The sequence below is a fragment of the Nocardia sp. NPDC058114 genome, assembly GCF_042884695.1.
Taxonomy (GTDB): domain Bacteria; phylum Actinomycetota; class Actinomycetes; order Mycobacteriales; family Mycobacteriaceae; genus Nocardia.
Genome location: NZ_JBHVTK010000010.1, coordinates 57,672 through 172,332 on the forward strand (window position 1 = coordinate 57,672; position 114,661 = coordinate 172,332).

At 68.7% G+C, this 114,661-nt stretch carries 108 protein-coding genes and 1 riboswitch (1 of these 109 running past the window's edge); of the genes, 64 read left to right on the plus strand and 44 right to left on the minus strand.

Annotated elements, in window-relative coordinates; genetic code table 11:
- The 8 genes from ileS to ACFVVI_RS29065 form a co-directional block, all read right to left on the minus strand.
- Positions 1-2,263, minus strand: the 5' portion of a protein-coding gene (gene ileS / locus ACFVVI_RS29030) for an isoleucine--tRNA ligase (protein ID WP_379312909.1). 872 nt of this gene lie to the left of the window's left edge; the window shows 2,263 of its 3,135 coding nt (coding positions 1-2,263); it begins with the start codon at positions 2,261-2,263; its stop codon lies beyond the left edge, outside the window.
- 279 nt (positions 2,264-2,542) lie between these two features.
- Positions 2,543-2,743: a hypothetical protein gene (locus tag ACFVVI_RS29035; RefSeq protein ID WP_378844007.1), complete on the minus strand. Its 201-nt coding sequence runs from the start codon at positions 2,741-2,743 to the stop codon at positions 2,543-2,545.
- An 89-nt stretch (positions 2,744-2,832) separates the two neighbouring features.
- A complete protein-coding gene (locus ACFVVI_RS29040; protein WP_378992599.1) occupies positions 2,833-3,690 on the minus strand; it encodes a DivIVA domain-containing protein in 858 nt (285 codons plus the stop codon).
- A 60-nt stretch (positions 3,691-3,750) separates the two neighbouring features.
- Positions 3,751-4,053 (minus strand): YggT family protein, encoded by a 303-nt coding sequence (locus tag ACFVVI_RS29045; protein WP_056816435.1) that lies wholly within the window; start codon positions 4,051-4,053, stop codon positions 3,751-3,753.
- Positions 4,054-4,142: 89 nt separating this feature from the next.
- Positions 4,143-4,898 (minus strand): cell division protein SepF, encoded by a 756-nt coding sequence (locus ACFVVI_RS29050; RefSeq protein WP_378636706.1) that lies wholly within the window; start codon positions 4,896-4,898, stop codon positions 4,143-4,145.
- 107 nt (positions 4,899-5,005) lie between these two features.
- Entirely contained in the window at positions 5,006-5,737 is a 732-nt protein-coding gene (locus tag ACFVVI_RS29055; RefSeq protein ID WP_379315101.1) for a YggS family pyridoxal phosphate-dependent enzyme, read from the minus strand.
- Positions 5,734-6,465 (minus strand): peptidoglycan editing factor PgeF, encoded by a 732-nt coding sequence (pgeF, locus tag ACFVVI_RS29060; RefSeq protein ID WP_378992596.1) that lies wholly within the window; start codon positions 6,463-6,465, stop codon positions 5,734-5,736. Before pgeF ends, ACFVVI_RS29055 begins: the two co-directional genes overlap by 4 nt.
- 146 nt (positions 6,466-6,611) lie before the next feature.
- Positions 6,612-9,401 (minus strand): AAA family ATPase, encoded by a 2,790-nt coding sequence (locus ACFVVI_RS29065; protein ID WP_387447606.1) that lies wholly within the window; start codon positions 9,399-9,401, stop codon positions 6,612-6,614.
- Positions 9,402-9,579: 178 nt separating this feature from the next.
- Here ACFVVI_RS29065 and ACFVVI_RS29070 point away from each other — a divergent pair, with 178 nt between their 5' ends.
- Positions 9,580-10,125 (plus strand): hypothetical protein, encoded by a 546-nt coding sequence (locus ACFVVI_RS29070; protein WP_378636696.1) that lies wholly within the window; start codon positions 9,580-9,582, stop codon positions 10,123-10,125.
- A 68-nt stretch (positions 10,126-10,193) separates the two neighbouring features.
- Here ACFVVI_RS29070 and ftsZ read toward each other — a convergent pair whose 3' ends face one another.
- The 15 genes from ftsZ to ACFVVI_RS29145 form a co-directional block, all read right to left on the minus strand.
- Positions 10,194-11,453: a cell division protein FtsZ gene (ftsZ, locus tag ACFVVI_RS29075; protein ID WP_378992594.1), complete on the minus strand. Its 1,260-nt coding sequence runs from the start codon at positions 11,451-11,453 to the stop codon at positions 10,194-10,196.
- A 160-nt stretch (positions 11,454-11,613) separates the two neighbouring features.
- Positions 11,614-12,291 carry a cell division protein FtsQ/DivIB gene (locus ACFVVI_RS29080; protein WP_378992686.1) on the minus strand — a complete coding sequence of 226 codons (678 nt, stop codon included), beginning with the start codon at positions 12,289-12,291 and terminating at the stop codon, positions 11,614-11,616.
- 8 nt (positions 12,292-12,299) lie between these two features.
- Complete coding sequence (gene murC / locus ACFVVI_RS29085; RefSeq protein ID WP_387447607.1) at positions 12,300-13,814, minus strand: UDP-N-acetylmuramate--L-alanine ligase; 1,515 nt, start codon at positions 13,812-13,814, stop codon at positions 12,300-12,302.
- Positions 13,811-14,926 (minus strand): undecaprenyldiphospho-muramoylpentapeptide beta-N-acetylglucosaminyltransferase, encoded by a 1,116-nt coding sequence (gene murG / locus ACFVVI_RS29090; protein ID WP_387447608.1) that lies wholly within the window; start codon positions 14,924-14,926, stop codon positions 13,811-13,813. Before murG ends, murC begins: the two co-directional genes overlap by 4 nt.
- Before the next feature lie 55 nt (positions 14,927-14,981).
- Complete coding sequence (gene ftsW, locus ACFVVI_RS29095; protein ID WP_387447609.1) at positions 14,982-16,475, minus strand: putative lipid II flippase FtsW; 1,494 nt, start codon at positions 16,473-16,475, stop codon at positions 14,982-14,984.
- A gap of 45 nt (positions 16,476-16,520) precedes the next feature.
- Complete coding sequence (murD, locus tag ACFVVI_RS29100; protein WP_378992683.1) at positions 16,521-17,957, minus strand: UDP-N-acetylmuramoyl-L-alanine--D-glutamate ligase; 1,437 nt, start codon at positions 17,955-17,957, stop codon at positions 16,521-16,523.
- Between the two features lie 50 nt (positions 17,958-18,007).
- A complete protein-coding gene (gene mraY / locus ACFVVI_RS29105; RefSeq protein WP_101463569.1) occupies positions 18,008-19,084 on the minus strand; it encodes a phospho-N-acetylmuramoyl-pentapeptide-transferase in 1,077 nt (358 codons plus the stop codon).
- A complete protein-coding gene (murF, locus tag ACFVVI_RS29110; protein ID WP_378992589.1) occupies positions 19,081-20,577 on the minus strand; it encodes a UDP-N-acetylmuramoyl-tripeptide--D-alanyl-D-alanine ligase in 1,497 nt (498 codons plus the stop codon). Before murF ends, mraY begins: the two co-directional genes overlap by 4 nt.
- Complete coding sequence (locus ACFVVI_RS29115) at positions 20,574-22,163, minus strand: UDP-N-acetylmuramoyl-L-alanyl-D-glutamate--2,6-diaminopimelate ligase (protein WP_387447611.1); 1,590 nt, start codon at positions 22,161-22,163, stop codon at positions 20,574-20,576. Before ACFVVI_RS29115 ends, murF begins: the two co-directional genes overlap by 4 nt.
- Positions 22,164-22,333: 170 nt before the next feature.
- Entirely contained in the window at positions 22,334-24,211 is a 1,878-nt protein-coding gene (locus ACFVVI_RS29120; protein ID WP_378992587.1) for a peptidoglycan D,D-transpeptidase FtsI family protein, read from the minus strand.
- Positions 24,208-25,245, minus strand: coding sequence for a hypothetical protein (locus ACFVVI_RS29125; protein ID WP_387447612.1), 1,038 nt, complete (start codon positions 25,243-25,245; stop codon positions 24,208-24,210). The genes ACFVVI_RS29120 and ACFVVI_RS29125 overlap by 4 nt, the downstream gene beginning before the upstream one ends.
- Entirely contained in the window at positions 25,242-26,240 is a 999-nt protein-coding gene (rsmH, locus tag ACFVVI_RS29130) for a 16S rRNA (cytosine(1402)-N(4))-methyltransferase RsmH (protein ID WP_378636675.1), read from the minus strand. Before rsmH ends, ACFVVI_RS29125 begins: the two co-directional genes overlap by 4 nt.
- A 193-nt stretch (positions 26,241-26,433) precedes the next feature.
- The gene (mraZ, locus tag ACFVVI_RS29135) at positions 26,434-26,865 is read right to left on the minus strand and encodes a division/cell wall cluster transcriptional repressor MraZ (RefSeq protein WP_056816815.1); all 432 of its coding nucleotides are present in this window, start codon (positions 26,863-26,865) and stop codon (positions 26,434-26,436) included.
- Between the two features lie 402 nt (positions 26,866-27,267).
- Positions 27,268-27,696, minus strand: coding sequence for a DUF3040 domain-containing protein (locus tag ACFVVI_RS29140; protein WP_378636672.1), 429 nt, complete (start codon positions 27,694-27,696; stop codon positions 27,268-27,270).
- Between the two features lie 125 nt (positions 27,697-27,821).
- Positions 27,822-28,271, minus strand: coding sequence for an SAV_6107 family HEPN domain-containing protein (locus tag ACFVVI_RS29145; RefSeq protein ID WP_387447613.1), 450 nt, complete (start codon positions 28,269-28,271; stop codon positions 27,822-27,824).
- A gap of 117 nt (positions 28,272-28,388) precedes the next feature.
- On the opposite strand from ACFVVI_RS29145, the gene ACFVVI_RS29150 reads away from it, so the two are divergent.
- The 5 genes from ACFVVI_RS29150 (at position 28,389) to ACFVVI_RS29170 (ending at position 33,657) form a co-directional block, all read left to right on the plus strand.
- Positions 28,389-29,015, plus strand: a complete 627-nt coding sequence (locus tag ACFVVI_RS29150; RefSeq protein ID WP_378992583.1) for a GNAT family N-acetyltransferase — start codon at positions 28,389-28,391, stop codon at positions 29,013-29,015.
- Positions 29,012-30,577, plus strand: a complete 1,566-nt coding sequence (locus tag ACFVVI_RS29155; protein WP_387447614.1) for a phytoene desaturase family protein — start codon at positions 29,012-29,014, stop codon at positions 30,575-30,577. The genes ACFVVI_RS29150 and ACFVVI_RS29155 overlap by 4 nt, the downstream gene beginning before the upstream one ends.
- A 67-nt stretch (positions 30,578-30,644) precedes the next feature.
- On the plus strand, positions 30,645-31,580 hold the full coding sequence (locus tag ACFVVI_RS29160; RefSeq protein WP_387447615.1) for a carotenoid biosynthesis protein: 936 nt from the start codon (positions 30,645-30,647) through the stop codon (positions 31,578-31,580).
- Between the two features lie 147 nt (positions 31,581-31,727).
- Positions 31,728-32,483, plus strand: coding sequence for an LppM family (lipo)protein (locus ACFVVI_RS29165; RefSeq protein ID WP_378992682.1), 756 nt, complete (start codon positions 31,728-31,730; stop codon positions 32,481-32,483).
- A 1-nt stretch (position 32,484) separates the two neighbouring features.
- Positions 32,485-33,657: a glycosyltransferase family 2 protein gene (locus tag ACFVVI_RS29170; RefSeq protein ID WP_387447616.1), complete on the plus strand. Its 1,173-nt coding sequence runs from the start codon at positions 32,485-32,487 to the stop codon at positions 33,655-33,657.
- Here the strand turns inward: ACFVVI_RS29170 and ACFVVI_RS29175 are convergent.
- Entirely contained in the window at positions 33,641-33,838 is a 198-nt protein-coding gene (locus ACFVVI_RS29175) for a hypothetical protein (RefSeq protein ID WP_387447617.1), read from the minus strand. The genes ACFVVI_RS29170 and ACFVVI_RS29175 overlap by 17 nt on opposite strands.
- 72 nt (positions 33,839-33,910) lie before the next feature.
- The gene (locus ACFVVI_RS29180; RefSeq protein WP_387447618.1) at positions 33,911-34,630 is read right to left on the minus strand and encodes a hypothetical protein; all 720 of its coding nucleotides are present in this window, start codon (positions 34,628-34,630) and stop codon (positions 33,911-33,913) included.
- A gap of 366 nt (positions 34,631-34,996) precedes the next feature.
- Positions 34,997-35,090: riboswitch (SAM riboswitch) on the plus strand.
- Between the two features lie 110 nt (positions 35,091-35,200).
- Here ACFVVI_RS29180 and ACFVVI_RS29185 point away from each other — a divergent pair.
- The 12 genes from ACFVVI_RS29185 to ACFVVI_RS29240 are packed head-to-tail and all read left to right on the plus strand — an operon-like array spanning position 35,201 to position 48,753.
- Entirely contained in the window at positions 35,201-36,196 is a 996-nt protein-coding gene (locus ACFVVI_RS29185) for an amino acid ABC transporter permease (RefSeq protein WP_387447619.1), read from the plus strand.
- Positions 36,193-36,954, plus strand: coding sequence for an amino acid ABC transporter ATP-binding protein (locus ACFVVI_RS29190; protein WP_387447620.1), 762 nt, complete (start codon positions 36,193-36,195; stop codon positions 36,952-36,954). The genes ACFVVI_RS29185 and ACFVVI_RS29190 overlap by 4 nt, the downstream gene beginning before the upstream one ends.
- Positions 36,955-36,986: 32 nt before the next feature.
- Positions 36,987-37,946 carry an ABC transporter substrate-binding protein gene (locus tag ACFVVI_RS29195; protein WP_387447621.1) on the plus strand — a complete coding sequence of 320 codons (960 nt, stop codon included), beginning with the start codon at positions 36,987-36,989 and terminating at the stop codon, positions 37,944-37,946.
- Positions 37,943-39,013 (plus strand): LLM class flavin-dependent oxidoreductase, encoded by a 1,071-nt coding sequence (locus ACFVVI_RS29200; RefSeq protein WP_379312189.1) that lies wholly within the window; start codon positions 37,943-37,945, stop codon positions 39,011-39,013. The genes ACFVVI_RS29195 and ACFVVI_RS29200 overlap by 4 nt, the downstream gene beginning before the upstream one ends.
- Positions 39,010-40,629, plus strand: a complete 1,620-nt coding sequence (locus ACFVVI_RS29205; protein ID WP_387447622.1) for an ABC transporter substrate-binding protein — start codon at positions 39,010-39,012, stop codon at positions 40,627-40,629. Before ACFVVI_RS29200 ends, ACFVVI_RS29205 begins: the two co-directional genes overlap by 4 nt.
- 1 nt (position 40,630) lies before the next feature.
- The gene (locus ACFVVI_RS29210) at positions 40,631-41,755 is read left to right on the plus strand and encodes an ABC transporter permease (protein WP_378992568.1); all 1,125 of its coding nucleotides are present in this window, start codon (positions 40,631-40,633) and stop codon (positions 41,753-41,755) included.
- The gene (locus ACFVVI_RS29215) at positions 41,715-42,650 is read left to right on the plus strand and encodes an ABC transporter permease (RefSeq protein ID WP_378992566.1); all 936 of its coding nucleotides are present in this window, start codon (positions 41,715-41,717) and stop codon (positions 42,648-42,650) included. Before ACFVVI_RS29210 ends, ACFVVI_RS29215 begins: the two co-directional genes overlap by 41 nt.
- On the plus strand, positions 42,647-44,314 hold the full coding sequence (locus ACFVVI_RS29220; RefSeq protein WP_387447623.1) for a dipeptide ABC transporter ATP-binding protein: 1,668 nt from the start codon (positions 42,647-42,649) through the stop codon (positions 44,312-44,314). The genes ACFVVI_RS29215 and ACFVVI_RS29220 overlap by 4 nt, the downstream gene beginning before the upstream one ends.
- Positions 44,311-45,438 carry an LLM class flavin-dependent oxidoreductase gene (locus ACFVVI_RS29225; RefSeq protein WP_387447624.1) on the plus strand — a complete coding sequence of 376 codons (1,128 nt, stop codon included), beginning with the start codon at positions 44,311-44,313 and terminating at the stop codon, positions 45,436-45,438. Before ACFVVI_RS29220 ends, ACFVVI_RS29225 begins: the two co-directional genes overlap by 4 nt.
- Positions 45,435-46,802 (plus strand): NtaA/DmoA family FMN-dependent monooxygenase, encoded by a 1,368-nt coding sequence (locus tag ACFVVI_RS29230; RefSeq protein WP_378660444.1) that lies wholly within the window; start codon positions 45,435-45,437, stop codon positions 46,800-46,802. The genes ACFVVI_RS29225 and ACFVVI_RS29230 overlap by 4 nt, the downstream gene beginning before the upstream one ends.
- Positions 46,799-47,608, plus strand: coding sequence for a DUF1684 domain-containing protein (locus ACFVVI_RS29235; RefSeq protein ID WP_387447625.1), 810 nt, complete (start codon positions 46,799-46,801; stop codon positions 47,606-47,608). Before ACFVVI_RS29230 ends, ACFVVI_RS29235 begins: the two co-directional genes overlap by 4 nt.
- The gene (locus ACFVVI_RS29240) at positions 47,605-48,753 is read left to right on the plus strand and encodes an LLM class flavin-dependent oxidoreductase (protein ID WP_387447626.1); all 1,149 of its coding nucleotides are present in this window, start codon (positions 47,605-47,607) and stop codon (positions 48,751-48,753) included. Before ACFVVI_RS29235 ends, ACFVVI_RS29240 begins: the two co-directional genes overlap by 4 nt.
- Positions 48,754-48,793: 40 nt before the next feature.
- On the opposite strand, the gene ACFVVI_RS29245 is transcribed toward ACFVVI_RS29240, so the two are convergent.
- Positions 48,794-49,273 carry a MarR family winged helix-turn-helix transcriptional regulator gene (locus tag ACFVVI_RS29245; RefSeq protein ID WP_387447627.1) on the minus strand — a complete coding sequence of 160 codons (480 nt, stop codon included), beginning with the start codon at positions 49,271-49,273 and terminating at the stop codon, positions 48,794-48,796.
- A gap of 87 nt (positions 49,274-49,360) precedes the next feature.
- On the opposite strand from ACFVVI_RS29245, the gene ACFVVI_RS29250 reads away from it, so the two are divergent.
- On the plus strand, positions 49,361-50,938 hold the full coding sequence (locus ACFVVI_RS29250) for a DHA2 family efflux MFS transporter permease subunit (protein WP_387447628.1): 1,578 nt from the start codon (positions 49,361-49,363) through the stop codon (positions 50,936-50,938).
- A gap of 151 nt (positions 50,939-51,089) precedes the next feature.
- Positions 51,090-51,668, plus strand: coding sequence for a DUF2867 domain-containing protein (locus ACFVVI_RS29255; protein ID WP_387447629.1), 579 nt, complete (start codon positions 51,090-51,092; stop codon positions 51,666-51,668).
- Positions 51,669-51,677: 9 nt separating this feature from the next.
- Here the strand turns inward: ACFVVI_RS29255 and ACFVVI_RS29260 are convergent, their stop codons facing one another.
- Positions 51,678-52,679 (minus strand): methylenetetrahydrofolate reductase, encoded by a 1,002-nt coding sequence (locus ACFVVI_RS29260; RefSeq protein WP_378636616.1) that lies wholly within the window; start codon positions 52,677-52,679, stop codon positions 51,678-51,680.
- A gap of 250 nt (positions 52,680-52,929) precedes the next feature.
- Between ACFVVI_RS29260 and ACFVVI_RS29265 the strand changes: the two genes are divergently transcribed.
- From ACFVVI_RS29265 to ACFVVI_RS29280, 4 genes are all read left to right on the plus strand, one after another.
- Entirely contained in the window at positions 52,930-54,084 is a 1,155-nt protein-coding gene (locus ACFVVI_RS29265; RefSeq protein ID WP_379312817.1) for a polyprenyl synthetase family protein, read from the plus strand.
- A gap of 13 nt (positions 54,085-54,097) precedes the next feature.
- Positions 54,098-55,687, plus strand: a complete 1,590-nt coding sequence (crtI, locus tag ACFVVI_RS29270) for a phytoene desaturase family protein (RefSeq protein WP_387447630.1) — start codon at positions 54,098-54,100, stop codon at positions 55,685-55,687.
- 101 nt (positions 55,688-55,788) lie between these two features.
- Entirely contained in the window at positions 55,789-57,450 is a 1,662-nt protein-coding gene (locus ACFVVI_RS29275; RefSeq protein ID WP_378660424.1) for an alpha-(1->6)-mannopyranosyltransferase A, read from the plus strand.
- A 35-nt stretch (positions 57,451-57,485) separates the two neighbouring features.
- Positions 57,486-58,547, plus strand: coding sequence for a phytoene/squalene synthase family protein (locus ACFVVI_RS29280; RefSeq protein WP_387447683.1), 1,062 nt, complete (start codon positions 57,486-57,488; stop codon positions 58,545-58,547).
- Positions 58,548-58,609: 62 nt separating this feature from the next.
- Here the strand turns inward: ACFVVI_RS29280 and ACFVVI_RS29285 are convergent, their stop codons facing one another.
- On the minus strand, positions 58,610-58,978 hold the full coding sequence (locus ACFVVI_RS29285; protein ID WP_387447631.1) for an Rv2175c family DNA-binding protein: 369 nt from the start codon (positions 58,976-58,978) through the stop codon (positions 58,610-58,612).
- Between the two features lie 125 nt (positions 58,979-59,103).
- Between ACFVVI_RS29285 and pknB the strand changes: the two genes are divergently transcribed.
- The gene (gene pknB / locus ACFVVI_RS29290) at positions 59,104-61,023 is read left to right on the plus strand and encodes a Stk1 family PASTA domain-containing Ser/Thr kinase (protein WP_378992680.1); all 1,920 of its coding nucleotides are present in this window, start codon (positions 59,104-59,106) and stop codon (positions 61,021-61,023) included.
- Between the two features lie 78 nt (positions 61,024-61,101).
- Here the strand turns inward: pknB and ACFVVI_RS29295 are convergent, their stop codons facing one another.
- Positions 61,102-62,487 carry a class II 3-deoxy-7-phosphoheptulonate synthase gene (locus ACFVVI_RS29295; protein ID WP_378636602.1) on the minus strand — a complete coding sequence of 462 codons (1,386 nt, stop codon included), beginning with the start codon at positions 62,485-62,487 and terminating at the stop codon, positions 61,102-61,104.
- Positions 62,488-62,666: 179 nt separating this feature from the next.
- On the opposite strand from ACFVVI_RS29295, the gene ACFVVI_RS29300 reads away from it, so the two are divergent.
- Positions 62,667-63,164, plus strand: coding sequence for a polyadenylate-specific 3'-exoribonuclease AS (locus tag ACFVVI_RS29300; protein WP_378992678.1), 498 nt, complete (start codon positions 62,667-62,669; stop codon positions 63,162-63,164).
- Positions 63,165-63,234: 70 nt separating this feature from the next.
- Here ACFVVI_RS29300 and ACFVVI_RS29305 read toward each other — a convergent pair whose 3' ends face one another.
- From ACFVVI_RS29305 to ACFVVI_RS29320, 4 genes are all read right to left on the minus strand, one after another.
- Positions 63,235-64,857, minus strand: coding sequence for a cytochrome bc complex cytochrome b subunit (locus ACFVVI_RS29305; protein WP_378992549.1), 1,623 nt, complete (start codon positions 64,855-64,857; stop codon positions 63,235-63,237).
- Positions 64,854-65,993, minus strand: coding sequence for a ubiquinol-cytochrome c reductase iron-sulfur subunit (locus ACFVVI_RS29310; RefSeq protein WP_378992547.1), 1,140 nt, complete (start codon positions 65,991-65,993; stop codon positions 64,854-64,856). The genes ACFVVI_RS29305 and ACFVVI_RS29310 overlap by 4 nt, the downstream gene beginning before the upstream one ends.
- Positions 65,994-66,066: 73 nt before the next feature.
- Positions 66,067-66,939, minus strand: a complete 873-nt coding sequence (locus tag ACFVVI_RS29315; protein ID WP_378992546.1) for a c-type cytochrome — start codon at positions 66,937-66,939, stop codon at positions 66,067-66,069.
- Between the two features lie 57 nt (positions 66,940-66,996).
- Entirely contained in the window at positions 66,997-67,608 is a 612-nt protein-coding gene (locus tag ACFVVI_RS29320) for a heme-copper oxidase subunit III (RefSeq protein WP_378712418.1), read from the minus strand.
- Positions 67,609-67,787: 179 nt separating this feature from the next.
- Between ACFVVI_RS29320 and ACFVVI_RS29325 the strand changes: the two genes are divergently transcribed.
- Positions 67,788-68,204 (plus strand): hypothetical protein, encoded by a 417-nt coding sequence (locus ACFVVI_RS29325; RefSeq protein WP_378992545.1) that lies wholly within the window; start codon positions 67,788-67,790, stop codon positions 68,202-68,204.
- Between the two features lie 91 nt (positions 68,205-68,295).
- On the plus strand, positions 68,296-69,357 hold the full coding sequence (gene trpD, locus ACFVVI_RS29330; RefSeq protein ID WP_378992544.1) for an anthranilate phosphoribosyltransferase: 1,062 nt from the start codon (positions 68,296-68,298) through the stop codon (positions 69,355-69,357).
- Positions 69,358-69,367: 10 nt separating this feature from the next.
- Here the strand turns inward: trpD and ACFVVI_RS29335 are convergent, their stop codons facing one another.
- The 3 genes from ACFVVI_RS29335 to ACFVVI_RS29345 form a co-directional block, all read right to left on the minus strand.
- Positions 69,368-69,643 (minus strand): Lrp/AsnC family transcriptional regulator, encoded by a 276-nt coding sequence (locus ACFVVI_RS29335; protein WP_101463603.1) that lies wholly within the window; start codon positions 69,641-69,643, stop codon positions 69,368-69,370.
- 4 nt (positions 69,644-69,647) lie between these two features.
- Positions 69,648-70,199, minus strand: a complete 552-nt coding sequence (locus ACFVVI_RS29340) for a phosphoribosylanthranilate isomerase (RefSeq protein ID WP_387447633.1) — start codon at positions 70,197-70,199, stop codon at positions 69,648-69,650.
- Between the two features lie 105 nt (positions 70,200-70,304).
- On the minus strand, positions 70,305-72,164 hold the full coding sequence (locus tag ACFVVI_RS29345; RefSeq protein WP_387447684.1) for a DEDD exonuclease domain-containing protein: 1,860 nt from the start codon (positions 72,162-72,164) through the stop codon (positions 70,305-70,307).
- Between the two features lie 712 nt (positions 72,165-72,876).
- Here ACFVVI_RS29345 and ACFVVI_RS29350 point away from each other — a divergent pair.
- From ACFVVI_RS29350 to ACFVVI_RS29415, 14 genes are all read left to right on the plus strand, one after another.
- Positions 72,877-73,446, plus strand: a complete 570-nt coding sequence (locus ACFVVI_RS29350) for a C40 family peptidase (protein ID WP_378636581.1) — start codon at positions 72,877-72,879, stop codon at positions 73,444-73,446.
- A gap of 224 nt (positions 73,447-73,670) precedes the next feature.
- On the plus strand, positions 73,671-74,735 hold the full coding sequence (locus ACFVVI_RS29355; RefSeq protein ID WP_378992541.1) for an NlpC/P60 family protein: 1,065 nt from the start codon (positions 73,671-73,673) through the stop codon (positions 74,733-74,735).
- Between the two features lie 9 nt (positions 74,736-74,744).
- The gene (locus ACFVVI_RS29360) at positions 74,745-75,752 is read left to right on the plus strand and encodes a peptidase MA family metallohydrolase (RefSeq protein WP_387447634.1); all 1,008 of its coding nucleotides are present in this window, start codon (positions 74,745-74,747) and stop codon (positions 75,750-75,752) included.
- Positions 75,753-75,819: 67 nt separating this feature from the next.
- A complete protein-coding gene (locus ACFVVI_RS29365; protein WP_378992538.1) occupies positions 75,820-76,947 on the plus strand; it encodes a glycosyltransferase family 4 protein in 1,128 nt (375 codons plus the stop codon).
- A 43-nt stretch (positions 76,948-76,990) separates the two neighbouring features.
- Positions 76,991-77,386: a polyketide cyclase / dehydrase and lipid transport gene (locus ACFVVI_RS29370; RefSeq protein WP_378992536.1), complete on the plus strand. Its 396-nt coding sequence runs from the start codon at positions 76,991-76,993 to the stop codon at positions 77,384-77,386.
- Positions 77,387-77,425: 39 nt separating this feature from the next.
- Positions 77,426-77,863, plus strand: a complete 438-nt coding sequence (locus tag ACFVVI_RS29375; protein ID WP_378992534.1) for an SRPBCC family protein — start codon at positions 77,426-77,428, stop codon at positions 77,861-77,863.
- 26 nt (positions 77,864-77,889) lie between these two features.
- Positions 77,890-79,140 carry an ArsA family ATPase gene (locus tag ACFVVI_RS29380; RefSeq protein ID WP_387447685.1) on the plus strand — a complete coding sequence of 417 codons (1,251 nt, stop codon included), beginning with the start codon at positions 77,890-77,892 and terminating at the stop codon, positions 79,138-79,140.
- Positions 79,130-79,831 (plus strand): hypothetical protein, encoded by a 702-nt coding sequence (locus ACFVVI_RS29385; protein ID WP_387447635.1) that lies wholly within the window; start codon positions 79,130-79,132, stop codon positions 79,829-79,831. The genes ACFVVI_RS29380 and ACFVVI_RS29385 overlap by 11 nt, the downstream gene beginning before the upstream one ends.
- Positions 79,828-80,823 (plus strand): ROK family protein, encoded by a 996-nt coding sequence (locus ACFVVI_RS29390; protein WP_378636564.1) that lies wholly within the window; start codon positions 79,828-79,830, stop codon positions 80,821-80,823. The genes ACFVVI_RS29385 and ACFVVI_RS29390 overlap by 4 nt, the downstream gene beginning before the upstream one ends.
- Positions 80,824-80,936: 113 nt before the next feature.
- The gene (locus ACFVVI_RS29395; protein WP_378992532.1) at positions 80,937-81,665 is read left to right on the plus strand and encodes a lysophospholipid acyltransferase family protein; all 729 of its coding nucleotides are present in this window, start codon (positions 80,937-80,939) and stop codon (positions 81,663-81,665) included.
- A 174-nt stretch (positions 81,666-81,839) separates the two neighbouring features.
- Positions 81,840-83,219: an ABC1 kinase family protein gene (locus tag ACFVVI_RS29400; protein WP_379313483.1), complete on the plus strand. Its 1,380-nt coding sequence runs from the start codon at positions 81,840-81,842 to the stop codon at positions 83,217-83,219.
- Between the two features lie 97 nt (positions 83,220-83,316).
- A complete protein-coding gene (locus tag ACFVVI_RS29405) occupies positions 83,317-84,870 on the plus strand; it encodes an alkaline phosphatase D family protein (protein WP_387447636.1) in 1,554 nt (517 codons plus the stop codon).
- Between the two features lie 51 nt (positions 84,871-84,921).
- Positions 84,922-86,193, plus strand: a complete 1,272-nt coding sequence (locus tag ACFVVI_RS29410; protein ID WP_378660387.1) for an FAD-binding oxidoreductase — start codon at positions 84,922-84,924, stop codon at positions 86,191-86,193.
- A 232-nt stretch (positions 86,194-86,425) separates the two neighbouring features.
- On the plus strand, positions 86,426-87,919 hold the full coding sequence (locus ACFVVI_RS29415; protein ID WP_378992529.1) for an MFS transporter: 1,494 nt from the start codon (positions 86,426-86,428) through the stop codon (positions 87,917-87,919).
- A 135-nt stretch (positions 87,920-88,054) separates the two neighbouring features.
- Here ACFVVI_RS29415 and ACFVVI_RS29420 read toward each other — a convergent pair whose 3' ends face one another.
- Both ACFVVI_RS29420 and ACFVVI_RS29425 read right to left on the minus strand, forming a co-directional pair.
- On the minus strand, positions 88,055-88,471 hold the full coding sequence (locus ACFVVI_RS29420; RefSeq protein ID WP_056816603.1) for a cytochrome c oxidase subunit 4: 417 nt from the start codon (positions 88,469-88,471) through the stop codon (positions 88,055-88,057).
- A gap of 10 nt (positions 88,472-88,481) precedes the next feature.
- Entirely contained in the window at positions 88,482-89,471 is a 990-nt protein-coding gene (locus ACFVVI_RS29425) for a cytochrome c oxidase subunit II (protein WP_378992675.1), read from the minus strand.
- Between the two features lie 481 nt (positions 89,472-89,952).
- Here ACFVVI_RS29425 and asnB point away from each other — a divergent pair, with 481 nt between their 5' ends.
- The gene (gene asnB, locus ACFVVI_RS29430; RefSeq protein ID WP_387447686.1) at positions 89,953-91,896 is read left to right on the plus strand and encodes an asparagine synthase (glutamine-hydrolyzing); all 1,944 of its coding nucleotides are present in this window, start codon (positions 89,953-89,955) and stop codon (positions 91,894-91,896) included.
- A 57-nt stretch (positions 91,897-91,953) separates the two neighbouring features.
- Here asnB and ACFVVI_RS29435 read toward each other — a convergent pair whose 3' ends face one another.
- Together ACFVVI_RS29435 and ACFVVI_RS29440 are read right to left on the minus strand one after the other, a co-directional pair.
- Positions 91,954-92,880: a carbohydrate kinase family protein gene (locus ACFVVI_RS29435; protein ID WP_387447687.1), complete on the minus strand. Its 927-nt coding sequence runs from the start codon at positions 92,878-92,880 to the stop codon at positions 91,954-91,956.
- 230 nt (positions 92,881-93,110) lie between these two features.
- Positions 93,111-93,467, minus strand: coding sequence for an iron-sulfur cluster assembly accessory protein (locus tag ACFVVI_RS29440; RefSeq protein WP_067459056.1), 357 nt, complete (start codon positions 93,465-93,467; stop codon positions 93,111-93,113).
- A 315-nt stretch (positions 93,468-93,782) separates the two neighbouring features.
- Between ACFVVI_RS29440 and ACFVVI_RS29445 the strand changes: the two genes are divergently transcribed.
- On the plus strand, positions 93,783-94,382 hold the full coding sequence (locus ACFVVI_RS29445; RefSeq protein WP_387447688.1) for a DUF3043 domain-containing protein: 600 nt from the start codon (positions 93,783-93,785) through the stop codon (positions 94,380-94,382).
- 58 nt (positions 94,383-94,440) lie between these two features.
- Here ACFVVI_RS29445 and ACFVVI_RS29450 read toward each other — a convergent pair whose 3' ends face one another.
- Entirely contained in the window at positions 94,441-94,608 is a 168-nt protein-coding gene (locus tag ACFVVI_RS29450) for a hypothetical protein (protein ID WP_378992528.1), read from the minus strand.
- An 85-nt stretch (positions 94,609-94,693) separates the two neighbouring features.
- Between ACFVVI_RS29450 and ACFVVI_RS29455 the strand changes: the two genes are divergently transcribed.
- Together ACFVVI_RS29455 and ACFVVI_RS29460 are read left to right on the plus strand one after the other, a co-directional pair.
- Complete coding sequence (locus tag ACFVVI_RS29455; protein WP_387447637.1) at positions 94,694-95,647, plus strand: helix-turn-helix domain-containing protein; 954 nt, start codon at positions 94,694-94,696, stop codon at positions 95,645-95,647.
- Between the two features lie 187 nt (positions 95,648-95,834).
- On the plus strand, positions 95,835-96,575 hold the full coding sequence (locus ACFVVI_RS29460; protein WP_378992524.1) for a response regulator transcription factor: 741 nt from the start codon (positions 95,835-95,837) through the stop codon (positions 96,573-96,575).
- A 49-nt stretch (positions 96,576-96,624) separates the two neighbouring features.
- Here the strand turns inward: ACFVVI_RS29460 and ACFVVI_RS29465 are convergent, their stop codons facing one another.
- Genes ACFVVI_RS29465 through ACFVVI_RS29475 form a run of 3 tightly spaced genes read right to left on the minus strand, consistent with a single transcriptional unit; the run spans position 96,625 to position 98,108 of the window.
- On the minus strand, positions 96,625-97,137 hold the full coding sequence (locus ACFVVI_RS29465; protein WP_379315488.1) for a nuclear transport factor 2 family protein: 513 nt from the start codon (positions 97,135-97,137) through the stop codon (positions 96,625-96,627).
- 3 nt (positions 97,138-97,140) lie between these two features.
- Positions 97,141-97,629, minus strand: a complete 489-nt coding sequence (locus ACFVVI_RS29470; RefSeq protein ID WP_379315486.1) for a hypothetical protein — start codon at positions 97,627-97,629, stop codon at positions 97,141-97,143.
- 20 nt (positions 97,630-97,649) lie between these two features.
- The gene (locus ACFVVI_RS29475) at positions 97,650-98,108 is read right to left on the minus strand and encodes a MarR family winged helix-turn-helix transcriptional regulator (protein WP_378992519.1); all 459 of its coding nucleotides are present in this window, start codon (positions 98,106-98,108) and stop codon (positions 97,650-97,652) included.
- Between the two features lie 300 nt (positions 98,109-98,408).
- Between ACFVVI_RS29475 and ACFVVI_RS29480 the strand changes: the two genes are divergently transcribed.
- From ACFVVI_RS29480 to ACFVVI_RS29565, 18 genes are all read left to right on the plus strand, one after another.
- The gene (locus ACFVVI_RS29480; protein WP_387447638.1) at positions 98,409-100,139 is read left to right on the plus strand and encodes a biotin carboxylase N-terminal domain-containing protein; all 1,731 of its coding nucleotides are present in this window, start codon (positions 98,409-98,411) and stop codon (positions 100,137-100,139) included.
- Between the two features lie 22 nt (positions 100,140-100,161).
- Entirely contained in the window at positions 100,162-100,782 is a 621-nt protein-coding gene (locus tag ACFVVI_RS29485; protein WP_378992517.1) for a TcmI family type II polyketide cyclase, read from the plus strand.
- Complete coding sequence (locus ACFVVI_RS29490) at positions 100,779-102,050, plus strand: beta-ketoacyl-[acyl-carrier-protein] synthase family protein (protein WP_387447639.1); 1,272 nt, start codon at positions 100,779-100,781, stop codon at positions 102,048-102,050. Before ACFVVI_RS29485 ends, ACFVVI_RS29490 begins: the two co-directional genes overlap by 4 nt.
- Positions 102,047-103,291 carry a ketosynthase chain-length factor gene (locus ACFVVI_RS29495; RefSeq protein ID WP_387447640.1) on the plus strand — a complete coding sequence of 415 codons (1,245 nt, stop codon included), beginning with the start codon at positions 102,047-102,049 and terminating at the stop codon, positions 103,289-103,291. Before ACFVVI_RS29490 ends, ACFVVI_RS29495 begins: the two co-directional genes overlap by 4 nt.
- Entirely contained in the window at positions 103,288-103,545 is a 258-nt protein-coding gene (locus ACFVVI_RS29500; RefSeq protein ID WP_387447641.1) for an acyl carrier protein, read from the plus strand. Before ACFVVI_RS29495 ends, ACFVVI_RS29500 begins: the two co-directional genes overlap by 4 nt.
- A gap of 11 nt (positions 103,546-103,556) precedes the next feature.
- Complete coding sequence (fabG, locus tag ACFVVI_RS29505) at positions 103,557-104,333, plus strand: 3-oxoacyl-ACP reductase FabG (RefSeq protein WP_378992513.1); 777 nt, start codon at positions 103,557-103,559, stop codon at positions 104,331-104,333.
- Between the two features lie 13 nt (positions 104,334-104,346).
- Positions 104,347-105,297: an aromatase/cyclase gene (locus tag ACFVVI_RS29510; protein ID WP_378992512.1), complete on the plus strand. Its 951-nt coding sequence runs from the start codon at positions 104,347-104,349 to the stop codon at positions 105,295-105,297.
- Positions 105,294-106,151: an alpha/beta hydrolase gene (locus tag ACFVVI_RS29515; protein WP_378992511.1), complete on the plus strand. Its 858-nt coding sequence runs from the start codon at positions 105,294-105,296 to the stop codon at positions 106,149-106,151. Before ACFVVI_RS29510 ends, ACFVVI_RS29515 begins: the two co-directional genes overlap by 4 nt.
- A 16-nt stretch (positions 106,152-106,167) precedes the next feature.
- On the plus strand, positions 106,168-107,751 hold the full coding sequence (locus ACFVVI_RS29520) for an acyl-CoA carboxylase subunit beta (protein ID WP_378992510.1): 1,584 nt from the start codon (positions 106,168-106,170) through the stop codon (positions 107,749-107,751).
- 9 nt (positions 107,752-107,760) lie between these two features.
- Positions 107,761-107,928, plus strand: coding sequence for a hypothetical protein (locus tag ACFVVI_RS29525; RefSeq protein WP_387447642.1), 168 nt, complete (start codon positions 107,761-107,763; stop codon positions 107,926-107,928).
- 3 nt (positions 107,929-107,931) lie between these two features.
- Positions 107,932-108,324 (plus strand): lipocalin-like domain-containing protein, encoded by a 393-nt coding sequence (locus tag ACFVVI_RS29530; protein ID WP_378992506.1) that lies wholly within the window; start codon positions 107,932-107,934, stop codon positions 108,322-108,324.
- Positions 108,308-109,060: an SDR family NAD(P)-dependent oxidoreductase gene (locus tag ACFVVI_RS29535; RefSeq protein ID WP_378992504.1), complete on the plus strand. Its 753-nt coding sequence runs from the start codon at positions 108,308-108,310 to the stop codon at positions 109,058-109,060. The genes ACFVVI_RS29530 and ACFVVI_RS29535 overlap by 17 nt, the downstream gene beginning before the upstream one ends.
- The gene (locus ACFVVI_RS29540) at positions 109,053-110,594 is read left to right on the plus strand and encodes a phytoene desaturase family protein (protein ID WP_387447643.1); all 1,542 of its coding nucleotides are present in this window, start codon (positions 109,053-109,055) and stop codon (positions 110,592-110,594) included. The genes ACFVVI_RS29535 and ACFVVI_RS29540 overlap by 8 nt, the downstream gene beginning before the upstream one ends.
- The gene (locus ACFVVI_RS29545; protein WP_387447644.1) at positions 110,594-111,145 is read left to right on the plus strand and encodes a pyridoxamine 5'-phosphate oxidase family protein; all 552 of its coding nucleotides are present in this window, start codon (positions 110,594-110,596) and stop codon (positions 111,143-111,145) included. Before ACFVVI_RS29540 ends, ACFVVI_RS29545 begins: the two co-directional genes overlap by 1 nt.
- Positions 111,146-111,363: 218 nt before the next feature.
- Positions 111,364-112,179: an alpha/beta hydrolase gene (locus ACFVVI_RS29550; RefSeq protein ID WP_378992501.1), complete on the plus strand. Its 816-nt coding sequence runs from the start codon at positions 111,364-111,366 to the stop codon at positions 112,177-112,179.
- 39 nt (positions 112,180-112,218) lie between these two features.
- Positions 112,219-112,755 carry a bifunctional adenosylcobinamide kinase/adenosylcobinamide-phosphate guanylyltransferase gene (locus ACFVVI_RS29555; RefSeq protein ID WP_379312625.1) on the plus strand — a complete coding sequence of 179 codons (537 nt, stop codon included), beginning with the start codon at positions 112,219-112,221 and terminating at the stop codon, positions 112,753-112,755.
- A 39-nt stretch (positions 112,756-112,794) separates the two neighbouring features.
- A complete protein-coding gene (cobT, locus tag ACFVVI_RS29560) occupies positions 112,795-113,910 on the plus strand; it encodes a nicotinate-nucleotide--dimethylbenzimidazole phosphoribosyltransferase (RefSeq protein WP_387447689.1) in 1,116 nt (371 codons plus the stop codon).
- Positions 113,907-114,656 carry an adenosylcobinamide-GDP ribazoletransferase gene (locus tag ACFVVI_RS29565; protein WP_387447645.1) on the plus strand — a complete coding sequence of 250 codons (750 nt, stop codon included), beginning with the start codon at positions 113,907-113,909 and terminating at the stop codon, positions 114,654-114,656. Before cobT ends, ACFVVI_RS29565 begins: the two co-directional genes overlap by 4 nt.
- The last annotated feature ends 5 nt before the right edge of the window (positions 114,657-114,661 follow it).

The following is a 114,661-nucleotide window of genomic DNA, read 5'->3' on the forward strand; positions in this document are numbered from 1 at the left end:
CGGACCAGAACCGCGAACGCGACCGGCGCACATACCAATTGGTGAGCGCGTCGGCGAACCCACGCAACTCGTCGGCGGCACCGGCGATGTCGTAGGTTTCCAGGGCCTCGGTGACCACGTCGCGGGTGACCGCGAGTTTGGCGAGGATGTAGCGATCGAGCACGTTCGGCGAATCCGTGCGCCACACACCGGGCTTCGAGGCGTAGAGCTGCAGGAAGGTCCACGCGTTCCACAGCGGCCGCATCGCATGGCTCACACCCTCGCGGATGCCACGTTCGGTGACGATGAGATTGCCACCACGCAGGATGGGCGAGCTCATCAGGAACCAGCGCATGGCGTCGGAACCGTCGCGGTCGAAGACCTCGTTGACGTCGGGGTAGTTGCCCTTCGACTTCGACATCTTGAGGCCGTCCTCACCGAGCACGATGCCGTGCGCGGCCACGGTTTTGAACGACGGCGAGTCGAACAGCGCGGTGGAGAGCACGTGCAGGGTGTAGAACCAGCCGCGCGTCTGCCCGTTGTACTCGACGATGAAATCGCCGGGGAAGTGGCTGTCGAACCACTCCTTGTTCTCGAACGGGTAGTGCACCTGGGCGTAGGGCATCGAGCCCGACTCGAACCAGCAGTCGAGCACCTCGGGGACCCGGCGCATCGTCGAATTCCCGGTCGGGTCATCGGGATTGGGCCGGGTGAGGTCGTCGATGTGCGGGCGGTGCAGGTCGGTGGGGCGCACGCCGAAGTCGGCCTCGAGCTGGTCCAGCGAACCGTAGACGTCCACGCGCGGGTAGGCCGGATCGTCGGAGACCCAGACCGGGATCGGGCTGCCCCAGTAGCGGTTCCGGCTGATGTTCCAGTCGCGCGCACCTTCGAGCCACTTGCCGAACTGTCCGTCGCGGATGTGCTCGGGCACCCAGCTGATCTGCTGGTTCAGCTCCACCATCCGGTCGCGGAACTTGGTGACCGCGACGAACCAGGACGGCACGGCCATATAGATCAGCGGCTGACCGGAGCGCCAGCTGTGCGGGTACGAGTGCTCGATCGTCTCGTGCCGCAACAGCTTTCCGGCGGCCTTGAGATCCTTGATGATCACCGGGTTGGCGTCGAAGACCATCAGACCCTCGTACGGCGGCACCATCGAGGTGAACTTGCCCGCCGGGTCGAGTGGCTGGACGATCTCGATGCCGTTGGCCGTGGCCACGTCCATGTCCTCTTCACCGAAAGCCGGTGCGAGGTGGACGATTCCGGTGCCGGAGTCGGTGGTGACGTAGTCGGCGGTGAGCACGCGGTGCGAGTTCGGGTGGCCGACGAAGAAGTCGAACGGCGGGGCGTAGGACAGGTCGGCCAGCGCCGCGCCGTCGTACTCGCCGAGCACCTCCGGCTCCTCGCCCAGTTCGCGGCTGTAGTGCGACAGACGTTCGGCGGCGAGCAGGTAGCGCTTGTCGTCGGCGCCGCGCACGTGCACATAGCGCACGTCGGGGTGCACCGCGATCGCGAGGTTGGACGGGAGGGTCCACGGCGTGGTGGTCCAGATCAGCGCGTTCGCGCCGTCCAGCGCGGCGAAGGGGTGCTCGGCGGGGACGGACAGGCGCATGTCGACGGTGACCGCGGGGTCCTGACGCATCTTGTATGCGTCGTCGAGGCGGGTCTCCTGGTTCGACAGCGGCGTCTGCTCGTACCAGCTGTAGGGCAGCACGCGGAAGCCCTGGTAGATCAGGCCCTTCTCGTGCAGCGACTTGAACGCCCACATGACCGACTCCATGAAGTCGAGGTCGAGGGTCTTGTAGTCGTTGTCGAAGTCGACCCAGCGGGCCTGGCGGGTGACGTAGTCGCGCCACTCACCGGTGTAGCGCAGCACCGACGACTTACAGGCGGCGTTGAACTCGGCCAGCCCCATCTCGTCGATCTGGGCCTTGTCGGTGATGCCGAGCTGCTTCTCGGCTTCGATCTCGGCGGGCAGACCGTGGGTGTCCCAGCCGAAGCGGCGGTCGACCTTCTTGCCGCGCATGGTCTGGAAGCGCGGGATCAGGTCCTTGACGTAGCCGGTCAGCAGGTGCCCGTAGTGCGGCAGACCGTTGGCGAACGGCGGACCGTCGTAGAAGACGAACTCACCCTCACCGTCGCGGTTGTCGATGCTGGCGCGGAAGGTGTCGTCGCGGGCCCAGTAGTCGAGCACCTGGGTTTCGAGCTCCGGGAACGTCGCGCCCGACGCCGCGCCGAAATCGACCCGGGGGTATGCGCTACCGGTAGTTGTCTCGTCCGCCATCGCGGATTGCTCCTCGTGCCGCCGCGCCGTGAGCGCGGAATGTGGGCACGGGGACGATGTCGGCGCCGGTGCGCCGTACCGCGGTACCACCCCGTTTGCCTGATCCACTCCCTGCGAAGGGTTCAGGCCTCTCGTTGTGTGAGCTGTGACGGGCTCACCCGTTCGGTTCTACTGAGCGCTGACGCGCCGTTCTTCCGAAGGCTCCCCGGTGATAGCCGGATCAGCGCCATGTGTAGTTCGATTCTAACCGGGTGCGTCCAGTGGATATTCCGCGCCCGCTCAGTTCCGCCGGGCGTGTCGGCCGGGTGAGACCGGTTCGCTCTCGGGTTTTCGGGTGGCCAGCGCGCTCACGAGCAAACTCGCGGCACCGACTACGCAGATCAGAATGCACCCCCACGCCCACACCACCGAACCGGTGGCGAGCGCTGCGACGAGCAGTCCGAAGCCGATCGCCGCTAGAACAAGCGTCAAGACGAGCATGGTGACTCCCAAGCCAACCGAGCAGCCCGACGATAACTGGGCATTCCCGAATCACGCGACGCGCTGCGTCGCGCGACTCGGGAACCAGTTTACTTGCCGCCCTTGGCGAAGGAAGCCGGAGCCAGACTGTTGGCCGAACCGTTGGTTTCGCCCGCGAACTCGCCGCCGTCGACCGGCACGGCCGACCCACGGTTCTCGAGCTCTTCCAGCTGCGATTCCAGGTAGGACTTCAGGCGCACGCGGTACTCACGCTCGAAGGTCTTCAGCTGCTCGATGCGGCTTTCCAGCACCGTGCGCTGCTGAGTGATCGTGGCCATGATCTCGGCGTGCTGACGCTCGGCGTCGGCGGTGAGCGCCTCCGCCTTGTCCTTGGCCTGCCGGATCTGGGTGTCGGAGCGGTTCTGCGCGTCGGCCAGCATCGCGTCGGACTTCTGACGCGCGTCGGCGATCATCGCTTCCGAACGGGTGCGGGCGTCGCCGACCAGTCGCTCGGAGTTTGCTCGCGCGTTCGAGAGCAGACCCTCGGCCTCGGTCTTGGCGTCGGTGGTGAGGCGGTCGGCCATCTCCTGCGCCAGGGTGAGCACCTTCGCGGCCTGCATGTTCGCGTCCGGGCCGTTGTTCTGCGCCGGCGCCGCGACGGGCATCGGAGCGGGCGGCGCGACGGGAACCGGCTGCGGAACAGGTTCCGGCGCGGGAGGAGGTGCCTGCTGTACGGGCGCCTTCGCGGCGCTGACCGGGGCAGGACCACGGTTCTTCTTGGCGTCGGCCAGCTCGGTGTCGAGTTCGGCGACCCGCTGACGCAGGTCGGCGTTCTCCTCGATCAGGCGCGAAAGCTCCTGTTCGACGAGATCCAGGAAGGCATCGACCTCGTCCTCGTTGTAGCCGCGCTTACCGATCGGCGGTTTGCTGAACGCGACGTTGTGCACATCGGCAGGAGTCAGCGGCATCGAAGGATCCCTTCACGCGTCTTTTGGAGAACTAGCAAGCGGTCTTCTCGATTCATTGTGTCACACGGAGGTCACGGGCTGACCGAGCCTACCCACGATCGACATCAGGATGAAGACGAGGAAGAGCAGGACCATTATCGAAAGATCGAGACGAATCCCCCCAAGATTCACAGGAGGTATCAACCGCCTCAGCAGTTTCACCGGGGGGTCGGTAACGGTGAAGATCACCTCGAGGACGATCACCACCACACCGGTCGGGCGCCAGTCGCGCGCGAAACTGCGAATGAACTCCACGATCACCCGACTGATGAGCAACAGCCAGAAGATGAAAAGCACGAGGTACAGAACCGCGAACAGGGCCACGGCTTCACTCTGCCGCAAAATCGGCATGGTGCAAAATGGCCGCGCCGCGCAGTGCGCGGGCGGCCATCTCGGTATCCGGTGTGTGTTCTCTATTTCTGGTTGTAGAAGCCGTTTTCGGCGATGCGGCGGCGTTCTTCCGCTGATACGTCGACATCGGCCGGTGAGAGCAGGAACACCTTCGTCGCCACCTTGTCGAACGAACCACGCAGCGCGAAAGCGAGTCCGGCCGCGAAATCGACCAGCCTTTTGGCATCGGCATTGCTCAGGTCGACCAGGTCCATGATGACCGGATTCCCTTCGCGGAACCGTTCACCGATGATCCTGGCCTCGCTGTAATCGCGCGGACGCAGCGTGGTGATCTTGGACAAGGGACCTCCGTCCTCGAAGATCCCAGGACGCCGCGCGGGTGCGGGCTCGGGGCGCAAGCGCTCCTCCAGCCTGCGCTCCTCGGCGTCGGGATCGACCGCGAGCGCACCACGAGTGGAGCCGCGCATACCGGGTGCGACACCGCCTGCCCGGAAGGACCGGCCCGACGACGGCGCCGTTTCGATCCTGGTGGGGCGACGCGGCGTCTCGTAGCGATCGTCGGCGTAGGTGTCGGCGACATAGTCGTCGCGACGCGCCTGGTAGGCCGACTTGTACGCCGGCTGCGGGAAGTCGTCGGCCTCGTCCTCGAAACGGTCGGCGCCGTAGCGGTCTTCGGCATAACGGTCGTAGCTGCGCGGACGAACGCGGCCAGCGCGCTCCTCGACGCCGCGAGGGGCATGATCGTCGACGTAGTCGTCTTCGTACTCATCGAGCGGAACCATGCCGAAGTACGCCTTGAACTTATGCAGGGTACTCATCTGGTCGACCTTCCTTCGGCCCCGGTGGCGGCCGGGTGTTGAAGTTCTTGCTCAGCGCCTCTTCAGCCCAATCGTATGTGTCGAATGTGACTGGTGAGGTTTCTTTGCTACGCCGAGGTTATCGGTCGCGCGCCCATCAGGGCGGTTCCGACACGCACGCACGTCGAACCGTGTTCGACCGCAATCTCCAAATCACCCGACATACCTGCAGAAAGTTCGGTGGCTTCGGCGTGTTGCGCGAGCAGCGAAGTGTGCAATGTCGCAAGATTCGCAAACGACACATCACTCGGGGCGTCAAGGGGCGGAATCGCCATCAGACCGGCCAGATGCAGTCCGGGCGCCTTCGCTACCAGGTCGGCCAAGGCGAGCAGATCGGCCGGTGCGACACCCCCGCGTCCGGGATCGGCGTCCAGGCTCACCTGCAGCAGCACCCGCAGCGGCGCGATACGCTCGCCGGCTGCGAGTGCGTCCTGCGCCGCCCGGTCCAGGGCATTTGCCAGACGTTCGCTGTCGACCGAGGCCACGGTGTGTGCCCAGCGCGCGACCGAGCGCGCCTTGTTGCGTTGTAAACGACCGATCATGTGCCATTCGACATCGTCGTAGGCCAGCTGGTCGACCTTCGCCGAGGCTTCCTGCTCGCGCGACTCGCCGAATTCGCGCCGGCCGAGGGCGTACAGGATGGCCACATCGGTGGCGGGGAAGAACTTCGTCACCGGGAGCAGACGGACCGAGCCCGCCGGGCGGCGGGCGGCGTCGACGGCGGCGTCGACGCGCGCGAGCAGCCCGTCGAGGCGGGCCGAGAGCTCCGCGGTGCGGTCCGTCGCGGTTTCGGTCGTCATGCGGCGGGATCCATCCAGATCACGCCGGCGATGCGGCCGGTGGGGGCGCCGCGGCGGTGGCTGAACAGGGTTTTGTCCTCGATGGTGCAGCGGGGGTCGACGGCGATTCCGGCGACACCCGCCTCGGTGAGCTGTCGGCGGATGCCCGCGCGCAGGTCGAGACCGGGAGTTTTCCGAACGGTGGTGGTCGCGCTGCCGGGCAGGTGGGCTTCCACGTCGGCGCGCATCGCGGCGGGGACCTCGTACTGACGACCCGAGGCGGCGGGGCCGAGGAAGGCCCCGATGCGGTCGACGCGGGCGCCGACCGACACCATCGCGTCCAGGACGCGCGGCACGATGCCGATCCGGGCGCCGATGCGGCCCGCGTGCACGGCGGCGATGACGCCGGCCTCGTCGTCGGAGAGCAGGATCGGCACGCAGTCGGCGGTGAGCACCACCAGCGCCAGTCCCGGCACGGTCGTGACCAGCGCGTCGGTCACCGGCACCGGTTCGGCGCGCGGCCCGTCGACGATCTCGACAGTGCGCCCGTGGACCTGCTCCATCCACACCAACCGGTCGGGAGTGAGGCCGATGCCCTCGGCCAGCCGAATCCTGTTACGGCGCACAGCTTCCGGATCGTCACCGACGTGGTCACCCAGGTTGAACGAGTCGTAGGGCGCGGCGGAGAAGCCACCGGCGCGGGTGGTGGTCACCCGGCGAACGGTCACGGTAGGAGGTGCGGAAGTCATGTGTTCGAGCGTAGTGCGGTCACCGGGTCGGGCGGTCATCGCGCGCAGTGACGTCGGTCAAGCCCGAAACGACTGGGCCGACAGGTGCTCGACCTCACCGAACGGACCGGCGCCGTCGACCGCCACGGCGATCACCGCGCGCCCGGTCACCCGGCGGACTCCGCGACGTCGAGCTCGCCGAGCTTGCGCGCGATGCCCGCGCGGCCGGCCAGTCCCAGTTTGCGCAACACTCGGCTGAGATGGTCCTCGACGGTGCGGGGGCTGAGGCAGAGGTGCTCGGCGATGGCCTTGTTGGTGTGGCCGTTGGCGGCCAGCTCGGCGACTTCGCGTTCGCGCCGGGTCAGCGCGGCCGGGGGACCGACACGCTGGGCGCCTGCGAGACGACGTTGTTCGGTGGTCACCTCGTCGAGCAGACGGGTGGCACCGGTGGCGAGGAAGACCGCGCGTGCGGAGGCGAATCGACTGGTCGCGCGACCGAAATCACCACATCTGCCCGCGATGACACCGGCGATCAACTCGGCCTGTGCCCGGTTCACCACCATTCCGGCACGCGCGAACGCCGCGACCGCTGCCTCGGCAGCCGCTGCCGCGACGGCCACCTCGCCCGTGGCGGCGGCGTACTCGGCCCGCGCCAGCGCGGCCGCACCCACCTGACTGCCGAGGTCGCCGCCCGGGGTGATCCGCACGGTCGCGACGGAATGCTCGCCGAGGTGGACGGCGTGACTCGTCGCCGCGGCGGCCGCTTCGGCACGAGCGACCAGGTCGGCGGCGGCGGCGAGGTCGCCGGTGGCTATCGCGGCGCGGGCGGCCCGGGACAGGTGTGTCGGCGTGAGCGGGCCGGGTCGGCCGTTCTGGGGTGGGGGTGCGCAGGCGGGCAGGTCCAGGGTTCGGCCGACTTCGGTGAGGGTGGTCTCCACCACCTGGCGCCACCAGCGCACGGTGGGACGTGTGAGCGCGGAAACGGTGTGCCACTGGGTGGTTACCGCCGCCGGCGGGGCTGTCAGTTGGAGAGTGCGCAGTTTCAGCGCGCCTGCGAAGGAGACCAGGTCGGGATAGCCGAAGGTGGTCGCCGCGTCGGTGGCTTCATCGGCGGCGGCGATGGCGTCGTGGAGACGGCCGAGTTTGGCCAGCGAGTAGGCGCGAACCGTGTGGAGTTCGGCGAGAGCGTAGGTGCGGCCGAAGCGGCGGCTCACCGCGATCGCACGGTCCAGGTGGTGCAGGCCGTCGGCATCGCGGTCGAGGAAGTAGGCGCACCAGCCGAACGCGGGGGCGGCGTGGACCACCTCACGCAGGACTGTGTCGGTGAGCAGGCCGAACGCTCGGCCACAGGGGTCGTAGAGCTGGGCGGCCTCGGCGATGCGCGCGTCGGCCAGGAGACCGAGACAGCGCAAGGCTGTCGCGGCGGCGCGAACGGCCGGGTCGTCGATGGCGTCGGAGTCGAACAACGCGGTGAGGCGGGCCTGGCCTTCGGAGTCCTGGCGATCCTGCATTTCCAGGATCGCGAGTTCCAGTTGCACGGGTCCGTCGCCGGGGCGGCGAGGCAGCGTCGCACCGTGCGCCAGCAGCGTGCGCGCCTGATCGACGCGACCGAGCATGCGCGCGCAACGGGCTGACAGCAGCAGCGCCTCCAGCTGGTGCCGACCCGCGGTGGCGGCAGCCGGTTCGAGGGTCTCCACCGCTCGCGCGGCCGCGCCGGACAGCAATTGCGCCCGGCCCAGTGCCAGGGCGGCGGCGAGTGGGTCGTCGGTCGCGGGCGCGATCCGCGCGGCGGCCGAAAGCCAGCGGGCGCTCGCCGCCGGGGCGTCGGCGAGCACCTGTGCGGCGGCCAGTCGCAATTCCGCGCCCGCGATCTCGTCGGCGCCGAGGAGCGTGTGCTCGAGATGACGCGCGCGCGAGGGCATCGACGCGCCACGTGCGCGCAGTGCGAGCGCGGCCCTGCGGTGCGCCAGCGCTCGCCAGCCCTGGCCGGACAGCCGGTAGGCGGCCGTGCGAATCAGCGGATGCGCGAACGTCACCGCGCCGTCGCCGATGCTGACCACGCCGCGCCGAACCAGCCCGTCCACCGCCGCGACCACCGCGCCCTCCGCGAGATCGGCTGTCGAGCACAATAATTCGAGGTCAGGGGGCAGTCCACACACCGCGATGGCCTGCGCTACCAGCCGCTCGGTATCCGGAAGCTGGGCCAGTTCGGCGCGGATCGTCCGGTCCAGCGCCGCGAAATCGTTCGACGCGGGGTCGGGTTCCTCCCCCTGCAATGCCCGATCCAATTCGCGGTCGGGCAGATCGGCGAGCAGCGTCAGGTACAGCGGATTGCCATGCGACGCGGCGAACAATCTGGCCCGCCGATCCGGTTCCTCCCCGGGCAGCAACCCGTCGACATCAGCTTCGGTGAACGGTGGAACCCGCACGTGCACCGTCCGCACCCGCGGCGCGCGGACCGATCGGGCGATCGACGGTGGGCAACCGCCGTCGCGGAAGCAGAGCAGCAGGCGGAATCCCCGCGCGGGGCGGTTCCGGATCAGAAAGGCGAGCAGCCGCACCGATTCCAGGTCTGCCCACTGCGCGTCGTCGACGACGAGCAGGGTCTCGACCGCGCCGAGCGCACGCCGCACATGGCGAACCAGATCGGCCGGGTCGCGTGAATCCGGCGTCACTCCCGAGGTCTTGGGTGCCGCCGCGGACGCATCACCCGCGCCCTCGTCCAGCTGTTCGACGATGTCATCGGCGAGATAATGCGGCTGGGACTGCGCGTCCTCGGCGCTGGTGACCACCAGGACCCGGCAACGGGCCGCGCCGATGAACTCGGCGATCAAGCGGGACTTGCCGATTCCGGCCGGTCCGTCGACCAGCAGCAACCAGGGCGCGTCCGGGCCGGTGAAAGTCGTGGTCAGCGCGGCGAGTTCGGCGGCACGGCCGACGAATGCGCGTTCGAACATGACACTCCGTACCTCACTGGCGAGATCGGCCGTGGACGGCCGGATCAGAGCATAACGGTGCCACCGCGGCGAAATTACCGTGGTTTCCCGGATGCTCGCCGGCGCCGGGTGAGGTTGGGTGATCGGGGCCTACACCGCCGAAGGGTCCGCGGTGAGGTTCTGCAGAAAGAAGGTTCGCATGACGTTCACCGGCAAGGGAATGGTTTCGCGGTTCTCGCTCGCACTGCTGGCGGTCGCGGCACTCGGTGCCGCGAGTTGCTCGGCCGTGGACAAGGTCACCGAGGTCGCCAAGGACGCGAGCAAGTCCGACACCGCCCGCTCGAAGGTCGGTGAGTGCATCAACGTGATCTCGGCGTCGGTGATCGACTCCAAGACCGAGCCGGTCCCGTGCTCGGCCGAGAACGCCGTCTACCAGGTCGTGCAGGTCCACGACAAGAAGGTCGAGTGCCACGAGGACTACACCTCCTACGAGGAGACCTTCGGCAGCGGCGGCACGGTCGCGTTCCTCTGTCTGGCCCCGAACTTCAAGGAGGGCAGCTGCTACAACGAGGGCATGATGACCGGCTACAAGTTCGTGCCGTGCACCGCGTCCGACGCCAGCTTCAAGGTCGTCACCCGCGTCGACGGTCAGGTCGACGAGCAGCTGTGCGGCGAGGACGCCGACCAGGTGCTCGTGGTCAATGATCCGAAGATCACTTACTGCCTCGGCAGCGCCAAGGGCTGATCCCCGCCCAGCACGCGAAAGCGCCCGAACTCGACAGGAGTTCGGGCGCTTTTCGTGTCTGCGAACGCTTATCGACGCATGAAGTCCGGGACGTTGATCTCGTCGTCGTCGTCGCCTTCGCGCACTTCCGGGTTGTTGACCTGGTTCATCGCGCGCTCGGTGACCCGCTGACGCTCCGACTCCCGGTACCGCTCGGTATCGCGGTAGTTCGGCGCGGCGGCCCGGCCACCGGACACCCCGGCCGTGGCGGGCTCGGTGGGACGCGACGGCGCCTCCGACGGACGTCCCTGGCCGATCTCGCCCGCGCGGCCGGAACCGATGGGGTTCACCCCGGTCCGGCTGGTCGTGACCGCGCTGGGCTCCGAACTCCGCCGAGACGGGCCGCCACCGTCGAATCCCGCGGCGATGACGGTGACTCGCACCTCGTCGCCGAGCGAATCGTCGATGACCGTACCGAAGATGATGTTGGCCTCGATGTGGGCCGCCTCCTGCACCAGCGAAGCCGCCTCGTTGATCTCGAACAGCCCGAGGTCGGAACCGCCCGCGATCGAGAGCAGCACGCCGTGCGCGCCGTCCATGGAGGCTTCGAGCAACGGCGAGTTGATCGCCGTCTCGGCCGCCTTCACCGAACGACCCTCGCCCCGCGCCGAGCCGATGCCCATGAGTGCCGATCCGGCACCCGACATCACGCTCTTGACGTCGGCGAAGTCGACGTTGATCAGGCCCGGGGTGGTGATCAGGTCGGTAATACCCTGAACACCGTTGAGTAGCACCTCATCCGCGGAGCGGAAGGCGTCCATCAGACTCACCGCGGCGTCGCCCAGCTGCAGCAGCCGGTCGTTCGGAATGACGATGAGGGTGTCGCACGACTCGCGAAGCAGGTTGATCCCCACTTCGGCCTGGTTCCCGCGCCGTTTTCCTTCGAAGGAGAACGGCCGGGTGACGACCCCTATAGTCAGGGCGCCCAACTTGCGGGCGATGCTGGCGACGACGGGGGCGCCACCGGTACCGGTGCCACCACCCTCGCCCGCCGTGACGAAGACCATGTCGGCGCCCTTGAGCACCTCTTCGATCTCGTCCTTGTGGTCCTCTGCGGCCTTGCGGCCGACTTCCGGATCGGCTCCGGCACCGAGGCCTCGGGTGAGCTCACGACCGACATCGAGTTTGACGTCGGCATCGCTCATCAGCAGGGCTTGCGCGTCGGTATTGACCGCGATGAACTCGACTCCCTTGAGTCCCTGTTCGATCATTCGGTTGACGGCGTTCACGCCGCCGCCGCCGATACCGACGACCTTGATCACTGCAAGGTAGTTGTGCGGGGGCGTCATGGGCTCTCGCCTTCCTTCGATCTTAAACCCTCAACCTCAACCATAGGGTTGGCGTTATGTCAAGTATCCGACTGCTGCGGAACGCTATTCGCAGCCACTGCGATCCCGGCGCAGGCGCGCCGAGATGAGAGCCAGAATCTTGTGCCACAAAGAATGTCGCTCACTTTACCGTGACCAGATTCGGACTCGAAACGTCGAACACGGTCCCCTCACGGGTCAGTAGTGGCAACACGACAGCAGCTTTGCGCTCACCGTCGCCCGTGCCGCCCCACACTACCTTCCTGCCATCGCGAAGGCTCAGCGAGACGTCCGAAATCGACCGTGCGACAACCTCGCCCACCTGCACCGACAAGGCGGGTGGCAGGGTGACCAGCACATCCACCGCGGCCCTGGCCGCCGCGGGCCCGGTGAACGAGCCCTCGGTGAGCAGTTTCGGGACTCCGATGGGTGATTCGGGCTCGATCGCGAATTCGACGCTCTCGGCGTCGACCAGATGGGCGCCGTCCGGTGCGTCGAAATACACCACCGGTGTTCGCTCCACGACGGTGACCAGCACTGTCGAGGGGAATTTACGCTGCACCCGGACCGAACGTACCTTCGGGATCGCGGCGACGCGCTGGGCGATCGCGGTGGTATCGATCCGTAACATCGAACGCCCGTCCGGAATTTCGAGCCGACCACGCACGTCGGCCTCCGGTACCGCCGACAGCCCGTCGACGCGCACCGTGCGCACCGACAACGCCGGTGTGAACCAGGCCAGCACCACCAGCAGGCTCACCACGACCACCCCGACCACCGTCCAGAGACGGTAGCCGTGCCACCCGCGGGCGGCGGGCATCGGCAATCTCACCGGCCGCCCTGCTGCGGCCTGGCCCGCAGGCCGTCGAGGATCTGGCTGCCGAGCATCGTCACATCGCCCGCGCCCATGGTGATCACGACGTCACCGTCGCCCGCGAGCGCGGCGACTTGCTTGCCGACCTTGGACATATCCGGCTGGTAGTGCACGGGTGTGGTCACCGACTGGGCGACCAGCGCGCCGTTGACGCCGGGCAGCGGGTCTTCCCTCGCGCCGTAGACGTCGAGAACGACCACCTCGTCGGCCAGGCTCAACGCGGTGCCGAACTCCGTGGCGAAAGTGGCGGTGCGGCTGTACAGATGCGGCTGGAACACCACGATCACCCGGCCGCGCTGCAGGCGAGCGCCGTCCCGCGCTTCCTGGGCGACCAATTGCGCGGCGGCCTCCAGCACCGCACGGACCTCGGTGGGGTGATGGGCGTAATCGTCGAAGACGCGCACCCCGTTCTCCCGGCCGGTGAACTGGAACCGGCGATGCACGCCGCCGAATCCCTCCAGACCCTGCACGATCTCGTCGACGTCGGCGCCGGTGGCGCGGGCGGCGAGCAGCGCGGCCAGCGCGTTGAGGGCCATGTGCCTGCCGGGCACCGACAGGCGCAACGACCGCGGGATGGTCTCGCCGTCGAGCTGGAACTCCACGATGCCGCCGACATCGCGCGGCTGCCAGTCGAGCAGCCGCGCGCCGACGGGCACGGGCGCGTCATCGAGATCGCCCGATCCGTAACCGAGGACCTCGATCCCGCGTTCGGCCATGCGCGGCGCGACGCGCTGGGCCAAGGCGAGCGAACCGGGATCGTCGAGACACACCACCAGCAGGCCGCCGGGGGCCAGCCGGTCGGCGAAGTCGTCGAAGACCTGGATGTAGGCCTCGTCGGTGCCGAAGTAGTCCAGATGGTCGGATTCGATATTGGTGACCACCGCGACGTCCGGGTCGTATTGCAGCAGCGAGCCGTCGGACTCGTCGGCTTCGGCGACGAAGATGTCACCGCTGCCGTGGTGGGCGTTGGTGCCCGCCTCGTTGAGCTCACCACCGACCGCGAACGACGGGTCGGCGCCGCAGTGCTGCAGCGTGACGATCAGCATCGAGGTGGTCGAGGTCTTGCCGTGGGTGCCCGAGACCAGCAGGGTCCTGTGCCCGCGCATCAGCGCGGCGAGCACGGTCGGGCGCATCAGCACGGGGATGTCGCGCCGATTCGCCTCGACCAGTTCGGGGTTGGTCTTCGGAATGGCGGCGTAGGTGGTGACCACGACCGTCGGGCCGCCGGGCAGCAGGTCGAGCGCGTCGGCGGCGTGCCCGATGCGCACCTCGGCGCCACGGGCCCGCAGCGACAGCACGCCACGGCTCTCGCGGGCATCGGAGCCGGACACCTTGCCGCCGCGCGAGAGCAGGATGCGCGCGATACCGGACATGCCCGCACCACCGATGCCGACCATGTGCACGCGTTCGAGTTCGGGTGGCAGGGCCGCGCCCGCGGACTCCCCGATCTGCTGGTCCGGCTCGCTCATCGGGCGACCTCGGTGACGATCCTGGCCACCGTGTCGGCAGCGTCGCGATGGCCTGCGCCTGCGGCGGCGCGGCTCATCTGCGCGAGTCGAGCGGGGTCGAGCAGCAGCGGAATCACCTCATCGATCACGTATTTCGGGGTCAGCTCGGCGTCGGCCACAATTGTGCCACCACCTTGCGCGACCACTGGTCGGGCGTTGAATTCCTGTTCACCGTTGCCGTGCGGCAGCGGCACGTAGAAGGCGGGCAGGCCGACCGCCGACACCTCGGCCACGGTCATCGCACCGGATCGGCACACCACCGCGTCGGCGGCGGCGTAGGCCAGGTCCATCCGCGACAGGTAGGGCACCGCCACATAGGGGGCGGGCGCGTCGGCGGTGCTCACCTCGACGCTGTTCTTGGGGCCGTGCGCGTGCAGCACCGAGACGCCCGCGGCCGCGAGTTGCGGTGCGGCGCCGGAGACGGCCTCGTTGAGGCTGCGCGCGCCCTGCGAACCACCGAACACCAGCAGCACCGGCCCCTCGGCGGGCAGGCCGAAGTGCGCGCGAGCTTCGGCGCGCAACGCGGCACGGTCGAGTCCGGTGATGGACGCACGCACCGGAATGCCGACGACCTGCGCGCCCGCCAGCCCCGAATCCGGAACAGCGGCGAGCACTTTCGCGGCGAGTTTCGCGCCGACCTTGTTGGCGACGCCGGCCTTCGCGTTGGCCTCGTGCACGATCACCGGTACCTTGCGCTTGCGACCGAACAGCCCGCCGCGCGCGGCGAGATACGCGGGCAGCGCGACGTAGCCGCCGAACCCGATGATCACGTCGGCCTGCACGTCGTCGATCACCGCCCTGGTGGCCTTGACCGAGGCGAGTACCCGGCCGGGCAGCCGCAGCAGGTCGGCGGAGGGCTTGCGCGGCAACGGCACCGGCGGGATCAGCTCCAGGGGGTACCCGCGTTCGGGCACCAGTTTCGTCTCGAGTCCACGCTCGGTACCCAAGGCGGTCACCCGGATCGAGTCGTCGAGTCTGCGCAGCGCGTCGGCGACAGCCAGCGCGGGTTCGATGTGGCCTGCGGTTCCTCCGCCTGCGACGATCACCGACAACCCGGATCGCGGGTTACTCACCTGGATCTACCTCGTTCTCTCTGTATCGAATTCGATCTCGCGAAAGCCTGCGTGGTCATGCTCCGCCGCCTCCGCCGGTCCGCCGTTTCACCGGGCGGTGTGGCATCGGGTAGGTCGGCTCCCACGCTCTTGTCGACCGTAGCGAACTCGTGCCGCGGCTTTCCGGCACCCGTCGCCTGCGGTCGGCGGGCGGCTGGCGGCGAGGGGCCTGACGTGGTCGTTCGGTTCGGGCGCGCGGCGCCACTTTGCGTGGCGCCGGCGGGGTGTACACCTCGGGCACCGGTAGTCGGAGCAGCCTGCTGAGCCTGCCGTCCTGACCTGCCTTCAACGCCGACACCGCTTCGGGTTCGTGCCGGGCGGCGCTGGCGATGATGCCGAACATGAACAGCGTGATCGCCAGCGACGAACCACCGGCCGAGACGAGCGGCAACTGCAGACCGGTCACCGGCAGCAGCCCGACGACATAGCCGATGTTGATCAGTGCCTGCGCGGTGATCCAGGTGGTGGCGGTAGCGGTGAGCAGGCGCAGGAACGGGTCGACCGAGCGCAGTGCGATGCGGATACCCGCGTAGACGAACAGGGCGAGCAGCGCCAAGACCAGCATGCAGCCCAGGAAGCCGAGTTCCTCGCCGATGATGGCGAAGATGAAGTCGTTGTGCGAGTTGGGCAGGTAGCTCCACTTCGCGCGGCTCTGTCCGAGGCCACGGCCCCAGATACCGCCGTCGGCAAGGGAGTACTTGGCTTGACGCGCCTGGTAGTTGACCCCCTGCGGATCGTCACCGGGATTGAAGAACGCGCGCACACGGTCGGAGCGGTACCCGGCCGACAGTGCCAGCACGGAAGCGGCGACCAGACCGGTCACCATGATCCCGACGAACAGTCGCGCCGGCAGCCCGCCGAACCACAGCAGCGCCATCAGCACGATGCCGAGGGCGATGGTGGTCGACAGGTTCGGCTCGAGCACCACCAGCAGGCACACCAGCAGACCCGCGGGCACCAGCGGCACCAGGATGTCCTTGAGCTGGGCGCCCCGGCGCGAGGCGAGAAGGTGCGCACCCCACACGATCAGGGTCACCTTGACGACTTCGGAGGGCTGGATCGACAGCGGGCCGATGTCGAACCAGCGGCGCGCGCCGCCGTGGATCGCGCCGATGCCCGGGATGAGCACCAGCACCAACGCGAGCACCGAGATGCTGAAGATCGGGAACGACCACTGGCGCAAGAACCGCAGCGGCAACCGCAACGCCACATAGAAGGCGATGGCACCGAGCCCGGCGAACATTGCCTGCTGGATGAACAACGCGTAGGCCGAACCACCACCGGCGTAGGCCTCGACGCTCGACGCCGACAGCACCATCACCAGACCCAGCACGGTGAGCAGGGTCGCGATGGTGACGATCAGATGGAACGACGCGAGCGGCCGGGCCAGCCACGCACCGAAGCGCTCCCCCGCCCAATTCGGCTGCCCCGAACTCTTGCGGCGAGTACTCGCGCCCGCCTGGCCCTTACCGACCCGGCTGTCGTCCACGCTGCCCCGGCTCTTAACCACGCTGCCCCCTCTTGGGCGGTGACTGCTCGGCCGGGCGCGCCTTCGTCACAGCGCCCGCCCGATGTCACCATCTTCCAGTGCCGTCACCGCATCCACGAAACAGCGTCCGCGATGGGTGTAGTCGTCGTACATGTCGAGGGAAGCGGCCGCGGGCGCGAGCAGGACAGTGTCTCCGGCGCGAGCCAGACCCGCCGCGGCGCGCACCGCGCGGCCCATGACCGCCTCGGCTCGCTGCGATCTCGACGACTCCATGTCTGCATCGTCTCCCGCATCCAGCTCGATGACCGGGACTTCGGGTGCGTGTCGCGTCATCGCGGCGGCGATCACCGGCGCGTCGGCCCCGAACAGCACCGCGCCGACCAGCCGGTCACCGATCTCTTCGATCAGATCGTCGACACTTGCGCCCTTGAGCAGACCGCCCGCCACCCAGACCACCTGCGGGTGCGCCATGATCGCGGCGCGCGCGGCGTGCGGGTTGGTGGCCTTGGAATCGTCGATGAACTCCACACCGCCGAGTTCGCGCACGAACGCGGTGCGGTGCGGGCCCACCTTGTGTTCGGCGAGGCCTTCCTTGACGAACTGCGGGGCCACGTCGATGGCCCTGGTCAGCGCGGACGCGGCCAGCGCGTCGGCGATGCCCGCGGGTCCCGGCGGGCTGATGTCGCTGGTCTCGGCGAGGATCGCGGCCTTGGTGAAGGCGCGGTCGAGGAGTTTGCCGTCGACCACACCCAGCTCACCGTCGGCGGGGACACCGATCCGGAAGCCGACGGTGCGCCGCGCCTTGGCCTTGCGGGCCAGTGCGCCCGCGACCGGGTCGTCGAGGCCGACGACACCGACGCGACCGGTCAGCGCGCGGGCCTTCGCCGCGGCGTAGGCATCGAGACCGCCGTGCCAGTCCAGGTGATCCTCGGCGACATTGAGCACGACGCCTGCCTCGGGTCGCACCGACGGCGCCCAGTGCAGCTGGAACGAGGACAGCTCGACGGCGAGAACCTGCGGGCCGGGGTTGCGGCGCAGTGCGTCCAGGATCGGCAGGCCGATATTGCCGCAGGCCACGCTGGAGATGCCGGCGGCGCGCAGGATCGAATGCGTCATCTGGGTGGTGGTGGTCTTGCCGTTGGTGCCGGTGATCACCAGCCATTTGCGGACCGGCCCGTAGATGCGGGCCTGATCGACCCACCAGGCGAATTCGACGTCGCCCCAGACGGGCACGCCCTCGGTGACCGCCGAGACCAGCACCGGCGAATCCGGTCGCCAGCCCGGGCTGGTGATCACGAGCGCGAACCGGCTCAGGTCGGCGCCTTCGAGTTCGACGCTGGTGGCGATCTCGAGGCCGAGTTCGGCGGCCTCGGCGAGCGCCTTCGCGCCGTTGTCGGTGACCACGGGGTGGGCGCCGATATCGCGCAGCGGTTCGATCAGCGAGCGCCCGGAGACGCCCCAACCGGCGACGAGAACGTCGCGGCCACGCAGGAATTCGAGCATCGGGCCCGGGGAACGCAGGGCGCGGGGCGAGTGTTCGACCATGTCTCTACTCACCCGACCTGTGACAGATATTCGCTGTAGAACAGGCCGAGGCCCACTGCGGCGGAGATGCCCGCCAAAATCCAGAACCGGATGATCACCGTGGTTTCGGCCCACTTACTCAACTCGAAGTGATGGTGGAACGGCGCCATCTTGAACAACCGATTGCGCGTGGTGCGGTACACCGCCACCTGCAGCATGACCGATGCCGCCTCGGCGACGAACAACGCGCCGATCACGGCCATCAGCAGCTCGGTGCGGGTGGTGATCGACAGACCGGCGATCAGGCCGCCGAGGGCCAGCGAACCGGTGTCGCCCATGAAGATTCGCGCGGGCGCGGCGTTCCACCACAGGAATCCGATACACGCGGCGGCCGCGGCGGCGCAGACCAACGCCAGGTCCAGCGGGTCGCGCACGTTGTAGCACCCGGCTTCGGGACTGGTGGAGCAGGAGTTGCGGTACTGCCAGAAGGTGATGATCACGTACGCGCCGAGCAGCAGGCTCATCGAACCGGCCGCGAGACCGTCGAGGCCGTCGGTCAGGTTGACCGCGTTGGACCAGGCCACGACCAGGAACAGCACCCAGACGACGAAGATGATCGCGCCCATCGACACCGTGTTCCAGTCGCGCACGTACGACAGGTGCTTGCTGGCGGGGCTGAGCCCGTCGGTGCTGCGGAACTGCAGGGCCAGCACCGCGAAGATGACCGCCGCGGCGGTCTGCCCGATGTACTTGCCCGCGGCCGAGAGCCCGAGGTTGCGCTGCTTGCGCAGCTTGATGAAGTCGTCGAGGAAACCGACGACGCCGAGCGCGGTGGTGAGCCCGAGCACGAGCAGACCCGACGCCGTCGGACCCTCCGCGTCGTAGCCGATGCCGATCAGGTGCGAGCCGAGATAGCCCGCCCACATACCGATCAGGATCGCGACACCGCCCATGGTCGGGGTGCCGCGCTTGGCCTGGTGACTGGCCGGGCCGTCGACCCGGATCTCCTGGCCGAAGCCCTGTCTGGCGAACACCCGAACCAGCAACGGCGTCAGCAGGATCGACACCGCCAGTGCGATCCCCGCCGCGAACAGAATTTGCCTCATCGAGCTGTATTACCTTCCGCTGCCCCGGTCAGGTGCTCGGCGACGGCCCACAGGCCCACCGCCTTCGACGCCTTGACCAGTACCACATCGCCTGCGGCGATCTCGTCGTCGAGCAGCGCGATCGCCGCGTCGATATCGGGAACGAGGATCGATTCCTCGCCCCATGAGCCTTCCATCACCGCTCCCTGGTGCATGCCGTGGGAGGGTCGTCCGGTGCCGACCACGATCAACCGGTCGACGTCGAGGCGCACGGCCAGGCGTCCGATCGCGTCGTGTTCGATCACCGAGGTGTCGCCGAGTTCGCCCATTTCGCCGAGCACGGCCCAGCTGCGCCGGGGCTCGTCGGCCGATTTCGCCAGGGTGACCAGCGCTTTGAGCGCCGCGCGCACCGAGTCGGGGTTGGCGTTGTAGGAGTCGTTGATGACAGTGACGCCCGCAGGGGTGGTCGTCACGTCCATCCGGCGGACCGAGGCCGCGGTGGCGCCGGACAGCGCCTGGGCGACGGTCGCCAGGTCGGCGCCGCATTCGAGAGCGACGGCCGCGGCGGCCAGGGCGTTGCCGACCTGGTGTTCGCCGTGCACAGCGAGTCGCACCGGGATCGATTCGCCGCCCACGTGCAGGGTGAAGTGGGCGCGGGCCTGATCGTCGGTGATCACGTCGGTGGCGCGGATGTCGGCGTCGCCGGACAGGCCGACCTTCACCACGCGTGCCTTGGTGCGCGACGCCATGGCCGAGACATTGGGGTCGTCGGCGTTGAGCACCGCCAGCCCCTCGGCGGGCAGCGCCTCGACGAGCTCGCCCTTGGCTTGCGCGATCGCCTCGCGGCTCCCGAATTCGCCGAGGTGGGCGGTGCCGACATTGAGCACGACACCGATCCGCGGCGGTGCGATGCGGGCCGCGGCGGCGATGTGGCCGACACCGCGAGCCGACAGTTCGAGCGCGAGAAACTTGGTGTCCAGACCGGCGCGCAGGGCCGTCCACGGGTGGCCGAGTTCGCTGTTGAACGAGCCCGGCGGGGCGATGACCGGACCCAGCGGCGCCAGCACGGCGGCCAGCAGATCCTTGGTCGAGGTCTTGCCGGAGGACCCGGTGACGCCGACGACGGTGAGACCGGTGCGCTCGGCCAGCTTCTCGGTGCTGACCCGCGCCAGCTCGGCCAGCGCGGCCAGCACGGCCGCGCCGGAGCCGACGCTGTCATCGTGGCTGAGCGCCACCGACGTCCCCGGAACTGCGCCGAGCTCGGGTGCCACGACAATGGCGGGCACGCCGACCGGGCGGGCAGCCAGTACCGCGACCGCCCCGGCGGCGACCGCCTTCGCGGCGTAGTCGTGTCCGTCGGAGTTGGCGCCGGGTAGGGCGAGGAACAGATCGCCGGAACCGATTCGGCGCGAATCGAATTCGACCGAACCGGTCACCAGTGCCTGGGGGTCGGGTACGTCGTGCAGCTCGCCGCCGACAACGTCCGCGATCTCCCGCAGTGTCATCTCGATCATGAAACTGTCAAGTCCTCCGAGTCCGTGTGCGGACTGTGTCGTATCCGCAGGGCATCCAGCGCCGCCGCGACCACCTCGCGGTCGTCGAAGGGATGCTTGACGCCCTTGATCTCCTGGCCCGCCTCGTGGCCCTTGCCCGCGACGAGCACCACATCGCCCGCACGCGCCCAGGCGATGGCCGCGGCGATGGCCGCCGCGCGGTCACCGATCTCGCGGATCTCGCCGCGTTCGGTGGCCGGGAGTTCGTGCGCACCGGCCACCACGGCGGACCTGATGGCCGCCGGGTCCTCGGTGCGTGGGTTGTCGTCGGTGACGATCACCAGGTCGGCGCGGGCTGCCGCGGCGCCCATGAGCGGGCGTTTGGCCACGTCACGGTCGCCACCGGCGCCGAGCACGACAGCCAGCCGACCCGTACCCGCTTCGACGAGGTGGCCGCGCAGAGTGGTGACCACCGACTCGATGGCGGCGGGCTTGTGCGCGTAGTCGACGACGGCGAGGAAGTCCTGGCCGCGCTCGACGCGCTGCATCCGGCCCGGCACGTCCACGCCGGCCAGCGCCGGAGCCGCGATCGCCGGATCGACGCCTGCCGCAGCACAAGTGGCGACGGCCAGCAGCGCGTTGGCGACGTTGTAGCGTCCGGGCAGGCGCAGGCGCACCGCCAGTTCGCCGTCGGGTCCGGCGGCGGTGAATTCCTGCTCGCCACCGGTGGTCTTGATGTCGCCGCTGACCTGCCAGGTCGCCGCGCCGGTGGTCGACACGGTGACCGGTTCGACCAGATCACCGGCCAGGCGGGTGCCCCATTCGTCGTCGACGCAGATCACCGCGGTGCGCGCGGCAACCGGCGAATCCGCGTCGAACAGCCGACGTTTCGCGGCGAAGTAGTCCTCGAAGTCCTTGTGAAAGTCGAGATGGTCCTGCGAGAGGTTGGTGAACGCGCCGACCGCGAACCGCACGCCGTCGACCCGGCCCAGCGCGAGCGCGTGGCTCGACACCTCCATCACGACCGCGTCGACACCCTGCTCGACCATCGCGGCGAACATCGCGTGCAGCTGCGGCGCCTCGGGCGTGGTGAGCGCGCTCGGCACCCGCTGCCCGCCGATCCGCGTTTCGATGGTGCCGATCAGCCCGGTGGACAGTCCGGCCGCGGCCAGACCGGCTTCCACCAGATACGAGGTGGTGGTCTTACCCGAGGTGCCGGTGATGCCGACGATACGCAGCTGATCGCTGGGGTGGCCGTAGATCTCGGCGGAGAGCTCGCCGAGCACCGCGCGGGGCTGCTCGCGCACCAGCACGGGCACCGCGACGTCACCGATCAGCTCGGCGCCCGCGGCATCGGTGAACACGGCGACCGCGCCGTTCGCGATCGCGTCGGCGGCGAATCGGGCGCCGTGCGAGTTCGCGCCGGGCAGCGCGGCGAACAGGTCTCCGGCGCGCACCGCGTTGGATCGTTGCTCGATGCCGGTGACCGTCACCTCGGCGGACACCGGGGCAACCGACGTGGCCCCGGTGAGGTCCGCCACGGCCTGCAGCGATGTCGACAGCGGAGTGGTTGGCCGGAGCGCGTGCGGGCTGGACTGCGCGGGCACAAGGCTCCTCTCTGAGAGTGATCGAGCGCGTGGGCGAGACGAGCAGTCAGGTTACCGACGCGCGGTGTCGGTCGGACAACGCGGGTTGAGTTAATTGGTGTTCTCGGCCCGCCCGCCTCCGGACTGAGTGGACGGTGCGACGAAGGGGCCGAGAACTACGGCACCAGCCGTTATGACACCGCCTCCAGCACCAGTCGCTTGGCCTCCGGGGAGGGCGGCACCCGGTCGCGCTGCAACGCCCAGGAGGCGATGCTGTGGAACAGCGGTGCGGCCGAGCCGCCCCCGGTGCCGTCGGAGCTGCGCACGGGCGCGTCGAGCATCATGCCGATCACGTAGCGGGGGTTGTCGGCGGGCGCCATCCCGGCGAACGTGCTGTAGAACGACGAAGTCGAGTAGCAGCGGCACGCGGGGTCGACCTTCTGCGCGGTGCCGGTCTTGCCCGCCACCTGGTACCCCTCGATCGAGGCGGGTGCGCCGGTGCCCATCTGAACACCCATCGGGTCTTTCTGCACGGTCGCCTGGAACAGCTCACGCAGGGTGTGCGCGGTCTGCGGGCTGACCACACGCACGCCGTCGGGCTGCAACTCCTCGGTGCGGGTGCCGTCGGGGGCGACCTTGGCCTTGACGATGCGCGGCGGGATCCGCAGGCCGTCGTTGGCGATGGCCTGGTACATGGCCGTCATCTGCAGGGTCGTCATCGAGAGTCCCTGACCGATGGGCAGATTCGCGAAGGAACCGCCGGACCACTGGTCGCGGGCGGGCACCTGGCCGCCGCTCTCGCCGGGCAGGCCGACGCCGGTGCGCTGGCCGAGCCCGAAGCGGGTGACCATGTCGGCGAAGCGGTCCTCGCCCACGCGCTGGGCGAGCATGAGAGTGCCGACGTTGGAGGACTTTCCGAAGATGCCGGTGGTCGTATAGGGCGCGACATCGTGCTGCCACGCGTCGTTCACCGTGACGCCCGACATCCGGATCGAGCCCGGCACCTGCAGTACTTCGTCGGGGGTGGTCACGCCGTATTCGATGGCGGCCGCCGCGGTGATGATCTTGTTCACCGAGCCGGGTTCGAAGGGCTCGGAGACCGAAGGGTTGCCCATCTTGCCCGAGGCCCAATGGTTCGGGCCCAGTGCGGGATTGAAGGTACCGTCGTTGGCCATCGCGAGCACCTGGCCGGTCTTGGCGTCGAGCACCACCGCCGAGGCGGAGGACGCGCCGGAGACCTGTTTGGCCTGCTGCACCTGCTGCTGCACGTAGTACTGCAGGTCCGCGTCCAGGGTCAGCTCGACGCCGTAGCCGTTCACCGCCGGCTGCAGATCCCGGTAGCTGCCGGGGATCACCGCGCCGTCGGAACCCTGGTCGTAGGTGCGCGAACCGTCGGTACCCGAGAGCACCGAATCCAGTGCCGATTCCAGACCCATCTGACCGTGCCGGTCGCCGCCGATCGCGCCGACGACATTGGACGCCAGCGAACCACCCGGGTACTCGCGCAGGTCCTGCCGTTCGGCGCCGACCTCCGGGAACTTGGCGGTGATCTCGGCAGCCACGCGCGGATCGACGTTCTTGGCCAGATAATGGAACTTCTTGTCGCTCTTGAGTTTGTCGAGCAGTTCCTGCTCGGTGGGCGCCCCGAGCTTGTCGTGGATGAACTTCGCGATGTCCTTCAGCCGCTGTTCGGGGTCCGGCGCACTGGGCTTCAGCTTCTTGGCTTCGACCATTTTCTCGCGCTCGGTCACCGGCTGGAAAGTCAGAGCTTTCACGGTGAGGGTGAAGGCGAGCTGGTTGCCGTGCCGGTCGGTGATGGGGCCGCGCACGGCCGCCTCGGTGGCCTTGATGGTGCGCTGCGAGGCCGCCTGCGCCGACAGCGCGGGAGCGGCGAGACTCTGAATGTAGAGCAGCTGCAACGCGACCACGGCCAACGAGGCCAGCAGGGTGACCCGGCCGACGCCGAGGCGCAGGCGGATCGGCCGGTCCGGCGAGAGCGAGCCTGCGCGGCGGGCCCTCGACGAGACCGGCCCGCGTCGCTGCTGCGACGCGGGCCCGCTCTGCTTCATCGAGGACCATCCTGCGATTCGACGACCTGCGGCTGTTCACTCGGCGGTCCGGCCGAGGGGGCCCGTAGTCCGGGGGCCGGAGCCACCGCACCCGGTAACGGCGCACCGGCCGGAATCGGCGGGTCGGCCACGACATCCGGTGCGAGCGCAGGCGGGTCGGCCGAGACCAGCGGTGCACCCTGACCCGCGACGTCGATGCGATCGGGCACCGTCGCCGGGGCGAGCGGGGCCGGGGCAGCGCCGTCCACCGGAGCGGGGACTTCACCGTTCGCCGCCGGTGCCTGACCGTTCGCCGGAGCGGGAACGGCTGCTTCGACCGGGGCTGGAGCGACCGGAGCGACCGCGGGCTGCGGCGCGTTCACGGTGGGGGCCGTCGGCGCGGGCGGAGACGCGAGCACGTTCGCCGGCACACTGCTGGGCGCGGCACCGGCGGGCGCGCTCGGACTCGCGGTCGCCGCACCCGGCTGCACCGGCACGACCCGCTCGCCCTGCGCCTGGGCGTGTCCCGGCGCCGGGGTGTTCGGGGCGGTGGTCGGCGGACCGTTCAGCGGCGGCACCGGTGCACCCTGCGCGGGCGTCGGGTTACCGATCACGGTGACCTCGCCGTCGGCGCCGATCACCAGCCGGGCCGGATCCTTCGCGGGGATCATGCCGAGCTCACGTGCGCGAGCGGCCAATTCGGGAGCGGAGTCGGCGGCGGCGACCTCGCGCTGCAGCGCGGCCCGCTCGTCGTCGAGCTTGCGGTTGACCGCCCTGGCGTCACCGAGCTGGTAGCTGTCCTCGGCGGCGCGGGTGGTGAGCAACAGGGTCAGGGCGAGGCCGCAGCCGAGCAGTCCGATGATCGCGGTGACGAACGGGATCCGCCCCGCCATCGTCGAGGCCCGTTCGGGCAGCTCGATGCCGTCGAGCAGCTGTTCCCTGGTGCGCTTGCGGGCGTAGGCCCGCTCTGCCGCACCGGACTTCACTCGTTCGGCCGCCGCTACGCGCCGGGCCGTCTTGCTCGGCACCGCGACTGTGCTCGTCCGCACGCTCATCGTGTCCCCTCCTGTGTCCTCCCTGACCTCTCCGCGATTCGTTCGGCCGCGCGCATCCGCACCGGCGCGGATCGCGGATTGACCTCGATCTCGGACTCGGTCGCTTTTTCCGCTCCACGGGTCAGCATCCGGAATTCCGGTCCCATGCCGGGCAGTTCGACCGGCAGGTCCATCGGCGACCGGGACACGATCCGTGGCGCGAGTTCGTGTTTGACCAGCCGGTCTTCGAGCGACTGGTATGACATGACGCAGATCCGTCCGCCCACACGCAGTGAATCCAGTGCCGCGGGCAGGGCCGCCCGCAGCGAGTCGAGCTCGCCGTTGACCTCCACCCGCAGCGCCTGGAACGAGCGCTTGGCCGGATGTCCGCCGGTGCGGCGCGCCGCGGCCGGAATGGTCGCGTAGAGCACCTCGACGAGTTCGGCGCTGGTGGCGAACGGCTTGACCGCCCGCCTGCGCAGCACCTCCGAGGCGATCTTGCCCGCGAACCGTTCGTCGCCATAGGTTTTCAGCACCCTGGCCAGGTCGCCGTGGCTGTAGGTGTTGAGCACGTCGGCCGCGGTGATCCCGGTGGTCGGGTCCATGCGCATGTCCAGCGGTGCGTCGACGGAGTACGCGAAGCCGCGTTCGGCCTCGTCGAGCTGCATCGAGGACACACCCAAATCCATGAGGATGGCTGAGACGGAACCGGTTTCGTCGAGCCCCGCTTCGGCCAGGGCCGCGGGGATGCCGTCGTAGCGGGTGTGCACCAGCGTGATCCGGTCGGCGTAGGGCGCCAGGCGCTCACCTGCCATCCGCAACGCGGTGGTGTCGCGGTCGAGACCGACCAGACGCGCCTGCGGGTAGGTACGCAGGAAATGCTCGGCGTGCCCGCCCAATCCGAGGGTCGCATCGATGTAGACGGCGCCCGGTTCGCTCAGCGCGGGGCCGAGCAGATCGTCGGCGCGCTCGAGCAGAACCGGCACATGACGGGGGTTCTCGGCGTCATGGTTCACCTCGACCTCCCGGGATACTGCCTCGCGTCGCAGACGGATCGCCGTGCCACACAGTGCTTTTCGAATGAGTGCTTGTCGAACGAGTTGATGCGAATGCTTCGAGGTCTCTGACCGGGGCAAGGCACCTGGCGTCGGGGAAGTACGTCAGGGTCCACGCCCGGGCAGAGGCCTCGCAGCACTCGCGTGCTCCGGGTCAGAAGATTCCGCCCAGCGACTCGTCTCCGGCTTGCGCGTAGTCCTCCTCGTGTTCCTCGAGGTAGGTCTCCCACGCCTGCTTATCCCATATTTCGAGGAAGTCGACCGAACCGATCACCACGCAATCCCGCGAGAGGTTCGCATAGCGCCGATGGTCCGGCGACAGCGTGATCCGGCCCTGTGCATCCGGACGTTGCTCGTCGGTGCCCGCCGCCAGCGCTCGAACGAAAGCCCTTGCCTGCGGGTTACTTCGGGACGCCGACGCGGCTCGCCGCGCGAGCGCGGTGAACTCGTCTTTCGGATACACGGCCAGGCTGTGGTCTTGGCCTTTCGTGACCATCAACCCTCCCGCCAGATCGTCTCGAAATTTCGCAGGCAACGTCAGCCGCCCTTTGTCGTCCAATCGGGGGGTGTAGGTACCGAGGAACATCTCGGCCACCTCCCTACTGGATTCACCTCGCCGTACGGCCTCTCCTGTAGTGCGCGACCCACATTACCCCACTTTCCCCCACTTTCAATCGAAACCCTGAGTGATCCTGCTCCCCGCCAAGACAATTCCGCAGGTCATCCCAGCTATCACTGAGATTCGCGGTTATCCCGTGTTCGGGCAACCCGCGCGGGTCGGCAACCCCTCGTTCCGACAACGTTCAGCAAACATCGCAGGTGCGGCATCGGTCGAGTGGCCGGGCGGGGGAAGTGTGGGGAGCGGTGGGGAAGGTGGGGGAACCGCCCTGGCCTGGCGTTCCGACAGTCACCGCACCCATGGACGCACGAAAGCGGCGCCACACCCGTGCTGGATGTGGCGCCGCCAACGTTGTCGGCTAGGTCTGAGCTATTCCTGCTCGAACCGTCGCCGGAATCGGTCTTCCATTCGCTCGGAGAAGCCGCCGGACTTGCGCTGGCGACCACCGCGGGCCGGGTGCCCCGTGGTCGGGCCGCTGCCCGCCGCGGGAGGCTCGGTCGCGTCCGGTCGGGCGGCGCGACGCGAGTTGCCGATCATCAACAGGACACCAGCGCCGAACATGGCGATGAATCCGACGAGACTGATGATCGGGAAACCGCCCGGCTTGAACGGGGCGGCGATGCCGGCGACGAGCAGAAAGAGGCCGACGGCGAACAACGCCGCAGCTTGGAGTCTGCGTCGACTCGACGTGGAGCGAAGACGTCCGCCGCGGACGGACGAGGCGAACTTCGGATCCTCAGCATAGAGAGCGCTCTCGATCTGTTCGAGCATGCGCTGCTCGTGCTCGGAGAGTGGCACGGTACCTCCCCCGGCACTAGGCGTGGCTGGTCGCCTCCGGGTAGGCGACGGGTAGCCGACCTTGGCGGCTATCTGCTCCCCATGATACGAGTTCGATCGGTGGCGTACCACCTACTCGGTCATAACTAAGCGGTCATGTCGCGGCCACGACTCGGCTGCGGGAGGCTCTTAGCCGCGGCTACCAGCGCATCGTCGACGTCGTAGAGGAATGCGCCCACCCGTGAGCAGAACTCGTCAGCTTGTGTGTCGGTGATCGCTCGGTCCAATCCGGCCTCCAGCGCGGCCCGTAATTGCGAGTGCGCCTCGAAGTAGTCGGCCCACATCACGAACTCCGGGCTGGCGCGTCTCAGTAACACCCAGGCGCTACGCGAGCGTGCCCGCGGCGCGCGATCGGCGCCGGTGAGCGCGATCATCGAGCCCGCGCAGCGCAGCGCGGCCAGGTACGCGGTGCGGAACCGTTCCCCCGGTTCGTGCTCCCAGGCGGAATCGGTGAGCAGCGCATCGGCCTGGCGTAGTAGTCCGCCGGCTCGCCCGTCGTGGCCCGCGTGCGCTCGACCATCGTTGTGACCAGCCATCTGCTGCCCCTTTCGCCCCTCGCACTGATCGAACTAACATTCGAACGTTTGAATTGAGATTGAATATAGGGACACCCACCGACAACTTTCCGCGTCCGCGCGCCATCGACGAGAGCCATGACAGCCGTCAAGCCGAATCACACCCCCGCACCCGTCATCGTCGACCTCAGCGTCGCCGCCCTGCGCGCACGCCTGCACGACGCCCTGTCGGTCTATGTCGCCGCCATGGAATACCCCCGTGGCACCGAGCATCACCGCGCCCCGATGTGGACCGAACACACCACCAGGGCCGGCTGGCGGGCGGTGGCCGCGGTGCTGCCCGACGACGCGGGCGGCGTCGACCTGCGCACCGCGCCGATCCTGGCGATCGCCTACGGGTACAGCGGTGCGCCGCGTCAGTGGTGGCACCAGCAGGTACAGACCGGTATGCGGCGCTGCGGATGGCCCGACACCGCCGCCCGTGACCTGCTCGCCGACTATTTCGAACTCACCGAGCTGCACGTCCACCCGGCGGCGCAGGGCCGCGGGATCGGCGCGCGCCTGCTCGAGCGGTTACTGGCCGACCGCGCCGAGGCCGCGGTGCTGCTGTCGACGCCGGAAGTCCCGGAGGAGGCGAACCGGGCCTGGAAGTTGTACCGGCGGGCCGGATTCACCGATGTGATCCGCAATTTCGTGTTCGCGGGCGATACCCGGCCGTTCGCCATCCTCGGCCGCAGGCTGCCGATGCCGCCCACGCACCCATGACGACGGTGGTGGTCGGATCCGGCCACAACGCGCTGGTCGCGGCCTGTTATCTGGCCCGGGCCGGGCGCCGGGTGCAGGTGCTCGAGCGCGACGAGGTGCCCGGTGGCGCGGTATCGACGGTGGCGCGATTCCCCGGCCATCTCGTTGATCGTGGATCTTCGGCGCACATCATGATCCGGCACACCGGGATCATCGAGGAGCTCGAGCTCGAACGGTTCGGGTTGCGTTATCTCGACTGTGATCCCTGGGGCTTCACACCGTCCGACGGTGCGCGCCCGCCGATCGTGTTCCACCGTGACCTCGACGAGACGTGCGCCTCGATCGCGGCCGCCTGCGGTGTCAAGGACGCTGACGCATATCGCCGCTTCGTCGAGGTGTGGGGCGAGCGCAGCGCACGGGTGATGCGGTCGTTCGGCGGGCCGCCGACGCCGGGCAGGCTCGTTCGCTCGTTCTGGGGGCTGGACGCGCGGGCCGGCGGATCGGCGTTGTCGCGGGAGTTCCTGCAGTCCGGTGACGCGCTACTGGACTTCTGGTTCGACGACGAACGGCTCAAGGCGTCGCTCGCGTGGTTCGGCGCGCAGTCGGGTCCGCCGATGTCGGAGCCGGGAACGGCGCCGATGGCCGGGTTCGCCGCGCTCATGCACACCGTGCCGCCCGGGCGTGCGGTGGGTGGGAGTGGGGCGCTCAGCGCGGCGTTGATCGCGCGCCTGCGGGCCGACGGTGGCGAGCTGCACACCGGCGACGCCGTCACCTCGCTGCGCCGATCCGGCAGCGGGTGGCAGGTGGCGACCGAATCGGGCCGGACACTGCACGCCGACACGGTGATCGCGGGTTCCCATATCCTGTCGACACTCGACCTGTTGCGCGCGGGCGATTTCGACCCCCAGGTCCTCGACGACTGGCAGCGCCGCATCCGGGTCGGCCCCGGCATCGGCATGGTCGTGCGCCTGGCCACCGACCGGCTACCCGAATACCCCGGCGCCTCCCCCGCCGAATCCGCCCGTGGTCTGCAGTTTCTCGTCTCCGACCGCCGGCAGCTGCGACTGGCTCACGGCGCCGCCACGGTCGGTTCGCTGCCGCCACGCCCGGTGGTGCTGGCGATGAGTTTCAGCGCGCTCGACCCGTCCATCGCGCCCGCGGGCGAACATCAGCTGTCGCTGTGGGCGCAGTGGCATCCCTACGAGCTCGCCGACGGCGGCGACTGGGCAGCACACGCCGAGCACGAAGCGGACCGGATCATCGCCGAGGTCGACCGGTACGCCCCGGGTTTCACCTCGTCGGTGCTCCGGCGATTCGTGCAGACGCCGGTCGATCTCGAGCGGGAGATGGGTCTGCGCGGCGGCAACGTCATGCATGTGGAGATGTCACTCGATCAGATGATGCTGTGGCGGCCGCTGCCCGAGCTGTCGGGCCAGCGCGTCCCCGGCGCTCCCGGCCTGTATCTGACCGGCGCATCCACCCATCCCGGCGGCGGAGTCTCCGGAGCCAGCGGGCGCAGCGCGGCCCGGCTGGTCCTCGGCGACGGGCGCAAGCGCCGGTTCACACCGCTGCGCAAGCGATGAAGGCCTGCCCGCCACACCGCCGGAGTCGGCCGCACGGCAGCACCGGCCCGACAGTTCGGCGGCATCGATGACCGGCACGATTCTCGACACAGGTCGTCGTACTCGCGCCGCGATCCGCGCCTGGTTACGCACCGACCCACGCCGCGCGATGCCGGCCGTGACCGCGCTGGCGCTGGTGCTCGCGCAGATCACGTACCCGTTGAGCGCGGGGGTGGCGCGCGACCGGATCACCGTCGCGGTCGTGGTGCTGTCCGCCTCGACCGCCCTGCTGCACGCGGCGACCACTCGTGGATTGCGGTGGGCCGCCGGGTTCTTCGTCGTCGTGTCCGGGCTGGGGCTCACCGCCGAAATCGTCGGCACCGCGACCGGATTCCCGTTCGGCAGCTACGCCTATGCCGTCGATCGGCTCGGGCCCGCGTTCGCCGATGTCCCGTTGGCGGTGCCGTTGGCGTGGACCGGCGGGCTGTACCCGATCTGGATCGTCGCGGGCATGCTCGTGTCTCGCGAGCGCCCCTCGAGCGCCTCGATCACGCGGCGCCCGGGTCGGTCCGGATCCGTGCGTGCGCGGGCACACAGCGCGTCGGACGCTCGACTGCTCAGCGGGTCGAATGCCGGGCGCGTGGGGCTGTTCGTCCTCGGCGCGGTCGGCTGGGATCTGTTCCTCGATCCGCAGATGGTGGCCGACGGCCAATGGACCTGGGCGGTCATCGACGCGGGCCTGCCCGGCATCCCCGAGATCCCGTACACCAACTACCTGGGCTGGGCGCTCGTCGCCATGGTCATGGCGGTGATTCTCACCCTGCTCGATCATTTCCTGCCGCCGCCGCGCGACCCGTCGGTGGCGGTCCCGGTCGCGGTGTTCGGGTGGACCTGGCTCGGCTCGGCTCTCGCGCACGCGGTGTTCCTCGGCCTTCCCGCGTCGGCGATCTGGGGATTCCTCGGTCTCGGTGTGCTCGGAATCCCGTTGTTTCTGCGTGCGCGGGCCGCGCGACGCGTGTTCTGAGCGGGCAGGCCCCGCCGCGACACACCCCGATGCGGGGCGAAAATGCCTGATCGGCGCGGGTGGGTGGTGAGCGCTGGGCCCGTCGTGTGGGCTCTCGGGCCTGAGCCTGGCACGATGTCAACCGTGCAGCCGAGTCCCGTCGCCGACATGCCCGCTCCTTCGCCGCGTCGTTCCGTGCCCGCGCGGCGCGTCGCGGCCGTTGCCGTCCTGCTGGCATTGCTCGTGCCCGCGCTCGCCGGGTGCCTGCGTGTGCAGGTGTCGATGGGGGTGTCGTCGAACGATCGCGTGTCGGGGCGGATCGTCGCCGCGGTGGTGCCGACGGGGCCTGAAGACAAGGGGCCGCAGCTGAAGGCGCCGGAGCAGCTGGCGGCGAAGGTGCGGGTGGAGAACTACAACCAGGACGGGTACATGGGTACCCAGGTGTTCTTCGACGATCTGTCCTTCGGCGAGGTCGGCCAGCTCGGTGGCCTGTCGGATCAGACCCAGGGCATGTTCACGCTCGAATTCCAGCGCAGCGGCGATCTGGTGAGTCTCACCGGGCGGGTCGACCTGGAATCGGTGCCGCCGCACGGCTCGGACGTGCAGTTCTCCGTGGCGTTCCCGGCCCGCGTCGCCAAGACCAACGGCACCCGGGAGACCACCGACAGTGAGAACACGGTGTCGTGGAAGCTGCCCGCGGGCGAGGTGTCGACCCTGCGTGCCGAGGTGAAGTACGCCGACCCCAACACCCGCTCGTTCGCGGGCTGGGCGGGCATCGTCGGCGGCATCACCCTCGCGGTGGCCGCGCTGATCGCGGGCCTGGCGTTCCGCGACCGCAACCCCGGCCCGCCGAACGCACCGCGTGGCGGTTTCTCCCCCTCGGAGATGTGGCGCGAAATCTCCAGTCGCAGACTGGGCCGCTGACATGAGCGCGGCTGCCCGCTACCTGACCTGGGCGGGCACCGGTCTGGCCGCGCTCGGCGCGGCCACCGCCGCCTACAACCTGGTCACCTTGCGCACCCTGCCGCGCGGGGTCGCGGGCGTGATCGAACCGGTCACGGTGTGCGTCCCCGCCCGCGACGAGTCGCAGCGCCTGCCCGCGCTGATCGCCGACCTTCGCGCGCAGGTCGGCGTCCCCCGCCTGAGCGTGTTGATTCTCGACGACGCGTCCACCGACGGCACCTACGAAGCCGCACTCGACGCGATCGCCGACGACGAGCGCTTCACCGTCCTGCGCTCGGCCGCCCACCCCGCCCCCGGGTGGACCGGCAAAGCCGCCGCGTGCGCGCGCCTGGCCGCCCGCACCGACGCGGCCGCCCTGGTCTTCATCGACGCGGACGTCCGCCTGGCCCCCCATGCGATCGCCGCGGCGGTGACCGAATTGCGCAGGCGCGGAGCAGGTCTGGTCTCGGCCTGGCCGAGGCAGGACGCCGGTTCGACCGCCGAGCGCCTCATCCAGCCCCTGCTGGCCTGGTCGTGGGCCTCGACCCTGCCCGTCGGGCCCGCCAATCACAGCCTGCGCCCGTCCACCACCGTAGCGTGCGGCCAGTTCCTCGCCGTCGACGCCGCGGCCTACCGCGCCGGCGGCGGCCACGCGGCCGTAGCAGCCAGCGCCACCGAGGACCTGGACCTGGCCCGCGCCATCCGCCGAGCAGGCCATCGCACCGCCCTGGTGACCGCGGGCCCCGCCGCGAGCACCCGAATGTATACCGGCACCACCGAACTCACCGACGGCTACACCCGCTGGCTGTGGTCGGCCTACGGCGGCCGCCGTGCCACCGGCGCAGCCATCGGAATCCTCGCCGCCCTCGCCTATTGGATCCCCCCACTGGCCGCGATCTTCGGCCGCACCCGAACCCGCCGAGCAGGCCTACTCGGCTACCTGGCCGCCGTCACAAGCCGTCTGACCGCCCGCACCATCGAAACCCGCCGCCCTCCAACGGCCATCGACCTCACCTCAGCCCTGGCCCACCCCCTCTCGGTAGCCCACTACCTCGTTCTCTGGACCTGCTCCCACCACCGCCACCGCACCGGCCGCCTCCGCTGGAAACAGCGACCTTTGGTGACGCCCGGCGACGCCGTTACCCGCCTGGCATGACCACCGCCTCCGTCGCCACTCCGGCGGTCGACGACTGTTCGATGTCCAGATCCAGATCTGCCCAGGCGATTTCGACCTTGACCAGGTCGATTGCGGTGACAGGGTCCTGACCACGTAGCCCGATTCGCTCGGTGACCCACCTGCCGTCCGAAGTGAGACGCAGTTGCTCGATGGAGGACACCGGTCCGTCGTCGTCGACCGTGCGGACGATCCAGTACTGGGCGATGCCGAGCCTGACGCCGACCCGCGAGTTTCAGGCGACCTCGGTAATGCCGATGGTGGGAAAGAAGAAGCAAGACCTGCCCGCATTGTCGGTGGTGCCGAAGACGGCGGCCAGGACGGTACCGCGGCCGGTGTCTACGGGGACAGCGCGAACGCCGCCGACAGGGATGGCGGCGAAGAGGAAGTCCCGGATGGCGGTTTCGGCGAGGGGACGCAGTTCGGCGGGAACCTCGGGCGGGACCATGGCGCGAACGATGTCGGCGATCGAGCCCATCGAAGCCATGCCGCCGCGACCGGTGCTGATATTGAGCCAGGCCACCTGCATACCGGAGGTTTTCGTCGCGGCGGTGTCGGGGGCGAGCCCGTAGGGCAGGAAGGTGAACAGGGTCTGGCCGGACTTCACGGCCGACAGGTCGATGCCCGGGATCGGGAGGGTGTTCGCCGGCCACGGCCCAGGGACCGCGCCCGCGACAGCCGGCACGAGACCCGCGCCGTCACCGGTGCAGTTCGCGGCGACCGTGGGGTACAGGAACGGCTGGATACCCAGGGATTTCAGCGTCTCGACGACGGTTTGGTAGGCGCCGAGCAGATCACCCGGGCCCGCCGATGGCCGAACAGCCGGCGCATCCCGGGTGACAGCGGGCGTCACCGGTGCGGCCGGTTCGGCGGCTGCCAGTGGCGCGGCCAGCAGTAGCGCGGCGGCGCAGGCCGTCAGCGAGGTCAGTGTGGCGGAACGACGTGCAACGATCACGGCGAAACTCCTCATCGACGCAGAGAAGGCCGACGCTACCGCGTGCGGTGGGTGAATCCGGACAGGTGAAGTCACCAGCCGTTCGGCGCGTCGCAATCTCGCAGCGAACCCGCCGCCGCGGTCCGGTGTCCGCCCCCTTCTCGGCACCGGACCCAACGACGCGTCCGCAGGATCCCTACGCCCGGACGCGTTCGCCCAGACCCCTGCGCACGCGCCCGCGCGCGAATCACCTACCGCGCCGAACCGGGGCAATTATGCCGGTGCCCACGATCGGTTCCAACCTCTGCGCTCACGTTGATTTCTATCGTTGCGCGCACTAGTGCATATGCCACATGCTGATTCAGCTCGGGCCACGACGGCCGGGCACAACCATCCAGAGCGACCGAGAGACCTGGCTCTACGACGTCGCAGCAACCCGCCCGTTTCGGGGTGTGGGTGCTTCTGCCGGGTTCGATGGAGGAGATTTTCGTGCTGTCCACCTGTCCGGCCTGAGCGCCGCCAGATCGCGAACCCGTTGCTGGCCGGGTGGAGGTCACTGTGCCTCGTTCCACTGTTTTCCGAAGGATTCCCATGACCGCGTCTGCCGTATCCGGCGCCGAGACCGCGCCCGCACCGCCCGGCGACGCTCTCCCCGCCGACAAGGCGCCCGTCGACGACCTGCCCCGGATCGCCGGGTCGTGGCACCCGTGGCGCTGGGTCGTCGCGGCGATCGCCCTACTGCTGGTGGCCCAGTTCGCGCACGGCCTGATCACCAATCCGGGTTGGGACTGGGGCACTTTCGCCCAGTACTTCACCGCGAAGTCGGTGCTGGCCGCACTCCGGGTGACCATCGAGCTCACCCTGTGGGGCACCGCCCTCGGTTTCGCGATCGGCACGCTGCTGGCGATCGGGCGGGTGTCGAACAATCCCGTGCTGCGGGTGATCGCCTGGACCTATATCTGGGCTTTCCGTTCGATCCCGCTGATCGTGCAGCTGCTGTTCTGGTTCAACATCGCCTATCTGTATCCCCGCCTGTCCGTGGGCATTCCGTTCGGCCCCGGCTTCTACGAGTTCGATGTCAATGGTGTGATCAGCGGTTTCACCGCGGCGGTGATCGGACTGGCCCTGCATCAGGCGGCGTATTCGGCCGAACTGATCCGGGCGGGTCTGCTCGCCGTCGACGACGGTCAGCTCGAAGCGGCGGCGGCGCTGGGGATTCCACGCTGGCGCCAGTTCCGCACGATCGTGTTGCCGCAGGCGATGCGCTCGATTCTGCCGAACGCGGCCAATGAGGTGATCAGCCTGTTCAAGGGCACCTCGATCGTGTCGGTGATGGCGATCGCCGAGCTGTTCTACCAGGTGCAGGTGATCTTCGGCCGCAACGGCCGGGTGGTGCCGCTGCTGATGGTGGCGACCGTCTGGTACATCGTGCTCACCACGGCGCTGTCGATCCTGCAGTACTACATCGAACGGCACTACGCCAAAGGCGCGCAGCGTGAGCTGCCGCCGACACCGTGGCAGCGGGTCCGCGCCAAGGTCACCGAGATCGCCGCCGGTGCGGCCGCACCCCGAGGAGCAACCCGATGACCGCAGCGGTGCTCGCGCGCGGAATCCGCAAGTCCTACAGCGGCACCGAGGTACTGCGTGGCGTGGATCTGGCCGTACGCGCCGGTGAGGTGGTCGCGCTGATCGGGCCGTCCGGCTCCGGCAAGTCCACGCTGCTGCGGGTGCTCAACCATCTGGAAGCGCAGGACGCGGGCACCGTGCACATCGACGGTGAGCTGATCGGCTACGGCCAACGCGGCAATACCCTGCGTTCGCTGCCCGACCACGCGGTGCGCGCCCAGCGCAGCCGCATCGGCTTCGTGTTCCAGCAGTTCAATCTGTTCCCGCATCTCACGGTGCTCGACAACGTGGTGCTCGCCCCGGTCTCGGCGCAGCGCCGTCCGCGCGGCGAGGTGATCGCCGAGGCGACACAGCTTTTGGAACGGGTGGGCCTGGCCGATTTCGTCGACGCCTACCCCCGGCGTCTGTCCGGTGGTCAGCAGCAGCGCGTGGCCATCGCACGGGCCCTGGCCTTGAAACCACGGCTGATCCTGTTCGACGAACCCACCTCCGCACTCGACCCGGAGCTGGTCGGCGAGGTCCTCGCGGTGATCCGCGATCTCGCGCACAGCGGCACCGCGCTGGTGATCGTCACCCACGAGATCGGTTTCGCCCGCGAGGTCGCCGACACGGTCGTGTTCCTCGACGAGGGCGTGATCGTCGAGCAGGGCGAGGCCGCCAGCGTTCTCGATCACCCCGAACACCCGCGTACGCAGGCGTTCCTGTCCCGCGTCCGCTGAACATCCCTTCCCACGAACAGGTTTCGACACTGATGAAGCTCTCCACTCTGATCGGCATCGTCGCGGCGGCCACGCTGCTGACGGCAGGCTGCACCGCCGAGCCCGAGGCCGCCGACACCGTGCAGGCCGGTGCGATCACCTACGACCTGTCTCCCGCCCAGGAGGGCAGGGTGCGCGCCGCCAAGGTCGACGCGATCGCCGCCGAGGTGCCCAAGGCCATCCGCGACCGCGGCACGCTGGTGGTGACCGGTCCCGCCGGTTCCGTGCCGCCGCTGCGGTTCTACGCCACCGACGACCGGACGGTCATCGGCTCCGAGGTCGACTTCGCCACCCTGGTGGCCGACATCCTGGGCCTGAAACTCGACATCCAGGTGGCCGACTGGTCGCAGAACTTCGTGCGGGTGGATTCCGGTGAGGTGGACGCGTTCATCTCGAACGTGACCGTCACCGAGGAGCGCAAGGAGAAGTACGACTTCGCCACCTACCGCACCGACACCGTCGCCCTCGAGGTCCCGAAGGACAGCACGCTGACCTACACCGACCGCAAGAGCCTGGCGGGCAAGCGGATCGGGATCGGCGCGGGCACCAATCAGGAACAGCTGCTGGTGAGCTGGAACGAGAAGAACGTCGCCGAGGGCCTGCCCCCGGTCGACATCGCCTACTACCAGCAGAGCACCGACTACTACCTCGCGCTGGCCTCCAAGCGCATCGACGGCTACATCGGCCCGAACCCCGCGGCCGTCTATCACTCCGCCACCAGCGACGGCAAGATCATCGCCACCTTCTCCGGCGCGGGTGAGCAGCTGCAGGGCGAGATCGCGGCGCTCACCAAGAAGGACAACGGCCTGATCGGCCCGATCCACAAGGCGCTGCAGCACGCGATCGCCGACGGCAGCTACCAGAAGATCCTCGATCGCTGGGGCCTGGATTCGGAGAAGGTCACCGAGTCGCGGATCAACCCGCCCGGTCTGCCGAAGAAGCCCGCCGCATGAAGTTCCTACTGATGACGCTGATCACGCGGGTGCCCGATCCGGTCACCGGCGTGGTCCCGACGACGCGCGATCGCCTGCACGAGGTGGTCGAACAGGCCAGGCGCGCCGAGGAACTCGGCTACGACGGGTTCGCGGTCGGTGAGCGGCACGAGGATCCGTTCCTGTCGGCCGCTCCCCCGGTGGTGTTGAGCCACATCGCGGCCCTCACCTCGCGGATCAGCCTGTTCACCGCGGTCACCACCTTGAGCCTGCTCGATCCGGTGCGCGCGTTCGAGGACTATTCCACCCTCGACAACCTGTCCGAGGGCCGGCTCGAGCTGATCATCGGCAAGGGCAACGGCGCGGCGCAGGCGCAGCTCTATCACGTCACCACCGAGGATCAGTGGGAGCGCAATCGGGAAGGGTACGAGCTGTTCCGGACGCTGTGGGACAGCGAGGAAGTGACGTGGTCGGGACAGTTCCGACCCTCGCTCGCCGCCGCCAAGGCGTTGCCCCGGCCGCTGCAGCCGCGGGTGCGGATCTGGCACGGGAGTGCGACGAGCCTGGAGTCGGTGGAACTGGCCGCGCGCCACGGTGATCCGGTGTTCTCGGCGAACGTCACCAATCCGATCGAGCCGTACGCCGCGCTGATCCGCCACTATCGCGAGCGGTGGGCGCACTACGGTCACGACCCAGCCGATGCGCTGGTCGGCGCGGGCACCGCGGGCTTCCATGTGGCGCGGACCTCGCAGGAGGCCGTCGCGGTGTTCCGCCCGCTGTTCGAGGCGCGGACCTCGCTGCAGCGCAAGGTCGGCAATCCGGTCGTGTTCGAGACCGTCGAAGACTTCGTCACCCGCTCGTCGGCGCTGGTCGGCAGCCCGGAGCAGGTGATCGACAAGGTCGGCCGCTATCACGAACAGTTCGGGCACGAGGTGATCCACCTGTCCGCCGAACGTGACGGCCGCACCGAATCCGAGTACCTGGGCAGTCTCGAACTGTTCCAGGCCGAGGTGGCGCCCGAGCTGCGCCGCCGCATTCCGAGTCGTCCCCTGGCCGCTGGCCGCCAATTCTCTGGAGTTGTTTCGTGATCCGTCCTCGTCATCGCATCGCCGCCGCCGTCGGCGCACTGGCCGCCGTCACCACGGTGGTCGCCTGTGGCAGCGACACCGCAGGCTCCGGTGCTCAAGCCGGTCCGCCGCAGCCGGGCGGCACGTTGCGCTACGGGCTGTCCGGCGCTCCGACCTGCTCGGATCCGGCGCAGTCGGGCACCAACCAGACCATCTATGTGGCCCGCCAGATCGTCGACTCGCTGACCGATCAGGACCCGAAGACCGGCGCGATCACCCCGTGGCTGGCCAAGAGCTGGGAGGTCAGTCCCGACGCCAAGGTGTTCACCTTCAAGTTGGCCGATGGGGTCACTTTCAGTGACGGCACCGCGCTCACCGCCGATTCGGTGCGCGATACGTTCGACGCGATCGTGAAGCTCGGTGCCGCGAAGGCGCAGTTGGGCGCCAGCTATCTGACCGGCTACGTCGGCACGACGGCGGTCGACAAGCTCACGGCCCGTGTCGAATTCAGTGCGCCGAACGCCCAGTTCCTGCAGGCGTCCTCGACCACGCAGCTCGGCATCCTGGCGCAGTCGACCAATGTCAAACCGGCCGAAGCCCGGTGCGCGGGTGACAACATCGGCAGCGGGCCGTTCACATACGCCTCCTACAAGCAGGACACCTCGGTGACGCTGGCCAAACGCGCCGGATACAACTGGGGCTCCGCTGTATTCGGCCACCAGGGCGAGGCGTATCTGGACCGGATCGAGTTCACCGTCGTTCCCGAATCGGGTGTGCGCACCGGCAGCCTGGCATCGGGCCAGCTCGACGCCGTCAGCGACGCGCTGCCCCAGGACGCTCCGCAGATCGAGGCCGTCGGCGGGCGGATCCTGTCGACATCCAACCCCGGCACTCCGTTCGGTTTTCAGGTCAACGTGACTCGCGGCCCACTGCGTGATCCGGCCGTCCGGCAGGCGCTGCTCCCCGCGATCGACCGCAAGCAGCTCGTCGAGACCGTGCTCGGTCCCCAGTTCAAGCCTGCGACCTCGAGCTTGGCATCGGCGACCCCGGCGTACCTGGATCAGTCGGCGCGGCTGGCCTATGAACCGGCCAAGGCGAAGTCGATCCTCGATCAGGCAGGCTGGGTCCTCGGCGCGGACGGTGTCCGAGCGAAGAACGGTGAGCGACTGAGTTTCGCGGTGACGTTCAGCCAGGTATTCGCGGGCAATCAGGCGATTCTCGAGCTGGTGCAGCAGCAACTGCGCCAGGTCGGGGTGGACCTGAAGCTCGATCTCGTGTCCACCCCGGAGGCCATCACCCGCCAGAACACGCACGATATCGACGCCGGTTACGGCAACACCACCCGCGCCGACGGCGACATCCTGCGCACGTCGTTCGGACTCGCCGGGCGCAACATCACCGCGCGTGGCCCGATCCCCCAGCTCGACGAGACCCTCGACAAGCAGCTCGCCACCAGTGATCCGGCCGCCCGTGCGGAACTGATCGGATCCGCGCAGCGGCAGGTGCTCGACAACGGTCTGTTGATCCCGACGGTCGAGTTGTCGCAGGCAGTCGGCGCGGCCGCGCACACCCAGGATCTGAAGTTCGAGGCTTCGGCACGACTGCAGTTCTTCGACACCTGGTTGAGCGGGCACTGAGATGAGCGAGGTGGTCGGGAGTCCGCGGCGCGACGGCGCGGGTAGCGAGATCCGGCGCGCGGACGGCCGGGCGGACTTCGCACGCTACGTGGGTTCTCGTTTGCTACAGGCGATCTGGGTGTTGTGGGCGGCATTCACGATCTCCTTCGTGGTGCTGTACCTGCTGCCCGCGGATCCGGTCTCGATGGCGGCCGACAGCGCGGGCACCGGTGCGCCGGTGGACCAGGCGGCGATCGCCGAGTTGCAGGCTCGCTACGGGCTGGACAAGCCGCTGTGGGACCAGTACGTGACCGCACTCGGCAATGCCGTCACCGGTGATCTGGGGCGCTCCATCAACACCGGCCAGCCCGTGACCGAAGCCCTCGGCGACGTTCTACCGGCCACGCTCGGACTGGCTTCTCTCGCACTGCTTTTCGCGATCGTCGGCGGGACGATCCTCGCGTTCGCCGCCACCTACACACGGCGGCCGTGGCTTCGCAATACCTTGAGTGCGCTACCGCCGCTGGGCGTTTCGGTGCCGACCTTCTGGACCGGTCTGCTCCTGTTGCAGCTGTTCTCCTTCCGGCTGCACTGGTTCCCCGCCTTCGGCGGGACCGGGCTGCGCGGGACGCTACTGCCCGCGCTGACGCTGGCGCTACCGATCGGGGCGGTGCTGGCCCAGGTTCTCGCTGCCGGGCTGGAGCAGACCTGGCGTCAGCCGTTCACCGATGTGGCGCTGGCCAAGGGCGCGTCGCGCTGGTGGGTGCAGCGTCGCCATATCGCCCGGTTGGCCAGCGTGCCCGCGTTCACCATCGCGGGGGTGCTGGTCGGCACGATGCTGGCCGGGTCGGTGGTGGTGGAGTCGGTGTTCGCCCGGGCGGGCGTCGGCCGGCTCACCCAGACCTCCGTGCTCAACCAGGACATCCCCGTGGTCCAGGGCGTGGTGCTGCTCTCGGCGCTGATCTTCGTCGGCGTGAATCTGGCGGTCGACCTGCTCTATCCGCTGCTCGATCCGCGCATCACCGGGACACGTCGCGCTCGTGGCGTGCCGGTCGCGGGCACCCCCGCCGACGCCGTGTCCGTCGCTGGGAAATCCGGCGAATCGGATGGCTCGAACACCGACACCGAACGGAGTGAACGTGGTTGACATCCTCGTGCGCCGACCGGCGCCGACCGCACGGCCCGAATCGGTGACCGATCACGGCGTCGCGCGCGTGCACCGAGTGGCCCGAACTGCCCGATGGGCCCGCGCACACCTGGGTCTGGTGGTGTCGGGCGTGGTGCTGGCCGTCGCGGTCGGCTGGGCGGTGGCGCCCTCGGTGTTCGCCTCCGGCGATCCGCTGATCGGCGTGCCCGCGGACAAGTTCCAGGCCCCCAGCGCGGCGCACTGGTTCGGCACCGACAATCTCGGACGCGACCTGTACACGCGGATGGTGCACGGTGCGGGGCTCTCGCTCACCGCCACGCTCACCGCGGTCGGGATCGCGTTGGTGGTCGGGTCGGTACTCGGGCTGCTGTCGGGCGCCGCGGGCGGCATCGTCGACACCGCGATCATGCGGGTCGTCGATGTGCTGCTGTCCATCCCGTCGCTGCTGCTCGCGCTGGCCCTGGTCACCGCGCTCGGCTTCGGCACCCGCAATGTGGCTGTCGCCGTGGGCGTCTCGCTGATCGCGAACTTCGCCAGGGTGATGCGCTCGGAGGTGCTGCGGGTGCGGCACGCGCCGTATGTCGAGGCCGCGCACGCGTCCGGCGTGCGCTGGTACGCGGTGCTCGTTCGGCACGTGCTGCCCAATGCGTTCCAGCCGGTGCTGGCCTTGGCCGCGGTCGAGTTCGGCATGGCGGTGCTGGCCGTGTCCTCGCTGAGCTTCCTCGGCTACGGCACCAAACCGCCCACCCCCGAATGGGGTTCGCTGATCTCGGAGGGCCGCAACTTCCTCGCCTCCGCCTGGTGGCTGACGACGCTGCCGGGCCTGGTCATCATCGCCGTGGTGTTGTCGGCTCAGCGTGTGGGTCGATTCGTGGGAAGGACCGAAACACGATGAGCGACAAGACGAACGGAACGCACCCGACACGGAGTTCGGCCGCGCCGGACCAGCCGTTGCTGCAGGTGGAAGATCTGCACATCGAATATCGGACCGGCGCGGGGTCGGTGTCCGCGCTGCGCGGCGTGTCGATCGAGGTGGCGCGCGGAGAGGTCGTCGCCCTCGTCGGCGAGTCGGGGTCGGGCAAATCGACATTGGCGCACGCGGTGATCGGGCTGCTCGGGGATTCGGCTGGAATCGTGGCGGGCAAGGTCGAGTTCGCCGGTGAGCGGATCGATCCGGACGACGAGAAGGCCCTGCGGCGGCTGCGCGGGGCGCGGGTGGGATTCGTGCCGCAGGATCCGGGTCTGTCGCTCAATCCGGTGTTGCGGGTGGGCGATCAGGTGGCCGAGGCGCTGCTGGTGCATCGGCTGGCCGACCGGCGCGGGGCGGCGCTCCAGGCCCTCGACCTGTTGGAAGAGGTCGGGCTGGATCGCCCGCAGTTGCGGGCGCGGCAGTATCCGCACGAGCTGTCCGGCGGGCAGCGTCAGCGCGTGCTGATCGCGATCGCGCTGGCGTGCGGGCCGGAACTGATCATCGCGGACGAGCCGACGAGCGCCCTCGACGCGACGGTGGCGCGGCAGGTGCTGGATCGGCTGGCCGAGCGGATCGCGGCCCGCGGGACGGCCGTCCTGTTGATCACCCACGACCTGGCCGTTGCCGCGGAACGGGCCGATCGACTGGTGGTGCTCGAGCAGGGCAAGGTCGTCGAATCCGGCACTACCGCACAGGTTCTGCACCACCCGGCACAGCCGTACACGCAGCGCCTGCTCGCCGCGTCCCCCGCGCTGTCGCCCACCGAATTCCGGCCCCTGCGACCCCGAGCGGAAAAACCGTTGCTGTCGGTTCACGCCCTGCACAAGCGCTTCCACGCGGGAGCGGGCTCCATCATCGCCGTCGACGATGTGCAGTTCAGTCTCGATCGCGGGGAAACGCTCGCGCTGGTCGGCGAATCCGGTTCGGGCAAGTCGACGACGGCGCGCATCGCTCTGCGACTCACCGACGCCGACAGCGGGACGGTCACCTTCGACGGCCACGACCTCACCAGTGCCCGCCGAAACCGCCTGCGCACGCTGCGCCGACGGTTCCAGGTGGTGTACCAGAACCCGTACTCCTCGCTGGATCCGCGCTGGGAGGTCGCCGACATCATCGCCGAACCCCTGCGCGCCTATGGGATCGGCGACCGGACGAAACGAGTCGCCGAGCTGCTCGAACAGGTCGCGCTACCGGCGGATTTCACGAAACGCAGGCCCGCGGAACTGTCGGGCGGGCAACGACAGCGCGTGGCGATCGCCCGCGCGCTGGCCCTGCACCCCGACCTGCTGGTGCTCGACGAACCGGTCTCCGCGCTCGACGCCTCGGTGCAGGCGCAGATCCTCGACCTGCTCGACACCCTCCAGCGCGAACTCGCCCTCGGCTACCTGTTCATCTCCCACGACCTGGCCGTGGTGCGCCGGATCAGCGACCGGGTCGCGGTGATGCGCCACGGTCGCGTCGTCGAAACCGGGCCCACCGCAACTCTGTTCACCGATCCGCGGCACCCGTACACGAGGGAGCTGCTCGCGGCGATTCCCGCGCCGGGCACCCGGATCGATCCCCTCGACGGAAAGGACCTCACCCGATGAGCCAGCCCAGACTGTTCCTCGGCATCGAAACGGTAGGCACCGGAACGCATCCCGCGTCCTGGCGGCGCACCGATTCCGGCGCCGAAGACCTGTTCACCGCCGGCTACTGGACCGCCGTGATCTCCTCGGCCGAGCAGCTCGGGTTCGACGCCGTCTTCCTGCCCGACGCGTTCGGCATCCAGTCCGGTGGCGCGGCCGTGACCCGCGGCAGGCTCGACGCCGTCGCGATCGCCGCCCGCACCGCCCCGCTGACCAGCCGAATCGGCTTGATCCCGCAGGTACCGGTCACCCACACCGAACCGTTCCACGCGTCCAAGGCCGTGACCGCGCTCGACTTCGCGAGCCTGGGCCGCGCGGGGTGGGAGGTGACCGTGTCCACCACCGAGGTCGAGGCGAAGGCCTTCGGGCGCAAGCAGGTGCAAGATCCGAAGTCGCTGTGGCACGAGGCCGACGAGGCGATCGAGGTGGTGACCCGGTTGTGGGACAGCTGGGAGGACGGCGCCGAGATCCGCGACGTACCCACCGGCCGGTTCATCGACCGTGACCGCCTGCACTACATCGACTTCGCCGGCGACAACTTCTCGGTCAAGGGCCCGTCGATCACCCCGCGCTCGCCGCAGGGCCAACCCGTCATCACGGTCCGCGCCGACACCCCCGAGTCGACCGAGGTCGCCGTCCGCCGAGCCGACATCATCCGCGTCAGCGCCTCCGATCTCGCGACCGCCGCCGCGCATCGCGCGGCCTTGCGCGCGGCGATCGCCGTGCAGGGCCGCGATCCCGGCACCGTGCAGATCCTGCTGGATCTGCCTGTGCACCTGGCGGATTCGGCAGACACCGCACTCGCCGAGGTGCGCGAGCTCGATCGCTGGGCGGCAGACCACCCGCCGCTCGGATTCCACCACGTCGGTACCGCCGCCGCGCTCGACGATCTCCTCACGGAGATCACGAACGCCGACGCCGTCGACGGCGTGGTCCTGCGACCGCTGGCCCTGCACGCCTCGCTGGCCGAGCTCACCACCCATCGATCCGCGCTCGCGCCGACCACCACCACCGCGACCCTGCGTGAGCGCCTCGGTCTCCCCCGTCCACTCAGCCGATACGCCACGACAGGAGCAGCGCGGTGACCTCGAAACCACGCAAGCAAGTCCACCTCGCCGCGCACTTCCCCGGCGTCAACAACACCACCGTCTGGGCCGATCCGGCCTCGAAATCGCAGGTCGATTTCGTGTCCTTCGAGCATCTGGCGCGCACCGCCGAACGCGGCCTGTTCGACTTCTTCTTCCTGGCCGAGGGATTGCGGCTGCGCGAGCATCGCGGGCAGATCCACGACCTGGATGTGGTCGGCAGGCCGGATACCTTCACCGTGCTCAACGCGGTGGCGGCGGTGACCGAGCGGCTCGGGCTGGCGGGCACCATCAACAGCACCTACAACGAACCCTTCGAGGTCGCCAAGCAGTTCGCCTCGCTCGATCACCTCTCCGGCGGCCGGGCCGCGTGGAATGTGGTCACGTCCTCGGACGCGTTCACCGGCGAGAACTTCCGGCGCGGTGGTTACCTCGAACACGGTGAGCGATATCGGCGGGCCGAACAGGTGGTCGCCGCGACCAGGGCACTGTGGGACAGCTGGCCCACCGACTCGCTGGTGATCGATCGCGAGCGGGGGATCTTCGCCCGCGACATTCCCGACACCGCGTTCCGCAGTTCACAGTTCGACTTCGCGGCACCGTTCGTCGTCCCGCCGAGCCCGCAGGGGCATCCGGTGCTGTTGCAGGCGGGCGATTCCGACGAAGGCCGCGAGTTCGGCGCGAAGACCGCCGACGCGATCTTCACCGGGCACGGCACCCTGGAGGCGGGCCAGAAGTTCTACGCCGACGTCAAGGGCCGGCTGGCGAAATACGGTCGCGCACACGGCGATCTGCTGGTGCTGCCCGCGGCCACGTTCGTCCTCGGCGACACCACCGACGAGGCGCACGAACGGGCCCGCGACATCCGCTACCAGCAGGTGAGCCCGCAGACCGCGATCGCCTTCCTCGAACAGGTCTGGGGCCGTGACCTTTCCGGTTACGACCCCGACGGCCCGCTGCCCGATGTCGAGCCCGACGCCGCCGCGGAGATCACCCGCGGCCGGGTCCGGCACACGAAAGATCCACTGGCCGTGGCGAAGGCGTGGCGTGAACAGGCGGAGGCGGGCGACCTCAGCATCCGCGAACTCATCATCGAGGTCACCGCCCGCCAGCAGTTCATCGGCACACCCGCCCAGGTCGCCGAGCAGATCGACCAGTACGTGCAGTCCGACGCGTCCGACGGTTTCATCCTCGTCCCGCACCTGACACCCGGCGGGCTCGACGAATTCGTCGACACCGTGGTCCCCGAACTGCAGGAACGCGGCAGCTTCCGCACTGAATACACCGGCACTACCTTGCGCGACCATCTCGGTCTGCGTCACCCCCACCACCACACCGTCGCCGAAGGAGCACGCGCGTCATGACGATCACCGTCGAGAACCCGACCCCCACCACGACATTCGCCGACGACTGGGCGCGCTGGCATCACGCCCGCGAAGACGGCCTGCGCGATCCCCTCGGCTGGCTCAGTCTGGCGGGGTTGCACTGGCTCACCGACAGCCCGGCCCGCCTGGACGGCGTCCCCGGCACCTGGTGGGTCACCGACGACAAGGTGTTCATCACCGCGCAGCCCGCCGACCGGCTCGATGTCGACGGCGAACGGATCGGCGGCGTGCAGATCGTGACGCCCGTGGAGGGCGCCCCGGGGGTGAGCGTGCTCAACGAGGAGAGGGTCCTCGAGGTGATCCGGCGCTCCGGACAGTACGCGGTGCGGGTGCACGATCCGGCCACGCCGACACTGACCGCGTTCACCGGGGTCGCGGCCTACCCGGCCGACCCGCGCTGGGTGGTGACCGGGCGTTTCACCGCGTTCGGGCAAGCACGCACCGTTACCACCGGCGCCGTGGTCGACGGGCTCGAGCACCACCACAGCGCCGCGGGAATCATCGAGTTCCGCATCGGCGACAGCCACGAGGCGCTGCTCGCCTTCGGCACCCCCGACGACCTGAAGGTGCTGTTCACCGACGCCACCAGCGGCGTCACCACCTACCCGGCCGCCCGCTCGCTCGCCCTCGGCGCAGTCGAGGCCGACGGCACCGTCACCCTCGACTTCAACCGGGCGGTGAACCTGCCGTGCGCGTTCACCGACTTCGCCACCTGCCCTGTCGCCCCCCGTGAGAACCGGCTGCGCGTGGCGATCGAAGCGGGAGAACAGGATCCGAAGCTATGAGCGTGCCGCTGTCGATTCTCGATCTGTCACCGATCAGCGAAGGGTCCAGTGCCGCACAGGCACTGCGCAATACCGTCGACCTCGCCCGGCAGGCCGAGCAGTGGGGGTATCGCCGATACTGGCTGGCCGAACACCATTTCGTGTCGGTGGCGAGTTCGTCGTCGCTGACGCTGCTCGGGTTGGTCGCCGCGGCGACCTCGCGTATCCGGGTGGGGACCGGCGCGGTGCAGGTGGGCCATCACACCTCCGCCTCGATCGTGGAGGCCTTCGGCACCGTCGACGCGCTGTACCCGGGACGACTCGATCTGGGTCTGGGCCGGTCGGGGCATCGGCGCAGCCAGTTCGGCGCCGCGGCCACGACCACCAAGGGCGGGCACCCGATAGTGGACACGGTCACCGGCCGGACCGAGGTGCGTGACGGTGTGGTGGTGCCGCCACCGTTCGATCCACGCCGGGTCACCGACCGCACGAAGTTCCTGGCCTCGGCCGAGGCGCTGCAGCAGCCCGGCGCGGAGTCGTTGGACTTCGCCGACCAGGTGGCCGAGGTGCAGGCGCTCCTCGACGGCCGCTACTTCACCCCGGGTGGTGTCGAGCTGCACGCCGTTCCCGGCGAGGGCATCGACACCGAGCTGTGGCTGTTCGGCAGTTCGGCGGGCGAAAGCGCCGAGCTGGCGGGCAAGTCGGGATTGCCGTTCGCGGCCGCCTACCACGTCGCACCGGGGTCCGCGCTGGACGCGGTCGAGGCGTATCGGGCGGCGTTCCGGCCGTCGGCGCAGCTGGCCGAACCGCACGTGATCGTCTCGGCGGACGTGGTCACCGCGGCCGACGACGACACCGCCCGCCGCCTCGCGAGCACGTACGGACATTGGGTGCACAGCATCCGCAGCGGCGGCGCGGCCGAATACCCCGATCCCGCAACAGCGTCCCCGCTCACTCCGGATCAACTCCGCCTCGTCGACGACCGCCTGGCTTCGCAGATCGTCGGCTCGCCCACCACCGTGGTCGAGCGGCTCGAGGCCCTCCAAAGGGTTACCGGCGCAGACGAATTGCTCATCACCACCATCACCCACGACCACGCCGACCGGCTCGAATCACACCGCCTGCTGGCCGACGCGTGGGGATTGCGAGCCGCCCGCGCGGCTTGACCGGCCTACCTCCCTCGGGCGCCCCGCAACGTCGACTCGACTACGGGGCGCCCTTCGGCTGTCCGGGGTCCATCGCCGTGCGCAACCGCTCGAGCAACCGCTCGAACTGCGCGAGCTGGGCAGGCTCGTATTCGGCGAGGATCGCGTCCTGCTCGGCGTTGATCGGGTGGAAGAACTCGTCGGCCAGCTGTCGAGCGTTCGCGCTGCACCGCAACGTCACGACCCGGCGATCGGTGTGCTCGCGGCTGCGGGTGATGTATCCCGCCTGCTCCAGCCGGTTGAGCAGGGTGGTCATCGCCCCCGAGGTCAGGGTGATCCGCTTGCTCAGCAGCGCGGGAGACAGCGGTTCTTCGGCGTGTTCGGCGGCCGCGATCTCCATCAGCGCGAAGGCGTCGGTGGAGTGCACGCCGAGCGTTTCCGCGAATCGGCGGCCCAGTTCGGTGAAGCTCGCGCCGTAGTCGATGAGCCCCGCGGCGAGCCGCTGCCGCCGCATCGCGACATCGCCGGATGTCTGCTCCACCATCTCGTCCTCTCGTCGACCACCGATTGACAACTTACCGGCCCGCCATTTACCTTCATCGTAAAGTAACTTTATGACGGAGGAATAGTGCGGACAGAAACCGAGACCCCACCGCTGCGCTTGTGGCTGGGGCTGATCGCCGTCTCGCTCGGCGTCGCGTTGATCGTGGTCGACCTGACGATCGTGAACGTAATCCTCGCGCCGATCGTCGAGGACCTGGCGATCACCTCGATTCAGGCGCAATGGATCCAGGAGTCGTACGCGATCATTTTCGCCGCGCTCCTCCTGGTCGCCGGTCGACTCAGCGATCTCTACGGCGCACGCAGGCTGTTCCTGATCGGGTTGGTCGTCTTCGGCGCCACCAGCCTGCTCGCCGCGCTCGCGCCCAGTGGCGGCCTGCTCATCGCGGCCCGCTTCCTGCAGGGCATCGGCGGGGCGATGATCCTGCCGACCTCACTCGCCCTGGTGAACGCGGCATTCACCGGAAAGGCTCGCGGACAGGCCTTCGCGATCTGGGGATCCACGATCGGCGCGGCCGCGGCGCTCGGCCCGCTGCTCGGCGGCTGGCTCGCCGGCTTCTCCTGGCGGTGGGCTTTCGGCATCAACATCCCCGCGGTCGCGCTGATCATGGTGGCCGTGCTGGTCTACCTCCCCGCCGCACCGAAGAACGCCGGTCGCGTCGATTGGCTCGGGGCGGCCCAGTCCGCACTCGGCCTCGGCCTGCTCGCCTTCGCCATGATCGAGGGTCGGCATTATGGCTGGCTGTTCGTGACCGAGCCGCTGAGCATCGGCGGGTTCGCTTGGCGCAGCGGGCCTTCACCGGTTCTCGTCGCGTTCACAGGCGCCACACTCGCCCTCGGGCTCTTCTGGCGCAGGCAGGCGCGACTCGGACGCACCGAAGGGGAACCGCTGGTCGACGTGCGGCTGTTCTCGATCGATTCGTTCCGCAGGGGCAATGTGGTGACACTGATCGTCGGCGTCGGCGAGTTCGGCATCATCGCAGTCCTGCCGCTGTGGATGCAATTCGCCCTCGACTACACCGCGCTGCAGGCCGGGCTCGCCCTGATGCCACTCGCGATCGGCAGTTTCGTCGCCAGCGGCGCGAGTTTCTCGTTGACAGCCTCGGTCTCGGCCTTGGGCCAGGTCAGGATCGGCTTGCTGCTGGAAGCGGCCGGACTGGCGCTGCTCGGATTATTCGCCGCGGCGGACAGCAGCTGGTGGTCGATCGCGCTCGCACTGTTCGTCTACGGCATCGGCGTCGGCTTCGCGACCGCCCAGGTCACCAATATCGTGCTCGCCGACGTGCCGGGCGAGAGCGCGGGACAGGGCTCGGGAATTCAAAGCGCGGCACGCGAACTCGGCTCAGCATTGGGCATCGCCGTCATCACCACCATCTACTTCAGTACCGTCGGCACCGGCCTGCGCGACCGCCTGACCGACGCGGGCCTGCCCGAACCCGAAGTGCGGCAACTGGAGTCGACCGTCACCGACAGCGCCGGTTCGGTGATCGGAGCGTTCGCCGAAAACCCGAACACGCTGCCCATCGCGGAAGCGGCGCGCGCGGCCATGGCCGCGGGCATCGAGGTGGCGAGCTACCTGTGCGCCGGCCTGCTCGTGCTCGCCTTGGCCACTACGGCATTCGTCAAACCCGAACGACACGAGTAGCACCGGTCCATCGGGGGCTCGGACTCGTTCCGCGGCCCCCACGCTGCCCGGTCGTCAAGCCCGCATCAATCACATTCCCTCTTTCTATACGTAGGCGTATATCAGCGGTACTCTCGACATATACGCTGCCGTACACATGGAGGTCCCCGCTATGCGACTACCCGAATCGGCCCACACCGACCAGCCCTGGCGCATCCACGAGATCGCCCCCGACTTCGACGTCGAGGACATCTGGCAGTTCCGCACCCCCGGCGCGGGCCCCGACGACTTCCCCGCCCTACTCGCCGCCCTCCAGGCCGAACGCGCCTCCGAGTCCACCGGCATCAGCGGCCTGCTGTTCAAGATCCGCTGGAAGCTGGGCGAACTGTTCGGCTGGGACCGCGAAGAGGCAGGCACCGGCACCCGCGTCCCGTCTCTGCGCGAGCGTCTGCCCGCCGACCTGCGCGACACCGACATCCCCGCCGAAGACGGCCCACTCACCGCCCTCTATGTCCTCGACAACGAATACGCCGCCGAAATCGCCAACGGCACGATGCACGGCATCATGCACCTGGGCTGGGTCCCCGACACCACCGGCTACCACCTACAAATGGCGGTCCTGGTGAAGCCCAACGGTCGCTTCGGCCGCCTCTACATGGCCCTGATCAAGCCCTTCCGCTACGGCATCGTCTACCCGGCGATGACCCGCAGCTGGGAACGCACATGGAACGACCTCGCCGTGACGCGGTAAGCGCTGTTCCTACGCGCTGAGCGGGGCGGCGGATACTCCGTAGCCGAGGTTGGTGAGGACTTCGCTGGTGGCCTTGGCGAAGTTCAAGGTGATGAAGTGGAGGCAGGGGGCGCCTTCTTCGGTGAGGCGCTGGGCCATTTCGGTGGCGATCTGGATGCCTTCGGCGCGGACGGCGGCACGGTCTTCCTCCGGGCCGGTACCTGCCGCCCGGGTGAGGCGGGCTACCACGTCGGCGGGGACGGGGCGGCCGCTGAGTTCTTCGGCGCGGGCGACCGTGCGCAGGGAGGTGATGGGCATCAGCTCGGGGATGATCGGCTTGGCGCCCTCGATGGGGTCCATGGCGATCACGCGGTCACGCAGACGCAGATAGTGCTCGACGTCGAAGAACATCTGGGTGATCGAATACTCGGCTCCCGCACGGAGTTTCGCCGCCAGGTGGTGGGTGTCGTGGTCGAGGTCGGGCGAGCGGTGGTGGCCCTGGGGGAACGAGGCGACGCCGACGTGGAAGTCGCCGAGATCGCGCACGATGCGGACCAGCTCCTCCGCGTATTCGACACCGCCGGGGTGCTTGGCCCATTCACCCAGCGGGTCACCGGGCGGGTCACCACGCAGAACCAGGACATTGCAGATGCCGGAGTCGGCGTAGGACCCGATCAGGGAGCGCAGTTCGGCGATGCTGTGCCCGACCGCGGTGAGGTGGGCGACCGGGAGCAGGGTGGTTTCCTGCGCGAGCGCACCGGTGATGCGCACGGTGCGGTCGCGGGTGGAACCGCCCGCGCCGTAGGTCATCGACACGAAGGCGGGATGCATGCGTTCGAACTCGCGGACCGCGCGCCACAACCGAGCCTCGCCCGCTTCGTCTCGCGGAGGGTTGAACTCCACGGAGAACGGCACGCCGTTGCCCGAATGGGTGCGCAGACTCTGCACCACCGAGGGGGTGTTCGAGACGATCGACGGCCGCTGGGCGGGTCGATCTGGGGTCGAACTTCCCCGTCCATTGTCGAAATCCACCGGCTCAGTCTAGTGGGAGGCGATGGCGCCCCGGCACCGACTGGGAAACCGGGCGCCGAACACCCAGCAACGCGTCAAGGCCGATGAACGTGCCCGCGGACGGTAGCACCGCGGAAACCCGGATGTGGGCTGCGTCGCAGCGGCCCTGTGCGCCGAGAGCGCGCCCGGTCCGCCCGCGTATCGTTCGGGACAACGCTGGTGACCGCACCACCGAGTGCCCAACCGGTCCCGCTGTTCGCCCACTTCGCCCCTGGAGGCCGCCCTGTCCGCCGGAATCGGTACCCCGCTATCCCGGTCCGCCGCCGACGCTCTGACCTCGGTCGACCTCGTCGCGCTGACCCCGGGCACGCCGGCCTTCGTCGCCGCTGTCGAACAGGTGCTGACCAGCTTCTTCGCCACCCGGCGTGAGATCGTCGAGCCGCTGGGGCCCGTCTTCCTCGACGCCGTCGAGGCGCTCGGACAGTTCGTGGTTCGGGGCGGCAAGCGGACGCGACCGGGATTCGCGTGGACCGGCTGGCTGGGCGCCGGTGGCGATCCCGCCGGGCCGGATGCCGCCGCGGTACTCACCGCCTGTTCGGCACTGGAATTGGTGCAGGCGTGCGCGCTCGTGCACGACGACATCATCGACTCCTCGCGCACTCGGCGCGGGTTCCCGACCGTGCACATCGAGTTCGAGGATCGGCACGCGGCGGCGGGCTGGCCCGGCGACGGCGCCGCCTACGGCTCGGCGGTCGCGATTCTGATCGGCGATCTCGCGCTGGCCTGGGCGGACGATCTGGTGCACGAGGCCGGTTTGAGCCCACGGGCGCTGGCCCGGTTCGCACCGGTGTGGGCGCGGATGCGGACCGAGGTGCTCGGTGGGCAACTCCTCGACATCAACGGCGAGGCGGGCGGCGACGAGTCGGTCGAGGCCGCGTTGCGGATCAACCGGTACAAAACCGCCGCGTACACGATCGAACGGCCGTTGCATCTGGGCGCGGCGCTGGCGGGTGCCGACGAGGCGCTGGTGGACGCGCTGCGGATCTACGGAACCGACGTGGGGATCGCGTTCCAGCTGCGTGACGACCTGCTCGGCGTGTTCGGCGACCCGGCGGTGACCGGAAAGCCGTCGGGCGACGACCTGCGGGAGGGCAAGCGGACCGTGTTGATCGCGGAGGCGCTGCGCCGGGCCGATCCGGCCGCCGCCGCCCTGATCCGGACCGGCCTCGGCACGGACCTCGACGATGCCGCCGTCGACCGGCTGCGCACAGTGCTCACCGACCTGGGTGCGGTCGACGAGGTGGAGCGCCGGATCACCGAGCTCACCGACACCGGGCTCGCCGCGATCGCGACCAGTTCCGCGACGCCGGAGGCCAAGCAGTTGCTCCACGCCATGGCACTGGCTGCCACTCGCCGCGCGGCCTGATAGGAAAAGTGTTGTGGGACAAGCGAATCATGTCGTCGTAGTCGGGGCCGGGCTGGCAGGTCTGGCGGCCGCGCTGCACCTGCGGGGCGCTGGTCGCGAGGTGACGGTGCTGGAACGGGCCGATCATCCGGGCGGCCGGGTGGGCCGATACCGGTTCGACGACTACGAGATCGACAGCGGCGCAACGGTACTCACTTTGCCTGAAGTGATCGACGACGCGCTGGCCGCCGTCGGGCACACCAGGCAGAGCGTCGGCCTGCGCATCCACCGCCTCGCTCCCGCCTATCACGCACGCTTCGCCGACGGCAGCGACATCCGCGTCTTCGACGACGCCGACCAGATGGCCGCCGAGGTCGAAAGTGCTTGCGGGCCCGCTGAAGCGCGCAACTACCGCCGACTGCGCGACTGGCTCGGCCGCGTCTACGACGCCGAGTTCGACGAGTTCATGAACGCCGATTTCGATTCGCCGCTCGACATGGTGCGTACACCGCGCTCCAGGGCCGCGCTCACCGCACTCGCCAAGCTCGGCGGCTTCGGAAAACTCGGGCCGCGCGTACGGTCCTTTCTGGGCGACGAACGGCTGACCAGGCTGTTCACCTTCCAGGCGCTGTACGCGGGCATGTCGCCGGATGACGCGCTCGCCGTCTACGGCGCGATCCCGAACATGGACACCTGCCTGGGTGTCTACTTCCCCGAAGGCGGGATGCGCGCGATCACGGCGGCGCTCGCCGAGGCGTTCACGGCCGCGGGTGGTCAGCTAGTCCTGAATGCCGAGGTCGACGGCATCGACTATCGCCCCGGACGGACACCGAACGGGCGGGGACAGGCGGCGGCGCGCGGCCGACGCGCCGAAGCCGTGCGCACCGCCGACGGGCGCACCTACCCCTGCGACGCGGTGGTCCTCACCGCCGACATCGCGACACTGCCGACATTCGGCCTGCGCCACCGTCGCGGCCTGCGCGCCTCACCGTCGGCCGTCGTCGCCCACGGCACCATCGCGGCCGAGATCGCCGCGCGCTGGCCCGTACAGGCCCATCACACCATCGAGTTCGGCGCCGCCTGGGCACAGACCTTCGCCGAGATCGCCGCGCGCAAGGGTCGCGGCCGGCTCATGAGCGATCCGTCGCTGCTGCTCACCCGGCCCGCGCTCACCGACGCCGACCAGTTCGTCGACCGGGCCACCGGGCGCTTCGAACCGCTGTCGGTGCTCGCGCCGTGCCCCAACCTGACCGCCGCCCCGCTCGACTGGGACCGGCTCGCCCCCGCCTACCTGCGCGAGCTGCTCGCGGAACTGGAGCGGCGCGGCTACACCGGCATCGCCGAACATTTCCGCGTCGACCACCTCGACACGCCCGCCACCTGGGCCGCCCAGGGCATGATCGCGGGCACACCGTTCTCCCTCGCCCACGTATTCCGGCAAACCGGGCCCTTCCGGCCACGCAATCTGCCAAGGGGCGTGGACAACGTCGTTCTCGCAGGTTGCGGCACCACTCCGGGGGTGGGTGTGCCCACCACACTGCTGTCCGGCAAGCTGGCGGCGGCACGAATCACCGGCAGCCGGGCACACGCCGGTACCGACCACCGGGTTAGTGTTCCAACTTGAAGCCGTAAACTGACGGCCGACTTATCAGCTCGCGGTTGCGACCGCCGACCATCCGGGGGGACCGACCGAACATGCCGCCCTCCGAGACGACCGTAGGCACCATGGACAACACGCGCACCCTCGAGCGCCAGCGTCACCTACCCGCCGGGAGCGACCCGGGCGTCCGGACCTGGCTGCGCACCGCAGGCGAGTTCGCCAGGAGCCCCGAGGGCCACGCTGCTCTGATGGGTTTCTTCGGCGCCATGATGATCACCTTCGGTGGCTTCGGTGCGGGGGCTGTTCGCAAGCGCGATCCGCTGCTAGAAGCGCTGCACCTGTCGTGGCTGCGATTCGGCCACGGATACGTGCTGTCGACGATCGTGATCTGGATCGGCGTGCTGCTGATGATCACGGCGTGGGTCCGGCTGGGTCGCACCACCATCGGCAAGGGCGAATCGACGGTCACGCTCAACGAGTTGCGGGCGATCGTCGGTATCTGGATCACGCCCCTGCTGTTCGCGGCGCCGATGTTCAGCCGTGACTCCTACTCCTACCTCGCCCAGGGTGCCCTGTTGCGTGACGGTTTCGACCCCTATCAGGTGGGTCCCGTCGCCAATCCCGGCGTGCTGCTGGACAACGTGAGCCCGGTCTGGACCACCACCACCGCGCCGTACGGCCCCGTCTTCTTGTTGATGGGCCGTGCGATCACTTCGCTCACCGGCGAGAACGTCATCGCCGGGACCATCGCGCTGCGCGTCGTCATGCTGCCCGGACTGGCGCTGATGATGTGGGCGGTGCCGTATCTGACCAAGCATCTGGGCGGAAAGCCGACGGTCGCGCTGTGGCTGGCCGTGCTCAACCCGCTGGTGCTGGTGCACCTGATCGGTGGCGTGCACAACGAGATGCTGATGGTCGGGCTGATGTGCGCGGGCGTCGCGCTCGTGCTCGAACGCCATCATGTGGCCGGCATCGTGGTGGTCGCCATCGGCGTGGCGATCAAGGCGACGGCAGGCGTGGCGCTGCCGTTCCTGGTGTGGATCTGGATTCTGCACGAGAAGGAACGGCGAGCCGCCGAGCGGCGAGCCGCGGTGGATTCCGACGCCGCACTCGCCGAGGAACAGAAACACCCCGACGCTGCCAGACCGTCCGCGGACATGCCGCACCCGCTGTTCGTCTTCGCCAAGATCGCCGGTATCGGCGTCGGCGTGTTCGCGCTGGTGTTCGGCGCGGCGTCGGTGATCGCGGGAGTCGGCTTCGGCTGGGTCACCGCGTTGCAGGGCTCGAACAAGATCATCAATTGGCTGTCGCTGCCGACGATTCTCGCGCACATGGTCACCTGGGTGACCCCGCTCGATTTCAACTCCGTACTGGACGTGACCCGCCTGCTGTGCCAGATCGCCATGGTCGCGCTGCTCGTCGCGACCTGGTGGCGGTTCCGGCACAGTGAGCGCGAGGCCGTGATGGGCATCATCATCGCGTTCGTCGCGATCGTGCTGCTCTCCCCCGCCGCACTGCCCTGGTACTACTCGTGGCCGCTCGCGCTGGCCGCCGGGTTCGCGATGTCGACCCGCACGTTGATGTGGCTGGTGGGGATCTGCACGTGGCTGATGCTGGTGTTCCAGCCCGACGGGTCGATCGGCCTCTACAACTTCTGGCATGTCGCGCTGGCGACCTTCGCCGCCGTGGTCGCGGCGGTGTCGCTGCGCACCGTGGATCCGCTGCATCTGCGTTCGGCCGGCTCGAAGGCCGTTGCCACGGAATCGGCGCCGCCAGTTCGAGCATGAGCCCTCGCGCGCAGAGGCTTCGACGCGGCACCGTGATCGTGCCCGGAGATGCCCGACCGCTGACCAGCGAGCTGGATGCGGCCTACGCGAGTTGCCGGCGGATCGCCGCCGAGCACGGGCGCACCTACTACCTGGCCACCACACTGCTCTCACCGGAACGTCGGCGAGCGGTACACGCGCTGTACGCGTTCGCCCGGATGGTCGACGACATCGTCGACCATGCCGACAACCCCGCGCGCGTCCTCGACCCCCGCGACGGCGCCCGGCACAGCCTCGCTCCGACCCACCTCGTCGCCGGCGGACGCGCCCCTGCGCGGCTCACCTCCACCCAGCGGCACGTGCCGAGTGAACCCGCGCAGGTCGTCGACGTCTCCCCCGCCCAGCACCTCGACCTCGTCGAGAAACACCTGCGACTGGCCCTCGAACACGGCGACATCGACAGCACCGACCCGCGCCGCCGCCAGATCATCACCGCGGCCGCGGACACCATCAGCCGCTACGACATCGCGCACACCCACCTCTGGACATTCCTCGACGCCATGCGCATGGACGTCCCCGGTACGGCCACCCACCGCACCTGCTACGCCACGATGAGCGAGCTCCGCGAGTACATGCGCGGGTCCGCCGCCGCCATCGGCCTGCAGCTACTGCCGGTCCTGGGCACCGTCGTCCCCGTCGCCGAGGCCGAACCGGCCGCCGCTGCCCTCGGCGAGGCCTTCCAGCTCACCAATTTCCTGCGCGATGTCGCCGAAGACCTCGACCGCGACCGCGTCTACCTGCCCACCGACGAGCTGACGGCGTTCGGCGTAGACGAAGCCCACCTGCGCGACTGCCGTCATCGGGGCCACACCGACGCACCGCTGCGGCGTGCGCTGGCCCACCTGATCGCCGTCAACCGCGACATCTACCGGCAAGCCGTCCCCGGCATCGCCCTGCTCGCCCCCCGCGTACGCCCGGCGATCACCACCGCGGCCATCCTCTACGCCGAAATCCTCGACCGCATCGAAGCGGCCGACTACCAGGTCTTCACCACCCGGGCCACGGTCCCCCGCCGTCGCCGGATCCTGGTCGCCGCCAAGGGTTTCACCGGCGGCTAGTTACCGCGGTTCGCTCGCGACGGCCACTGCCCGCGGCCGCGCGCGATCCTGCGGTGTGACGATCAGAAGGGTTCAGCGTGCGCGCGGCGAACTACCTCGCGGGCCAATTGCCCGTGCAGAGCGTCCACCGGGCGCCCGGGCAGGGAAGGGTCGTCGGTGTAGAGCCAGCCGAGGATGTCCTCGTCGGTGTACTTGGCGTCGCGCATGACGGTGATCACGCCGGGAAGCATGCGGACGATCTCGTCCTCGGAATCGAAGAAGCGGGACGGAATGCCCACGACGCCGCCGCGGCGGATCGCGAGGATCTGGTGGTCACGCAGCAATTGGTGCACCGAGGTGACCGGGACGCCGAGGATATCGGCCGCCTCGGGAAGCGAGACGATGGTTTCGGTGTCGGGCAGCACGTCGTCGCTGCAGGGGAAGGCACTCACTCCCACAACGGTAGTACGTGTCAGCGCGCACGCATCGTCTGGCATGCCCACACCACCCGGTTACCATCGTGGTGGCCGCACACGGCGGCCGGTTGAATGCCGGAGGACATCACTTGATCGGCCAGATGCTGGAAGGGCGCTATCGCATCGATGCGCCGATCGCTCGCGGCGGGATGTCGATGGTCTTCCGCGGGACCGACACCCGGCTCGATCGCCCCGTCGCGATCAAGGTGATGGACCCGAAGTTCGCCGCTGACCCGCAGTTCCTCAGCCGTTTCGAGTTCGAGGCGCGGGCGGTGGCCAAGCTCAAGCATCCGTCGCTGGTCGCCGTGTACGACCAGGGCGTCGATGGCGAATACCCGTTCCTGATCATGGAACTGGTCGAGGGCGGCACGCTGCGCGAGCTGCTGCGCGAACGCGGGCCGATGCCGCCGCACGCCGTGCGCGCCGTGGCCGAGCCGGTGCTGCGCGCGATCGGCACCGCCCACGACGCAGGCCTGGTGCACCGCGACGTGAAGCCGGAGAACGTGCTGATCTCCGACGCGGGCGAGGTGAAGATCGCCGACTTCGGCCTGGTCCGCGCCGTGGCCGCGGCCAACACCACCTCTGCGAGCGTGATCCTCGGCACCGCCGCCTACCTCTCCCCCGAGCAGGTCACCACCGGTACCGCCGATGCCCGCAGCGATGTGTACTCCTTCGGCGTCCTGATCTTCGAACTGCTCACCGGGCGGGTGCCGTTCACCGGCGACAACTCGCTGTCGGTGGCGTATCAGCGGGTCGAGAACGATGTGCCCGCCCCGAGCAACTTCATCGGTGGCGTACCGCCCGAATTCGACGCGTTGGTCGCCAAGGCCACCTCCCGCGACCCCGCGCAGCGCTTCGCCGACGCCAACGAGATGGCGGCGAAACTGCAGACGATCGCGATGGAACTGAATCTGCCGCCCTACCGGGTGCCCGCACCGCGCGATTCGGCCGAACATCTCAGCGAGAGCTATCAGACCGGCGCCGCGCATCATCCCGGCGAGCGCCCGGCGACCCCGCCGCCGATGGCCGCGCACCATTCCCCCGCGCCCGAACCGCACCACACCCGGGTGGTCACCGCACCGCGCCCGCGCCCGGAGGAGTACGCCCCCGCACCGGCGGCGAGCGCGTTCGGCGGTGGCGACGATCATTCGCGCCGAACAGGTTTGGTGTGGGTGGGCATCGTCACCGCGCTGACCCTGCTGGTCGGTATCGGCGGCTGGTGGCTCGGCGTCGGTCGCTACACCGCGGTGCCGCCGATCGCGGGCATGGACTCCCAGCGGGCCGTCGCGGTCCTGCAGGAAGCCGGTTTCGAGACGGAGTTGCGGCAGAAGGCCTCCGACACGGTGCCGGTGGGCGGGGTCGTCGGCTCCGAGCCGTCGGCCGGGTCGCGGGTGACCAAGAGTTCCACGGTCGCGGTGCTGATCTCCAACGGAAAGCCGCGGGTGCCCGATATCAAGCCCGGTGACCAGCTCGCCGCCACCAACCAGGCGATCCGCGATGCCGGTTTGCAGCCGATCGACAGCGGCGAGGCGGCCAGTACCGCGCCGAAGGGTTCGCTGGCCAAGGTGGAGCCGGCGCCCGGCACGATCCTGCCGATGGGCGCGCAGGTGAAGGTGTACCGCAGCAAGGGTTCCCAGCCTGTCAACGTGCCCGACGTCCGGGGCAAGACCGCCGAGGAGGCTGCCGCCGCGCTGACCACCGCGGGCCTGGTCGTTCGCGACACGCGCGTGCAGTTCGACAAGAGCGTCGAAGGCGACAAGGCGATCGCGACCGAGCCCGCCGTCGGCACCACCCTGCAATCGGGCGACACCGTGACGCTGATCGTGTCGAACGCGGTGAAGGTCCCCAATGTGATGGGTCAAAGCGTCGGCAACGCCCGCTCCAAACTGCAACAGCTCGGCCTGCGGGTAGAGGTCAAATCCCTCACCGACTCGGACAGTTCCCTGGTCATCGGCCAGGTTCCCGGCTTCAACTCGAATGTGGAGGCGGGCAGCGTCGTAACGCTCACCGCCCTGCCTTGAAGGGGCAAGGATCCCGAGAAGGACAAAGAAAAACCCGGGCGCGGTCCCCGCTGACCGCCCCGGGCTCGTCCCGCTGATTCAGCGCAGCATTTCCGCGACCAGGAACGACAGTTCCAGGGATTGCTGGGTGTTCAGGCGGGGATCGCAGGCCGTTTCGTAGCGGCCGCCCAGGTCGAGATCGGAGATGTCCTGGGCGCCGCCGAGGCACTCGGTGACGTTCTCGCCGGTCAGCTCGATGTGCAGGCCGCCGGGGTGGGTGCCGAGGGCGTGGTGCACCTCGAAGAAGCCCTGGACCTCGTCGACGATGCGGTCGAAGTGGCGGGTCTTGAAACCGGTGGACGACTCGTGGGTGTTGCCGTGCATGGGGTCGCACTGCCAGATGACCTGGTGGCCGGTGGCCTGCACCTTCTCGATGATCGGGGGCAGCACATCACGCACCTTGCCGTTGCCCATGCGGGCGACCAGGGTGAGCCGGCCGGGCTCGTTGTTCGGGTCGAGCCGCTCGACGTATTCCACGGCCAGTTCCGGCGTGGTGGTGGGCCCGATCTTGAGCCCGATCGGGTTCGCGAGAAGTTCGGCCAGCGCGATGTGGGCGCCGTCGAGCTGACGGGTGCGTTCGCCGATCCACAGGAAGTGCGCGGACAGGTCGTAGAGCAGCGGTTCGCCGGTCTCGGACTCGCTCAGCCGCAGCATCGCGCGCTCGTAGTCGAGGACGAGCGCCTCGTGCGAGGCGTAGATACGCGCGGTCTTCAGGCTCGGGTCGTTGACCTGACAGGCGGCCATGAAGCGCAGACCGCGGTCGATCTCCTCGGCGAGGGTCTCGTAGCGCGCGCCCGCGGGCGACTGGGCGACGAAGTCACGGTTCCAGTCGTGCAGGCGGTGCAGGTCGGCGGTGCCCGCGCTGGTCAGGGCGCGAACCAGGTTCATCGCGGCGCTGGCGTTGGCGTAGGCACGGACCAGACGCGACGGGTCGTGACGACGCAGGGCCTCGTCGGCGACGAGCGAGTTCACCATGTCGCCGCGGTAGGACTTCAGGCCCAGCGCGTCGGTGTCGGACGAACGCGGCTTGGCGTACTGGCCCGCGATCCGTGCCACCTTCACCACCGGCATACTCGCGCCGTAGGTGAGTACCACGGCCATCTGCAGCAGCGTGCGGATATTGCCGCGGATGTGGGGCTCGGTGTTGTCGGCGAAGGTCTCCGCGCAGTCACCGCCCTGCATGAGGAACGCCTCACCGCGCGCGACAGCGGCCAGCTGCGCCTTGAGGTCCTCCACCTCGGCGGGCAGGCAGATCGGTGGCACGCTCTCCAGCACGGTGCGCATGGTGGCGGCCTCATCGGCGTCCCAGGACGGCTGCTGCAGAGCGGGCCGGGCCAGCGCGGCATCGAGGCGACCACGCAGCTCTTCGGGCAGCGGCGGCAGTTCCGGCAAACGGTCAATGGGTACGTCGACGGTCCAGGTCACCAGATCAGAATACGACCCGCGCGTCCGAGCGACTATCCGGCGTACCCGCGAAGCCACCGCCGACCCGTGCGAAACACGCACAGGGCGCCCACATAGGGTTTCGTCGACCCGTCGTGGGGTCCATCGCCCGGCGCGCCGGAGCCCCACGAGCAACCCACCGGCACGAAGAGGCGATCTCCCTGCGATATTTCTACGATTCGGAATTCATCGAGGATGGGGTGACGATCGACCTGATCTCGATCGGCGTCGTCTGTGAGGACGGGCGCGAGTACTACGCGGTCTCCACCGAATTCGATGCGAAGCGGGCCGGGCCGTGGGTGCGCAAGCATGTGCTGCCGAAGCTGCCTGCCGCCGGGTCGCCGCTGTATCGCACCAGGGAACAGATCCGCGACGACCTGTTCAAGTTCTTCCTGCCGCGCCCGAGCGTGCAGCCGGAGCTGTGGGCGTGGGTGTCCGCCTACGACCATGTGGCGCTGTGCCAGCTGTGGGGTGACATGACGGCGCTGCCCAAGGGCATGCCCCGCTACACCAACGAGCTGCGCCAGCACTGGGCCGCGCACGGCAGCCCCGACCTGCCGCCGATCCCGGACGACGCGCACGACGCACTCGCCGACGCCCGCCACAACCTGGCCAAGTTCGAGGCCATCGAGACATACCGGCGCACCCCGCGCCTCTAGGACACGGTCCTGCACAACGAAGGCCCCGAGTCGAATTCGACTCGGGGCCTTCGTTGTTCGCGATGTTCGATCAGTGACCGAACGGCTCGCTGTTGTTCGCGATCGCCTGCTGTTCGGCGAGAACGGTGAGCATCCGGTGCTCCTCGTTCTCCTCGATCTCGGCCCAGGACTCGCCCTCGGCCTTGGGATCGGCCTTGAGGAAGCTACCGGTGCCGGGCTTGCCCGCCGAACCGAGCTTGTTCATCTTCTTGGGCACCGGGGCGCCCTGGTATTCCAGCGGGATGGCGTGGCCGTGTGCGTCGACCCCGCCCAGCGGCTGGTGCACCTCGATGTACTCGCCGTGCGGCAGACGCTTGATCACCCCGGTCTCGATACCGTGCTCGAGCACCGCCCGGTCACTGCGCTGCAGACCGATGCAGAACCGGTACGTCACGAAGTACGCGATCGGCGGCAGCAGCAGCACGCCGATACGACCGATCCAGGTGGTCGCGTTCAGCGAGATGTCGAACTTCAGCGCGATGATGTCGTTGACACACGAGAGCGTGAGCACCACGTAGAACGCGATCGCCATGGCACCGATCGCGGTACGCACCGGCACGTCGCGCGGACGCTGGAGCAGGTTGTGATGCGCCGAGTGGTCGTTGGTGAGGCGCTTCTCGATCCACGGGTAGGCGATCAGCAGCGTGAACACCAGGCCCATGATGAGCGCGACCCAGACCACGGCCGGGACCGTGTAGCGACCGAGGTAGAGCTCCCACGGCGGCATCAGACGCGCCAAACCGTCGGTCCACATCATGTAGAAGTCGGGCTGTGAACCCGCCGAGACCTGAGAGGGGTTGTACGGGCCCAGGTTCCAGATCGGGTTGATCTGCAGGACACCGCCCATGATGCCGACGATGCCGAGGGTGAACGCGAAGAACGCACCCTGGTCGGCGGCGAACACCGGGATGATGCGCGCGCCGACGACGTTGTGCTCGGTGCGGGCCGGTCCGGGGAACTGGGTGTGCTTCTGGTACCAGACCAGCGCGACGTGCGCGCCGATCAACGCCAGGATGATGCCGGGCAGCAGCAGCACGTGCGCGATGTAGAGGCGCGGGATGATGATGTCGCCGGGGAAGTCGCCGCCGAACATCAGCCAGTGCATCCAGGTACCGATGACCGGCAGGCTCATGGTGATACCGCCGAACGCGGCACGCAGGCCGGTGCCCGAGAGCAGATCGTCGGGCAGCGAGTAGCCGAAGAAGCCTTCGAACATCGCCAGGATCAGCAGCAGCGAGCCGATCACCCAGTTCGCCTCACGCGGCTTGCGGAACGCGCCGGTGAAGAAGATGCGGAACAGGTGGATGATGATCGACGCCGCGAACAGCAGGGCCGCCCAGTGGTGGATCTGCCGGACGAACAGACCGCCGCGCACCTCGAAGGAGATGTTCAGCGCGGTCTCGTAGGCCCGCGACATACCGACGCCGCGCAGCGGCTGGTAGGCGCCGTCGTAGACCACGTGGGTCATCGACGGGTCGAAGAACAGCGTCAGGTACACACCCGACAGCAGCAGGATGATGAACGCGTAGAGCGCGATCTCACCCAGCAGGAACGACCAGTGGGTCGGGAAGACCTTGTTGATCGAACGCTTCATGAACGCGGCGGCGCGGTACCGCTCGTCCATCTCATTTGCCTGATTGGCCACAACGCTCATGAACGACGCTCCCAGAAGGCCGGGCCGAGCGGCTCGATGAAGTCGCCCGCGGCGACCAAATAGCCCTCGGAGTTGACGGTGATCGGCAGCTGAGGCAGTGCGCGGGCGGCAGGACCGAAGACCGGCTTTGCCCACTCGGTCGCGAGGAACTGCGACTGGTGGCAGGGGCACAGGATCCGGTTGGTCTGCTGCTCGAACAGCGAGGTGGGGCAGCCGAGGTGGGTGCAGATCTTCGAGTAGGCGAAGTAGTCGCCGAAGTTGAAGCTCTCCTGGCCCTTGCGCTTGATCGCCTTCTCGGCGTCTTCGGTGCGCAACCGGATCATCATGACCGCGTTGCGGATACCGCGCAGCGACTCGAGCGTGGCGTGCTCATCGCCGCGCCACTTCTCTTTCCACGGGAACACGGTTTCCATCGAGCCGGCGTCCAGGTCTTCGGGACGCACCAGCACGATGTCGCCGGGGCGACCGGTGTCGCGGCGGATGTAGACGGTCTCGCCCGGGTAGTCCGGGGTCCAGCCCGAGACCCACAGCGGCGACTTGTCGCCCTTGGCCCACGGGTTCTTCACCATGCCGCCGACGAACACCAGCAGTGCGCCGATACCGAGCACACCGACACCGGCGCCCGCGGTACCGAGCATCATCTTGCGACGACCGAGGGTGGAGGTGTCGAGCGCGTCCTGCAGCTCGGCCGCCAGGGTGCGCCGCTCGACCTCGTCGGAGGGGCCGTCGTGGCGCTGCTGGATCGAGATCTCGGCGGGGATGAACCGCTTGCGGATCAGCACCACGGCGACACCGATGACCAGCACCGAGATGCCGAAGGTCAGGCCGACGAGCGGGGTGAACAGCGAGTAGGCGCTGTGGCCCTCGTCGCCGTAGCCCTTCCACTCCCACGGCCAGAACAGGAAGACACCGATGAGCGCGGCGGCGGCGAGGCCGGAGATGGCGAACCAGAACGTGACCGCACGTTCGGCGCGCTTCTCGGCCTTGGTGCCCGGCACCGGCCACCGCTCGTTGCGGTAGACGACATCGACGTCGTCGCGATTGGTGCCGAGCTCGACCAGCTCGTCACGCGACATCGCGTCCAGTTCGTCTTCGGTGGGTTCGCGACCCATGTCGCTGTGCTCCTGTCCACTCATGGCTGCATCCAATTCGTCATGCTCGGGCACGCTGCGTGGTTACGCTGCGCTGCCGCCTCCGCGCACTGACCGATCATGACCGCGATCCGATCCACATCGCGGCGCCGACCACGGCGGTGATGCCGATGACCCAGATCGCCAAACCTTCGGTCGCCGGACCGAACCCGCCGAGATCCCAGCCGCCGGGCGACTTCTCCTCGGCGGAGTTCTTGACGTAGGCGACGATGTCGCGCTTCTCCTCCGACGTCAGCTGCCGGTCGGAGAACTTGGGCATGTTCTGCGGGCCGGTGACCATAGCCTGGTAGATCTGCTGCTCACTGGCCTCGGCCAGCGGCGGCGCGAACTTGCCGCCGGAGAGCGCGCCACCGCGACCGGTGAAGTTGTGGCAGGAGGCGCAGTTCATGCGGAACAGCTCCGAGCCACGGGCGATGTCGTCGCCGCGCAGCGACTCCTGGGCGATCTCACCGTTGGCGTCGCGGATCACCGAGGGGCCACCGCCGTTGGCGGCGACGTAGGCGCCGAGCGCGTCGGTCTGGTGCGCGTCGAACTTCTCCGGCTTGCGCAGCGCCTGGGCGCCGTTGGCGGCCATCGGCATGCGGCCGGAGGAGACCTGGAAGTAGACCGCGGCCTCGCCGACGCCGATCAGGCTCGGACCACGGTCGGCGACACCCTGCAGGTTCGCGCCGTGGCACGTGATGCAGGAGGTGTCGTAGAGCTGCTTGCCCTCGCGGATGAGCGCGGACTGGTCCTCGTGCGCGGTCGCGACCTGCGCCTGCGGGGTGAGCGCGGTCGCCAGGAAGCCGGCTCCGACCAAGCCGATCATCAGCGCGAGAGCACCCGCGATACGACGACGGGCGCGGCGCTGCTTACGCGCCTTGGCGGCCTGTGCGTCCTGCCCGGCGCCGGGGCCGGCGGGCTCTGGGGCCGACGGGGGAGATGAACTCATCTGTGTCCCTTTGGAGTAGACGGAACCGACTTGTGCAAATGCTGTGCGCGCCGCGCGCTATCGGACGAAGTAGATCGTGGCGAACAGCCCGATCCAGACGATGTCGACGAAGTGCCAGTAGTACGACACCACGATCGCGGCGGTGGCCTGGGCGGGGGTGAACTTGCTCAGCGTGGTGCGGACGAGCAGGAACACGAACGCGATCAGACCGCCGATCACGTGCAGACCGTGGAAGCCGGTGGTGATGTAGAAAACCGAGCCGTACGAGCTGCCGGCGATCGAAGTTCCCTCCTCCACCAGGTGGTAGTACTCGTAGCCCTGCCCGGCGACGAAGAACGCGCCCATCAGCAGGGTGATGCTGTACCAGCGACGAAGGCCGAACACGTCGCCCTTCTCCGCCGCGAACACACCCATCTGGCAGGTGAACGAGGACGCGATCAGCACGGCCGTCACCGGAATCGCGAGCTTCATGTTCAGCTCGGTCGGCTCCGGGGGCCAGTTCCCGTGCGCCTGCGCGCGAGCAACGAAGTACATGGCGAACAGTCCGGCGAAGAACATCAGCTCGCTCGACAGCCAGATGATGGTTCCGACGCTGACCATGTTGGGCCGGTTCAGCGAATGCACACGCTGAGTAATGGCCGATCCTGGGGTGCCTACTGCGGTCGTCACGGGGTAAGTATGACTCTTCGTAGTACGACACATGTACCCGGGTACGAAAGTTTGTGGCGCCAGTCGGAAAACCCACGCACAGAGGGGGTCTACGACTTCCGTCGGCGTGTTGGCGACGACCGCGCGACAACTCATTGTGACAGCGTTGGATGTGGATAGGCTGAGACGAGGAGGCGGCGATGGTCGTGGTGCGGATGTGGCGGCGGCTGTTCGGTGGGTCGGCGCGGGAGTTGGACCCGGGGCGCGACGATCTTGTGGTGGTCGCGTCGAGTTTCGACGATGTCGAGGCTTGTTCGACCGCGCTGGATCGGGCGAGCGAGCTGGATCGGGAGGCCGATGCGGTGTTGCGCCACCATCTGCGGCTGCCCGCCGGGCAGATCGAGGCCGCGTGCGAGATCGCCGGGTATGACGGATACGAACGCGCCGAGCCCGCCGCGCCGGCCGCGGACCTGGTCCCGATCATCCTGCAGCGGGTGCAACGGCTCGATCCGCTGACCTGCTCGCAGGAACGCTCACGGATGGCCGGGCTCGCCCAGCGCCACGACGGCGTCGCCGACGGCTGGGACGCGCTGCAACCCCCGCGCACCGCCCCGTAAACTTTGCCCGACGGCGCAAAAGACCTTGCGCCACCTCCGCGCGCCCGATCTACAGTGGCGCAACGGTGTCGTCGAAGGAGAAGCAGAGCAGATGAGCGTGCGCAGCTGGGCCCAGGTGCTCGGAACCCTCGCCGACGGTGGCGACCTGGCCGCGGACGACACCACCTGGGTGATCGACGAGATCTTCACCGACAACGCCACCGCCGCCCAGATCGCGGCGTTCGGGGTCGCCATGAAGATCAAGGGCCCCACGCCGACCGAACTGGCGGGCATGGTGGCCGGGATGCTCGGGCACGCGCGGCTGGTTCACGTCGACGGCGACGCGGTCGATGTCGTCGGCACCGGCGGCGATCGTTCGGGGTCGGTGAACATCTCGACCATGTCCGCGGTGGTCGTGGCCGCGGCCGGGGTCCCCGTGGTCAAGCACGGGAACCGGGCGGCGTCGTCGAAGTCCGGTGGTGCCGATGTGCTCGAAGCGCTGGGTGTGAAGCTCGCGCTCGGCCCCGGGTCGGTGGCGCGATCGGTGCGCGAGGCGGGGATCGGGTTCTGTTTCGCGCCGCTGTTCCACTCCGGCCTGCGTTTCGCCGGGGCGGCGCGCAAGGAGATCGGCATTCCGACCGTGTTCAACGTGTTGGGCCCGCTGACCAATCCGGCGCAGCCGCGCGCCGGGCTGATCGGGTGCGCGTTCGCCGATCTCGCGCCCGTGATCGCCGGGGTGTTCGAGGCGCGTGGGTCGAGTGCGCTGGTCGTGCGTGGGCGTGACGGGCTCGACGAGATCACCACTTCGGATCTGACCGACGTGTGGGTGGTCAGTGGTGGGCGGATCCGTCGAACGCTGATCGATCCGACGCGGCTCGGCATCGCGAGGGTGGACCTGGACGACCTGCGTGGCGGGGATGCCGAGGTCAACGCCCAGGTCGCGCGCGATGTCTTCGCGGGGACGGCCGGACCTGTCCGTGACGCGGTGCTGTTGAACTCGGCCGCGGCGATCGTGGCTTACGACCTCTCGCGCGGGGTCGGCGATGTCGATCTCGACCTGGACGCGGCGCTGACCGACGGGCTCGAGCGCGCCGCCGCCGCGGTGGACAGCGGGGCGGCGGCGAAGCTGCTGCAGAGCTGGGCCGAACTCACCAGGACGCTCGACGAGAACTGACCCCGAAGGCTCACTCCCCCAGCGAGAATCCGGCTTCCACGTCGGCGCTGGAATAGGACTTGAACGCGATGTGGGTGGTGGTGCGGACCACGCCGTCCACCTTGTCGATGCCCGCGGTGACCACTTCGGCGATGCGCGCGTGGTCGCGCACGCGCACGATCGCGATCAGGTCCACGTCACCGGCGCAGGAGTACACCTCGGCGACTCCTTCGGTGTCGGCGAGGGCCTGCGCGGTCTCGGGGATGCGAGAGTTCTGCGCCTGGATCATCACGATCGCGGTAATCATGGGATCACTCTAGAACTTCGGGCCGCTCGGTGGCCGCTTTGAACCGACGCATCAGGTCATAGCTCTTCACCCCGGGTGCCGCTTCCACCGAACTGGACACGTCCACGCCATAGGGACGGTGCCGGGCGATCACATCGGCGACGTTGTCGGGGTCCAGGCCGCCCGCCAGCACCACCCGGCCCGGTTGCGCGCGGACCCAATCGGGGAATTCCTCGAACACACCGGAGCCCGCGCTGGCGTCGTAGAAGAAGTATTCGCTGGTCTGACCCGGTTCCGGCGGGTTCGAGGAGCAGAAGGCCAGGTTCGGCAGGTCGGTCCACTCATAGAGCTGCACGACGTCGAACGCGTCCGCTACCTCGGCGACCTCGCGCGCCTCGAGGGCGACGGCGAAGGTGGTGATGCGACCACGCGCGTAGCCGGCGAGCGCGCGTGCCTGTTCGGGGGTGCGGTAGCGCTTGCTCTTCGTCGTCACCATGACGCCGATCGCGGAGTACCCGAGCTCGATCGCCCAGTCGATCTGTTCCTCGGTGGTCAGACCGCACACCTTCACGAACATTCGCCGCTGCTCCTTGTCCTCGGGCCCCGCCACCGTGCGCGGAGTCGTCGTCCATGATCCAGGACGGGTTGTTCTCGCCTGCCTCGGCCGCCCCGGTGTGGCTCGTCAGCGTTCGGCCAGATACTCCTCCTGTTCGCTCCTGGTGGTCGCGGCCGTGCGCGCGAGCTGCGCCCAGCCCACCCAGCGCGCCGCACCGTGCAGCGGTTCGTGGTACCCGTCGCTGGTCCGCACGATCCGCGCGCCGGGTTTGGCAAGCCAGCGAGCGATGACGCCGACTTCCTCCGGTGGAGCTCCGCGCAGGGGTGGGATGCGGTCGCCGAGGTCGACGACCGCACCGTCGAGGGAGAACGCCACTTCCGGCGCATTCACCCGATCGGACTCAGCTGCCGACCGCTGGGTCCCGCTACCCGGCGACGCGATGCCCAGGTCGGGGATCACTGTTTCGGCGGCGGCGACGATCTGATCGACAACGGCCATCGGTGGAGTGCCGCGCGCAGCGGTGCCCGCGGCGGCGAGGCGGCCGTAGCGGATGACAGAGAATTCCCAGCCGCCCGCACCGTCGGGGAGGGCGATGATCAGTTCCGCGAGGCGAGCGAGGGCGGCGAGACGCTGGGTGCGGTGCAGTTTCGTGACGACGGTGGCGGTGCGGTCGCGCAAGCGCGCCGCTGCCTCGAAATGCTCTGCGGTGGAATATGTTTCGATTCGATCGATCATCGCGCGGAGCAGGGTGTCGGCGCGGCCGGTGAACAGGTCGCGGACCGCGTCGACGGCCGGAGCGTAGCTCGTGGCGTTGTGGTCAGCGTCGTGGCGCGCGGCGGGACAGCCGCCGACCACCGCGGGCGGGCAGGTGTGTTTCGCCGTGCGGGTGAGGCGGGTGGCGCAGGTTCGGATTCCGGCGAATTCGGCGATCGTGGACGCCACGTCGACGGCGTCGGTCCGGGAATTGAACGGCCCCACCGCAGTCCGGGTCGGGGTGCGCACCGCGGTCAACCGGGGGAACGCCTCCTCGCTCAGGGTGAGCCACCACCCACGCTTGGGGAATTTCGAGCGGCGGTTGTACGGCGGCGCGTGCGCGGCGAGCAACCGCAGCTCGCGCACCCCGGCTTCGAGGCCGTGCGCGCACACCACATGGTCGACCCGAATCGCCAGTGCCACCATCTCTTTCATCCGGCTGCGGGTCTCCGAACCGGTGAAGTAGTTGCGGACACGACGGCGCAGATTCACCGCAGTCCCTATATAGAGGACTTCGTCCGACGGTCCGCGGAAGAGATAGACGCCGGGCGCGGCAGGCAGATCGGTCGCGAAAGTGCGCTTGGCGCGCTGGGTTCCGGTGACGCCGGGCAGGTAGTCGAGCAGCTCGGTCAGGCTGTGTACGCCCTGATTGCCGACCCGGCCGATCAACGCGTGCAGCACGTCGACGGTGGCGCGGGCGTCGTCGAGCGCGCGGTGCGTCGGTGTCGTCGACGCACCGAGGAGCTGTGCCAGCACCCCGAGTCGTGCCGACGGGGCCTCGTCACGCGTGAGCACCCGCCGCGCCAGCTTCACGGTGCACAACACCTGCGGATTGGGCCACGCGATGTCCTGACGCGCCGCGGCCGCTTTGAGAAACGCGGTGTCGAACCGCGCGTTGTGCGCCACCAGCACTGCCCCGGCGGCGAACTCGAAGAACCCCGGCAGCACCCCCTCGATCCGCGGCGCCTCGTACACCATCGCCGTGGTGATCCCGGTGATCTGCACGATGGCGGGCGGAATCGCGTACCCCGGATTCACCAGGGTCGCGAACTCCCCCAGCACCTCACCGCCGCGCACCTTCACCGCCCCGATCTCGGTGATCGCGTCCCGATCAGCGCTGGTCCCGGTCGTTTCGAGGTCGACGACGACGAAAGTGGTGGCATACAGCGGGGTATCGAGCTCGTCGAAGGCCAACTGCCGGGCGGCAGCCGGGAGCGGAACGGGATCGGGCACGGCGAGCAGCGTAGGACGGGGGTCCGACAAGCTCGGCCCGAACTCGATGACCGCCCAGCCGCTCGGGCGCACCTCCTCCGAGCGCATCGAGTCGGCCATGGCCAGTAGATGTCGGAGAGAACCACCCGGCGACCCGTCCCGCGACCCGGCACAACCCGGGGCCGTGATCTTCGGAGCCGACAATTCGGCGCGAGACTTTCGTTCTGATGCGAACAAAATGCCCAAGATCAAACTGATTTGTGACCGGGCTCACATTCTTATCGAATTCACATGAGTTCATCAGATTTCAATGGGTAATCGGCCTTACCGATCTGCGCGCGCCGCAGCTTACGGCGCGCCGCCCGTGAGGCGAACCGTCCGACACGCAGGCAAACCGCACTCCGAGCGTGTACGACCTGCGGATTTACCGATTCTGGGTACCGAAATCGCCGCGCGAACCCTATTGGCGACGCGCCGGTAGCACCCGGAAATCTCGATCGCCGCGACCTGGCGTTATCGTTTCGTGATCGGGTGTGACTCAGCTCGCACACATTCTTCGGTGATATCAGCCGAAACCCCCCTTGGACCGATGTCCGACTTTACAAACCCCCGTGATGTCTTCGTAACCTTTTTGAGACCTCACGGAGTCCCGCCGATCGGAAACGGTCAGCGAGACGAAGCCCGCCGCGTCAAACGGACACGGCGTCGTGGGGCAGATTGGAAGTTCCGCATCATGGCGAACAACACCGTCAAGCGTCAGGCGCAGCGTGCCGTTGCCGTCGGAGCCGTCGGCGCTGCCACCATCGGCGCGTTCCTCCTGCCGGCCGCCCCGGCATCGGCCACCCCGGTGACCGTGCCCGGCATCGGCACTTTCGAGGTTCCGAACGAGATTCCGCTGCCCCAGGGCGTCCCCGGCATCGAGATCCCGGCCGCGCCGCAGGTTTTCACCGCACCGCGCGCCACCGCCGCCGACATCGCCCTCGATGCCGCGCTGAGCAAGATCGGCTCGCCCTACGTCTACGGCGCCGCGGGCCCGAACGCCTTCGACTGCTCGGGTCTGGTCCAGTGGGCCTACGCCCAGGCCGGCATGGACATTCCGCGCACCAGCGACGCCCAGCTGGGCGCCGGCACCCCGGTCTCCATCGATGCCCTGCAGCCCGGCGACATGGTGTCGTTCTACGGCGGCGGCCACTCCGGTCTGTACGCCGGTGACGGCAATGTCGTGCACGCCTCCACCGCGGGCACCCCCGTTCAGATCGCGTCGCTGTCGTCGATGCCGTTCGCGGGTGCTCGACGCTTCTGATCGAATGCCGCATGATGCGCAGTTCGCGGGGAAGTGCGCACCGTCACGGCACTGATCGTCCGGGTACGTGCGCCGTCCACTGGGTTGGACGGCGCACGTACCTTTACTGGACACGACTGCATACAGTTCCGTAACCTGATCGAGACCTTCTCGGCTGACGAGGAGATCGCGCTCAGGTAGTGCGCTGTATCGGCGGACAACGAGAGAACGGGGCACGGGCCACTGTGACTGCACACCACCGGAATTCGCACGCCACGCGTGGTTTCGCCGGAGCCCTTTCCGCCGCGATCCTGGTGTGCGCGATCTACACCGCCGGCCCCTCCGGTGCCGACCCCGTGGCCATGCCGACCACCGCGACCGACGCGATCTCGCGCATGGTCGACCTCTCTCGCCAGTCCGAGCAGCTCAACCAGCTCGCACTCACCGCGCAAGGCGATCTCGACGCCAAGCTCGCGCTGCAACGCGAAGCCGACGACAAGGTCGCCGCCACCTCCGCGGTCGTCGAGGCCGCCCGCGCCGAAGTGCGCAGGTTCCAGCCGATGATCGACCGCACCGCCGTGGCCGCCTATACCGGCGTACGCACCAACAGCATGTTCGCCGTGCTGTCGAGCGGTTCACCGCAGCAGTTGCTGGACAAGATGTCGACGCTGGACGTGCTCGCCCAGCAGACCACCGACACGGTCCGCCAGTTCAAGCAGGCCGCCGACGCCGCCACCGCGGCCGACGCCGTCGCCCGCACCGCCGCCGAGGCGGCGCACGCCGCGACCACCGCCGCCGACGCGGTGCGCGCCGACGTCGAACGCAAACGCCAGGACCTCGCCGCCTCGACCACCTCGGTGGTCGAGGCGTGGAGCCAGCTCTCGGCGCGCGACAAGTCGACGCTGGCCGGTTCACCGTTCCCCCCTGGCTTCGACCGTGATTCGCTGCTCGCGGGCCTGGTCCCCGGCAGCGGCACCAGCGCGCTGGCCGCCGCCCTCACCCGCGTCGGCGATCCGTATGTCTGGGGCGCCACCGGGCCCGATCAGTTCGACTGCTCCGGTCTCGTGCAGTGGGCGTTCAAGCAGGTCGGCAAGAACGTGCCGCGCACCAGTTCCCAGCAGGCGGGCTACGGCACGCCGGTGTCCAAGGACGAACTGCTGCCCGGCGACGTGATCCTGTTCTATCCCGACATCACCCACGTCGGCATCTACGCGGGCAACGGAATGATGGTGCACGCCTCCACGTTCGGCGTGCCGGTCGCTGTCGCGCCGATCAACACCACCCCGTACCACTCGGCCCGGCGATACTGAGCAAGACCGGTGACCGATCCGTCCCCCCGCTCGGGCCTGCGTTCGTGGTTCTCGTCGAACGGCCGCCTGGAATTCTGCATCACGCTCGCCTCGGTCACACTGTTGACCGGGGCGTGCGTGGCACTGATCCTGGTGCCGCGCAACGCGGGTCCGTTGCAGCTGGCCACCGACGAGGCCGAAGTCCTCGACACCTCCGAGGGCATCGACAATCCGCGCTTGAGTCCGGTGCGCCGCGAGCTGCAACCCTATGGCCCGATCCTGGTGCGTGAAGTCGCCGACGGTGCCGCGGCCCCGGCGCTGCTGGTGGCCCACCCCAGCCATCGCGCCGATCTCGATGTCCTCGAACAACAGCTGGGCCGAGCCATTTCGGATGTGAGCGCGGTGTGGGGCACCGAGTGGAATCGCGCGCCCGTGGTGGTCGTGGCGAGCACTCCCGCCGAATTCACCGCGCTGACCAGGTCCGCGGGCGCCACCGGCGCCGACGTGGCCGCCGTGTCGCTCACCGGGTCCTACACCCCGGGCACCCAGCCTACCGACCAGCGCATCGTGTTCAACCCCGACGCCCGCAGGCGGGTCGGCAACGAGGGCATGGCCACGCTGCTGCGCCACGAACTCACCCACCTCGCCACCCGAGCCGACACCACCGACGGCGCACCGCTGTGGATGCTGGAGGGCTTCGCGGAGTACGTCGCTCAGCGCGATCAGCAGACCACCTTCTCCCAGATCGCGCCCACGCTGACCACCCGGTTGCGCGGCGGCGCCCTGCCCACCGAACTCGTCGCCGATACCGATTTCACCGGTGTCGACGCGGCCTACGCCTACGAAAGCGCGTGGAGCACCTGCGCCTTCCTCGCCGACCGCTACGGCACCGCCGCCCTCACCACCTTGTACAAGCGCCTGGCCACCGGCCCGCAATCCCCCGCGGCCCAGGATGCGGCGTTCACGGCCGTGCTCGGGGCCTCGCGCGCTGAGTTGCTGGACGGGTGGCGGGCCTGGTTGCGCGGCCGCGCCGCATGACGGGCAGGCGCGGGTACGCCCGACCACGTCCGCCCACCCGTCAGCCGACCGATTAGGTTGTTCTCTTATGGCCCGAACTCTGCTGGTTACCAACGATTTCCCGCCTCGGCCGGGCGGAATCCAGTCGTATCTGCAGGCGCTGTCGAATCAGCTGCCGCCCGAGGACCTGGTGGTGTACGCCCCGCGCTGGCGCGGTGACAGCCACGAGAAGTTCGACGCCGCGCAGAAGTTCCAGGTGGTGCGTCATCCGACGACACTGATGTTGCCGACCCCCGCGGTCATCAAGCGGGCGAGTGCGCTGCTGCGCGAACACGGCTGCGACACCGTGTGGTTCGGCGCGGCCGCTCCCCTGGCGGCGATGGCGCCGATGCTGCGGCGCGCGGGCGCGGAGCGCATCCTGGCCAGTACCCACGGTCACGAGGTCGGCTGGTCGATGCTGCCCGGTTCGCGCCAGGTGCTGCGGTCGATCGGCGAGCACACCGATGTGGTGACCTACGTCAGCAAGTACACCCGCGGCCGTTTCGCCTCGGCCTTCGGTCCGCGCGCGGCCCTCGAACATCTGCCGCCGGGCGTCGACCCCACCGAGTTCCGGCCCGACCCGGCCGCCCGGGAGGAGCTGCGCGCCCGCTACGGCCTCGGCGAGCGCCCGACGGTGCTGTGCCTGTCGCGGCTGGTCCCGCGCAAGGGCCAGGACATGCTGATCGTGGCGATGAGCGAGATCCGCGAGCGCGTCGACGGGGCGGTGCTGGTGATCGCCGGCGGTGGACCGTACGAGACGCGCCTGCGCGCGCTGGCCGAGGCGCTCGGCGTGCAGGACAGTGTGGTGTTCACCGGGCGGGTGCCCTCCGGCGAGCTGGCCGCCCATCACACGATCGCCGATGTGTTCGCGATGCCGTGCCGTACACGCGGGGCGGGCCTGGACGTCGAGGGGCTCGGGATCGTCTTCCTCGAGGCGTCGGCGACCGGGGTCCCGGTCGTGGCGGGTGACTCCGGCGGCGCCCCCGAGACGGTGCGCGAGGGCGAGACCGGCATCGTGGTGCACGGCCGGTCGGTCCCGCAGATCAGCGATGCCATCGTCGAGCTGCTCACCGACCGGGACAAGGCGGCCGAGATGGGTGCCGCCGGCCGGGCCTGGGTGGAGCGGAACTGGCATTGGGACCGTCAGGGCGCCCGGTTGCGGGAACTGCTGCGGTGACACCTTGGCCGGGCCCGATGTGGCGTCCACTACGCTCAGCCGGGTGAGCAGTATCCAGGTCGCAGATCAGACCTTCCTCGCCGCACCCGGCACCGCGATCGCCGAGGTGCTCAGCGCCGCGAACAACTGGCGCCGCTGGTGGCCCGACCTGCGCCTCGATGTGCGCGAGGATCGCGGCGACAAAGGCATCCGCTGGACGGTGGCAGGCGCGCTGACCGGCACCATGGAGGTATGGCTCGAGGCCGTCCCCGAGGGCGCCATCCTGCACTACTTCCTGCACGCCGAGCCCACCACGGCCGCGTCGAAGCCGCCGCGCGCGCTGGCCGCGGCCAATCGCGCCCGCCGGGTCGCGGGCCGCAACATGGCCTTCGAACTCAAAGCACGACTAGAAGCCGGTCGCCCCGCGGGCGTCGCGCCCGCGATCCCCGCCGCCCCCTGACAGGCATCGTTCCCAGACAGAAATGAGGGCTTGGCTGCCATGGCCGACCGGACTCAGAGATCGATTCTCATCGACGCACCGTCGCAGCAGGTGATGGCCGTTATCGCGGATCTGGAGTCCTATCCGGAGTGGGTGGCCGCCGCGAAGTCGGTCGAAGTCGTCGATCGCGATGCCGAAGGGCGCGCGGCCACCGCACGGTTCGTACTCGACGCCGGCGTCGTCAAGGACACCTACGTGCTGTCCTACACCTGGCGCGCCGACGGCAAAGCGGTGAGCTGGCGGCTGCTCGAAGGTGACCTGCAGAAGGCCCAGGACGGCAGCTACGAACTCCGGGACCGGCCGGGGGGTGGCACCGAGGTGGTCTACGAACTCACCGTCGACCTGAACATCCCGATGATCGGCATGTTCAAACGTAAAGCCGAGAAGGTCATCACCGACACCGCGCTCAACGAGCTCAAGAAGCGGGTCGAAGGCTGAGCGCCCCGGGCGGTACCCGCGTCGAACTGTTCGTCGGCAAGGGTGGTGTCGGGAAGACGACGCTGGCCTGCGCGACGAGCATGACCTATGCCCGCTCGGGTCAGCGTGTGCTGATCGCCTCGCTGGATCAGGCCCATTCGCTCGGTGACGCGCTCGGTTTCCGTTTCCCGCACGATCCGGGCACCGTCGCCGGGGTGGCCCGGGTGGCGCCCGGCATCGAGGTGATCGAGATCGATTCCCTCGCCCTGCTCGAGGACCGTTTCCGCGATGTGGTGACGATGCTCGCCACAGGCGGCGGCCACGATCACGGCTTCGACCTCGCCGCGCTGGACCCGGCCGAGCTGACCGGGCTGCCCGGTGTGCAGGAACTGTTGATGCTGGTCGAGATCGCCCAGTACGCCGAGGAGAACGACTGGGACGTCATCGTCGTCGATTGCCCGCCCTCGGCCGACATGCTGCGCATCGTCACTGCCCCCGACACCATGCTCAACTATCTCGAACGCCTCTGGCCCCGGCATGCGCGCACGATGAGCGCGATCGGACTGGATCTCCGCAAGGCGGTGCTCGCGGCCGCGGTCGAACGGGTCGTGGTCGCGGTGACCCAGGTCCGCGATCTCCTCGCCGACCGCACCCGCACCAGCGCCCGCCTGATCACCGGGCCCGAACAGGTCGCCGTCGCCGAGGCGCGGCGGGTGCGTTCGGCGGCCGCGTTGCTGGGCCTGCGGATGGACGCGGTGGTGGTGAACAAGGTGCTGACCCCGGTGCCACCGCCCGGCGACAACGCCCACCCGGCCGTGCACTGGTATCTGAACCGCCGCGCCGAGCAACTCGAGGTGGTGGCCCGGCTACACGAGCAACTCACCGATGTCCCGATCCTGATCGCCCAGCACGCCGGCGCCGAGCCGGTGGGGGTGAATTCGCTGGCGGCCTTCTCACATTCGGTCGACACGCTGCCCGCCCAACACGCTCAGGGCGCGGATTCGGGCGAACCGATGGTTCGATGGGAGTCCGGCTCCGGTGTCGACTCCGTGTACGCGATGCGGATGCGGCTGCCGGTAGTCGATCCCGGCACCTTGCGGCTGGGCCGAGTGGAGGACGATCTGATCGTGGGAGCCGACGGGGTACGCACACGCGTACGCCTCGCGCCGGTGCTGCGACGCTGCACAGTGGCGGGCGCCGAACTCGACACCGGTCACCTCGTGGTCCGCTTCCGGCCCGATCCGCGGGTGTGGCCCGCCGATCCGAACTACACGAAGGCCACCGCAGATGAGCACTGACTCCCAGTCCGAGCGCCACGGCCACGACGGCTTCGCCGAGTTCACCGAGGAGCTGCGCCTACTCTCCGAAGTTCTCCTCGCCCGGGTCGAACCCGTGCTACGCCGCACCGCCGCCGACGGTCGGGCCGACCTGGGCGGTTGCGCCTGGTGCCCGGTCTGCGCGGCCGCGGCCCTGCTGCGCGGCGACCACCACGACGTCGTCGCGGCCCTCGCCGACCACGGCACCTCCATGGTGACGGTCCTGCGCGAAGCCCTCGCGGGCATTCCCGTCGAACCGGTCCTCCCGCCGGAATGGGCCGAGCACGCTGCGGGACACCCGAATTCGGCCGACGACCATGCCACCGCACACGAGCCCACAGGTCAGCCCCCACGCCCCAGCGGTGCCACGGGTCTGCAGGATCCGGGTTCCAGCCCGCGCTCGCGAGCCCCGCGCCCGGACCAGTCCAGCGCCCCTCGCCCGCGCCGGGTCGACGAGTACAACGCGCCGCGGACCACGCGCACACCACACATCACCCCCGAACCCGACCGCGCCGACGCGACCGCGCCGGACGCTGCCGCTTTCGCCACCACCGCGCCGCCGACGGCCGCCGACCCGAACCAGCGCCCCAGGCCCACCGCCGAGGATCGGTCGGCCGCCGCCCGCGCGCCGCGCTCGCAATATGTCGACATTCCGGTGACGATCCGGGGATGACCAGCAGGATCGACCCTCAACACCTGCTCACCGTCGGCATCGATGTGGGTGGCACCAACATTCGTGCCTCGGTGGTCGACGTCGACGGTGAGGTGCTCGACACTGTGCAGGCGCCGACCCCGCATTCGGCGCGCGCCCTCGAGGACGCGATCGACCGCTCGGTGCGCGAGCTGGCCCGGCGGCATCCGATCGCGGCGGTGGGGCTGGCCGTCGCCGGTTTCATCTCGACCGATCAATCGACGGTCCTGTTCGCCCCGCACCTGCCGTGGCAGAACGCCCCGGTCGCCCAACGGCTCACCGCGCGGCTGGGCCTACCGGTGATCCTCGAACACGACGCGAACGCCGCGGGTTGGGCCGAGTACCGCTTCGGCGCGGCGGCGGGCGGGCAGACGGTGGTGCTCGTCGCGATCGGCACCGGCATCGGCGCCGCGCTGCTCATCGACGGTCAGCTCTATCGCGGCAGCCACGGCATCGCCCCCGAACTCGGCCATCTCCAGGTCGTGCCCGAGGGCCGTGCCTGTCCCTGCGGCAAACACGGCTGCTGGGAGCGCTACTGCAGCGGAACGGCGCTGGCCGACACCGCCATCGAAATGCTCGCCACCGACCCCGTGCGTTCGGTGCTGGCGCGCGATGTGCTGCGCGACCCCGGCTCGCTCACCGGCCGCCGGGTCGCGGGCGCCGCACAGGACGGCGATCCGCTCGCGGTGCGGGTGATGGCCGACTTCGCGCGGTGGCTCGGACTCGGCCTCGCCTTCGTCAGCGACCTGTTCGATCCCGACCTCGTGGTGATCGCGGGTGGGGTGAGCAGTTCGGCGCCGCTGTTCCTCGACGAGGCTCGCGAACACTACGCGAGCGCGGTCACCGGAGCCGGGCATCGGCCGCTGGCGCGTCTGCGCACCACGCAGCTCGGGGAGGCCGCGGGCATGATCGGCGCCGCGGAATTGGCCAGGGCGGCGGTCGATGCGCCGGTGGCCGGTCGCGCGGCGAGATAAGGGTCACAGCCATGTGCTCCAGCTACCAGCTCGGGTTGGTTGTGACCTGCGACCAGCGGTAAAGTCGTTGTCCGAAGCCGCACACCACGATCCCGGTCCGAAGAAAGGACGCCATGTTCTATTGGCTGCTCAAGTACGTCTTCCCGGGACCGTTCATGCATCTGTACAACCGGCCCGTTGTCGAGGGCCTCGAGAACGTCCCGGCCGATGGACCGGCGATCATGGCGGGTAACCATCTGTCGTTCTCCGACTGGCTGTTCGCACCGCTGCTGAGCCCGCGGCGGATCAACTACCTCGCCAAGGCGGAGTACTTCACCACCCCTGGCTTCAAGGGGCGCCTGCAGAAGTTCTTCTTCAGCGGCACCGGCCAGTACCCGATCGATCGCAGTGGCGCCTCGGCTGCCGACGACGCACTCATCGCCGCCACCAAACTCCTCGACGAAGGTCGCCTCGTCGGCCTGTACCCCGAGGGCACCCGCTCCCCCGACGGCCGCCTCTACAAGGGCAAGACCGGCATGGCGCGCCTCGCGCTGGAGACCGGCGTCCCGGTGATCCCGGTCGCGGTGATCGGCACCGACAAGGTGAGCCCGCCCGGACCGTTCAAGTGGCGTCGCCAGAAGGTCACGCTGAAGTTCGGTGCGCCTCTTGATTTCTCGCGCTACGAGGGCATGAGCGGTAACCGCTTCGTCGAACGCGCTGTCACCGACGAGGTGATGTACGAGCTGATGCGGCTCACCGGCCAGGAATATGTCGACGTGTACGCGCACAGCCTCAAGAAGGGCGTCGCGCCCACCGACAACCAGATCGACGCCACCCGCATCCCCGAGACCAAGGCCGGCTGAGCCGAACCCTGGTGCGCCACACGATGAACCGGCGTACGTCGTCGTTGCCCGGATCGTTTCTCCGCGCACGCGTCCGCCGTTGCCCGGACACCTTCGCGCCCGATTGGTAACCTTTGCCAGGCACGGGCGGGCGGCCACCACAGGTGGCGGGCGTCGGGGACAGCGAGGTAGACGATGGCCGGAGGCGAATCCGACGAGGGTCGCGTCATGCCGTTCGCCCGGCGGACGACCCCGCGTGACGGCAATCCGCCCACCGGCCGGGTAGTGCGCAGCGCGCGCTTGGCCGCGGTACCGGTGGCCTACGCGGGCCGCCGCATCGCGGGCTTCGGCAAACGCGCCGCGGGTCGCGACCCCGCCGCCGTCGACCGCGACATCCGCGTTCGCACCGCCGAACACCTCTTCCAGGTACTCGGCGAGCTCAAGGGCTGTGTCGCGAAACTGGGCCAGCTCCTCGGCCTGCTCGAACTCGGCCTGGCCCCCGACCTGGCCGAACCGTATCGCCAAGCCCTTGCCCGACTGCACGATTCGGCGCCCGCCATGCTTCCGGGCGCGGTCCACGCCGAGCTCGCCACCCATCTCGGCCCGGACTGGCGCTCGCTGTTCCTCGAATTCGACGACCGCGCCTCCGCCGCCGCCTCGGTCGGCCAGGTCCATCGGGCCCGCTGGCACGACGGCACGCAGGTCGCGGTCAAGGTCATGTACCCCGGCTCCCGCCGCGCGGTGCTGGCCGACCTGCAAGCTCTGCGACGCGCCACACCGTTGTTCACCGCACTGCTGCCCGGCGCCGACACCCGCCCGGTGGTGGAGGCGCTGTGCAACGAGATCCGCGACGAACTCGACTACGCCCGCGAGGCCGTCAACCAGCGCGCCTTCGCCACCGCCTTCGCCGACGACCCCGATGTCGTGGTGAGCCGGGTGATCGCCCAGCACGGTGACGTACTGGTCACCGAATGGCTCGACGGTGTTCCCTTGTCCCGGTTGATCATTCGCGGCAATGCGAACGAACTCGACCGGCTCGGCGTGCTGATCATGCGTTTCCTGTTCTCCGCTCCCGCCCGCGCCGCCCTCGTCTACGGCGACCCGCACCCCGGTAATTTCCTTCGCATGCCCGACGGCCGGCTCGGCGTGGTCGACTTCGGCGCCTGCACACCGTGGCCCGGCACCTTCCTCGACGTCGCGAGCGACGTCGGCGCCGCCGTCATCGCCGACTCCCCCGCCGACCTCGAGGCCGCCATGCGCCGCCACGGCTTCGTCGCCCCCGACCGCGACCTCGACATCGCCACCGTCGCCGCCCGCCTGCAACCGGTCCGCGAAGCCCTCCTCGCCCCCACCTACCCGCTCTCGGCCGACTGGCTCCGCGAACAGGTCCGCCTCGCCACCGACCTGCGCCTGACGAACATCCTGCGCCAGCTCACCATGCCCCCCGCCCACACCCCGATCCTGCGCTCCTTCCTCGGCGGTCTGGCAGTCCTGTGCCAACTCCACACCGCCGTCCCCCTCCGCGCCGAATGCACCCGCTGGTACCCCGAAACCGCCGCCGCCGCGGGGCTGTAGACGCCTCACCCGAGTTCGGTCTGCCGTACGGCATCGTTCATGTTCCGTTGCCTTGCTAACGACCGGGTGTTCCGACCGGTGGCGCACCGTGACGTTCATGGCTGTTTCGGATTTCGCGATGTCTCGGCGCACGCTGCTGCGCGCAACCGCCCTCGGTGTGGTGACCGCTCCCGCCCTGGTGGCCTGCGGTGACGACGGGCCCGCACTGGTGCGAGCCAGGCCTTCGCTCACGCACGGGGTGGCGGTCGGGGATCCGCGTAGTGATGGCGCCCTGATCTGGGCTCGCTCGGATACGCCCGCGACGCTGGTGGTGGAGACGTCGGCGAGCGAGAAGTTCACCGACGTCAAGCGATTCACGGGGCCGCTGCTCACCCCGGCTACCGACGGCACCGGACGGGTGCGGGTGAACGGTCTGCCCGCCGGGCAACTCGTGCACTACCGGGTACGCCTCGACGGGGAGGGCGGCGCCAGCTCGGAGACGCTCACCGGCGTGTTCCGCACGGCGCCGACCGCGCCCGCCGACATCTCGCTGCTGTGGTCCGGTGACGTCGCCGGCCAGGGTTTCGGGATCAACCCGGACCTCGGCGGCATGAAGGTGTTCTCCGCCATGGCCGCTCGCGACCCGCACCTGTTCCTGCATTCCGGCGACTGCATCTACGCCGACAACGCGCTGAAGGAATCGGTGACGCTGCCCGACGGCCGGATCTGGCGCAACATCACCGCCGAAGCGAAAAACGCCCCCGCGGAAACCCTCGACCAGTTCCGCGGCAACTACGCCTACAACCTCACCGACGACAACTACCGCCGGTTCAACGCCGCCGTCGCCCAGATCGTCCAGTGGGACGACCACGAGACCACCAACAACTGGTCCCCCGGCGGCACGGTCGCCGCCGACAAGGGCTACACCGAGCGCAGCATGGACACCCTCGCTACGCGTTCGTGGCAGGCCTTCCACGAGTGGATGCCGTTGGAGCCCAAGGAAGCTGTCGACGGCCGCCTCTACCGCAAGATCTCCTACGGCCCGCTGCTGGACGTGTTCGTCCTGGACATGCGCGCCTACAAGGACGCCAACACCGCCAATACCGCGCCCCAGGGCCAGATCCTCGGCGCCGCCCAGATCGCCTGGCTCACCGAGGGGTTGAAGAACTCCAAGGCCACCTGGAAGATCGTCGCCGCCGACCTGCCGCTGGGTGTGGTCGTCCCCGACGGCAAGACCGCCTTCGAAGGCCCCGCCAACGCCGCCCCCGGCGCACCGTCGGGCCGCGAGACCGAGATCGCCCAGGTGCTCTCGGCGATCAAGGCGAACAAGGTCGGCGATGTCGTCTGGCTCACCGCGGATGTCCACTACACCGCCGCGCACCACTACTCCCCCGCCCGCGCCGCCTTCACCGATTTCGACGAGTTCTGGGAGTTCGTCTCGGGCCCGCTCAACGCGGGCGCGTTCGGCCCCAACCCCCTCGATCCCACCTTCGGACCCGAGGCGGTCTACGTCCACGCGCCGCCCACCGCGAACACCTCCCCGATGGATCCGGAGTACCAGCACTTCGGCGAGGTGAAAATCGACGGCCGCACCGGAGAAATGACCGTCAACTTGTGCGACGCGACCGGAAAAGTCCTGTTCACCAAGCAACTCGCGCCCACGCGGAAATAGGTGCGAAGTACCCTGCGCAAGAACCGCGCACCTATGGTTAGCTATGCGGTCATGGGCACGCCGCATACCGTCATCTCCGAAGAATATCTCCCCACCGATACGGCGGATGTCGTTCGCACTGTGCGTGATTCGCGCGGTCGGTCGGAACGGTTGACGGTGCGCGGCGGTGAACAGACCGAAGAGTCCTATGGCCTGACCGATCAGCGCGGGGCGCTCTCGCTGCGCAAGATGAACTCGGTGCTCGACATCAACCTGGGCCGGCGCACCGTGCGCGTGCAGGCGGGCGCAAAGCTGTCCGAGATCGACCGCAGGCTCGGCGCGCACGGCCTCGGCCTGCCGGTGGTCGGCGATCATCGCGACATCACCGCGGGCGGCTTCGCCTCCGTCGGCGGGGTGAGCACCGCCTCACACCGCTACGGCATGTTCATCGACCAGATCGTCGACCTCGAGTACGTCGACCCCGACGGCCGGATCGGCACCTGCGGGCGCGGCCACCACACCGAGCGGTTCCACCGCATCCTCGGCGCGGGCGGTCGCGCGGGCATCATCACCGCCCTCACCCTGGACGTGGTCGAGGTCGACAAAGACCACACCATGCTCACCACCGACGCCGACCGGTTCCTCGACTTCGACTCCTTCGTCGAGCACGCGACCAACGAGATCACCAACCCCGGCAGCGCGGCGCTGCAGGTCGGTCGCTGGGTCGACACCGCCCCGCTGAAGGTGGCGCGCCCGGTCGGCACCGGCCAGGTGACCCTCGGTGCCGTCCGTTTCGGTCAGTGGTCGAGCCTGTACCCCACCGCCCCCACGCGCGGCCTGCGGGCCCGGCGTGAGGTCGGCACGCGGACTCGGAAGTCGCTGGGCGCCATCGCTTCCGCCGCGGGCGGCCGCGCGGGCATGCCGGTCCGCAACGCGGCGGCGGGCGCGCTGATGTTCGCGCCGAAGGTCCTCACCATGCGCGACGCCGAGTACCTGGCCGACACCGTCATCAACTCCTCCGAACGCGGCCCCGCCTACCGCGTCGGCGTGTTCGCCCCGCTGGCCAACTACGGTTCGGTCTTCTACGGCCTGCACGATCTGTTCTCGGCGCACCGCGAGCGCTCGGGCTGCTTCACCGTCATCTCCGCGATGACCTACGGCGTGCGCTCGGAGTACCTGCGCGCCGAAGCCGCCGCCCGCGGCCTCACGCCCGCCGACTACGGCCTGATCACCTTCACCTGCCGCCTGCGTCCCTCGGCCCTGCCCTCGGAGCAGCTGCGCGAGATCGTCTCGGGCATCGACGACATCTGCCGCTCGGAGCAGGGCCTGCGCTACAGCGTCTGAGGACGGACTCGGCGGGTTCGGCGTTTCGCCCGGCTGCGCGTATTCGCGCACTGTGTTACACGCCGAACCCGCTGGTCACGTCGGGTCCGACGGCGGCTATCTGACTATCAGTCATATCCATCTCCCAGTGGATGGGATAGTCGGCTCTACGGATCACGCGGAGAAAGTGTGATGTCGGTTACGCATTTCGATCGTTCGTCGAATGCGGGCCCCATCCTCGAAAGGACCTCTGATGGTCGCTCCCACTCCGACACCCGCCGTGGACCGCTGGACCCCACGCCTGATCTTCTCGCTCGCCTCGATCGTGCTCCTGCTGGAGATGCTCGCGGTGAGCTACATGATGATCTCGACGGCGCTACCGTCGATCGCCGCGCACTACCAGACCACCCAGGGCGCCTGGCTGCTGACGTCGTTCCTGCTGGTCGGCGCCGTCACCGCGCCGCTGATCGGCAAGCTGGCGGACATGTACGGCAAGCGCAAAGCCCTGCTCGGGTGCGTGACCGTGGCAGCGGCGGGATCGCTGCTGTCGGCGATCGCGGGCAGCTACGCCGTCCTGATCGCGGGCCGTGCGCTGACCGGCCTGCTCATCCCCTGCCTGTTCCTGAGCTACTCGCTGATCCGGGACGTGTTCCCGGCGAAGACGATCGCGCTGGCGGTGAGCATCGCGACCAGCGGCATGGGGTTGATCGCGATTCCCGCGCCGTTCCTCACCGGGTGGCTGATCGACAACCACGGATTCCGCAGCATCTTCTGGTTCTTCGTCATCGGTCTCGCCGTGCTGGGCGCGCTGATCTTCTTCACGACGGCCGAGTCGTCGGTGCGGCTGCGCTCACGGATCGACCCGCTCGGAGCGATTCTGCTCGGCGGCGGCATCGCCGGCATCCTCATCGCGGTCAGCTTCGGACCGACCTGGGGCTGGCGTGACAGTACGACCATGGCGTACCTCTTCGGTGGCGTGGTGCTGCTGCTGGCCTGGCTGGCGAGCGCGCGAATGATCCGGGAACCGCTGATCGACCTCGATGTGCTCGGCCGCCGTTCGGTGCTGCTCACCACGATCGGCGCCGGACTCTGCTACGGCGCCAGCGGGCTGTTCACCATCCTGCTGCCGATGATGGCCATGACGCCCGCCGTGTTCGGGCTCGACTACGGATTCGGCGTCACCGCGGAGGGTTTCGCGATCTTCCAGGCGCCGGTGGGGCTGATGGTGGTGGTCGGCGGCGTGCTCGTGGGTGTGCTCGTCGGCCGCCGCGACGTCCGCCCCCGCATCCTGATGACCTGCGGGATGCTGCTGATGGCCGTCGGATTCGTGCTGACCGCCGCCGTGCACGACAGCAAGCCCCTGCTGATCGTCTTCGCGGGCATCTTCGGCACGGGCATGGGTATGGCCTACGCCGCGATCCCGAATCTGCTGATCGAGGCCGTGCCGCCGCAGTTGCAGGCGGGCACCGCCAGCATCGTCGGCGTCTCGCAGAGCGTGTTCCCCGCCGTCCTGCCGGTTATCGCGTTCACGATCATGAACAACTCCTACATCGCGCCGATCCCGCCGGAGATGACGCAGGGCGCGGTGTTCTATCTGGACCGCGGCTTCACGATCGCCTTCCTGATCGGTGGCGCGACCGCGCTCATCGGTGCGGTGGTCGCGGCGGCGCTGCCCCGCCGGATCGTGCAGCTGTCCGCTCCGCGCACGGTGGAAGGGCCGGAGGAAGGACTGGTGTTCGCGCACTGAGGCATTCGATGCCCAGAGCCGGTCGTGCGCTCGCACGACCGGCTCTGCCGTTCTCGGGAGACATCCTCCGACAACGAAAACGGTCGCCGCGACTCCCTCGGCTCGAGGGCGTCGCGGCGACCGTTTCCTGATGGATCAGTGCTTCTCGGCACCCAGGTAGTACTCGAAGACCAGGCCGGCGGCGGCGGCGAGCACGAGCACCACGCCGAGGCCGATCAGCCAGAACTGGAAGAACGCCAGACCCAGCGCGGTCACCGAACCGGCGCCCGCGAGGAGGATGGGCCAGAAGCTACCGGGCGAGAAGAAGCCCAGGTCACCGGCGCCGTCGACGATCTCGGCCTCTTCGTAGTCCTCGGGACGCAGGTCGATGCGACGCGCGACGAACCGGAAGTAGGTGCCGATGATCAGCGACAGACCCGCGGTCAGCACGATCGCGGTAGTGCCTGCCCACTCGATGCCGGTGCGCGACTGGGCGGTGAAGAAGCCGTAGACGATGCCCACCAGGATGAAGAACGCCGTGAGCAGTTCGAAGATCCGCGCTTCGATCCTCATATCAGAATCCTCACTTGCTCTCGTTCACCGAAGCGCTCTTGGCATCACGCTTGGTGTTGAAGGGGTACGTGGAGGTGGCCACCGGCGACTCGCCGATCGATGCCAGCGCCTCACCGTTGGTCTTGCCCTCGATGCGCGCCTGCATGTACTTGGCGTACTTCTCCGGCGAGACCGCGCGGACCTCGAAGTTCATCATCGAGTGGTAGGTGCCGCACATCTCGGCGCAGCGGCCGACGAACGCGCCTTCCTTCTCGATCTCGGAGATCTGGAAGACGTTGTCGGACTGGTTTTCCTTCGGGTTCGGCATCACGTCGCGCTTGAACATGAACTCCGGCACCCAGAAGGCGTGGATCACGTCGGCGGCGGCGAGCTGGAACTCGATGCGCTTACCGGTCGGCAGCACCAGGACCGGAATCTCTTCGCTGGAGCCGAAGGTCTCGACCTTGTCGTAGTGCAGGTACGAGAGGATGTCGTTGGCCGGCTTGCCGTGCAGGGGGCCCGGCTGCGGGTGACCCTTGTCGTTCTTCAGCTCACGGTATTCGGCGAGCTGCTCTTCGTTCAGCAGCTCCTTCTCCGTGTCGATGCCGTTCCAGGTGAGACCGCCGACGTTGTTGATGTTGCGGTAGCCGAACTTCCAGTTCCACTGGAAGGCGGTCACGTCGACGGTGACATCCGGGTTGTCGGTCTTCTCGTGCACATAGTTCTGCACGACCACGGTGAAGTAGAACAGCACCGCGATGATCACGAACGGGATCGCCGTGTAGGTCAGCTCCAGCGACACGTTGTAGCCGGTCTGGCGCGGGAACTCCGGGGAGTTCTTGCGCTTGCGGTGGAAGATGACCGTCCAGAAGGTCAGACCCCAGACCAGCACGCCCATGGCGAGCGCGGCCAGCACCGACCAGGTCCACAGCTCGCGCATCCGGGTGGCCTGCGGGGTGATACCCGACGGCCAGCCGAACCGGAGCCAAACATTGTCGATCGAGCAGCCCGAGACGAGCATCGCGGTGATCCCCAAGGACACCGCCAGCCCGGCCCGCCGAAGGATCCGGCCCTGCCGACCCTTCTCGGGTCGTGCCCCGATCTCTTCGCTCGCCTTGTGCGCCACGCTCACGCCTTCCTGGTCGCCACACATTCCGACACATTGCGTCGTCCGGGCGGCGATTCGCCCGTTCCGACACCTCTTCAAAGCAGTTTCAGGCCTCTCGAAGTATTGCCGCTGTGACGCCTGCACACCTGAGAAGGACCTGAGTACTACGCAGCGTAGACCAAAGCGGGCACTGTCTTGTCGCGGGGTCACTTTCGACACTCCGCCGTGACCGCGCCGAACATCGCGACCTGCGGTTTGGCCCTCGTCTGGTGGCTGCGCACCCCGCGGGAGCGGGCGAGCGCGGCGTGTCGGGCAGGCGTGCGGCATACTCGGACACAGCGTTTCGGCCCGTTGTGGCCACCCATCATCGAACGAGAGAAGGTTGGGCGACACCGTGTGCGGACTGCTCGGATTCCTGACAGCTGATTCCGCGACGACCGCGGTGGTCGATCAGGTGTACGACGCGCTGCACTGCCAGCGGCATCGTGGCCCGGACGAGAAGGGCACCTGGCACGACGATCACATGATCTTCGGGTTCAATCGCCTGTCCATCATCGATATCGAGCACTCGCACCAGCCGCTGCGCTGGGGCCCCGCGGACAATCCGCAGCGCTACGCGATGACCTTCAACGGCGAGATCTACAACTACCTCGAACTGCGCGAGCAGCTGGCCGCCGAGCACGGCGCCGCATTCCCCGATGGCAAGATCTTCGCCACCGACGGCGACGGCGAGGCCATCGTGGCCGCGTTCCACTTCTGGGGCCCCGAGGCCGTGCGCAAGCTGCGCGGCATGTTCGCCTTCGCGATCTGGGACACCGAGACCTCGGAGCTGTTCCTCGCGCGCGATCCGTTCGGCATCAAGCCGCTGTTCATCGCGACCGGCCCCGGCGGCACCGCCTTCGCCAGCGAGAAGAAGAGCCTGCTCGAACTGCTGAGCCCGCTGGAACTGTCCGACGAGCTGGACCCGCGCGCGCTCGAGCACTACACGGTGCTGCAATACGTGCCAGAGCCCGAGTCGCTGCACCGCAACATCCGTCGCCTCGAGTCCGGTAACTACGCCACGGTGAAGGTCGGCCAGGAACCGATTGTCACTCGCTATTTCCGCCCCGACTTCCGGGTCCGCCCGTTCGTGGCGGGGTCGGAGAAGGCACGCTACGCCGAGATCGCCGCGGCGCTGGAGGACTCGGTCGCCAAGCACATGCGCGCCGATGTGACCGTCGGTTCGTTCCTGTCGGGCGGCATCGACTCCACCGCCATCGCCGCGCTGGCCATGCGCCACAACCCGAAGCTGATCACCTTCACCACCGGGTTCGAGCGCGAGGGCTACTCCGAGGTCGACGTGGCCGCCGAGAGCGCCGAGCTGATCGGCGCCCGCCACATCGTCAAGGTGGTCTCCCCCGCCGAATTCGCCGCCGCGATCCCCGAGATCGTCTGGTACCTCGACGATCCGGTCGCCGACCCGGCCCTGGTGCCGCTGTACTTCGTGGCCAAGGAAGCCCGCAAGCACGTCAAGGTGGTGCTCTCCGGCGAGGGCGCCGACGAGCTGTTCGGCGGCTACACGATCTACCGGGAACCGTTGTCGCTCAAGCCCTTCGAATATCTGCCCGCCGGTGCGCGCAAGTTGCTCGGCAAGCTCGGTGACAAGATCCCCGACGGCAAGCGCGGCAAGTCGCTGCTGCAGCGCGGCTCGCTCAGCCTCGAAGACCGCTACTACGGCAACGCCCGCAGCTTCAACGACGCCCAGCTGCGCGCGGTCCTGCGCGACTTCCGCCCCGAGTGGACCCACCAGGACGTCACCGCGCCGATCTACGCCCAGTCCGCGGGCTGGGACCCGGTCGCGCGCATGCAGCACCTGGACCTGTTCACCTGGCTGCGCGGCGACATCCTGGTCAAGGCCGACAAGATGACCATGGCCAACTCCCTCGAACTGCGCGTGCCGTTCCTGGACAACGAGGTCATGCGCGTCGCCGAGGGCATCCCGTTCGATCAGAAGATCACCAAGGAAACCTCGAAGTACGCGCTGCGCCAGGCCCTGGACGGCATCGTCCCCGACCACGTCCTGCACCGCGCCAAGCTCGGCTTCCCGGTCCCGCTGCGCCACTGGCTGCGCGGCACCGAACTCTACGACTGGGCCGAAACCCAGATCGCCGAGTCCCAGACCGACCACCTGCTGCACAAGCCGGCCGTCCTCCAGATGCTCCGCGACCACAAAGCGGGCATCTCCGACCACAGCCGCCGCCTCTGGACCGTCCTGGTCTTCATGGTCTGGCACGGCATCTTCGTCGAGGACCGCATCAAGCCCGAAATCCAGGAACCGGTCTACCCGGTCTCGCTGTAGACGCACAGAAGAACGCCCCCTGGATCGAAAGATCCAGGGGGCGTTCGCGTTCTGTAGTCAGAGCAGGAAGGCCAGTTCGTCGGCGGCATCCGAGCCGTAGGCCTTGGTGAGGCGCTCGAGGGCGTCGTCGGTGTTGAGGGTCCACTCCTGGGTGCCGGTGGTCTCCAGGATCAGGACGGCGATCAGGGAGCCGAGCTGGGCGGCCCGTTCCAGGGTCAGGCCGGCGCGGTGGGCGGTGAGGAAGCCGGCGCGGAAACCGTCGCCGACGCCGGTCGGGTCGACCTTGGCCACCTCGGGCACCACGCCGACGCGGATCTCGGTGCCGTCGGCGTCGACGACGAGCACGCCTTCGGAACCCAGCGTGGTGACCCGGATGCCGACCTTGGCGGTGATGTCGGCTTCGCTGAGGCCGGTCTTCTGCTGCAGCAGGGCCCACTCGTACTTGTTGGTGAACAGGTAGGCGGCGCCGTCGACCAGTTCGGTCGCCTGCTCGCCGTCGAGACGGGCCAGCTGCTGGGACGGGTCGGCGGCATAGGCGATGCCCTGCGCCTTGGCCTGGCGGGTGTGCGCGACCATCGCGTCGGGGTCGTTCGCCCCGACCAGCACCAGGTCGACATCGTGGGCGGCGGCGATCGCGGCGATATCGATATCGCGCGCCTCGCTCATCGCCCCCGGGTAGAACGACGCGATCTGCGCCATCGTCTCATCGGTGGTGCACACGAACCGAGCGGTGTGCGATGTCGCGGACACGTGTACGGCCGAGCAGTCGACGCCGCTGGCCTCCAGCCACTGGCGGTACTCGGCGAAGTCGGCGCCGACGGCACCGACGAGCACCGGACGCTGCTTCAGCAGGCCCATCGCGTACGCGATGTTGCCCGCCACTCCGCCGCGGCGGATCTGCAGATCGTCGACGAGGAAGCTCAAGGACACATGATCGAGTTGATCGGCGAGCAGCGCATCGGCGAACCGGCCGGGGAAGCGCATGAGGTGGTCGGTGGCGATGGATGCGGACACGGCAACAGACACGAGGCAGGGCCCCTTCGACGCTAGACGAGGAAAACAGAAAGTCCGGGATCACCCGATCCCGGACTTCAACGTTAGCAAGCGCTACCGCCTGTGGTTCACCTGTTCGCTACCTCGCCACGCAACCACAATGATCCCGGGCGCGCCCTCGAAGGCGAGGTTACGGCGCCGCTAACCCGCGGCGCCGAACATCAGTTGAACGAATCGCCGCAGGCGCAGGAGCCGGTGGCGTTCGGGTTGTCGATGGTGAAGCCCTGCTTCTCGATGGTGTCGACGAAGTCGATCGAGGCGCCGTCGATGTACGGGGCGCTCATGCGATCGACGGCCAGCTTCACGCCGGAGAACTCCACGACGATGTCACCGTCGAGGATGCGATCGTCGAAGAACAGCTGGTAACGCAGACCGGCACAGCCACCGGGCTGCACGGCGATCCGCAGGGCCAGATCGTCGCGGCCCTCCTGGTCGAGCAGCGCCTTCGCCTTGATGGCGGCAGCGTCGGTCAGCGTCGCACCGTGGGTCTCGGTGGCGGTCTCGTTCTGCACAGTCATGGACACTCCTAGTTCGACTCAGCCCGTCAACGGACCTCAGGTGCACAGCGCACGACTGTCTTCAACGCTGTCGCAGCAACTGCTATTCCTATTTTGCCACCCTCGGCGCAGCCAGTGGACGCCACCTGGGTGCTTGTGCCCACAGTACGCCCTGTGACGGCGTGATCTGCGTCGCAGCCCGGCCGCGGATGAGACCGGGCCCACCGCTGAGCGGACCGCATTTCCCGATGGTCGGCATCATCGAATAGCCTGGTGAACGTGAAATTGTTTCGTCGCGACGAGTCCAGCACCATCGACGAGTCCGTCGACCCGTCGGTGTCCGACTCCGACCAGGCCGCCGCCACGGCGTCGACCACTCCCGGTAAGGGCAGGCCGACGCCGAAAAGGCGTGAGGCAGAGGGCAAGCGGCGCGGTCCGATCGCGCCCGCCCCGCTGACCGCCAAGGAAGCCCGCGCGCGCCGCAAGGCTGTCAAGGGCACCAAACAGGACCGCAAGGCCGCCGCCGCCGACCGTCGCGCCGCCGTGCAGGACCGCCGCGCCCGCATGCTCGCCGGCGAGGACAAGTATCTGCTGCCCCGCGATCAGGGCCCGGTCCGCGCGTATGTGCGCGACCTGGTGGACGCCCGCCGCAACCTCGTCGGCCTGTTCATGCCGATGGCGCTGGTGCTGATCCTGTCGATGTTCGTCGCCCCCGGCCTGCAGACCATCGTCACCCTGGCCATGCTGGTGATGATGGTCTTCATGATCATCGAGGGCTTCGTCCTGGGCAAGATCGTGAGCAACCGGGTGATCGAACGGTTCCCCGACACCACCGACACCGGCTTCAAGCTCGGCTGGTACGCCTTCGTCCGCGCCTCGCAGATCCGCAAGATGCGCGCTCCGAAGCCGCGGGTCGGCCCCGGCGACGCCGTCTGAGTTCGACCGGACTTGCGCATGCCGTCTCATCCCTGCGGATGGGGCGGCATTCGTCTTTTCAGTGATGGCTCGGGCGGATGTAGTCGGCGTAGCCCGCGATGGCTTTGAGCTCGGTGTCCATGCGCTGAGCGTCGCGGTCGACGATCCCGGTGGAGCCGGCGGTGCCGCGACCGATCAGTACGGCGAGTCCGATGACGGCGGTGAGGACGATCAGAAAAGTAAGCATGGCAGTAATTTTGCGCTCGATGATTTTCAGCCGAAAGTGGCTGTTCTGTCATTGTGCGTAAAGATTCAGCCAGCTACGATGAGGCATGCTCTCGAAGGTTGCCGTGGTGCTCAGCGACCGGCTCGCGATGTTCGAATTCGGTGTCGTCTGTGAGGTTTTCGGCCTCGACCGCACGGCCGACGGCCTGCCCGGCTTCGACTTCCGGGTCTGCGGCGCCGACCCGGGCACGCCACTGCGTTCCACCACCCCCGGCATCGCCGTCACCCCGGAATTCGGCCTCGACCAACTCGCGAAGGCCGACTTGGTCGCCATCCCGGCCTCCCCGATCGACCAGTACGACGACCGGGTACTCGAGGCGGTGCGCGGGGCGGCCCACGCGGGCGCGACCGTCCTCACCGTCTGCTCGGGCGCCTTCCTGGCCGGCGCGGCCGGCCTGCTCGACGGCCGCAAGTGCACCACCCACTGGCGGTATGTCGACAGACTCGCCGCGATGTTCCCCGAGGCGACCGTCGACCCCGACGTCCTGTTCGTCGACGAAGGCAACCTGATCACCAGCGCGGGCACCGCCGCGGGTATCGACGCCTGCCTGCACCTGGTCCGCCGCGAGATCGGTACCGCCGCCGCCAACGGCATCGCGCGGCGCATGGTCGTGCCGCCGCAGCGCGACGGCGGCCAGCGCCAGTTCATCGAGCAGCCGGTCCCCGAGTGCAGTTCGATCGGCCTGTCCACCACCCTGGCCTGGCTCACCGAGAACCTCGCCCACCCACACACCGTCGACGAGCTCGCGGCCCGCTCCAGCATGTCCACCCGCACCTTCGCCCGCCGCTTCGCCGCCGAAACCGGCACCACCCCGGTCAAATGGCTCACCACTCAGCGCGTCCTGTTCGCCAAGCACCTGCTCGAAACCACCGACATGGCCCTGGAACGGATCGCCGACGAGTCCGGCTTCGGCTCCGGCGCCCTGTTGCGCCACCACTTCCAGCGCCAGGTCGGCATCGCCCCCACCGAATACCGCCGCCGCTTCGGCGCGGCAGGCTGAACAACCGTCCGTTATTGTGCGTGGAATACCGATCCGGACGCTTTTCCGCAAAAAGGCGACTAACTCCACAGTGCACGAATGAAATGAGTCGGCTACGCTGATACTGACCGGTGAAATCCCGACCGCCCGTAGCAGTGTGGTCGTCAGCGCGGCATTTCGATGCCCAGGACGGTAGGGTATTCGAGCCATGCGTAGCAGCGAACTCAAGGAAACCGACACCGAGCTCGCCCCGAATTTCCCCGAGCCTCGCCTCGTCGCCGTGGAACGGTCATGGCGCATTCTTATCGCGGCGGGTTCGGATGCTGTCGGATCGCTCGACAGCGAACTCCCCCGATATGGCCACCAGGTTGCCACCGTCGATACCGGAAGAATGGCACTGAAGCTGTTCGGCCGTGCCGATCTGGTGCTGCTCGATCCCGATCTCCCCGATTTCGACGGATTCGAGGTATGCCGTTCCATCCGTGCGCGCCATACGGTTCCGATCATCGTTGTCACCGATCGCGATTCCGAATTGGACTGCGTACTCGGCCTGCGCTCCGGCGCCGACGACTATGTCACCCGACCGTTCGGCATCAGGGAACTGGTCGCCCGCATCGACTCGCTCATGCGGCGGGTCAGCCCACAGACCGAGAACGGTGCGTCCCCCTCGGGATGCGGCGCGCTGCGCGTCGACGAGTGGGCCCGCGAGGCCACCCTGCGCGGACGCCCGCTCGCACTCACCAGAAAAGAGTTCGACCTGCTGCTGATGCTGTCACGCCGCCCGGGAATCGTGGTGGCGCGCAAGCAGATCCTGGGCGAGATCTGGGACGGTTCCTGGTCGCAACACACGGTGGACACGCACGTCAGCAGCCTGCGGGCGAAGCTGGGCGCCAGCAATTGGATCGTCGCCGTTCGCGGAATCGGCTTCAAGTTGATGCCGCGCGACTGAGGGGCGACGACGAAGCCGCCGACTCCGAGGAGTCGGCGGCTTCGCTGTCTCAGCTACCGACCGCGACCACGTTCAGGTTCTCGTCGAACGCGAATCCGGGCGGCGCCTCGCCGGTGCGCAGCACCTTGATGAACTTCATCCGAGCGATCCGCCACCCCGCGGCGGTGCGCGCGACATCAGCGTCGAGGTAGCCCCAGACCAGCAGCGGCGCCTCGCCCGGCACCACGTGCTTGTGGGTCGCGGTGAGATTGAGCCGCACCGCGGCGGTGTCGCCGTCGATATCGGCATGACAATCGGTGGTGGTGTGATGGGTCGGACCGAACAGGTTGACCACATAGGTCATATGCGCGGCGATTCCCTCGATACCGCGATAATCCTCGGGCGGCAATTCGAGAAGAACATCGTCGGTGAAAATGGCTTTCGCCCACGCGTCGTCCATCGATTTGCGATCTTCGAAAAAGAAGAAGGTATCGAAGAGTGCCGCGATCTCACGATGGTCGCGCAATTCACGGACTTCCGCGCGAAGCGATTCGAGCTCAGCACGGAGAATGGTCTCGTTCATCATTTATCCCTGAGATTCCTCGCTACCGATGGTAGCGGTTCGATTTTCCGATTTCGACTTGTCGAAACGGCCGGTGATGCGGAAGCCGTCGCGAATATTGAGTGACATGAGCACGATATTTGTAGCACCGGCGACGAGTTCGAGCGCTTGCACGCCGTAGAACAACGGCCCGAACTCGTCGCGGCCCGCGAGGACGGAAAGGGTGATCGCCGAGGGGATCAGCACGAGCAACCCGTTACCCGCGATGAACGGCATCCGGCGCTTCTTCGCGAGGATCGAGGGCATCGTGGAGTCCCCGGCCAGCCGGAAGCCGGTGCCGCCGGTGGCGGCGAGAGCGAGCACCAGGATCGGCAACGCCCACGGGATGGTCTGCTTCACCGCGATGATCGCGTCCTTGGAACCGCTGAGCTCACTCACCACAGTCGAGGTCCAGAAGGTGAGAACGGTGAGCAATCCGATCGTGCCCGCGACGGGATGGATGCGGGAGAGCATGGTTTACCTCTCTTCGAAGGTCATGTGGACCGATCGGCCTCGAGGTTGCCGATCGCCTGTCGAACCATGCGGATGAAGTCGTCACCGCGGACCTCGGGGAACCCCGCGGTCGCGATGTCGTTCACCTCCCCGGCCGCGGCGATCAGCGCGGTGCGCAATCGCCGGGACCGGTCGGTGAGGTAGATCAGCGCTCGCCGGCCGTCCTGCGGGTCGGCGGTGCGCTGGATGAGGCCGTCGCGCTCCATCCGCTTGAGCGTGTGGGCCATCGTCGACTGGTCGATCCGGACCTTCTCGCAGAGTTGCAGCTGCGAGATCCCCTCCTCCTCGTACAGCGCGAGCAGTTGTGCGAACTGCCCGGGCACCACACCGTGCCCGGCGATTCGGTCGCGCAGTGCCTGTTCCATGAGCCGCGCCAGATGGTTGATCACGTACCCCAGGGAGTTGCTCCGATCCATCGGTAGCGTCTCGAGCGGTTCCATACCCACCTTCCATCGTCGTTGATCTGCGGCTCCCCTCAGATTACATGGCAAGCCATGTAATTGCGACCGGTAGCGGACACCCGGTCGACGCGGAGCCGGCGCGTGATGCTAGGGCCGACGCACACCGTCGGCAACCGGGCGGAGCGAAACCTGAACCAGCCCGGATGAATTGGACGAACTCCACAGACTGCGGCGCCCGGCGCGCGCAGCTCCTGAAGATTTCCGGAGGTTCCGTTCACCATATGGTGATCTCCGTTACGCACGATTAGTGAAGCGTCCCAACAACTTTCAGGAGGCATCGTGCGAAAAGTGCTGATCGCCAGCCGCGGTGAGATCGCCGTCAGAATCGCACGAGCCTGCCGTGACGCGGGCATCACCGCGGTGGCGGTGTACGCCGATCCCGACCGCGACGCACTGCATGTGCGCACCGCCGACGAAGCCTACGCACTGGGCGGCGACACGGCGCAGTCCAGTTATCTCGATGTCGAGGCGGTACTCGCCGCAGCGCGAGCCGCGGGTGCCGACGCGGTCCATCCCGGCTACGGCTTCCTGTCGGAGAACGCGGATTTCGCCGCCGCGGTCCTGGCGGCGGGACTGATCTGGATCGGCCCGCCGCCCTCGGTGATCCGCGATCTCGGCGACAAGGTCACCGCCCGCACGATCGCGGTCGCGGCGGGCGCGCCGATCGTGGCGGGTACCCCGGGCCCGGTATCGGATCCGGACGAGGTCGTGGCGTTCGCCCGGGCCCACGGCTTGCCGGTCGCCATCAAGGCGGCATACGGCGGCGGCGGTCGCGGGCTCAAGGTGGCGCGCACCCTCGCCGAGATCCCGGAGTGCTTCGCCTCGGCGGTCCGCGAGGCGACGGCCGCGTTCGGTCGAGGCGAATGCTTCGTGGAACGCTATCTGGATTCCCCGCGGCACGTGGAGACGCAGTGCCTCGCCGACACGGCAGGCACCGTGGTCGTGGTCTCGACCAGGGATTGTTCGCTGCAGCGCCGTCATCAGAAGCTCGTGGAGGAGGCGCCGGCGCCGTTCCTCACGCCCGCGCAGCACAGCGCGCTGGTCGAATCCTCCAAGGCCATCCTGCGTGCCGCGGGCTACGTGGGTGCGGGCACCTGTGAGTTCCTGATCGGCGCCGACGGCACGCTGTCCTTTCTCGAGGTCAACACCCGGCTCCAGGTGGAACACCCGGTCTCGGAGGAGGTCACGGGCATCGACCTGGTCCGCGAGCAACTGCGCATCGCCGCGGGCGGACTCCTCGACTATCCCGATCCCCCGACGCGTGGGCACTCGATCGAGTTCCGCGTCAATTGCGAGGACGCCGGGCGCAACTTCGCGCCGATGCCCGGCACGATCACCGGCTACCGGACCCCGAGCGGTCCGGGCGTGCGGGTCGACTCCGGGGTCGAGGCGGGCACCGAGGTCGGCGCGAACTGGGATTCACTGCTGGCCAAGCTCATCGTCACCGGCGAGAACCGGACCCAGGCACTGCAACGGGCGGCGCGCGCGCTCAGCGAGTTCGCGATCGACGGCATCGCGACCGTGCTGCCGCTGCACCGCGCGGTGGTCGCCGACCCCGCCTTCACCGACGCGCCGTTCCGCGTACACACCCGCTGGATCGAGACCGAGTTCGACAACACCATCGAGCCCTACCCCGATACCGCCGCACCGCCCGGTGCCACGGCGCCGCGCGAGACCGTGGTGCTCGAAGTGCGCGGTAAACGAGTGGAGGTGACCCTGCCCGCGCGCGGCACCAAACCGGCCTCCCGACCCTCGCCTCGCCCCCTGCGCGTGAGCGCCGCCGCTACCCCCAGCGGCGACTCACTGACCGCCCCGATGGCCGGAACTCTGGTGAAACTCGCTGCCGCCGAAGGTGATTCGGTGGCATCCGGGCAGCTCATCGCGGTGATCGAGGCGATGAAGATGGAACAACCGGTCACCGCCCACAAGGCGGGCATCGTCGTCGGCCTGATCACCGACATCGGCACCAGTATCGGCAGCGGCGCCGTGCTGTGCCGGATCCAGAACTGAACCGCAGAGGAGCCGACACCGGATGCATACGACAGTCACGGTCGCCAGGACGACCACTATCGCGGCCCGCGCACGCGTGGCGGGCAGGTTCGCCGAGCACGATGCCACGGCGGCCCCGACGGACGCGAAAATCGTTCGCCGCCAACTGTTCCACTATCACGACGACCTGCTCATCCACATCGTCGACAGCGACACACCGCTGCCCGGCGAGCCCGAGGGCCCCGACCTCGGCGCCGATATCGCGCCCTTCGACACCACCGTGCTCGCCGAGCGCTACTACCACTGGCTGCCCGGCCCGGTGGACCCCGCCATGTTCAGCACCCTCGTCGTCAATCGCCTTGTCCCCGAACGCCGCCCGCAGGTCGCGCAGCTGTTCGCCGATTTCGACACCACCGACGTCCCCCACCGGATGGGCACCCGGCGCAGGCAGCTCTTCGCCCTCGGCGGCGTCTATTTCCACCTGCAGGACTTCGAGACCCCCGACGGCGGTGCGGTGATCGCCCAGGCGTGGAAGCAAGCCGACCCGCGCTTCATCCAGATCTGCGACGACCTCGACCCCTTGATCGACAAGTACGACTCGTCGACCTGGCGCAAGCCGGCCGACGCGGTCGCACACCGCTTCTACCACTGGGAGGCACAGTGAACACCCGGCGCGTCGTCATCACCGGAATGGAGGTGATCGCCCCCGGCGGAGTCGGCACAAAGCAGTTCTGGGAACTGCTCACCGCCGGCCGCACCGCCACCCGGCGGATCAGCTTCTTCGATCCCGAGCAGTTCCGGTCCAAGGTCGCGGCCGAGGTCGACTTCGACCCCGAACTGCACGGCCTCACTCCCCACGAGATCCAGCGACTCGACCGCGCGGCACAGTTCGCCGTCGTCGGCGCGCGCAGCGCGGTGGCCGACAGCGGGCTCGAGTTCGACACCATCGACCCGTACTCGATCGGGGTGGCACTGGGCAGCGCGGTCGGCGCGACGATGCGCCTGGAGCAGGACTACCGCGTGATCAGCAATGGCGGACGCCTGGAACTGGTCGACCAGAAGTACGCCGACCAGCACCTCTACCACCATCTGTCGCCCGGCTCGTTCGCCGCCGAGGTGGCCTTCGCGGTCGGCGCGCAAGGGCCGGCGACCGTGGTGTCCTCGGGCTGCACGTCCGGTCTCGACTCGGTCGGGTACGCCGCCCAGCTCATCGCCGAGGGCTCGGTGGACATCATGGTCACCGGCGCCTCGGACGCGCCGATCTCGCCGATCACGATGGCCTGCTTCGACGCGATCAAGGCGACCACCCCGCGCCACGACTCCCCCGAAACCGCCTCCCGGCCGTTCGATGCCTCCCGCACCGGCTTCGTCCTGGGTGAGGGCGCGGCCCTGTTCGTCCTCGAGGAACTGTCCGCGGCCCGGCGGCGCGGTGCGCACATCTACGCCGAGATCGCCGGCTACGCCACCCGCGCGAACGCCTATCACATGACCGGGTTGCGCCCCGACGGCGTCGAGATGGCCGAGGCCATCCGGGTGGCGCTGCACGAGGCCCGGCTGCCCGGCGACTCGATCGACTACATCAACGCCCACGGCTCGGGCACCAAGCAGAACGACCGGCACGAAACCGCCGCGTTCAAGCGCAGTTTGGGTTCACACGCCTATGACACCCCGGTCAGCTCGATCAAGTCGATGGTCGGGCATTCGCTCGGCGCGATCGGCTCGATCGAGATCGCGGCCTCGGTCCTGGCGATCGGCGCCGACGTGGTGCCGCCGACGGCGAACCTGCACACCGCCGACCCCGAATGCGACCTCGACTACGTGCCGCTCACCGCCCGTGAGCACCGCACCGACACCGTACTCACGGTGGGCAGCGGCTTCGGCGGCTTCCAGAGCGCGATGGTCCTCACCACGGCGAAGGGAGTCGCGGCATGACCGCGGTACTCGACGACACCCGCGCGGTGGTCACCGGCATCGGCATCACCGCGCCGAACGGCCTCGGTACTCAGCCCTATTGGGATGCGGTGCGCGGGGGCCGCAGTGGCATCGGCCGACTCACCCGCTTCGATCCGGCGGGCTACCCGGCCACGCTGGCCGGTGAGATCGACGACTTCGATCCCCAGCAATACCTGCCCAATCGCCTTCTGCCTCAGACAGATCAGGTGACCCGCCTCGCTCTCGTCGCGGCCGAATGGGCACTGGCCGATGCCGGCATCGACACCGGCGAGCTCGACGACTTCGACATGGGCGTGCTCACCGCCTCGTCCTCGGGCGGTTTCGAGTTCGCGCAGAAGGAGCTCGGGAATCTCTGGAGCCGGGGTAGCCGTTTCGTCAGCGCCTATCAGTCCTTCGCCTGGTTCTACGCGGTCAACAGCGGCCAGATCTCCATTCGTCACGGTATGAAAGGGCCCAGCGGTGTCCTGGTCGGCGACCAGGCAGGCGGCCTCGACGCGATCGCCCATGCGCGCAGGCAGATTCGCCGAGGCACCGCGCTGATGGTGTCGGGCGCGATGGACGCCACGCTGTGCCCGTGGGGCTGGGCGGCACTGTGGACGAGCGGCCGGTTGCACGCGGGCGCCGATCCTGACGCCGCCTACCTGCCGTTCGACGCGCGGGCCGCGGGCCATGTCCCGGGTGAGGGCGGCGCGATCCTGATCCTCGAGTCGGCGGCGGCGGCCACCGCCCGGGGAGCGCGCAGCTACGGCGAGATCGCCGGATACGCGGCGACGTTCGATCCCGCGCCCGGAACCGGTCGCGAACCGGCCCTGCGCGCGGCGATCGAACGGGCGCTCGCCGATGCCGGACTCGCGCCGAGCGATATCGACGTGGTGTTCGCCGACGCCGCGGGTCTGCCCGAGCACGATCAGATCGAGTCCGACGCCGTCACCGCGGTCTTCGGTCACCGCGGCGTCCCCGTCACCGCACCGAAAACCATGACGGGACGGCTGTATTCGGGAGCGGGCCCCCTCGATGTCGCCACCGCGCTGCTCGCCATGTCGACCGGCGAGATCCCACCGACGATCAACGTCACCCCGAACGCCGACTCGCCACTGGACCTGGTGGTCGGTGGGGTGCGGCACGCGACGGTGCGTGCCGCACTCGTCCTGGCACGCGGCTACGGCGGATTCAACTCCGCCATGGTCGTGTCCGCACCCGAAGGAAGGGAAATCTCATGACATTCACCCTCGACGACCTGACCCGGATCCTCCTCGAAGGCTCCGGCGAACCCGAGAACATCGACCTGGAGTCCGACATCCTCGACCTCACCTTCGACGATCTCGGCTACGACTCCCTCGCGATGCTCGAGACCGCCAGCCGCGTCGAACGCGAATTCGGGGTGACCCTCGACGACTCGACCGTGATCGAAGCGACCACACCGCGCACCTTTCTCGACGCGGTGAACGCCCTTCTCCCCGTTCGCACCCCCTAGAAGGAGTCATCATGTCGAAAATGCACGCAGTGGTCACCGGTGCCACCAGCGGTATCGGGCTGGCCGTGGCCCGGCTGCTCGCCGGCAACGGGCACACCGTCTACCTCGGCGCGCGCACCGCGGAGAACGTCGCCACCACCGTCAAGGAGTTCACCGAAGCCGGCCTCGAGGTGGACGGCAGCGCCGTCGACGTGCGTTCGGGTGAGTCGGTGCACGAGTTCATCGAAGCCGCCACCGCCCGGTTCGGCCCGGTGGACGTGCTGGTCAACAACGCGGGTATCAGCGGCGGCGGCGTCACCGCGGACCTGGTGGACGAGATCTGGGACAACGTCATCGACACCAACCTCAACAGCGTCTTCCGGATGACGCGCGAGGTGCTCAACACCGGCGGGATGCGCCACCGCAGCCGCGGCCGGATCATCAACATCGCCTCGACCGCCGGCAAGCAGGGCGTGGTCCTCGGCGCACCGTACTCGGCATCCAAGCACGGTGTCGTCGGGTTCACCAAGGCGCTCGGCAACGAGCTCGCGCCGACCGGCATCACCGTCAACGCGGTCTGCCCCGGCTACGTGGAAACGCCGATGGCGCAGCAGGTTCGGCGCAACTACGCGAGCCTGCAGCAGAGCACCGAGGACGCGGTGATGGCGAAGTTCACCGCCAAGATCCCGCTCGGCCGCTACTGCACTCCGGAGGAAGTGGCGGGCCTGGTCGGCTATCTCGCCTCCGACACCGCCGCGTCCATCACCGCCCAGGCGATGAATGTCTGTGGCGGACTAGGGAATTACTGAAAGGGGATCGACCATGTCCGCATCCGTATCCGTCACCACCACCGGCCATGCCGAGCATTCGATCGAGATCGCCGCGCCCGCGGCGACCGTCTACCGGCTGCTCGCGGAGGTGGAGAACTGGCCACAGTTGTTCCCGCCCACCATCTTCGCCGACTACCTCGACAACGACGACCGAGAGCAGCGCATCCGGATCTGGGCCACCGCGGGCGAGAGCGTCAAGCATTGGGTGTCGCGCCGGGTACTCGATCCGGAGCAACGCCGCATCGAGTTCCGCCAGGAGGTCAGCAGCGCGCCGATCGCCGCGATGGGCGGCACCTGGATCATCGAGGCGCTCTCGGTGAATCGGAGCAACGTACGCCTGCTGCACGACTACCAGGCCACCGAGGAAGACCAGCTGAGCTGGATCGACCAGGTGGTCGACCGCAATTCGACCACCGAGCTCGCCGCGCTGAAGCGCAATATCGAACTCGGCGACGCGGGCACCGACGCGACGTTCTCCTTCGAGGACACCGTCGAGGTGGCGGGCACGGCCGCCGATGTGTTCGGGTTCATCAGCCAAGCGCAGCTGTGGCCGGAGCGGCTGCCGCATGTGGCGGGGGTCGAGCTCATCGAACCGGGTCCCGGCATCCAGTCACTGGCGATGGACACGGTGGCGATGGACGGTTCCCAGCACCGCACCATGTCGTATCGCATCGTGTTCCCGGACACCATGATCGCCTACAAGCAGCTGACCATGCCCGCGCTGATGACGCTGCACACCGGGTACTGGACCGTGCGGCCGTCCGAGGGCGGGGTGGCGGTGTCGTCGCAGCACAGCGTGGTGATCAACACCGACAACATCACCGCGGTCCTCGGTCCCGACGCCGATGTGGCGACCGCGAGGGAGTACGTGCAGCGGGCGCTGAGCACCAACAGCATGGCCACCCTGGCCCATGCCAAGAAGTTCGCCGAGGAACGGTCATGAGCTCCGCGGAGGCGAGCGCGGCGCTCCTGTCCCCGGGCGTGCACCGGATCACCCTGGACGCGGCGGGAATTCCGATGTCCGGCCTGCTCAGTACGCCCGCCTTGGCCCTGCCTCGTGCCACCATCGTCGCCCTGCACGGGGCAGGGATGTCCGCCGCGTACTTCCACGGCCGCGCCCACCCGGACGTGTCGCTGCTCAGCACCGCCACCCGGCTGGGCTACGCGGTGCTGGCACTGGACCGCCCCGGCTACGGTGCCTCGGTCGACGCCCTGCCGGACGGTCAGTCGCTGACCGACCAGGCCGAGACCGTACGTGCCGCGCTCGCCGACTTCACCGCCGACAACGAGGTCGGCGCCGGGATGTTCCTGCTCGGGCACTCCTTCGGCGGCAAGCTCGCCCTCACCATGGCGACCGAGAGCGAGTTCTGCGGCGTCGACGTCTCGGGCTGCGGGCACCTCTACAGCGAGGACACCGAAACCAAGATGTGGCAACGCAATTGGGGCGATCTCCAGTTGTATCCGCCCGGCACCTTCGCCCGGTCGGGCGCGGCGGTGGACTCGACGCCGATACTCGAACTGGTCGACGCCGCCGCCTGGCCGCAGACCTTCGCCGAACTGGCCGATCGCATCCGGATTCCGGTGCGGTTCAGCTTCGCCGAGCAGGAGAAGTGGTGGCGCACCGACGATGCCGCGCTCGCCGACCTGTCCGCCCTGCTCGCCTCGGCGCCCCGCCGCGGCTTGACCCGCGTCCCGCAGGCGGGCCACAACATCAGCCTGGGCTGGGCGGCCAGGGCCTATCACACGAGTGCGCTGGCCTTTTTCGAAACCTGCCTGCTCGACCCCATCGCGGCCTGAGCGAGAGGACACCGCTGTGACCGAGGAATACACGCTGCCGTTCACCTCCGACGGTGACCTCGACCGGATCGACGAACTGCGCCTGCGTAAGGAACTGGCTGAGCTCGGCCCCGATCCGGCCGCGACCGAGCGCCAGCACGCCAAGGGCAAACTGACCGCCCGCGAACGGATCTCGCTGCTGCTCGATCCGGACTCGTTCACCGAACTCGAACCGTTGCGCAGGCATCGGGCCACCGGGTTCGGCCTCGAGCACAGCAGGCCCTACACCGACGGCGTGGTGGCCGGCTGGGGCACCGTCGACGGACGCACCACCTTCGTCTACGCCCACGACTTCCGGATCTTCGGCGGTGCGCTGGGCGAGGCGCACGCCGAGAAGATCCACAAGGTCATGGATTTGGCGATCACCGCGGGGGCGCCGCTGGTGTCGCTGAACGACGGTGCGGGCGCCCGGATCCAGGAGGGTGTCGCCGCCTTGGCCGGCTACGGGGGCATCTTCCGGCGCAATACCGCAGCCTCGGGGGTGATTCCCCAGATCAGCGTCATGCTGGGGCCCTGTGCGGGCGGGGCCGCCTACTCCCCCGCCCTGACCGATTTCGTCCTGATGGTGCGCGGCACCGCGCAGATGTTCATCACCGGGCCCGAGGTGGTCACCGCCGTCACGGGCGAATCGGTGACCCTCGACGGATTGGGCGGCGCCGACATCCACGCCGAGCGCTCCGGTGTCGCGCACTTCGTCCACGACGACGAGGCGACCTGCCTCGCCGATGTGCGCTACCTGCTCTCCTTTCTGCCACAGAACAACCGGGAACTGCCGCCGGTGGTGCCCACCGACGACCCGGTCGATCGGCCATGCCCCGCGCTCGGCGATCTCGTCCCCGACACCGGGACCACGCCCTACGATATCCGCGCGGTGATCGCCGAAATCGTCGACGACGGCGCGTATCTGGAGATCCAGGAACGCTGGGCCGCCAATATCGTCATCGCGCTGGCCCGGATGAACGGTCAGACAGTCGGTTTCGTCGCCAACCAACCACAGTGTCTGGCGGGCACTCTCGATATCAGCGCCAGCGAGAAGGCCGCACGCTTCGTCCAGATGTGCGATGCGATGAACATCCCGCTGGTCACCCTGCTCGATGTGCCGGGGTTCCTGCCCGGGGTCGGCCAGGAACACAGCGGCATCATCCGGCACGGCGCGAAGCTGCTGTACGCCTACTGCAACGCGACCGTGCCGCGGATCTCGATCGTGCTGCGCAAGGCCTACGGCGGCGCCTACATCGTCATGGACTCGCGCAGTGTCGGTGCCGATCTGGCGCTGGCCTGGCCGACCAACGAGATCGCGGTGATGGGCGCACAGGGCGCCGCGAACGTGGTCTTCCGCAAACAGATCGCCGCCGCCGGCGACCCCGACGCGGCCAGGACCGAGCTCGTTGCCCGGTACGCCCGTGAGTTGATGCATCCCTACTACGCCGCCGAGCGCGGCCTGGTCGACGACGTCATCGACCCGGCCGACACCCGCTCGATCCTCATCAGATCACTGAACATGCTGCGCGCCAAGCATTCCGAGCCGCCGGTGCGCAAGCACGGCAACCCACCCCAGTAGGAGGACCACATGTCCGATTCCCCAGCGCTGGTCGATTCCCGAAACGATCCGAGCGAAGAGATGATCGCCGCCGTCGCCGCGGTGTTGCTGACCTATGACGAGCAGGCCGAAGAGCTGTCGCCGCCCCAGGCGGTGTTGCCCTACACCCGGTTTCGCGATCCGCGCGGCTGGCGCTAGCCCATGGCCCGACCCGACGATCTGATCGGCACCTGGCAACTCGCGTCGTTCCACGACACCGATCCCACGGGCACGCCGACGCCCGGCCCACTCGGCGCCGAGCCCGCCGGGTTCCTCACCTACACCGCGTCCGGCCACCTCTCGGTCGCGATGATGCGCACCGCCCCCGGCGAACCCGCGTTCATGGGATACGCGGGCCGCTGGAGCGTCGACGACGGCGTCCTGCGCCATCACATCCTCGTCTGCTCACGCACCGACTGGGTCGGCGAGGAACAAGTCCGCATCGCCGAGCTGACCGACGGTCTGCTCACCATCCGCACCACCCCCGACAACGGCCGCGTCGTGCAGTGGCGCAGGGCCGAAGCAGCACAGGAGAAGCATGCGATTCGAAGGTAAGACCGCTCTGATCACCGGATCGAGCGAGGGCATCGGCTACGCGATCGCGGCGGCGCTGGTCGCCGAGGGCGCGAAGGTGGTACTCACCGGGCGCCGCGAGAAGGAACTGGCCGAGGCGGCGGACACCCTGGGCGCGGCCTGGATCAGCGGCGACATCGCCGATCCGGACACCGCGCACCACGCCGTCGACCACGCGGTCGAGCAGTTCGGCGGCCTCGATCTCCTGGTGTGCAATGCCGGAATCCTCATTCCCGGTGCGATTTTCGCCCAGCCGATGGCGGAAGTGAACCGGATCATCGACGTCAACCTGCGCGGCACCATCGCCACCGTCGCCGCGGCGGTGCCCGCGCTGGGCAAGCAGACCGGTTCCTCGATCGCGGTCATCTCCTCCGCCATCGGCCGCAAGCCGGGACCGGGCACCGGCATCTACGGCGCTACCAAGGCAGCCCTGCAATACCTGGTGCCGACGTGGGCAAGCGAACTCGGCCCCAGGGGAATTCGAGTCAACGGCGTCTGTGCCGGCATCACCGAGACCCCGGGCTTCCGCGCGGGCGCCGAGGCGATCGCGGGACTGGAGGAAGGCGTCGTCGCCACGAACGTGATCAAACGCATCGCCACCGCCGACGAGGTCGCGGCGCCGGTACTGACCCTGCTCGATTCCGCGGGCGCCGGTTTCGTCACCGGCTCGATCTGGGACATCGACGGCGGCTACGGACTCGGAGCACACCATGGCTGACCATGACGTGATCGTCGTCGGGGCGGGGCACAACGGCCTCACCGCCGCCGCCTACCTCGCCAAGGCGGGCCTGGATGTCGTCGTCCTGGAGGCCAAGTCGGAGATCGGCGGTGGCGTCGTCAGCGAGGCGGTGACCCTGCCCGGTCACCAGCACGACCTGCACGCCGCCGCACACATCTTCATCCACGGCAATCCGATGATCCTCGACGACGAACTGGGCCTGCTCGCCGAGCACAGGCTGAGCTATGTCTATCCCGACCCCAGCATGTCGGTGGTGTTCCCCGACGACGACTTCATCGCCTTCTATCACGACGTGCACAAGACGGCCGAGACGATCGCGCGGATCTCCCCCGTCGACGCCGAGAACTACCTGCGTTTCTACGAATTCGCGAGCCCGCTGCTCGACCAGCTGCTGCCCGCGATGTTCCGCCCGCCTGCCCCGCTCGGCGCGCTGTTCGCGCAGCTGGAACAGTCCGAGATCGGTCAGGAGACGATGCGGGTGCTCATGATGAGCTACCTCGACGTCTGCCACGAATGGTTCGTGCACCCGAAAGTCAAAGCGGCCCTGTGCCGTTGGGTGTCGGAGCTGCTGATCTCGCCGGACGAGGGCGGCACCGGCGCCTTCCTGCTGCTGATGGTGCCGTTCATCCATCGCTACGGCATGGGTTTCGCGGTGGGCGGCTCGCAGTCACTGTCCGACGCGCTCGCCGCCGCGCTGCGCGGCTACGGCGGCACCATCCACACCGGCGCGAAGGTCGAGCGGTTCCGGTTCGACGGCGACCGGGTCACCGGGGTGCGCTGCGCCGACGGCACCGAGTTCAGCGCGCGTCGCGCCGTCCTGGCCGACCTCAATATCAAGCAGCTGCCCGCGATGGTGGAGCACCGATTCGGCGCCGAGTGGGAGCGCAAGGTCGACCGGATCAAGTCCGCCGGTTTCCGCCTGGTCGCCGGGCATCTCGTCCTGAGCGAGGCGCCCGAGTTCCGTGCCGGGCCGGAGGTCACCGAAGCCGGTTTCCAGGAGGTCGCCCTCGATCTGCCCGACCTGCTGCGTACCTTCGACCAGCTCAAATACGGCGAACCGGTGCACACCATCCCGACGGTCTCGACCGCCACCCGCTGGGACCCCAGCAGGGCTCCCGCCCCGCATCACACGCTCTACCTGCTCGGTTACGCCCCGATGGAGCTGGCCGAGGGCGATTGGGACAGCCGCAAGGAGGAGATCTTCGATCAGGTCTTCGCCACCTTCGCGCAGATGACCACGAATATCGGCCCCGATCAGGTGCTGTCGCGGGTGGTGCACAGCCCATTGGACATGGAGCGCTACAACGACGCCTGGGTGGACGGCGATCCCGGCCACTTCGGCTGCCAGCTGTTCCAGTTCATGGGTATGCGACCGCTGCCGAACATGGGCTACCGGCTGCCCGCCGAGGGCTTCTATCTCGTCGGGCCGTCCACTCATCCCGGTCAGGGTGTCACCGGTGGCGCGAGAGCCGCCGCGCTGGCGGTCCTCGCCGACCTCGGGATGGGCGCCTGATGAACATCGAACCCGGCCCCGCCGAAGTCCAGGAAGCGATCACCGAGCTCCTGCGCACCGAGGAGCTCGCCGCATTGGCCACCATCGACGAGCAGGGCGCGCCGTCGACCTCGGCCATGCACATCGCCGCCGACGGTCTCATCGCCTACATGCACACCTTCCAATTCAATCGCAAACACGCTCAGATGCAACAGAATCCGAATGTCAGCTACGTGGTGAGCCATATTCCACCCGACGGTTTCGCGGGTCGCCACGCCATTCGTTCGGTGCAGATCCAGGGTCGCGCCACGCTGGTCACCGATCCCGCCGAGATCCAGCGTGCCGTCACCCTGAGCTTCGAGCAGTTCCCGTGGCTCGCCGATATCTCGCTCTACGACAATGTCAAACTCCCCGACGAAGGCCAGCAGGTGTTCTATCGCATCGAACCGACCCGCGGACTGTGGGCCGATCACCGGGTCCGCCAGCTCTGGCGGGTGTTCCTGGAATTCAGCTACGACGGCCGCACCGTCACCGGTTGCCGCCCTTACCATTCGGCGCGCCGAACCGGGTGAGTTCAGGCTGTGAGGTCGCACAGTCTGCTTGACTCGGCCTATCGGAAACTGATCAGCTGGCTGATGTGTTCAACGTTGGGTGGGGAAGATCTCGTCGGCTGAGCCGAGCTCTCACGATCGTCGCGACGGCCGTGGTCGTGTCGTCCATCGGCACCTCCGCGGCCGTTGCCGCGCCGCCGGTGATACGAACGCCCGCAGGCGGTTTCGAGGATTTGATCGTGCCGTCGAGCATGGGCCCGATCAAGGTCCAGGTGCAATGGGCGGCGCGCGGCGGCAGCTCCGCGCTGTATCTGCTCGACGGTCTGCGCGCCCCCGACGACCACAGCCAATGGACCACCGACACCGATGCCCTGCGCCAATTCGCCGGCGACAACGTTACTTTGGTGTTCCCGGTCGGCGGCCACTCCAGCTTCTACACCGACTGGTACCGGCCCAGCAGCACCAACGGCCAGAAGACGACCTACCGGTGGGAAACGTTCCTCACCCGCGAACTGCCCGATTTCCTTGCCAGATATGGGGTCTCGCGTACCAACAACGCCATCGTCGGCGCGTCCATGGGCGGCAACGCCGCACTCACCCTCGCCGCCCACCATCGTGATCAGTTCCGCTTCGCCGGTTCGTTCTCCGGCTTCGTCAACCCGACCTACCCGATGTGGAACCAGGCCATGCGCGTCGCCATGCTCGACGAGGGCAATTTCAATGTCGACGACATGTGGGGCCCGGCAGGCGATCCCGCGTGGGCACGTAACGACGCCACCGCCCAGGTCGAGCGGCTGCGCGGCCTGCCCCTCTATGTGACCACCGGCAACGGCATCCCCGGCGCCGCCGATGTGCCCTACGGCCTCGGCAACACCCTCAACGCGATGAGCCTCGAGGCGATGACGGTGGTCGCCGCGGGCATCTTCCGCGACCGGGCCACCGCCCTCGGGGTCTCCGCCCGTGTCGACATCGTCAACGGCACCCACAACTGGCCGTACTGGCAACAGGCCCTCACCACCGCTCGCCCGATGATCTTGGACGCGCTGTCGGCCTGACTCCGAAGCCGCGCCGTGGCCGATTGCTACCGTGCTGACATGTCAGACAGGTCCCCCTCGGCCCGCGTCCTCGTGCTCGGCGGCGCCCGCTCCGGAAAATCCGCCTTCGCCGAGGCCGTGCTGACCGACGCACCCTCGGTTCGCTATCTGGCCACCGCCGTGGTCGATCCCGCCGATCACGACTTCGCCGACCGGATCGCCGTCCACCGTGACCGCCGCCCCGAACACTGGACGACCGTCGAGAACACCGAGCCCGCAACGGTTCTCGCCACCGCGGCGCCCGCGACCCTGCTCGACGACATCGGCACCTGGCTCACCGCCCGCCTCGACGCCCGCGACGCCTGGGACGCACCGCGCGGCACCGTCACCCCCGACTGCGACACGCTCGTCGAGGCTGTCGCGGCCTACCGGGAACGGCTGGTGATCGTATCGCCCGAGGTGGGCATGGGCGTGATCCCCGCAACCCGCTCGGGGCGGCTGTTCCGCGACGAGATCGGCGCGCTGAACCAGCGTCTCGCGCGGGCGTGCGACGAGGCGTACCTCATCGTCGCTGGGCTGCCGCTTCGATTGAAATGAGCCGGGTCGGTCGCCGCCGTGCACCGTGATCCGGGCAAGATGGGCGTCGAACACCCCGTACCACCTCCGAAAGGCTTGCCAGTGACGCACGGATTCGACCCGGTCGCGGCCCCGGACGCGCAGGTACGCGCGGCGGCTGAGCAGCGCCAGACGCAGCTCACCAAACCGGCCGGATCACTGGGACGGCTCGAGGAACTCGGCAACTGGGTCGCCGCGTGCCAGGGCGTATGCCCACCCCAGCAGTTCGAACGCGCCAGGGTCGTGCTGTTCGCGGGCGATCACGGCGTGGCGAAGCACGGTGTCTCGGCGTATCCGAGCGAGGTCACCGCGCAGATGGTGGCCAATTTCCTGGCGGGCGGCGCGGCCGTGAACGCGCTGGCCGCCGTGGCGGGCGCGACCGTGCGGGTCGTCGACATCGCCGTCGACGGTGACACCGAACCCTCGGTGGCCCAGCACAAGGTGCGTCGCTCGAGCGGCTCCATCGATCGCGAGGACGCGCTCACCGACGCCGAGGTCACCGCCGCACTGGCCGCGGGTCGCGCGATCGCCGACGAGGAAATCGACGCGGGCGCCGACCTGCTCGTCGCCGGTGACATGGGCATCGGCAACACCACCCCCGCCACCGTCCTCATCGCCGTCCTCACCGGCACCGAACCCGTCGCCGCGGTCGGCCGCGGCACCGGCGTCGACGACCGGGGCTGGATCCGCAAGGTCGCCGCCATCCGCGACGGCATGCGCCGCGCCCGCCCGGTCGCCACCGACCCCGTCGACCTGCTCCGCGTCGCGGCGGGCGCCGACTTCGCCGCCATGACCGGTTTCCTCGCCCAGGCGGCCGTCCGTCGCACGCCCGTGCTGCTCGACGGCGTCGTGGTCACCGCCGCGGCCCTGGTCGCCGAGGACCTCGCCGCGGGCGCGAAAGCGTGGTGGCTGCCGGCCCACCGCTCCACCGAACCGGCTCACGACCTGGCCTTGAAGCACCTGCGCCTGACCCCGCTGATCGACCTCGAGATGCGCCTCGGCGAAGGCTCCGGGGCCCTGACCGCCCTCCCGATCCTGCGGGCCGCGGTCGCCACCCTCGCCGAGATGTCGACCTTCGCCGACGCGGGCGTCAGCACCTCGGCCGAGGAATCGGACACCGTCGACCTGGCCAAGTGAACGCGCTCCGGCTCGCGGTTTCCTGGCTGACGATCGTCCCGATCACCGGCCCGGCAGTCGTCGACCGGCGCACAGCGGGCCACGCGATCTCGCTCGCCCCGCTGATCGGGCTCGCTCTGGGAGCGTTCGCGGCGGGCGCCCTCTGGTCACTGGTCAACGCGGGCCTGACCGCCCTGCTCGCCGGTCTCCTCGTCGTCGGCCTGCTCGCCCTGCTCACCCGGGGCATGCACCTCGACGGCCTGGCCGACACCGTCGACGGGCTCGGCAGCTATGGTCCGCCCCAGCGCGCCCGCGAGATCATGAAGTCCGGCGGCGCGGGCCCGTTCGGCGTGGCCGCGCTCATCTTCGCCGTCGCCGTCCAAGCGGTGGCTTTCGCGACGCTGGCCGATCAGCACCGCTGGCTCGCGCTCGTCCTCGCCGTCACCGTGAGCCGGGTCGCCGTCGTGCCTGCGTGCCGCACCGGCATCCGCGCCGCCCCCGACGCCGGTTTCGGCGCGTTGGTCGCGGGCACGCAGCCGCGCGCCGTCGTGCTGATCTGGACCGCGATCGCCGTCGGCATCGCGGTGTGGGCGGTGCCAGACAACCTCTGGCTCGGCCCCGTTGTCGTGATCGCCGCCCTCGCGGCGACCGTTGTGGTCACCCGGCACTGTGTCCGCCGTTTCGAGGGCCTGTCCGGCGATATTCTCGGCGCAGTAGTGGAGATCACGGTTTCGATTGCCGCAGTGGGCTTCTCGCTGGCGTTATAGCGAAA

Excerpts from the sequence above, each read along its gene's own strand:
- ACFVVI_RS29035 (WP_378844007.1), bottom strand. The coding sequence starts at position 2,743 with ATGCTCGTCTTGACGCTTGTTCTAGCGGCGATCGGCTTCGGACTGCTC.
- ACFVVI_RS29040 (WP_378992599.1), bottom strand. The coding sequence starts at position 3,690 with ATGCCGCTGACTCCTGCCGATGTGCACAACGTCGCGTTCAGCAAACCG.
- ACFVVI_RS29050 (WP_378636706.1), bottom strand. The coding sequence starts at position 4,898 with ATGAGTACCCTGCATAAGTTCAAGGCGTACTTCGGCATGGTTCCGCTC.
- ACFVVI_RS29055 (WP_379315101.1), bottom strand. The coding sequence starts at position 5,737 with ATGACGACCGAAACCGCGACGGACCGCACCGCGGAGCTCTCGGCCCGC.
- pgeF (WP_378992596.1), bottom strand. The coding sequence starts at position 6,465 with ATGACTTCCGCACCTCCTACCGTGACCGTTCGCCGGGTGACCACCACC.
- ACFVVI_RS29065 (WP_387447606.1), bottom strand. The coding sequence starts at position 9,401 with ATGTTCGAACGCGCATTCGTCGGCCGTGCCGCCGAACTCGCCGCGCTG.
- ACFVVI_RS29070 (WP_378636696.1), top strand. The coding sequence starts at position 9,580 with ATGACGTTCACCGGCAAGGGAATGGTTTCGCGGTTCTCGCTCGCACTG.
- ftsZ (WP_378992594.1), bottom strand. The coding sequence starts at position 11,453 with ATGACGCCCCCGCACAACTACCTTGCAGTGATCAAGGTCGTCGGTATC.
- ACFVVI_RS29080 (WP_378992686.1), bottom strand. The coding sequence starts at position 12,291 with ATGCCCGCCGCCCGCGGGTGGCACGGCTACCGTCTCTGGACGGTGGTC.
- murC (WP_387447607.1), bottom strand. The coding sequence starts at position 13,814 with ATGAGCGAGCCGGACCAGCAGATCGGGGAGTCCGCGGGCGCGGCCCTG.
- murD (WP_378992683.1), bottom strand. The coding sequence starts at position 17,957 with ATGCTCGAATTCCTGCGTGGCCGCGACGTTCTCGTCGCCGGTTGGGGC.
- mraY (WP_101463569.1), bottom strand. The coding sequence starts at position 19,084 with ATGAGGCAAATTCTGTTCGCGGCGGGGATCGCACTGGCGGTGTCGATC.
- murF (WP_378992589.1), bottom strand. The coding sequence starts at position 20,577 with ATGATCGAGATGACACTGCGGGAGATCGCGGACGTTGTCGGCGGCGAG.
- ACFVVI_RS29120 (WP_378992587.1), bottom strand. The coding sequence starts at position 24,211 with ATGAAGCAGAGCGGGCCCGCGTCGCAGCAGCGACGCGGGCCGGTCTCG.
- ACFVVI_RS29125 (WP_387447612.1), bottom strand. The coding sequence starts at position 25,245 with ATGAGCGTGCGGACGAGCACAGTCGCGGTGCCGAGCAAGACGGCCCGG.
- mraZ (WP_056816815.1), bottom strand. The coding sequence starts at position 26,865 with ATGTTCCTCGGTACCTACACCCCCCGATTGGACGACAAAGGGCGGCTG.
- ACFVVI_RS29145 (WP_387447613.1), bottom strand. The coding sequence starts at position 28,271 with ATGGCTGGTCACAACGATGGTCGAGCGCACGCGGGCCACGACGGGCGA.
- ACFVVI_RS29150 (WP_378992583.1), top strand. The coding sequence starts at position 28,389 with ATGACAGCCGTCAAGCCGAATCACACCCCCGCACCCGTCATCGTCGAC.
- ACFVVI_RS29155 (WP_387447614.1), top strand. The coding sequence starts at position 29,012 with ATGACGACGGTGGTGGTCGGATCCGGCCACAACGCGCTGGTCGCGGCC.
- ACFVVI_RS29160 (WP_387447615.1), top strand. The coding sequence starts at position 30,645 with ATGACCGGCACGATTCTCGACACAGGTCGTCGTACTCGCGCCGCGATC.
- ACFVVI_RS29165 (WP_378992682.1), top strand. The coding sequence starts at position 31,728 with ATGCCCGCTCCTTCGCCGCGTCGTTCCGTGCCCGCGCGGCGCGTCGCG.
- ACFVVI_RS29170 (WP_387447616.1), top strand. The coding sequence starts at position 32,485 with ATGAGCGCGGCTGCCCGCTACCTGACCTGGGCGGGCACCGGTCTGGCC.
- ACFVVI_RS29185 (WP_387447619.1), top strand. The coding sequence starts at position 35,201 with ATGACCGCGTCTGCCGTATCCGGCGCCGAGACCGCGCCCGCACCGCCC.
- ACFVVI_RS29190 (WP_387447620.1), top strand. The coding sequence starts at position 36,193 with ATGACCGCAGCGGTGCTCGCGCGCGGAATCCGCAAGTCCTACAGCGGC.
- ACFVVI_RS29195 (WP_387447621.1), top strand. The coding sequence starts at position 36,987 with ATGAAGCTCTCCACTCTGATCGGCATCGTCGCGGCGGCCACGCTGCTG.
- ACFVVI_RS29200 (WP_379312189.1), top strand. The coding sequence starts at position 37,943 with ATGAAGTTCCTACTGATGACGCTGATCACGCGGGTGCCCGATCCGGTC.
- ACFVVI_RS29210 (WP_378992568.1), top strand. The coding sequence starts at position 40,631 with ATGAGCGAGGTGGTCGGGAGTCCGCGGCGCGACGGCGCGGGTAGCGAG.
- ACFVVI_RS29215 (WP_378992566.1), top strand. The coding sequence starts at position 41,715 with ATGGCTCGAACACCGACACCGAACGGAGTGAACGTGGTTGACATCCTC.
- ACFVVI_RS29220 (WP_387447623.1), top strand. The coding sequence starts at position 42,647 with ATGAGCGACAAGACGAACGGAACGCACCCGACACGGAGTTCGGCCGCG.
- ACFVVI_RS29225 (WP_387447624.1), top strand. The coding sequence starts at position 44,311 with ATGAGCCAGCCCAGACTGTTCCTCGGCATCGAAACGGTAGGCACCGGA.
- ACFVVI_RS29235 (WP_387447625.1), top strand. The coding sequence starts at position 46,799 with ATGACGATCACCGTCGAGAACCCGACCCCCACCACGACATTCGCCGAC.
- ACFVVI_RS29240 (WP_387447626.1), top strand. The coding sequence starts at position 47,605 with ATGAGCGTGCCGCTGTCGATTCTCGATCTGTCACCGATCAGCGAAGGG.
- ACFVVI_RS29255 (WP_387447629.1), top strand. The coding sequence starts at position 51,090 with ATGCGACTACCCGAATCGGCCCACACCGACCAGCCCTGGCGCATCCAC.
- ACFVVI_RS29275 (WP_378660424.1), top strand. The coding sequence starts at position 55,789 with ATGGACAACACGCGCACCCTCGAGCGCCAGCGTCACCTACCCGCCGGG.
- pknB (WP_378992680.1), top strand. The coding sequence starts at position 59,104 with ATGCTGGAAGGGCGCTATCGCATCGATGCGCCGATCGCTCGCGGCGGG.
- ACFVVI_RS29305 (WP_378992549.1), bottom strand. The coding sequence starts at position 64,857 with ATGAGCGTTGTGGCCAATCAGGCAAATGAGATGGACGAGCGGTACCGC.
- ACFVVI_RS29310 (WP_378992547.1), bottom strand. The coding sequence starts at position 65,993 with ATGAGTGGACAGGAGCACAGCGACATGGGTCGCGAACCCACCGAAGAC.
- ACFVVI_RS29315 (WP_378992546.1), bottom strand. The coding sequence starts at position 66,939 with ATGAGTTCATCTCCCCCGTCGGCCCCAGAGCCCGCCGGCCCCGGCGCC.
- ACFVVI_RS29325 (WP_378992545.1), top strand. The coding sequence starts at position 67,788 with ATGGTCGTGGTGCGGATGTGGCGGCGGCTGTTCGGTGGGTCGGCGCGG.
- trpD (WP_378992544.1), top strand. The coding sequence starts at position 68,296 with ATGAGCGTGCGCAGCTGGGCCCAGGTGCTCGGAACCCTCGCCGACGGT.
- ACFVVI_RS29335 (WP_101463603.1), bottom strand. The coding sequence starts at position 69,643 with ATGATTACCGCGATCGTGATGATCCAGGCGCAGAACTCTCGCATCCCC.
- ACFVVI_RS29340 (WP_387447633.1), bottom strand. The coding sequence starts at position 70,199 with ATGTTCGTGAAGGTGTGCGGTCTGACCACCGAGGAACAGATCGACTGG.
- ACFVVI_RS29350 (WP_378636581.1), top strand. The coding sequence starts at position 72,877 with ATGGCGAACAACACCGTCAAGCGTCAGGCGCAGCGTGCCGTTGCCGTC.
- ACFVVI_RS29365 (WP_378992538.1), top strand. The coding sequence starts at position 75,820 with ATGGCCCGAACTCTGCTGGTTACCAACGATTTCCCGCCTCGGCCGGGC.
- ACFVVI_RS29375 (WP_378992534.1), top strand. The coding sequence starts at position 77,426 with ATGGCCGACCGGACTCAGAGATCGATTCTCATCGACGCACCGTCGCAG.
- ACFVVI_RS29385 (WP_387447635.1), top strand. The coding sequence starts at position 79,130 with ATGAGCACTGACTCCCAGTCCGAGCGCCACGGCCACGACGGCTTCGCC.
- ACFVVI_RS29390 (WP_378636564.1), top strand. The coding sequence starts at position 79,828 with ATGACCAGCAGGATCGACCCTCAACACCTGCTCACCGTCGGCATCGAT.
- ACFVVI_RS29395 (WP_378992532.1), top strand. The coding sequence starts at position 80,937 with ATGTTCTATTGGCTGCTCAAGTACGTCTTCCCGGGACCGTTCATGCAT.
- ACFVVI_RS29400 (WP_379313483.1), top strand. The coding sequence starts at position 81,840 with ATGGCCGGAGGCGAATCCGACGAGGGTCGCGTCATGCCGTTCGCCCGG.
- ACFVVI_RS29405 (WP_387447636.1), top strand. The coding sequence starts at position 83,317 with ATGGCTGTTTCGGATTTCGCGATGTCTCGGCGCACGCTGCTGCGCGCA.
- ACFVVI_RS29410 (WP_378660387.1), top strand. The coding sequence starts at position 84,922 with ATGGGCACGCCGCATACCGTCATCTCCGAAGAATATCTCCCCACCGAT.
- ACFVVI_RS29415 (WP_378992529.1), top strand. The coding sequence starts at position 86,426 with ATGGTCGCTCCCACTCCGACACCCGCCGTGGACCGCTGGACCCCACGC.
- ACFVVI_RS29420 (WP_056816603.1), bottom strand. The coding sequence starts at position 88,471 with ATGAGGATCGAAGCGCGGATCTTCGAACTGCTCACGGCGTTCTTCATC.
- ACFVVI_RS29425 (WP_378992675.1), bottom strand. The coding sequence starts at position 89,471 with ATGCTCGTCTCGGGCTGCTCGATCGACAATGTTTGGCTCCGGTTCGGC.
- ACFVVI_RS29435 (WP_387447687.1), bottom strand. The coding sequence starts at position 92,880 with ATGCGCTTCCCCGGCCGGTTCGCCGATGCGCTGCTCGCCGATCAACTC.
- ACFVVI_RS29440 (WP_067459056.1), bottom strand. The coding sequence starts at position 93,467 with ATGACTGTGCAGAACGAGACCGCCACCGAGACCCACGGTGCGACGCTG.
- ACFVVI_RS29450 (WP_378992528.1), bottom strand. The coding sequence starts at position 94,608 with ATGCTTACTTTTCTGATCGTCCTCACCGCCGTCATCGGACTCGCCGTA.
- ACFVVI_RS29455 (WP_387447637.1), top strand. The coding sequence starts at position 94,694 with ATGCTCTCGAAGGTTGCCGTGGTGCTCAGCGACCGGCTCGCGATGTTC.
- ACFVVI_RS29460 (WP_378992524.1), top strand. The coding sequence starts at position 95,835 with ATGCGTAGCAGCGAACTCAAGGAAACCGACACCGAGCTCGCCCCGAAT.
- ACFVVI_RS29465 (WP_379315488.1), bottom strand. The coding sequence starts at position 97,137 with ATGAACGAGACCATTCTCCGTGCTGAGCTCGAATCGCTTCGCGCGGAA.
- ACFVVI_RS29470 (WP_379315486.1), bottom strand. The coding sequence starts at position 97,629 with ATGCTCTCCCGCATCCATCCCGTCGCGGGCACGATCGGATTGCTCACC.
- ACFVVI_RS29475 (WP_378992519.1), bottom strand. The coding sequence starts at position 98,108 with ATGGAACCGCTCGAGACGCTACCGATGGATCGGAGCAACTCCCTGGGG.
- ACFVVI_RS29485 (WP_378992517.1), top strand. The coding sequence starts at position 100,162 with ATGCATACGACAGTCACGGTCGCCAGGACGACCACTATCGCGGCCCGC.
- ACFVVI_RS29495 (WP_387447640.1), top strand. The coding sequence starts at position 102,047 with ATGACCGCGGTACTCGACGACACCCGCGCGGTGGTCACCGGCATCGGC.
- ACFVVI_RS29500 (WP_387447641.1), top strand. The coding sequence starts at position 103,288 with ATGACATTCACCCTCGACGACCTGACCCGGATCCTCCTCGAAGGCTCC.
- fabG (WP_378992513.1), top strand. The coding sequence starts at position 103,557 with ATGTCGAAAATGCACGCAGTGGTCACCGGTGCCACCAGCGGTATCGGG.
- ACFVVI_RS29510 (WP_378992512.1), top strand. The coding sequence starts at position 104,347 with ATGTCCGCATCCGTATCCGTCACCACCACCGGCCATGCCGAGCATTCG.
- ACFVVI_RS29515 (WP_378992511.1), top strand. The coding sequence starts at position 105,294 with ATGAGCTCCGCGGAGGCGAGCGCGGCGCTCCTGTCCCCGGGCGTGCAC.
- ACFVVI_RS29525 (WP_387447642.1), top strand. The coding sequence starts at position 107,761 with ATGTCCGATTCCCCAGCGCTGGTCGATTCCCGAAACGATCCGAGCGAA.
- ACFVVI_RS29530 (WP_378992506.1), top strand. The coding sequence starts at position 107,932 with ATGGCCCGACCCGACGATCTGATCGGCACCTGGCAACTCGCGTCGTTC.
- ACFVVI_RS29535 (WP_378992504.1), top strand. The coding sequence starts at position 108,308 with ATGCGATTCGAAGGTAAGACCGCTCTGATCACCGGATCGAGCGAGGGC.
- ACFVVI_RS29540 (WP_387447643.1), top strand. The coding sequence starts at position 109,053 with ATGGCTGACCATGACGTGATCGTCGTCGGGGCGGGGCACAACGGCCTC.
- ACFVVI_RS29545 (WP_387447644.1), top strand. The coding sequence starts at position 110,594 with ATGAACATCGAACCCGGCCCCGCCGAAGTCCAGGAAGCGATCACCGAG.
- ACFVVI_RS29555 (WP_379312625.1), top strand. The coding sequence starts at position 112,219 with ATGTCAGACAGGTCCCCCTCGGCCCGCGTCCTCGTGCTCGGCGGCGCC.
- cobT (WP_387447689.1), top strand. The coding sequence starts at position 112,795 with ATGGGCGTCGAACACCCCGTACCACCTCCGAAAGGCTTGCCAGTGACG.